This is a genomic window from Paenibacillus sp. JNUCC 35 (genome assembly GCF_058269095.1).
In genome coordinates, this window is record NZ_CM177771.1 from 2,354,501 (window position 1) to 2,468,571 (window position 114,071).

107 protein-coding genes, 3 pseudogenes and 2 riboswitches (2 of these 112 running past the window's edge) are annotated in these 114,071 nt (G+C 54.9%); of the genes and pseudogenes, 73 read left to right on the plus strand and 37 right to left on the minus strand.

Annotated features, from left to right (window positions below):
* The 6 genes in view from AC2TF6_RS10870 to AC2TF6_RS10895 are tightly spaced (at most 6 nt apart) and all read left to right on the plus strand, a layout consistent with a single transcriptional unit that may run on beyond the window.
* Positions 1-310, plus strand: partial view of a FixH family protein gene (locus AC2TF6_RS10870; protein WP_491310992.1) — the 3' portion only. It extends 74 nt beyond the left edge of the window; 310 of the gene's 384 nt are visible here — the last part of the coding sequence; its start codon lies beyond the left edge, outside the window; its stop codon occupies positions 308-310.
* A complete protein-coding gene (locus AC2TF6_RS10875; protein WP_491310993.1) occupies positions 307-1,674 on the plus strand; it encodes a right-handed parallel beta-helix repeat-containing protein in 1,368 nt (455 codons plus the stop codon). The genes AC2TF6_RS10870 and AC2TF6_RS10875 overlap by 4 nt, the downstream gene beginning before the upstream one ends.
* Positions 1,671-2,237, plus strand: a complete 567-nt coding sequence (locus AC2TF6_RS10880; protein ID WP_491310994.1) for a nitrous oxide reductase accessory protein NosL — start codon at positions 1,671-1,673, stop codon at positions 2,235-2,237. Before AC2TF6_RS10875 ends, AC2TF6_RS10880 begins: the two co-directional genes overlap by 4 nt.
* Positions 2,234-3,052: an ABC transporter permease gene (locus tag AC2TF6_RS10885; RefSeq protein ID WP_491310995.1), complete on the plus strand. Its 819-nt coding sequence runs from the start codon at positions 2,234-2,236 to the stop codon at positions 3,050-3,052. The genes AC2TF6_RS10880 and AC2TF6_RS10885 overlap by 4 nt, the downstream gene beginning before the upstream one ends.
* Complete coding sequence (locus AC2TF6_RS10890; RefSeq protein ID WP_491310996.1) at positions 3,045-3,785, plus strand: ABC transporter ATP-binding protein; 741 nt, start codon at positions 3,045-3,047, stop codon at positions 3,783-3,785. The genes AC2TF6_RS10885 and AC2TF6_RS10890 overlap by 8 nt, the downstream gene beginning before the upstream one ends.
* 6 nt (positions 3,786-3,791) lie before the next feature.
* Positions 3,792-4,328: a redoxin domain-containing protein gene (locus tag AC2TF6_RS10895; RefSeq protein WP_491310997.1), complete on the plus strand. Its 537-nt coding sequence runs from the start codon at positions 3,792-3,794 to the stop codon at positions 4,326-4,328.
* 167 nt (positions 4,329-4,495) lie between these two features.
* Here the strand turns inward: AC2TF6_RS10895 and AC2TF6_RS10900 are convergent, their stop codons facing one another.
* Together AC2TF6_RS10900 and AC2TF6_RS10905 are read right to left on the minus strand one after the other, a co-directional pair.
* Entirely contained in the window at positions 4,496-5,203 is a 708-nt protein-coding gene (locus tag AC2TF6_RS10900) for an ATPase (RefSeq protein WP_491310998.1), read from the minus strand.
* A gap of 5 nt (positions 5,204-5,208) precedes the next feature.
* A complete protein-coding gene (locus AC2TF6_RS10905; protein ID WP_491310999.1) occupies positions 5,209-5,487 on the minus strand; it encodes a BadF/BadG/BcrA/BcrD ATPase family protein in 279 nt (92 codons plus the stop codon).
* A 296-nt stretch (positions 5,488-5,783) separates the two neighbouring features.
* Here AC2TF6_RS10905 and AC2TF6_RS10910 point away from each other — a divergent pair, with 296 nt between their 5' ends.
* The 4 genes from AC2TF6_RS10910 (at position 5,784) to AC2TF6_RS10925 (ending at position 10,383) form a co-directional block, all read left to right on the plus strand.
* A complete protein-coding gene (locus AC2TF6_RS10910; RefSeq protein WP_491311000.1) occupies positions 5,784-8,258 on the plus strand; it encodes a type IA DNA topoisomerase in 2,475 nt (824 codons plus the stop codon).
* A gap of 16 nt (positions 8,259-8,274) precedes the next feature.
* A complete protein-coding gene (locus AC2TF6_RS10915) occupies positions 8,275-8,946 on the plus strand; it encodes a uracil-DNA glycosylase (RefSeq protein WP_491311001.1) in 672 nt (223 codons plus the stop codon).
* 405 nt (positions 8,947-9,351) lie between these two features.
* Positions 9,352-9,948 (plus strand): NAD(P)H-dependent oxidoreductase, encoded by a 597-nt coding sequence (locus AC2TF6_RS10920; RefSeq protein ID WP_491311002.1) that lies wholly within the window; start codon positions 9,352-9,354, stop codon positions 9,946-9,948.
* 54 nt (positions 9,949-10,002) lie between these two features.
* Entirely contained in the window at positions 10,003-10,383 is a 381-nt protein-coding gene (locus AC2TF6_RS10925) for an ArsR/SmtB family transcription factor (RefSeq protein WP_491311003.1), read from the plus strand.
* 210 nt (positions 10,384-10,593) lie between these two features.
* Here AC2TF6_RS10925 and AC2TF6_RS10930 read toward each other — a convergent pair whose 3' ends face one another.
* Both AC2TF6_RS10930 and AC2TF6_RS10935 read right to left on the minus strand, forming a co-directional pair.
* Positions 10,594-11,997: a hypothetical protein gene (locus AC2TF6_RS10930; RefSeq protein WP_491311004.1), complete on the minus strand. Its 1,404-nt coding sequence runs from the start codon at positions 11,995-11,997 to the stop codon at positions 10,594-10,596.
* 253 nt (positions 11,998-12,250) lie between these two features.
* Complete coding sequence (locus tag AC2TF6_RS10935; RefSeq protein ID WP_241688710.1) at positions 12,251-12,502, minus strand: hypothetical protein; 252 nt, start codon at positions 12,500-12,502, stop codon at positions 12,251-12,253.
* Between the two features lie 195 nt (positions 12,503-12,697).
* On the opposite strand from AC2TF6_RS10935, the gene AC2TF6_RS10940 reads away from it, so the two are divergent.
* Both AC2TF6_RS10940 and AC2TF6_RS10945 read left to right on the plus strand, forming a co-directional pair.
* Positions 12,698-13,774 carry a DUF3900 domain-containing protein gene (locus tag AC2TF6_RS10940; RefSeq protein ID WP_491311005.1) on the plus strand — a complete coding sequence of 359 codons (1,077 nt, stop codon included), beginning with the start codon at positions 12,698-12,700 and terminating at the stop codon, positions 13,772-13,774.
* 65 nt (positions 13,775-13,839) lie between these two features.
* A complete protein-coding gene (locus AC2TF6_RS10945) occupies positions 13,840-14,217 on the plus strand; it encodes a PH domain-containing protein (RefSeq protein WP_491311006.1) in 378 nt (125 codons plus the stop codon).
* A gap of 84 nt (positions 14,218-14,301) precedes the next feature.
* On the opposite strand, the gene AC2TF6_RS10950 is transcribed toward AC2TF6_RS10945, so the two are convergent.
* A complete protein-coding gene (locus AC2TF6_RS10950) occupies positions 14,302-14,433 on the minus strand; it encodes a hypothetical protein (RefSeq protein ID WP_009672691.1) in 132 nt (43 codons plus the stop codon).
* Positions 14,434-14,632: 199 nt separating this feature from the next.
* On the opposite strand from AC2TF6_RS10950, the gene AC2TF6_RS10955 reads away from it, so the two are divergent.
* Positions 14,633-16,348, plus strand: coding sequence for a L,D-transpeptidase family protein (locus AC2TF6_RS10955; protein WP_491311007.1), 1,716 nt, complete (start codon positions 14,633-14,635; stop codon positions 16,346-16,348).
* 180 nt (positions 16,349-16,528) lie between these two features.
* On the plus strand, positions 16,529-17,017 hold the full coding sequence (infC, locus tag AC2TF6_RS10960; protein ID WP_491311624.1) for a translation initiation factor IF-3: 489 nt from the start codon (positions 16,529-16,531) through the stop codon (positions 17,015-17,017).
* A gap of 237 nt (positions 17,018-17,254) precedes the next feature.
* On the opposite strand, the gene AC2TF6_RS10965 is transcribed toward infC, so the two are convergent.
* Both AC2TF6_RS10965 and AC2TF6_RS10970 read right to left on the minus strand, forming a co-directional pair.
* Complete coding sequence (locus AC2TF6_RS10965; protein ID WP_491311008.1) at positions 17,255-17,458, minus strand: hypothetical protein; 204 nt, start codon at positions 17,456-17,458, stop codon at positions 17,255-17,257.
* A gap of 167 nt (positions 17,459-17,625) precedes the next feature.
* Complete coding sequence (locus AC2TF6_RS10970) at positions 17,626-18,741, minus strand: aminopeptidase (RefSeq protein ID WP_217559246.1); 1,116 nt, start codon at positions 18,739-18,741, stop codon at positions 17,626-17,628.
* 263 nt (positions 18,742-19,004) lie between these two features.
* Here AC2TF6_RS10970 and AC2TF6_RS10975 point away from each other — a divergent pair, with 263 nt between their 5' ends.
* Positions 19,005-19,553 (plus strand): hypothetical protein, encoded by a 549-nt coding sequence (locus AC2TF6_RS10975; protein ID WP_491311009.1) that lies wholly within the window; start codon positions 19,005-19,007, stop codon positions 19,551-19,553.
* An 89-nt stretch (positions 19,554-19,642) separates the two neighbouring features.
* Positions 19,643-20,839: an MFS transporter gene (locus AC2TF6_RS10980; protein WP_491311010.1), complete on the plus strand. Its 1,197-nt coding sequence runs from the start codon at positions 19,643-19,645 to the stop codon at positions 20,837-20,839.
* Positions 20,840-21,081: 242 nt separating this feature from the next.
* Here AC2TF6_RS10980 and udk read toward each other — a convergent pair whose 3' ends face one another.
* A complete protein-coding gene (gene udk / locus AC2TF6_RS10985; RefSeq protein WP_491311011.1) occupies positions 21,082-21,711 on the minus strand; it encodes a uridine kinase in 630 nt (209 codons plus the stop codon).
* 122 nt (positions 21,712-21,833) lie between these two features.
* Entirely contained in the window at positions 21,834-22,151 is a 318-nt protein-coding gene (locus tag AC2TF6_RS10990; RefSeq protein WP_491311012.1) for a hypothetical protein, read from the minus strand.
* 664 nt (positions 22,152-22,815) lie between these two features.
* Between AC2TF6_RS10990 and AC2TF6_RS10995 the strand changes: the two genes are divergently transcribed.
* The 11 genes from AC2TF6_RS10995 (at position 22,816) to AC2TF6_RS11045 (ending at position 32,275) form a co-directional block, all read left to right on the plus strand.
* Positions 22,816-23,799: a metal ABC transporter solute-binding protein, Zn/Mn family gene (locus tag AC2TF6_RS10995; RefSeq protein ID WP_491311013.1), complete on the plus strand. Its 984-nt coding sequence runs from the start codon at positions 22,816-22,818 to the stop codon at positions 23,797-23,799.
* A 21-nt stretch (positions 23,800-23,820) separates the two neighbouring features.
* Positions 23,821-24,588 (plus strand): metal ABC transporter ATP-binding protein, encoded by a 768-nt coding sequence (locus AC2TF6_RS11000; RefSeq protein WP_491311014.1) that lies wholly within the window; start codon positions 23,821-23,823, stop codon positions 24,586-24,588.
* A gap of 27 nt (positions 24,589-24,615) precedes the next feature.
* The gene (locus AC2TF6_RS11005; RefSeq protein ID WP_491311015.1) at positions 24,616-25,566 is read left to right on the plus strand and encodes a metal ABC transporter permease; all 951 of its coding nucleotides are present in this window, start codon (positions 24,616-24,618) and stop codon (positions 25,564-25,566) included.
* On the plus strand, positions 25,553-26,446 hold the full coding sequence (locus AC2TF6_RS11010) for a metal ABC transporter permease (RefSeq protein WP_491311016.1): 894 nt from the start codon (positions 25,553-25,555) through the stop codon (positions 26,444-26,446). The genes AC2TF6_RS11005 and AC2TF6_RS11010 overlap by 14 nt, the downstream gene beginning before the upstream one ends.
* Positions 26,447-26,615: 169 nt before the next feature.
* The gene (locus AC2TF6_RS11015) at positions 26,616-27,464 is read left to right on the plus strand and encodes a patatin-like phospholipase family protein (protein WP_491311017.1); all 849 of its coding nucleotides are present in this window, start codon (positions 26,616-26,618) and stop codon (positions 27,462-27,464) included.
* Between the two features lie 74 nt (positions 27,465-27,538).
* Positions 27,539-27,651: riboswitch (TPP riboswitch) on the plus strand.
* Positions 27,652-27,719: 68 nt separating this feature from the next.
* Positions 27,720-28,757, plus strand: coding sequence for an ABC transporter substrate-binding protein (locus AC2TF6_RS11020; RefSeq protein WP_491311018.1), 1,038 nt, complete (start codon positions 27,720-27,722; stop codon positions 28,755-28,757).
* Positions 28,758-28,846: 89 nt separating this feature from the next.
* The gene (locus AC2TF6_RS11025) at positions 28,847-29,140 is read left to right on the plus strand and encodes an MTH1187 family thiamine-binding protein (RefSeq protein ID WP_491311019.1); all 294 of its coding nucleotides are present in this window, start codon (positions 28,847-28,849) and stop codon (positions 29,138-29,140) included.
* The gene (locus AC2TF6_RS11030) at positions 29,137-29,898 is read left to right on the plus strand and encodes an ABC transporter permease (protein ID WP_491311020.1); all 762 of its coding nucleotides are present in this window, start codon (positions 29,137-29,139) and stop codon (positions 29,896-29,898) included. The genes AC2TF6_RS11025 and AC2TF6_RS11030 overlap by 4 nt, the downstream gene beginning before the upstream one ends.
* A 13-nt stretch (positions 29,899-29,911) precedes the next feature.
* A complete protein-coding gene (locus AC2TF6_RS11035) occupies positions 29,912-30,679 on the plus strand; it encodes an ABC transporter ATP-binding protein (RefSeq protein WP_491311021.1) in 768 nt (255 codons plus the stop codon).
* Between the two features lie 82 nt (positions 30,680-30,761).
* The gene (locus AC2TF6_RS11040) at positions 30,762-31,670 is read left to right on the plus strand and encodes a TatD family hydrolase (protein ID WP_491311022.1); all 909 of its coding nucleotides are present in this window, start codon (positions 30,762-30,764) and stop codon (positions 31,668-31,670) included.
* A gap of 35 nt (positions 31,671-31,705) precedes the next feature.
* On the plus strand, positions 31,706-32,275 hold the full coding sequence (locus tag AC2TF6_RS11045; RefSeq protein ID WP_491311023.1) for a DNA-3-methyladenine glycosylase I: 570 nt from the start codon (positions 31,706-31,708) through the stop codon (positions 32,273-32,275).
* A 167-nt stretch (positions 32,276-32,442) separates the two neighbouring features.
* Here the strand turns inward: AC2TF6_RS11045 and AC2TF6_RS11050 are convergent, their stop codons facing one another.
* Positions 32,443-32,742, minus strand: a complete 300-nt coding sequence (locus tag AC2TF6_RS11050) for a hypothetical protein (protein WP_491311024.1) — start codon at positions 32,740-32,742, stop codon at positions 32,443-32,445.
* A 443-nt stretch (positions 32,743-33,185) separates the two neighbouring features.
* Here AC2TF6_RS11050 and gnd point away from each other — a divergent pair, with 443 nt between their 5' ends.
* From gnd to AC2TF6_RS11080, 6 genes are all read left to right on the plus strand, one after another.
* Positions 33,186-34,088 (plus strand): phosphogluconate dehydrogenase (NAD(+)-dependent, decarboxylating), encoded by a 903-nt coding sequence (gene gnd, locus AC2TF6_RS11055; RefSeq protein WP_491311025.1) that lies wholly within the window; start codon positions 33,186-33,188, stop codon positions 34,086-34,088.
* 184 nt (positions 34,089-34,272) lie between these two features.
* Positions 34,273-34,947, plus strand: coding sequence for a GntR family transcriptional regulator (locus AC2TF6_RS11060; protein ID WP_491311026.1), 675 nt, complete (start codon positions 34,273-34,275; stop codon positions 34,945-34,947).
* 151 nt (positions 34,948-35,098) lie between these two features.
* Positions 35,099-36,460 carry a GntP family permease gene (locus tag AC2TF6_RS11065; RefSeq protein ID WP_491311027.1) on the plus strand — a complete coding sequence of 454 codons (1,362 nt, stop codon included), beginning with the start codon at positions 35,099-35,101 and terminating at the stop codon, positions 36,458-36,460.
* 70 nt (positions 36,461-36,530) lie between these two features.
* A complete protein-coding gene (gene gntK, locus AC2TF6_RS11070; protein WP_491311028.1) occupies positions 36,531-38,099 on the plus strand; it encodes a gluconokinase in 1,569 nt (522 codons plus the stop codon).
* 212 nt (positions 38,100-38,311) lie between these two features.
* Positions 38,312-39,373 carry a Gfo/Idh/MocA family protein gene (locus AC2TF6_RS11075; protein WP_218228597.1) on the plus strand — a complete coding sequence of 354 codons (1,062 nt, stop codon included), beginning with the start codon at positions 38,312-38,314 and terminating at the stop codon, positions 39,371-39,373.
* A 29-nt stretch (positions 39,374-39,402) separates the two neighbouring features.
* On the plus strand, positions 39,403-40,281 hold the full coding sequence (locus AC2TF6_RS11080) for a sugar phosphate isomerase/epimerase family protein (RefSeq protein ID WP_009672725.1): 879 nt from the start codon (positions 39,403-39,405) through the stop codon (positions 40,279-40,281).
* 76 nt (positions 40,282-40,357) lie between these two features.
* Here the strand turns inward: AC2TF6_RS11080 and AC2TF6_RS11085 are convergent, their stop codons facing one another.
* The 3 genes from AC2TF6_RS11085 to AC2TF6_RS11095 are packed head-to-tail and all read right to left on the minus strand — an operon-like array spanning position 40,358 to position 42,919.
* Positions 40,358-41,209: a MetQ/NlpA family ABC transporter substrate-binding protein gene (locus AC2TF6_RS11085; RefSeq protein ID WP_491311029.1), complete on the minus strand. Its 852-nt coding sequence runs from the start codon at positions 41,207-41,209 to the stop codon at positions 40,358-40,360.
* Positions 41,210-41,244: 35 nt separating this feature from the next.
* A complete protein-coding gene (locus AC2TF6_RS11090; protein ID WP_009672848.1) occupies positions 41,245-41,904 on the minus strand; it encodes a methionine ABC transporter permease in 660 nt (219 codons plus the stop codon).
* Positions 41,891-42,919: a methionine ABC transporter ATP-binding protein gene (locus AC2TF6_RS11095; protein WP_491311030.1), complete on the minus strand. Its 1,029-nt coding sequence runs from the start codon at positions 42,917-42,919 to the stop codon at positions 41,891-41,893. Before AC2TF6_RS11095 ends, AC2TF6_RS11090 begins: the two co-directional genes overlap by 14 nt.
* An 83-nt stretch (positions 42,920-43,002) precedes the next feature.
* Positions 43,003-43,123: riboswitch (SAM riboswitch) on the minus strand.
* A 126-nt stretch (positions 43,124-43,249) separates the two neighbouring features.
* Here AC2TF6_RS11095 and AC2TF6_RS11100 point away from each other — a divergent pair.
* On the plus strand, positions 43,250-44,029 hold the full coding sequence (locus AC2TF6_RS11100; protein ID WP_491311031.1) for an alpha/beta hydrolase: 780 nt from the start codon (positions 43,250-43,252) through the stop codon (positions 44,027-44,029).
* 103 nt (positions 44,030-44,132) lie between these two features.
* Here AC2TF6_RS11100 and AC2TF6_RS11105 read toward each other — a convergent pair whose 3' ends face one another.
* Positions 44,133-47,282 (minus strand): alpha-mannosidase, encoded by a 3,150-nt coding sequence (locus AC2TF6_RS11105; protein ID WP_491311032.1) that lies wholly within the window; start codon positions 47,280-47,282, stop codon positions 44,133-44,135.
* 192 nt (positions 47,283-47,474) lie between these two features.
* On the opposite strand from AC2TF6_RS11105, the gene AC2TF6_RS11110 reads away from it, so the two are divergent.
* From AC2TF6_RS11110 to AC2TF6_RS11135, 6 genes are all read left to right on the plus strand, one after another.
* Positions 47,475-49,310: a cache domain-containing sensor histidine kinase gene (locus AC2TF6_RS11110; protein WP_491311033.1), complete on the plus strand. Its 1,836-nt coding sequence runs from the start codon at positions 47,475-47,477 to the stop codon at positions 49,308-49,310.
* On the plus strand, positions 49,307-50,863 hold the full coding sequence (locus AC2TF6_RS11115) for a helix-turn-helix domain-containing protein (RefSeq protein ID WP_491311034.1): 1,557 nt from the start codon (positions 49,307-49,309) through the stop codon (positions 50,861-50,863). The genes AC2TF6_RS11110 and AC2TF6_RS11115 overlap by 4 nt, the downstream gene beginning before the upstream one ends.
* 239 nt (positions 50,864-51,102) lie before the next feature.
* The gene (locus AC2TF6_RS11120; protein WP_009672831.1) at positions 51,103-52,032 is read left to right on the plus strand and encodes an ABC transporter permease; all 930 of its coding nucleotides are present in this window, start codon (positions 51,103-51,105) and stop codon (positions 52,030-52,032) included.
* A gap of 39 nt (positions 52,033-52,071) precedes the next feature.
* On the plus strand, positions 52,072-53,028 hold the full coding sequence (locus AC2TF6_RS11125; protein WP_491311035.1) for a carbohydrate ABC transporter permease: 957 nt from the start codon (positions 52,072-52,074) through the stop codon (positions 53,026-53,028).
* Between the two features lie 91 nt (positions 53,029-53,119).
* Complete coding sequence (locus tag AC2TF6_RS11130) at positions 53,120-54,613, plus strand: ABC transporter substrate-binding protein (protein WP_491311036.1); 1,494 nt, start codon at positions 53,120-53,122, stop codon at positions 54,611-54,613.
* Between the two features lie 395 nt (positions 54,614-55,008).
* Positions 55,009-57,666: an endo-beta-N-acetylglucosaminidase gene (locus AC2TF6_RS11135; RefSeq protein ID WP_491311037.1), complete on the plus strand. Its 2,658-nt coding sequence runs from the start codon at positions 55,009-55,011 to the stop codon at positions 57,664-57,666.
* 341 nt (positions 57,667-58,007) lie between these two features.
* Here the strand turns inward: AC2TF6_RS11135 and AC2TF6_RS11140 are convergent, their stop codons facing one another.
* The 3 genes and pseudogenes from AC2TF6_RS11140 to AC2TF6_RS11150 all read right to left on the minus strand — a co-directional run.
* Entirely contained in the window at positions 58,008-58,730 is a 723-nt protein-coding gene (locus tag AC2TF6_RS11140; RefSeq protein WP_491311038.1) for a DUF6483 family protein, read from the minus strand.
* A 57-nt stretch (positions 58,731-58,787) separates the two neighbouring features.
* Complete coding sequence (locus tag AC2TF6_RS11145) at positions 58,788-59,777, minus strand: YpdA family putative bacillithiol disulfide reductase (RefSeq protein ID WP_491311039.1); 990 nt, start codon at positions 59,775-59,777, stop codon at positions 58,788-58,790.
* 257 nt (positions 59,778-60,034) lie between these two features.
* Positions 60,035-60,445: pseudogene (locus tag AC2TF6_RS11150) on the minus strand (STAS domain-containing protein); the annotation flags it as partial.
* Between the two features lie 148 nt (positions 60,446-60,593).
* Between AC2TF6_RS11150 and AC2TF6_RS11155 the strand changes: the two are divergent.
* From AC2TF6_RS11155 to AC2TF6_RS11165, 3 genes are all read left to right on the plus strand, one after another.
* Positions 60,594-61,823, plus strand: coding sequence for an aminopeptidase (locus AC2TF6_RS11155; protein WP_491311040.1), 1,230 nt, complete (start codon positions 60,594-60,596; stop codon positions 61,821-61,823).
* Positions 61,824-62,235: 412 nt separating this feature from the next.
* Positions 62,236-62,511 carry a HesB/YadR/YfhF family protein gene (locus tag AC2TF6_RS11160; RefSeq protein WP_491311041.1) on the plus strand — a complete coding sequence of 92 codons (276 nt, stop codon included), beginning with the start codon at positions 62,236-62,238 and terminating at the stop codon, positions 62,509-62,511.
* Positions 62,512-62,551: 40 nt separating this feature from the next.
* The gene (locus AC2TF6_RS11165; RefSeq protein ID WP_491311042.1) at positions 62,552-63,253 is read left to right on the plus strand and encodes a PIG-L deacetylase family protein; all 702 of its coding nucleotides are present in this window, start codon (positions 62,552-62,554) and stop codon (positions 63,251-63,253) included.
* Positions 63,254-63,342: 89 nt separating this feature from the next.
* Here the strand turns inward: AC2TF6_RS11165 and AC2TF6_RS11170 are convergent, their stop codons facing one another.
* On the minus strand, positions 63,343-65,967 hold the full coding sequence (locus AC2TF6_RS11170; RefSeq protein ID WP_491311043.1) for a PAS domain S-box protein: 2,625 nt from the start codon (positions 65,965-65,967) through the stop codon (positions 63,343-63,345).
* A gap of 149 nt (positions 65,968-66,116) precedes the next feature.
* Entirely contained in the window at positions 66,117-67,580 is a 1,464-nt protein-coding gene (locus tag AC2TF6_RS11175; protein WP_491311625.1) for an MDR family MFS transporter, read from the minus strand.
* A gap of 289 nt (positions 67,581-67,869) precedes the next feature.
* Between AC2TF6_RS11175 and AC2TF6_RS11180 the strand changes: the two genes are divergently transcribed.
* Complete coding sequence (locus AC2TF6_RS11180) at positions 67,870-68,340, plus strand: MarR family transcriptional regulator (RefSeq protein ID WP_491311626.1); 471 nt, start codon at positions 67,870-67,872, stop codon at positions 68,338-68,340.
* Positions 68,327-68,620: an AzlD domain-containing protein gene (locus AC2TF6_RS11185; protein ID WP_491311044.1), complete on the plus strand. Its 294-nt coding sequence runs from the start codon at positions 68,327-68,329 to the stop codon at positions 68,618-68,620. The genes AC2TF6_RS11180 and AC2TF6_RS11185 overlap by 14 nt, the downstream gene beginning before the upstream one ends.
* Before the next feature lie 113 nt (positions 68,621-68,733).
* Here AC2TF6_RS11185 and AC2TF6_RS11190 read toward each other — a convergent pair whose 3' ends face one another.
* Positions 68,734-69,159, minus strand: coding sequence for an Rrf2 family transcriptional regulator (locus tag AC2TF6_RS11190; RefSeq protein ID WP_491311045.1), 426 nt, complete (start codon positions 69,157-69,159; stop codon positions 68,734-68,736).
* Positions 69,160-69,263: 104 nt separating this feature from the next.
* Positions 69,264-69,578, minus strand: a complete 315-nt coding sequence (locus AC2TF6_RS11195; RefSeq protein WP_491311046.1) for a winged helix-turn-helix transcriptional regulator — start codon at positions 69,576-69,578, stop codon at positions 69,264-69,266.
* Between the two features lie 148 nt (positions 69,579-69,726).
* Here AC2TF6_RS11195 and AC2TF6_RS11200 point away from each other — a divergent pair, with 148 nt between their 5' ends.
* A complete protein-coding gene (locus AC2TF6_RS11200; RefSeq protein ID WP_491311047.1) occupies positions 69,727-70,494 on the plus strand; it encodes a DODA-type extradiol aromatic ring-opening family dioxygenase in 768 nt (255 codons plus the stop codon).
* A gap of 73 nt (positions 70,495-70,567) precedes the next feature.
* Complete coding sequence (locus AC2TF6_RS11205; RefSeq protein WP_491311048.1) at positions 70,568-70,981, plus strand: DoxX family protein; 414 nt, start codon at positions 70,568-70,570, stop codon at positions 70,979-70,981.
* 204 nt (positions 70,982-71,185) lie between these two features.
* Here AC2TF6_RS11205 and cdaS read toward each other — a convergent pair whose 3' ends face one another.
* Together cdaS and AC2TF6_RS11215 are read right to left on the minus strand one after the other, a co-directional pair.
* Positions 71,186-71,803, minus strand: coding sequence for a sporulation-specific diadenylate cyclase CdaS (cdaS, locus tag AC2TF6_RS11210; RefSeq protein WP_491311049.1), 618 nt, complete (start codon positions 71,801-71,803; stop codon positions 71,186-71,188).
* Positions 71,804-71,970: 167 nt separating this feature from the next.
* On the minus strand, positions 71,971-72,177 hold the full coding sequence (locus AC2TF6_RS11215; protein WP_317952350.1) for a DUF1657 domain-containing protein: 207 nt from the start codon (positions 72,175-72,177) through the stop codon (positions 71,971-71,973).
* A 204-nt stretch (positions 72,178-72,381) separates the two neighbouring features.
* On the opposite strand from AC2TF6_RS11215, the gene AC2TF6_RS11220 reads away from it, so the two are divergent.
* The 5 genes from AC2TF6_RS11220 (at position 72,382) to AC2TF6_RS11240 (ending at position 78,243) form a co-directional block, all read left to right on the plus strand.
* Positions 72,382-73,242, plus strand: coding sequence for a DUF421 domain-containing protein (locus tag AC2TF6_RS11220; RefSeq protein WP_009672915.1), 861 nt, complete (start codon positions 72,382-72,384; stop codon positions 73,240-73,242).
* 190 nt (positions 73,243-73,432) lie between these two features.
* Positions 73,433-74,515 (plus strand): lactonase family protein, encoded by a 1,083-nt coding sequence (locus AC2TF6_RS11225; RefSeq protein WP_491311050.1) that lies wholly within the window; start codon positions 73,433-73,435, stop codon positions 74,513-74,515.
* A 205-nt stretch (positions 74,516-74,720) separates the two neighbouring features.
* Complete coding sequence (locus AC2TF6_RS11230) at positions 74,721-75,977, plus strand: multidrug effflux MFS transporter (RefSeq protein WP_491311051.1); 1,257 nt, start codon at positions 74,721-74,723, stop codon at positions 75,975-75,977.
* A 176-nt stretch (positions 75,978-76,153) separates the two neighbouring features.
* Entirely contained in the window at positions 76,154-76,750 is a 597-nt protein-coding gene (locus AC2TF6_RS11235; protein ID WP_491311052.1) for a nitroreductase family protein, read from the plus strand.
* A 209-nt stretch (positions 76,751-76,959) separates the two neighbouring features.
* The gene (locus AC2TF6_RS11240) at positions 76,960-78,243 is read left to right on the plus strand and encodes an N-acetylmuramoyl-L-alanine amidase (protein ID WP_491311053.1); all 1,284 of its coding nucleotides are present in this window, start codon (positions 76,960-76,962) and stop codon (positions 78,241-78,243) included.
* A 110-nt stretch (positions 78,244-78,353) separates the two neighbouring features.
* Here the strand turns inward: AC2TF6_RS11240 and AC2TF6_RS11245 are convergent, their stop codons facing one another.
* The 5 genes from AC2TF6_RS11245 to AC2TF6_RS11265 form a co-directional block, all read right to left on the minus strand.
* Entirely contained in the window at positions 78,354-79,463 is a 1,110-nt protein-coding gene (locus AC2TF6_RS11245; protein ID WP_491311054.1) for a GerAB/ArcD/ProY family transporter, read from the minus strand.
* Between the two features lie 20 nt (positions 79,464-79,483).
* Positions 79,484-79,696: a hypothetical protein gene (locus AC2TF6_RS11250; protein ID WP_369996747.1), complete on the minus strand. Its 213-nt coding sequence runs from the start codon at positions 79,694-79,696 to the stop codon at positions 79,484-79,486.
* Positions 79,693-80,880 carry a Ger(x)C family spore germination protein gene (locus tag AC2TF6_RS11255; RefSeq protein WP_491311055.1) on the minus strand — a complete coding sequence of 396 codons (1,188 nt, stop codon included), beginning with the start codon at positions 80,878-80,880 and terminating at the stop codon, positions 79,693-79,695. The genes AC2TF6_RS11250 and AC2TF6_RS11255 overlap by 4 nt, the downstream gene beginning before the upstream one ends.
* Before the next feature lie 5 nt (positions 80,881-80,885).
* The gene (locus AC2TF6_RS11260; protein ID WP_491311056.1) at positions 80,886-82,505 is read right to left on the minus strand and encodes a spore germination protein; all 1,620 of its coding nucleotides are present in this window, start codon (positions 82,503-82,505) and stop codon (positions 80,886-80,888) included.
* A 135-nt stretch (positions 82,506-82,640) separates the two neighbouring features.
* Complete coding sequence (locus AC2TF6_RS11265) at positions 82,641-82,979, minus strand: YrdB family protein (RefSeq protein ID WP_491311057.1); 339 nt, start codon at positions 82,977-82,979, stop codon at positions 82,641-82,643.
* 196 nt (positions 82,980-83,175) lie between these two features.
* On the opposite strand from AC2TF6_RS11265, the gene AC2TF6_RS11270 reads away from it, so the two are divergent.
* Together AC2TF6_RS11270 and AC2TF6_RS11275 are read left to right on the plus strand one after the other, a co-directional pair.
* A complete protein-coding gene (locus tag AC2TF6_RS11270) occupies positions 83,176-83,697 on the plus strand; it encodes a DNA topology modulation protein (protein WP_491311058.1) in 522 nt (173 codons plus the stop codon).
* 117 nt (positions 83,698-83,814) lie between these two features.
* Complete coding sequence (locus AC2TF6_RS11275; RefSeq protein ID WP_491311059.1) at positions 83,815-84,054, plus strand: YczO family protein; 240 nt, start codon at positions 83,815-83,817, stop codon at positions 84,052-84,054.
* 343 nt (positions 84,055-84,397) lie between these two features.
* Here the strand turns inward: AC2TF6_RS11275 and AC2TF6_RS11280 are convergent, their stop codons facing one another.
* Positions 84,398-85,237: a helix-turn-helix transcriptional regulator gene (locus AC2TF6_RS11280; protein ID WP_491311060.1), complete on the minus strand. Its 840-nt coding sequence runs from the start codon at positions 85,235-85,237 to the stop codon at positions 84,398-84,400.
* Between the two features lie 123 nt (positions 85,238-85,360).
* Here AC2TF6_RS11280 and fabF point away from each other — a divergent pair, with 123 nt between their 5' ends.
* The gene (gene fabF / locus AC2TF6_RS11285; protein WP_491311061.1) at positions 85,361-86,599 is read left to right on the plus strand and encodes a beta-ketoacyl-ACP synthase II; all 1,239 of its coding nucleotides are present in this window, start codon (positions 85,361-85,363) and stop codon (positions 86,597-86,599) included.
* 41 nt (positions 86,600-86,640) lie between these two features.
* Here the strand turns inward: fabF and AC2TF6_RS11290 are convergent, their stop codons facing one another.
* Complete coding sequence (locus tag AC2TF6_RS11290) at positions 86,641-87,534, minus strand: DUF2268 domain-containing putative Zn-dependent protease (protein WP_491311062.1); 894 nt, start codon at positions 87,532-87,534, stop codon at positions 86,641-86,643.
* Between the two features lie 322 nt (positions 87,535-87,856).
* Between AC2TF6_RS11290 and AC2TF6_RS11295 the strand changes: the two genes are divergently transcribed.
* The 5 genes from AC2TF6_RS11295 (at position 87,857) to AC2TF6_RS11315 (ending at position 90,662) form a co-directional block, all read left to right on the plus strand.
* A complete protein-coding gene (locus AC2TF6_RS11295; protein WP_491311063.1) occupies positions 87,857-88,318 on the plus strand; it encodes a hypothetical protein in 462 nt (153 codons plus the stop codon).
* Positions 88,319-88,331: 13 nt separating this feature from the next.
* Positions 88,332-88,718, plus strand: coding sequence for a VOC family protein (locus AC2TF6_RS11300; protein WP_491311064.1), 387 nt, complete (start codon positions 88,332-88,334; stop codon positions 88,716-88,718).
* A gap of 85 nt (positions 88,719-88,803) precedes the next feature.
* The gene (locus tag AC2TF6_RS11305; RefSeq protein WP_491311065.1) at positions 88,804-89,061 is read left to right on the plus strand and encodes a DUF4083 family protein; all 258 of its coding nucleotides are present in this window, start codon (positions 88,804-88,806) and stop codon (positions 89,059-89,061) included.
* A 160-nt stretch (positions 89,062-89,221) separates the two neighbouring features.
* Positions 89,222-89,605, plus strand: coding sequence for a (2Fe-2S) ferredoxin domain-containing protein (locus AC2TF6_RS11310; protein WP_491311066.1), 384 nt, complete (start codon positions 89,222-89,224; stop codon positions 89,603-89,605).
* Between the two features lie 337 nt (positions 89,606-89,942).
* On the plus strand, positions 89,943-90,662 hold the full coding sequence (locus AC2TF6_RS11315; protein ID WP_491311627.1) for an AAA family ATPase: 720 nt from the start codon (positions 89,943-89,945) through the stop codon (positions 90,660-90,662).
* Positions 90,663-90,754: 92 nt separating this feature from the next.
* Here AC2TF6_RS11315 and AC2TF6_RS11320 read toward each other — a convergent pair whose 3' ends face one another.
* Positions 90,755-92,014, minus strand: coding sequence for a WD40/YVTN/BNR-like repeat-containing protein (locus tag AC2TF6_RS11320; RefSeq protein ID WP_491311067.1), 1,260 nt, complete (start codon positions 92,012-92,014; stop codon positions 90,755-90,757).
* 255 nt (positions 92,015-92,269) lie between these two features.
* On the opposite strand from AC2TF6_RS11320, the gene AC2TF6_RS11325 reads away from it, so the two are divergent.
* The 3 genes from AC2TF6_RS11325 to AC2TF6_RS11335 all read left to right on the plus strand — a co-directional run bounded on the left by AC2TF6_RS11325 (position 92,270) and on the right by AC2TF6_RS11335 (position 99,211).
* A complete protein-coding gene (locus AC2TF6_RS11325; protein WP_491311068.1) occupies positions 92,270-94,714 on the plus strand; it encodes a heavy metal translocating P-type ATPase in 2,445 nt (814 codons plus the stop codon).
* 309 nt (positions 94,715-95,023) lie between these two features.
* Positions 95,024-98,377 carry a DEAD/DEAH box helicase gene (locus AC2TF6_RS11330; protein WP_491311069.1) on the plus strand — a complete coding sequence of 1,118 codons (3,354 nt, stop codon included), beginning with the start codon at positions 95,024-95,026 and terminating at the stop codon, positions 98,375-98,377.
* Positions 98,378-98,422: 45 nt separating this feature from the next.
* Complete coding sequence (locus AC2TF6_RS11335) at positions 98,423-99,211, plus strand: MerR family transcriptional regulator (protein ID WP_491311070.1); 789 nt, start codon at positions 98,423-98,425, stop codon at positions 99,209-99,211.
* 103 nt (positions 99,212-99,314) lie between these two features.
* Here AC2TF6_RS11335 and AC2TF6_RS11340 read toward each other — a convergent pair whose 3' ends face one another.
* Together AC2TF6_RS11340 and AC2TF6_RS11345 are read right to left on the minus strand one after the other, a co-directional pair.
* Complete coding sequence (locus tag AC2TF6_RS11340) at positions 99,315-100,523, minus strand: DUF2812 domain-containing protein (protein ID WP_491311071.1); 1,209 nt, start codon at positions 100,521-100,523, stop codon at positions 99,315-99,317.
* Complete coding sequence (locus AC2TF6_RS11345) at positions 100,520-100,849, minus strand: PadR family transcriptional regulator (protein ID WP_491311628.1); 330 nt, start codon at positions 100,847-100,849, stop codon at positions 100,520-100,522. The genes AC2TF6_RS11340 and AC2TF6_RS11345 overlap by 4 nt, the downstream gene beginning before the upstream one ends.
* A gap of 159 nt (positions 100,850-101,008) precedes the next feature.
* Here AC2TF6_RS11345 and AC2TF6_RS11350 point away from each other — a divergent pair.
* Positions 101,009-101,572: pseudogene (locus tag AC2TF6_RS11350) on the plus strand (quinone oxidoreductase family protein); the annotation flags it as partial.
* A 249-nt stretch (positions 101,573-101,821) separates the two neighbouring features.
* On the opposite strand, the gene AC2TF6_RS11355 reads toward AC2TF6_RS11350, so the two are convergent.
* Positions 101,822-102,424, minus strand: coding sequence for a nitroreductase family protein (locus AC2TF6_RS11355; protein ID WP_491311072.1), 603 nt, complete (start codon positions 102,422-102,424; stop codon positions 101,822-101,824).
* Positions 102,425-102,751: 327 nt separating this feature from the next.
* On the opposite strand from AC2TF6_RS11355, the gene AC2TF6_RS11360 reads away from it, so the two are divergent.
* The 5 genes from AC2TF6_RS11360 (at position 102,752) to AC2TF6_RS11380 (ending at position 107,464) form a co-directional block, all read left to right on the plus strand.
* Positions 102,752-102,925, plus strand: a complete 174-nt coding sequence (locus AC2TF6_RS11360; protein ID WP_491311073.1) for a hypothetical protein — start codon at positions 102,752-102,754, stop codon at positions 102,923-102,925.
* A 261-nt stretch (positions 102,926-103,186) separates the two neighbouring features.
* A complete protein-coding gene (locus AC2TF6_RS11365; RefSeq protein WP_491311074.1) occupies positions 103,187-103,882 on the plus strand; it encodes a response regulator transcription factor in 696 nt (231 codons plus the stop codon).
* A complete protein-coding gene (locus AC2TF6_RS11370) occupies positions 103,873-105,273 on the plus strand; it encodes a sensor histidine kinase (protein ID WP_491311075.1) in 1,401 nt (466 codons plus the stop codon). The genes AC2TF6_RS11365 and AC2TF6_RS11370 overlap by 10 nt, the downstream gene beginning before the upstream one ends.
* Positions 105,274-105,421: 148 nt before the next feature.
* Positions 105,422-106,411, plus strand: a complete 990-nt coding sequence (locus AC2TF6_RS11375; RefSeq protein WP_491311076.1) for a TolB family protein — start codon at positions 105,422-105,424, stop codon at positions 106,409-106,411.
* Positions 106,412-106,441: 30 nt separating this feature from the next.
* On the plus strand, positions 106,442-107,464 hold the full coding sequence (locus tag AC2TF6_RS11380) for a hypothetical protein (RefSeq protein WP_491311077.1): 1,023 nt from the start codon (positions 106,442-106,444) through the stop codon (positions 107,462-107,464).
* A gap of 373 nt (positions 107,465-107,837) precedes the next feature.
* Here AC2TF6_RS11380 and AC2TF6_RS11385 read toward each other — a convergent pair whose 3' ends face one another.
* On the minus strand, positions 107,838-108,203 hold the full coding sequence (locus AC2TF6_RS11385) for a hypothetical protein (protein WP_491311078.1): 366 nt from the start codon (positions 108,201-108,203) through the stop codon (positions 107,838-107,840).
* Positions 108,204-108,489: 286 nt separating this feature from the next.
* Here AC2TF6_RS11385 and AC2TF6_RS11390 point away from each other — a divergent pair, with 286 nt between their 5' ends.
* From AC2TF6_RS11390 to AC2TF6_RS11405, 4 genes and pseudogenes are all read left to right on the plus strand, one after another.
* On the plus strand, positions 108,490-109,182 hold the full coding sequence (locus AC2TF6_RS11390; protein WP_491311629.1) for a response regulator: 693 nt from the start codon (positions 108,490-108,492) through the stop codon (positions 109,180-109,182).
* Entirely contained in the window at positions 109,179-110,324 is a 1,146-nt protein-coding gene (locus AC2TF6_RS11395) for a HAMP domain-containing sensor histidine kinase (RefSeq protein WP_491311079.1), read from the plus strand. Before AC2TF6_RS11390 ends, AC2TF6_RS11395 begins: the two co-directional genes overlap by 4 nt.
* Before the next feature lie 99 nt (positions 110,325-110,423).
* Complete coding sequence (locus AC2TF6_RS11400; RefSeq protein ID WP_491311080.1) at positions 110,424-111,788, plus strand: cell wall-binding repeat-containing protein; 1,365 nt, start codon at positions 110,424-110,426, stop codon at positions 111,786-111,788.
* Between the two features lie 67 nt (positions 111,789-111,855).
* Positions 111,856-111,978, plus strand: a pseudogene (locus tag AC2TF6_RS11405) (30S ribosomal protein S6); the annotation flags it as partial.
* 75 nt (positions 111,979-112,053) lie between these two features.
* On the opposite strand, the gene AC2TF6_RS11410 reads toward AC2TF6_RS11405, so the two are convergent.
* Both AC2TF6_RS11410 and AC2TF6_RS11415 read right to left on the minus strand, forming a co-directional pair.
* Positions 112,054-113,187 carry a Ger(x)C family spore germination protein gene (locus AC2TF6_RS11410; RefSeq protein ID WP_491311081.1) on the minus strand — a complete coding sequence of 378 codons (1,134 nt, stop codon included), beginning with the start codon at positions 113,185-113,187 and terminating at the stop codon, positions 112,054-112,056.
* Positions 113,184-114,071 carry the 3' portion of a GerAB/ArcD/ProY family transporter gene (locus tag AC2TF6_RS11415; protein WP_491311082.1) on the minus strand. 228 nt of this gene lie beyond the right edge of the window, so the window shows 888 of its 1,116 coding nt (coding positions 229-1,116); its start codon lies beyond the right edge, outside the window; the stop codon is at positions 113,184-113,186. Before AC2TF6_RS11415 ends, AC2TF6_RS11410 begins: the two co-directional genes overlap by 4 nt.

Consider the following 114,071-nt stretch of genomic DNA (forward strand, 5'->3'; position numbering starts at 1 on the left):
TAAGGGACAGGACCCGGCCAAAGTCAAAGTCGATCTCGTCACCGAGCCTACGCCGGTCAAACAAGGCGAGAAAGCGGTGGTCACGGCGCAGATTACCGGATTAACCACACAAGAGGGGGCGAGAGTCCAGCTCGACGTCCGCATGGCGGACAACAGCGGGCTTCCGGAACTGCTGGATGCGAAAACAAGCGGGGACGGAAATTACTCGATAGAGAAAACGTTCGATCAGCCCGGCAAATATGCCATTTACGTGCATCTCTACCAGGGAGTGCTGCACATCACCAAGAAAAAGATGCTTGACGTTTCATGAAGCTCCGTCTGATTCCCCTGTGGCTGTGCGTCTGTGCCGCGGCGACAGCCGGGGTATGGCTGCCTCACCAGCGGGCGGAAGCGGCTCCGCCGTCCGCGGGTGCGGCCCGGCCCGCCGCGCTGCAGGAGCTCATCGACCGTACGCCGTCCGGCGGTCTGCTTCGGCTCCCGGCAGGCTCCTACGAGGGCCCGGCCGATATTGCCCGCCCCATCGTGATCGAGGGGCAGAGCGGCGCCGTCGTCAGGAACAAGGACGGCAGCGGAAAGCCCGCTATCACCGTCCGGGCGGACGATGTTTCCCTGAAAGGCCTGCAGATCGAGCAGGACGGGGAGGGGGCGTCTTCCGACATACCCGCGGTGCTGGTCCAGGGAAGCGGAGCTTGGCTTCATTCGCTGGATATCCGCACGGATGCTTTCGGCATTCTGCTGCGGGATACGGGGCATAACCGGATCGAGAATAATTCCGTCGTCCGGACCGGAAGCGGAGCGGCCAAGCTGTCCGAAAGACGCAATGGCATCGATCTTTTCAACGCGCACGATAACGTGATCTCGGGCAACCAAGTAAGTTCCATGAACGACGGTATTTATCTGGAAAGCAGCCACCGGAACAAGGTGGAGGCCAACTCCGTCGAACATTCCCGGTACGGGATTCACTGCATGTACACGAAGGGGACGGTCGTGCGCAACAACATCGGCATGTACAACGTCACGGGCGCCATGATCATGGGCGTCAAGGAAGCCGAGGTATCCGGCAATTCTTTTACGAAACAAAGCGAGAGCGTGAACTCGCAGGGACTGCTGTTCTTCGACGTACATAATTCGAAGGTAACCGGCAACAAAGTGGAGGGCAACCGGGTCGGCCTATATGTCGAGCAATCGGGATCCAACGATTTCGTTAACAACGACGTGCTGCAAAATTTCGTGGGCGTCCAGTTTCTGGAATCGGAAAATAACCGTTTCACCGGAAACCGCTTTATCGGCAACGTAATCGAGGCGGAAGCGAATGAGAGCGAGAGCAACGCATTCAGCGGCAACTTCTGGGAAGCGTTCCGCGGTCTGGACAGCGACGGGGACGGGAGCAGCGATCTGTCGTATGCGCTGAATCCTTTTTTTCAAAGATTGACGGGGGAGGTTCCCGCTTACCAGCTGTTTTTTCAGTCGCCGGGGATGCAGTTTCTCGAAAGTATGTACACCTCGGACCGCGAAGGCTGGACCAAAGACGAAGCGCCTATGATGAAGCCCGGAACGGGGCCGGAACAAAAGCCGTCAAGCGGAGCGGCGGGGAATACGACTCTAGTGTTCGGGCTTCTGCTGCTGCTGGCGTCGATCAGTACAATTTATTATGTGGGGGTTAGACGGATATGAAAAGAAAAGGTTTGTTTTTGCTGAGTGTTCTGCTGATTTTGACGGTTTTGTCCGCATGCGGGAAAGCGAAGGATCAGGCGGAGCCCATCAACGAAGAAACGGATAAGTGCGCCATCTGCAACATGCAGATCAAAGACGACGCGTTTGCCGTCCAGCTCAAAACGAAAGACGGGAAAACCTACAAATTCGACGATCTCGGCTGTATGAACGAATGGAAAGGGAAAAATGCGGCGAACCCCATCCAAGTCCAGTTTGTCCGGGATTACAACAATAAAGAGTGGATCAAGTATGAGGATGCGACTTACGTGTACGATCCTTCCTTCAAATCCCCGATGGCTTACGGCATCTATTCGTTTAAGGACAAAGCGGAAGCCCAGAAGTTCGCGGACAGCCAGAAAAAAGGCAAAGTGATGACGGCTGCGGATCTCGGCAAGCACACGTGGGAACAGAATAAAAGCATGATGAACATGGGCGGAAGCCATGACCACAGCGTCACGCCGGAAGGCGGAGATAAGGACGCTCACGGCGGCAAAGCCGGCGACCATGGAACGCACGGCAAATGAACGTGCTGACGATTGCGCTGCGCGAAGTGAAAGTCGGGTTTAGAAACCCGTGGGCCTATTCGTTTATGGCCCTCTTTTCTTTATTCAGCCTGTCCTTGCTTCTTATTAACGCTCAAAGCTTCGTACAGGGCTATTCAAGCTCTACCTCTTCCATGCTCAATCTGATCTTATATTTACTTCCGCTTATGACGCTTCTGCTGGGCTCGTTTTCGTTAACGGCGGAGAAGGAGGAAGGAAGCTGGCAGCTTCTTTCCACGTATCCGCTCGCTACCTTTGCGTTTATTGCCGGGAAATATACGGGTTTGACCGTGGTCATGCTGACCATCGTCGCCTTCGGGTACGGCCTGACGGGCGTAGTCGGTGCGTTGACCGGAAGAGGGCTGCAGCCGGCTACGCTCGGGTTGTTTTTCGCCTTTTCCACGGGGCTCGTTCTGCTGTTTCTCGCGATTGCACTCGTGCTCGGCACGTTTGCCAAAAACCGCTGGCAGGCGCTGACCGCAGGTGTGGCGGTGTGGTTTTTCGCGGTGATCGGCTGGCCGACGCTGCTGATTGCCGTTCTCGGCCAGCTTCCTTACGTCTGGATCAAAAGCGCGCTTGTGGTGCTCACGTTCTTGAACCCGGCAGAGCTTGTCCGGTTGTTTGTCGTCGTGAAGCTCGGCGGAGGAGCGGCGCTGGGGCCCGAATATTACGAGTGGGTCCGCTGGATCGGCCGTCCGGAAGGAACCCTGATATTTATGGGCTTGTGCCTGGTCTGGATCGCCGTATGCGCAGGCTTGGCCAACTGGATCTGGGAAAGGGGGCGCTCCCGTGGCTGAGAATGTCCTGCAAGTGTCGGACTTGCATAAAAAAATCGGCAAGCAGCCGATTATCCACTCGGTCAACCTCCGGATAAGCAGGGGACAGGTGCTGACCCTCTGCGGCGGGAACGGAGCCGGGAAAAGTACCATTCTGCGCATGATCGCCGGTATTACGCAGCCCACTTCGGGGGTTATCGAGGTGAACGGCCGCAAGTGGAAAGAAAACCGCACGGCGTACGCGCAGCAGATCGGATACATGCCGGACGATTATTTGTTCGGCCAAGGGTTGTCGGCGGAGGAAACACTTCAATTCTGGGCTTCGCTGCGGAAGGTTTCCAAAGCGAGAGTGCTGGAAACCCTGGAGCTGGTCGGACTGGCCGATGTGAGGCGCAAGCCGGTCAGCTCCTTCTCCAAAGGCATGCGGCAGCGGCTGCTGTTCGCCCAGGCGCTGCTGGCCAAGCCGGCGCTGCTCATCATGGACGAACCGACCAACGGACTTGATCCTTACTGGATGGATTCGTTCGTTGAGCTTGTCCGCTACGCGAAGCGGGAAGGTCATGCCGTTCTGTTCTCCACGCACCAGCTTGGCGTGGCGGAGTCGGCCGCCGATCATGTCGTGTTCCTGAAAGAAGGGCGCATAGCCGAAGAGGGAACGGCCGAGTCTTTCCGGGAAGCATACGGTCCCGGGGGGCTGCAGGCGGCCTTCTCCAAGCTGTTCGGCTATCGTACCGGCGGGGACGGCGGGGTTTAGCGGGAGGTGGGAGATTTGACACATAAGCTGCGGCGAGGAGCCGTCCTGCTTATCGCAGGGCTGATCGCGGCCGCTCTGGCGTACACCCTGTACCATGCGGATTCAGAGGAGACTGCCGTTGCCGTCCGGGCCGGTGCGATGGCGCCGGATTTTACCGTTACCGGATTGGACGGCCGTTCCGTCGCGCTTTCCGACTACCGGGGCAAGGGCGTGCTGCTTAATTTCTGGGCCTCCTGGTGCGGCCCCTGTACGCATGAGATGCCCCGTATGAATGAAGCTTACCTGGAAGGAATTCCGGACGTGGAGATTGTTGCCGTCAACGTAGGCGAATCGAGAGGAACGGCGAACGAATTCGCCATGCAGGGAAACCTTGCATTTCCCGTCCTGCTCGATCCGAGCGGCGAGGCCGCCCGAAAATACCGGGTCGTCGGCCTTCCGGCCACCTTCCTGATTGATCCCGACGGCAAAATAGCGGCGGTTCGTCCGGGTGAGCTGACCAGCTCTTCGGAAGTAAAGAAGCTGCTGCAAAGTCTGAGCAGATGAATGAAGGTTGGCTTCGGGTTAAGCCGGAAGCCTGACAGTTCTTTTACGGCCCTTATTAAAAAACTCCGGACCGCCGAAGGTCCGGAGTTTTTCGTTCATTCGTTTTATATCGCCGCTGTATACCGTCCGGCGGAGATGACCGGGGGTGTTCGGCATCAGAATCAGCATCAGCATCCGCAGGCGGGATGCCTCCGCAGATTATCCAGCAGCTTCTCCGTCAGGGGAATACCGAGGCTCCGGTAACCCATCAGGACAGCACCGGCTGCGGGGGAGAAGGCGGGCGGCTGCCAGCGGTAGGTCTTGCGGTTGCCGACGCTTAATTTTTCCGCAAGTTTTTGCTTGAAAAAAGGGCTGTTCACGACGCTTCCGGCAGCCGCCACGGAAACCGTCTCTCCGTTAAAACGGGAACCCAGAAGCTCGATGCCGACCGAAATCTGGTGAACCGCGCGGTCGCAGACCGTCCGGGCCAGCCGGCTGCCCCTCACAGCCTCTCCGGTGATCAGGGGAGCCAGTTCACCGAACTTTTTATTGCGCGCCTTGGTGTCGGGAATGAAGCCGGCGCACGCGAGCTCGGAGTAACTTTCCAGCGTTTCGAGGCCCCAGTGATCCAGTATGCCGCCGATCAAATCCGCATCCGACTCGTCCCAATTGCCCGCAAGAGCCTCGTACGTGACGTCATAGCCGAGAAAACGCGCCGCGCTTGCCGCGTAATGATGCAAGTCGTAGTTGCGGATGTGCCTGTTGTCGTCCGTAACGGCCAGAATGATCGATCCGGTGCCGGCAATAACCATGATCCCCGGTTCGGACAACAAAGCGCCGCTGTGAGCGACAACAGCGTCATTCACAAGCTGCCGGGGGCAGCTTAACCCTTCCACGTCGGTTAGCCCGCGAACCCAGGGAAGATCGGATTCGGAGTGGCGTATCCGGCCATTCCTGCGGTCAACGAGGCCGCTTGATCCAATGTCCTGCCGGCCTGCGCAACCGCTTCCAGAATTGCGCCTTGGACATTTTCCCGTGCACGGTCGTCCTTGTGGATGGACGAGGCGCCTTTTTCCACGTAGGCCAGCACGTTACCGGCCAGATCCGTCGCAAGAACCCGGGTATGCGTGCCGCCGCCGTCCATTCCGAGAAGAAACGTTTTCGTCGTTAATCCGGTCATGTTAACCCCCTGCCGATAATAATCGTTCAGAAGGATCATAACCCAGATTCCAGACCTTGGTAATATGCGCCTTATAAAATTTTTTTCCAGGACGGACAAGACCTGCCGCACACCATGATTTCGGAGGAATTTTCTTGCCGAACATCCTTCTATCCCGTCTTCCATCCTTGCAGGGATACTCCCGGGCCGATATACTGAAGTGTACGAGAAACAAGAACCTGGCGCCGGAACGACAAAAAGATGGATGTCTTGCACTGCGGGAAACGCAGCGAGATACATAGATAGGAAGATAGCCTTTGAAAACACTTGTGATTGCCGAAAAACCGGATATGGGCCGGACGATTGCCGCTGTCATCGAACCGAAAGCGGCGAACAAACGCACGTATATCGAAGGATCGGATTATATCATTACCTGGGCCATTGGACACCTTATAGAGCTTGCAGAACCCGATAAATACGATGAAAAATACAAGAAATGGCGTTTCGAGCATCTGCCGATTATTCCCGACGAATTCAAGCTGCTGCCGAATCCACGGACGAAAGATCAGCTCAAAGTGATCAAGGAAGTCGCCAAACAGTGCGACAAAATCGTCAACGCATGCGACGCGGGGCGCGAGGGCCAGCATATTTTCTCGCTCATTCAGCGTCACTTGAAATTAAAGCAGCCCGTCAAGCGTCTGTGGATCTCCGACTTGACCGCGGAAACGATCCGGAGCGGCTTTCAGCAGTTGAAGGACGGCTCCGATTTCGAAAATCTGACCAGAGCCGCAAGGGCCCGGAGCGAAGCCGACTGGATCATCGGCATGAACGGTTCCCGGGCTTTTACGACCAAGCATAACGTGCTCTTATCCGTCGGTCGGGTTCAGACTCCCGTGCTGGCGCTCATTTACGACCGCCAAAAGTTGATCGAAGATTTCTCCTCCTTGAAGTTTTACGAGGTGGAGGCGTTTTTCGCCCAGGAGCAGACGGATTACCGCGGATTGTGGCAGGGAGAACGGATTACGGACCCGGCCAAGGCCGAGGGCATTGCGGCGAAAGTAAAAGGAAAACCGGCCCGCATCGCGTCTTACGAAGTCAAAGATACGAAGGAATATCCGTTCAAGCTGTATGATTTGACGCTCCTTCAGCGGGAATCCAATGCCAAGCTCGGGTTTTCGGCGAAAAAAACGCTGGACGTGGCCCAAGCGCTCTACGAGAAGCACAAAGTCATTTCGTATCCGAGAACGAACTCGAATTATGTGACGGAGCAGAACATCCCCGAAATGCACAAAACGCTTACGGCCCTCCAGGGAACGGCTTACGACGAGTGGGTCCGCCAGGCCAATCGGAATCTGGTCCACAAAAACAATAAAGCGATTTGCAACCCGGCCAAAGTGGAAGACCACCACGCGATTCTCCCGACCGGCAAACGGGCAAGCGGACTGTCGGCCGATGAGCAGAAGGTGTACGATCTGATCGTGCGCCGGTTTTTGTCGCAGTTTTATCCGGCCGCCGAGTATAAGGTGCACACCGTGCTGACGGAAGTGGAGAAAGAAACGTTCAAGACGACCGTCAAGGAGCTGCTGCAGCTCGGATGGAAAGTGCTGTACCCCGAATCCAAGAAAGACGGCAAACGCGCAAAAACGAAGGACGACAAGGGAAAAGAAGAGGAAGAGGCCGAGGAAGAAGAAACGTCCGAGCCGTTTTCTCTGAACGCTTCTCTCGGCGCTCACTGCAGGGATGCGGCGGCCAAAGAGAAGGAGACCCAGCCGCCGAAAGCTTTTACGGAAGGCACGCTCCTGAAGGCGATGGAAAGCGCCGGCAAGCAGATCGAGGATGAAGAGCTGCGCGACGCGATGAAAGACTCCGGTCTCGGAACTCCGGCTACCCGCGCGGCGACCATCGAGCGCCTGAAGCATGTCGGCTACGTCACGATGCAGGGCAAGCGTATCACGCTGACGCCCAAAGGCCGGACGGCCGTAGAGCTGATACGCGCGGCGGGCGTGGAACTGCTCACTTCGCCGGAGATGACGGGCCAGTGGGAGCGCCGGCTCAATGAAATTTCACGCGGACAAGCGTCCGATGAGACGTTTATGCGAAATGTCAAAAAATTCGCCACGCTCATCGTTGACAAAGTCCGCGTCCAGAACCGCGCGGCGAGAACCGCCTTCGAGGGCGACGAGCCCGCCGGGAAAGCGGGCGGACGGGCCGCGGCCGGCAAGACGCGAGCCTCCGGCACGGACGGCGCAGCCGCGGGAACGGCGCCCAAGGCGCGCGCAGTCGCAGGCAACGCGGCCCGCGGAAGCGGAGCGCCGGCAGGCCGGGCATCTTCGGCCCGAAGCGGAGCGGCCGGCGTCACAGCGGGACAGGCACCCGTGCGGGAGGCTGCGGGAGCGGAGGCAGCCGCGCAGAACTCCCAGGGCGCCAGGGGGCAGGCTTCCGGCCGGAGCTCCCGCGGGGCATCCGCCGGACAGGCGGCCGTCCAGGGAGCTCCGGCTGCGGCTAGACCGGCGGACGGCCCGCGCGTAGTCGGCGCTTGTCCTCGGCCGGGCTGCGGCGGAACCGTTTTTATGGGTAAGAAAGGATATGGCTGTTCGCATTACAAGACCGGCTGCACCTTCGTCATCTGGAAGGAAAGCTTCGGACGGAGCCTGACGGATGCCCAGGTGAAAGCGCTGCTGGAAAAAGGCAAAACCGCCAAACTCAAACTGGAACGGCAGGGCGGAGAGGAAGTTTCGGCCCGGCTGGTTCTTGCAGATCCGTCTACCGGAAGACTGGAAACGGAGGAATAGGAAGGGGATATAAGTGATGACGATCTTGAAGAACGACTGGGCAGAGTTACTGTTGGAGGAATTCGAGAAACCGTACTATCTGAAGCTGAGAGAGTTTTTGAAGCAGGAATATGCGGAGCGGACGATCTATCCGGAGATGCACGATATCTTTAACGCCCTGCACTATACGGCGTTCAAGGATGTGAAGGCGGTTATTTTGGGGCAGGACCCTTATCACGGCCCCGGTCAGGCGCATGGTCTGAGCTTTTCCGTCAAACCGGGCGTACCCGCCCCGCCTTCCCTTAAAAACATGTTCAAGGAAATGAAGGAAGACATCGGTTGTCCGATCCCGAAAACGGGGTATTTGAAGCACTGGGCCGACCAGGGCGTGCTCCTCTTGAACACCGTGCTGACCGTAAGGGCCGGTGAAGCGAATTCCCACAAGGGGAAAGGATGGGAGCTATTTACGGATAAAGTCATCGAGACGCTTAACCGCAAAGAAACACCCGTTCTTTTTATTTTGTGGGGCAGTCATGCGCAATCTAAAACGCAGCTGATCGACTTGAACCGGCATGGCGTCATCAAAGCTCCTCATCCGAGTCCGCTTTCCGCCCACCGGGGATTTTTCGGCAGCAAGCCTTATTCCAAAGCCAACGCATGGCTTCGGGAACAGGGAATCGAGCCGATTGACTGGTGTCTGCCGGAATAAACGGAAGCGGTTTGAAACGCGCATTTTTACATTTATTTGTAAATAGGGAAAATTATCCGACGAATCCGTCATTCGAAAGCCGCGCGCATGCGCGGTTTTTTGTTTGTTCCAAAGGGCTGCTGCATCTTTCGTGCCGTGTTACAAGCTTTCTTGAAAATACATACACAATTTTGCACCGTTTGTACGCTAACGTTTAGAAAGTCTGGTGACGCTCCAAGATTGTAGTGAAAAATACCGGAAGATTTACGGAAATTCTTAAGCCTTCGCATGAAGGCTTTTTTTGTTGCGGATTCATCAGCCATGATTTTTGATTGACAAAAAACGAAAGGGGGCTTATCTTTGGTTTAAAGGTTTAAATGTTTAAACATATGAACTTAATTAACGATCAGATGGAGGTTTCTTCTTATGACAACACAGGCACCATCACGCGTCTTAATCATTCAAGGACATCCCGACCGGGAGAGCTACTGCAGCGCTTTGGCGGAATCGTACCGCAAGGGGGCAATCGCAGCCGGAGCGGAAATCCGATTCGTTCAGATCAGCGATCTCGATTTCAATCCGAATCTGGCTTACGGATACAGGAAGCGGACGGAGCTGGAGCCCGACCTGCTTGGAATCCAGGAGTCGATCCGCTGGGCCGACCACGTCGTGTTCGTGTATCCGACCTGGTGGTGGACCATGCCCGCTCTTCTCAAAGGGATGATTGACCGGGTATTTCTATCGGGCTTCGCTTTTAAGTACAAGAGCAAGGACTCAATCACCTGGGAAAAACTGCTTAAGGGAAGGAGCGCCCGCCTCATTGTGACGATGGACACACCGGTATGGTATTATCAGACTATAAGCGGAAGTCCCGGCCACAAGGCGATGAAGAAGGGGACCCTCGAATTCAGCGGATTTAAGCCGGTACGCGTGACAACGCTCGGATCGCTTAAACTATCTACGGCGGACAAGCGGAAATCCTGGCTGAACAAAGCCGAGAACCTCGGCCGCAAGCTGATCTAGGCGTCCTCCTCCGACATCCACTTGGGCCGCATCGATGAAGAAAGATGTGATCGTATGAGCGGAACAACTGAACGGACCACTATGGAATACTTCGAGCAGTGCACGAATCTGTTCCGGATATTGGGAGACCCGGCCAGACAGCAGATTATTCTGCTGCTCGGCAAGCACGGGCCCATGAACGTCAAAAGCATCACGGAGCATTCGCACCTGTCGAGACCGGCCATTTCCCATCATCTGAAACTGCTCAAGCAGGCGGAGATCGTAACGATTCGTCAGCAGGGCACGGAAAAATATTATGCGCTGGATGCGGGATCGGCCATGAGGCTCATGAAAGATCTTATCGCGGCATTCGAAAAAGAATGCCCGCCGGAAGCGGCGGGCGGGGAAGAAGGCGAAGGGCGGCCTTGCGAAGGCGGCGCCGCTGCCGAACGTTAGATGCCCTAAATGCTGCCGAAGGATGCAGGAGCATCCTGGAGCATGGCAAGCAGGAGGAAAAGTCAACAAGGCAGCAAATGCCAAGTAAGAACCAAGTAAGAACCAAGTAAGAACCAAGTAAGACCCTAGTAAGAACGACGCTGGAAAGAGTTTGTAAAGAACATAGCCCCGGCTGACGCGCACGCTGAGCATGGTATGATCTCCGCCGGATCAGATCAGAAACATCGCGACGACGGTCGTGACGGCCAGGCCAATCATCACCGGCTTCAGGTTCCGCCGGGCGAGCTCGAAAGGATCGACCCCGCAGATGGCGGCGGCGGGAATAAGCGCCCACGGGATGAGCGTGCCGCCTCCGACCCAGATGGCGGCCACCTGGCCGAGAGCCGTCAAGGTGGCCGCTCCCGCGCCGAGGGCGGAGGAGAACAGGCGGGCGACCGAGCCGGCCAGCGAGATGCCGGAGAAGCCCGACCCGTCCAGCCCGGTGATGGCACCCACGGCTGTCAGCGTGACGGCGCTTGCGGCCGGATGGACGGGCACGGTCTGGGCCAGCGCCAATCCGAGATCGTTCACGATCCCGTGTGAAGCAGCCGGGAGGACATGCCCGTACAGCTCGGTAAGAGCCGCGTCGCCGAGGTAGAAGAAGGCCGCGATCGGAATGACGGGGCCGAATACCTTAAAGCCGAAATGAAACCCGTCCACCAGGTAAGCGGTCGTTTTACCGAACCCGCCCCGGCGGTGGGCCATGAGCGAGACGAGCAGCAGGATCAGGGCGGCCGTCCCGCCGATCAGAGCGGTCGCTTCCCCTCCTTGCAGGTTCAGCCGGAACATGGCCGCTATGTCGGCCGCGAACAGCAGGGGAATCGCGATCGCGAGAACCAGGCGCTTCCTGCCGGTCAGCAGCTTCCCGCCGGAAGAAGCGCCGCCGATGACGGGCGCCGGCGGCTTGATGGCGCTTTCCGGCTTCAATGCGCCGCTTCTCAAATCTCGCCGCAGGAACCAGAAAGCGGCCGCGGTCGTGACCGCTCCCATCACGGCGACGAGCGGGATGGAAGCTTCCATGACGCTGCCGACGGGAAGTCCGGCGGCGTCGGCGGTCAGCTTCGGGGCGGCCTGGATGACGTAGTCGCCGGAAAGCGCGATGCCGTGGCCGAACAAGTTCATGGCCACGGCGGCCCCGATGGCCGGCAGACCGGCACGGACCGCCGCCGGGAGCAGCACGGCCCCGATCAGCGCAACGGCCGGCGACGGCCAGAAAAACCAGGAAACGGTCATCATGACGATGCCGATGATCCAGAAGGCCGCTCCGGGGCTGCGGATGAGCTTCGCCGCGGGTGAAATCATCGTGTCGCTGATGCCGGACAACGAGAGAACTTGGCTCATGCCGACGATGACCGAGATGACGAGGATGGTCGGCAGAAGCTCTTTCATGGCATAGATGAGGCTCGTGAAAATGCCTCCGACCGATTGGGGAAGAGAACCGGTAGCGGCGAGGCCAAGCAAGAAAATGCCGATCAGGCAAACCGGCGTCGTATCTTTACGAAACAGCATAAACCCGATAATTAGGGCAATAAAACATACATAAACGCCATGCAGTCCCACCAGTTCCACACTCACGGGAATCCCTCCGTCTTGGGCTTACATCCTGTACTGCTACAGCTTATGCAGGTCCCGTACGAAGGTTCCGGGCCGATTCGGGCCCGTCCGTGCAGCAAAAAGAAACCCCCTCGGGCGAGGGGGTTTTTAGCAGTTAATAAGAATAGTTATTTATCATCTAAAGGTTGTTCCTGCTATTTAAAAAGGGGCAAATTTGTAAGGTATGTAGGGTCGGCTTCATTTCATCTCTATTTAGACGGGTTTGCTGGCTTGCTTACTTAGGCTGCTCCTCCGCGCTTTCAGTTTTGGCGCTGAATTCGCATTTTTCTCTGGAGTAAATCATGGTACAGCTATTGAGGCTCGAACGGATTTTCACTTGGTCCTGGTTGTATTTCTCGATAAAACCTCGTCCGATTTGGACATACACATCGTTGTGATCCATTCCCCAGATGTAGACTTCGGTCTGCGAAAGTGCTGCGGCGAACAATTCGATATCCGTTTCCAACAACATCGTTCCATAAATCATCTCATCGTACACCCCAACTCCATAGTAAATCGTTTTTCTATCGTTCCTATCAATATAGACAGGTCGAGGCTTCCAATAATCACACGGCTTGGCAGTTTTTTTTGTCCGGAGTCAGTTTCTTTTGTCAAAAATCGCGGGATTCGCTACAATCATAGAAGGTTAGACAGCAGGTTAACGGATAAAGGGGAAAAAAGCATGAAATTCGAAGTGAAATTTATCTCATTTTTTGTCATACGCGAAGAAGGGACGGGCAAGGCTTACCGTCATTTTCAGACTCTGGACGGGGATGCCTACGAAGGCAGTGCGCTCGAACAGTTTCTGGGCGGCGAGTTTGCCCGGCTGGCCAAACGCAAAGTGGAGCGTAATCCGCAGTCGGAACAGGTTCCGACCAAAATCGGACGGTTTATAACGGAACCGGGGTGCGGCCTCGAAACGAATCCGAACTACAATATGTTCGCGAGACTTCGCAGCGCCTCGTCACGAGACGATTTTCTGAAAGAAAGCGACGAGCTGGCAAGAGCTTACATCCAGACGAGTTCGGTGCGCAGCGGAGCGCTCATTACGGCCTGCGCCAAGCTGCCGCAGTATTTCGACGAGCCGTTCGTATTCGTAATGAAATGCGATTTCGAGCCCAAAATAGCCCGCATTACGGATGAATCCAGTCTGCTGCATGAAGTGGAAATGGCCATCAACGCGAAAAATATGAAAGCGATCCAGTATCCGTATATGCCGGAGGTCGGCATGCTTGAGGACTGGGAGCTGAAAATCCATCAGCCGTCGCACGCCAAATATTTCGAGGATCTGCTTAAATTCGTGGAGTATGAAAAATCGATGCCGGAGCTGCTTAATCATCAGGTTGTCAATCTGGTTCAGCAGCATATCGAGCAGACGCTGGAAGCACATCCCGAGCAGAAAGAAGCGGAGGAGAGGGACCTAGAACTCTGGGCGGCAAGCGAGAAGCGCGAGCTGCAGGAGAAATGGACGCCGGAGCTTGTCATGGAGGCGGCCAACTTTCTGGTGGAGCAGCAGCCGGATCTGGGCATGACGTTTAAGCTCGATCATTTGACCGTAAAAGGGAAGCTCGCGGATTACGGGAGAAAAGTACATTTTGCCAAGTTCGGCGATCAGTATGTCGTCCTGCTGAGCGGCAGCTCCCTCCATTTCGAGAAGGGAGTTTCACCCGTGGAGCTGCTTCAGCCCGAAGATATCCAGTCCGTTCTGGCACGGCTGGAACGCGAAGCCGCGCAGGACGCCGGCGACGGAGATTTTTAAAAGGCGGCTCCGCCCGGTTCGGGGTGTGCTAAAATAAGGATTATGGGCAAGGGAGCTGATGAGCTGTGGGGATCTTGGACGGTTTATTGGGAAATGCTTCGGAAATGTCTCCGGAGAAGCTTCAGAAGGAACTGGAGCCTTTTCTTATTCCGGGCGAGCAGGTGCAGATCGCATACAAAGTCATCCGGGACGGGTTCGTTTTTACGAACAAGCGCCTCATTCTGATCGACAAGCAAGGGGTAACGGGCTCCAAGGTCGAATACATGTCCGTGCCTTACAAAAGTATTATCCGGTTCGCGAAAGAGAGTGCGGGGACGTTCGATCTGGATGCCGAGCTGAAAATCTGGCTGTCGAGCACCCACGAGCCTATCGTCAAGAAATTTAACAAAAGCGCCAACATTAACGACGTGTACGCGATGCTCAGCCGGTATGTATTGGGATAAAACGCATAAACAAAGAAAGCCTCCGGACCGAAAGGACCGGAAGGCTTTTTTCGTGTGAAGACGGAATCCTGCGGAGAAAAGAAGTTACTCCCCTAAAACGTTTTCGGGCTTCGGTTCTGGACCTTTGCCGTCGGCCAGCTTGTCGCCGAACTGGTCGAGTCTGCCCGGATGACTGGCCGGACCGCGATTTTTGGGCTTGCTGTTTCTTCCTGCCATGGAATCCACCTCCGTTTGTTAGTTTGCTTGCAAGGTGAACAATTCATGCACCGAACGAAGGCGGAATAGTGAGAAAAATAGCGAAGAGGCGCGCGCAAAAATTGGCGTACGATTCTAACTATACAAAATGTATTTATGTTGATACAATATGTATCGAACAACCTATTAATCTCTCATCACAGCAAACAGGAGGTAGGGAATGGGAGGAGCGACGAACCGGTTTTCGCATCCTTTGGAACCGCAGCTGGTGCGGGTCAACAAAAATTTGTACATCAGCCGGGGAGACCCGCAGTATTTCGATAAAGTCATCCGCTATGCCGATAAAACGTCTCCCGAAGCACATTTTCGCATGGGAGAGCGGGCAAGGGAGCAGGGGAACCTGCCCCGGGCGCTTTTTCACTATCAAGAGGTGATGAAAACGTACCCCTCCCCGTTTTACTCCGACGCCAACCGGGCCGTACACGAGCTGGCGAAGCGGGAGGAAAACGATCTGGCGGGAGTCCGCCAAGAGCTGGAGGCGGCGACGGGAAGCAAATTCAACAAATTTTTGCGGACTTTCCTCTATGCGCTCATCGTCATCAATTTGGTCCTGCTGGTCGTTCTCCTCTCGGGAGCAGGAAACAAACAGACCGCTTCCGCCGCGGAAAACGGAAAGCCCTCAAGCTACGAATCGCATGCATCTCAGCCTCAAGAAAGAAGCAGCTTCTCGCCGGAAGCTGCTTCTTTACGCCCGGAGGAATTTTCCGGCGTGAAACCGGACGAACGGCCTTATCTGCTGCGGCTGTCCCCAGGTACGGGCAGCGCCCGGGCGGAGGCGATCCTCCGGGAGGAGATGGAGCTTCTTATCGGGCGGGATCCGCAAAAAAGCCGGGTTATTTACGTCATCCGGCTGACCGGACAAGACGCGCTCCCGGGTATGGACGGGCAAGCGGTCCCGGTCAAGGACCCCGCCGAAGTGAAGGGTGCTTTCGCGGCGGCGGAATATGCGCCGACGCTCCGCAAAACCGCGGAGATCACCTATCTGGATGAAGGCGCGCCGCGCAATCAGGTGCTGACGCGGATAGGCACCCAGCTCATCCGCACGGCGCTCGGGGCCTACGCGGCGGACCACGGAGGGAAATTTCCGGCAAGCCTGGACGAACTGGTCCGCGATTATCCCGGAAATTACCTCAGCTTCGTGCCGCGGGAAACCGTGACGGACTCCACCCGGGTGAGCCCGTCTTACGACGGCGGGGGTGGGTGGGTCTACCGGCCCGCCGCCGGAGATGCCGGTTCGGCCCTGACGCCGAACCTGCCGGGGGCTTCGCTTGCGGGTATCCTCCTTCCCGCAAGCGCTGCCGCACAGGCGAACGTCCCGTTCGAGCCTGTGCAGGTGACCGTGAGCAAGCGGGAGCACCGCTTGCTCTTAACTGCCGGAGGCGCGGTGCTGGAGGCCCGCGCCGGAATCGGCCGTCCGGAGTCGCCGACGCCGGACGGCACGTTCGCCGTGCAGGAGCGGGTCATCGCTCCTGCGGGCAGGACGCCGGGCGTGTACGGCGCCGCGGCGCTGGGTCTGGGCGCCATCGCGGTGCACGGCACGGCGGATGCCGCTTCTGTCGGCGCCGGGCGCTCGCTCGGCTGCATCCGGGTCGGCGATGCCGACATGCAGGCGCTGTTCGCGCTCGTGCCGAAGGGCAGCGCGGTCCGCATCGCCGATGCTGCGCCTGCCGCCGGCGGGCTATCCGCATCCGAGGCCGGGCCTGCGTCAGGAGCCGGATTCGCGGCGGATGCCGCGCCTGCCTCGGGTGGGGCGGGCGTGCCGGCCGTCTCCGGCGGGCTGGACCTCGCGGGGGCAGCCGAAGCGCTGCGCCCTCCGGGAGCGCCTGCCGTGCGGGAGCGAGCCCCGGCGGGGACCGTGTTCCACTGGCTGGGCTGACTGCACCCGTTATGCGATTACAAGCGTCCGGAGAGGGGAGTTTCCCTGCCGGGCGCTTTGTATTTCCTTCCCGTATCCCCTACAATAGAAAGAAGGAGAGTACGGAAACGAACCGGTTCTATAGCGCAGCAATATAGCGGCAGAAGTTTCCGGACACACAACATCCGGGAGGAACTTATGATGCTTATCATGAACGAGAAAATAAAAGCGGCCGAGGTGGAGCTTACGGGTTTGAACGGGGAAAAACTCGGAGTAATGCCAAGGGAAGAAGCGCTTAAGCTGGCGAAGGCAGCGGACGCCGATCTGGTCTGCACGTCCTTGATGAGCAGCCCGCCCCCCTGCAAGCTTGCCGCCCGCGGCACGGCGAAGCAGGCGGTCCAGAAAGACAAGCAGGCAGCCCGCCGTCAGGACAAGCCTCTGAAAGTGAAGGAGCTGAGGCTCACCGTTCACATCGAAGACCACGACTACGAAACGAAACAGAGGCAGGCCGAGAAGCTTCTGGCTTCCGGGAACGCCGTACAGCTCGTCGTCCGCATCCAGGGCAAAGAAGGACCGAAAGCGAAGGAGCTTCTGGAACGGCTGGTTAAGGATCTGTTCGCCGCCGGCACGAAGGAGACGAACATCCAGGTCAGCGGCAAGCAGGCGGCAGTACGCGTCAATCCGTCATAGAAACTCGCCTCCGGTATCCGCTCAGAAATGAACGCATGTTTCCGGGCATAGACTCAGGCACGAAAACTAAAAGCGTGGGGTTGTCCGCAGGTGAACCCCGCCATGCGGTGCCGTACGTAACATTGCGCTGCGATTGCAGCGCAGGCGGCGTCCCGCAATCCGGCGCGTTCCCTGCGTCCCGGCAAAAAACAAAAGAGCCGTCTCCCTTTCGAATCAGGGAGACGGCTCTTTTGCCGTTTACATCTGCCCGATCCGGTCGGGACGGGCAGCTTCCTTCCAGCGAGCGCGGATCGCTTCCAGTTCTCCCCGCGGGAGTAGGCCCGGCCCGGCCAGCCGGGCGTTCTGCACCCAGCGGTCCGGTTTGCTCGTGCCTATAATGGCCGTCGAGACGCCGGGAACCGACATGGTGAAGCGAAGCGCTTTTCCGATTGAATCTTCCATCGTTGATTGTGACGCTCAGGCTCCTTTGGGCCGCCGGGAGGCTGCCCCATCCATCCTTTTGCATGTACAGGTCAAAAAAACAGCTCCAACCCGGATGGGTGAAGCTGTTTCGTAATGCGCGGCGCAATCGCTGTAGGGTGCGTTACGCCATGCGTTAAAGGTGCTGCTTATTTCAGGTTTTCGGGGTTCAGGCATTCCAGCTCGGGAATAACGAACCGTCCGTCTTTGCGGATAAGCACATCGTCGAACCAGATTTCGCCGCCGCCGTATTCAGGACGCTGGATAAGCACGATATCCCAGTGAACGGAAGAGCGGTTGCCGTTGTCGGCGATTTCGTAAGCTTGTCCCGGCGTGAAATGAATGGAGCCGTCGATTTTTTCATCGAACAGGGTGTCTTTCATCGGGTGCAGAATGTACGGGTTCACCCCGATCGCAAATTCACCGATATAACGTGCGCCTTCATCCGTATCCAGAATTTCGTTCATGCGGGCGGAGTTGTTGCTCGTCGCTTCAACGATTTTTCCGTTTTCGAATTTCAGGACGACATTCTCGAAAGAAGTTCCGGAGTATACAGTCGGCGTGTTATACGAAATGATACCGTTTACGGTGTTGAGCACAGGAGCGGTGTATACTTCGCCGTCGGGAATGTTGCGTTTGCCGCAGCACTTGATCGCCGGAATGTCTTTGATGGAGAACGAAAGATCGGTGCCCGGAGAAACAAGGCGTACCTTGTCGGTACGGTTCATGAGCTGGACGAGAGGCTCCATCGCCGTTTCCATTTTGCTGTAGTCGAGGTTGCACACCTGGAAGTAGAAGTCTTCGAACGCTTCGGTGCTCGTGTTGGCCAGTTGGGCCATGGAGCCGTTCGGATAGCGCATGACGCACCATTTCGTATGGTTGACACGCTGGTTGGTCACCGGTCTGGAGTACACGCTCATGTACAGCTTCAAGCGGTCTTCCGGAACGTCCGCGGTTTCCGTCACGTTGTCGCCGGCGCGCACGGCCACGTAAGCCTGCATTTCTTTCATGCGGCTCAGTTCGATTTCGGCTTTTTTCTCCAGCGTTTCGCGGGTAGCGCCGAGCATCATGCTGCGGTTGATCGCGGGATCGCGGAGTTCGACGATTGGGTTGCCGCCGACCGCGTACACTTCTTCGATAAAGCACTTCGCGAGCTCCGGATCTTTAACGCCGATCAGCTCGATCAGGATATTTTCGCCCGGCTGAAGTTCAACCGAATAGCGGATAATGTTGCGTGCAAATGTAACCATTCTTGGATCTCTCATGGGCAGGAACTCCTTCTATGTAAAAAATGTCAGTACGGGGTACTGAAGGCATGCTTCTTCCCATTATAGTACATTTTGGGGATGTGTAGAAGACGGCTCCAAAAATAGTGTGAATTATGGAACATACATTCTTCTAGTGGTCAATTATTTCGTGAAATCTGCCGTACGCCTGAGATTACAGTGTGTTCATCGGGACCGTTTCGGGTAAAATGAAAGCAACCACGCAAGGCTAAACGAAAACGGCCACAAGGAGGCGTTCGCAAATGGCGAGAGGCAATACGATGGTGCCTTTTGGATACGAAGAAGAGCCGCCCGCTCAGCGCGGAACACTGCTCGTTTTTGAAACGTTTGAAGACTGGTCAGAGCAAGAAATCGGTCTGGTAGAAGCGATCGCGGACGAGCGTAAATTCAGGAAGGTCGTCTTTTATCCCCAGCATGAAGAAAGCTTGAAGCGGATGGGCGTACCCTGCGCGGTTGCGTATCACAAACGGGTAAAGCTGCTGGAAGACCTGCTCCGGGACAAGCCGGCGGAGAGATACACGGTGGACACGTGGGAAGGCAAGCGCAAGAAATATACCCCCGTCGACACGTCGCTCCGGTTTTTGACCGACAAATACGCCAGCCCTTATTTTGTCATGATGAACGATCGTTATGCAGCCATGTTTGCGGGGTACAAAGGCTTCGACGAATGGATCCGGAAGGTCAGGCTGCTCGTCTGGAGACGGTTCGGCGTGCCGCTTCCGGGCAAGCTACTGGCTTACGGGGACCGTTTGGACTTTATCGGAGAAAACGGGGAAAGCGTTGAAGCCTAAAAAAAATTATCCGGAGGTCAATTCACAAGCGCTCCAGCCGATGGTACAATAGTCGAGGTGTTTTTCATTAGGCTGGGAGGTTTAACATCATGAACGTATCGTCGGTAAAGACGATGAGTCCGACACGCCGCCTGGTGCTTCTGCTGCTGGTTGTCATCATTTCTGGTTTAAGTCAAGGACTTCTGCTCCCGCTGCTTACCATCCTGCTGGAGCAAACAGGGGTATCTTCGGGAGTAAACGGGTTTAACGCCGCCGCCATGTATATCGGCAGCTTCGCATCCATGTTCGTAGTCGAACGGATTCTGTTCGCGCTCGGATACAAGAAAATTTTAATTCTCGGAATCGCTATGGAAACAGTGGCTATTCTGCTGATCCCCGTATGGGGGAATCTTACGTTCTGGTTTATTTTGCGGTTTATTATCGGATTCGGAAATTCCATCCTGCATTACACGACGCAGTTGTGGATCCTCACCTCGGCTCCTCCGGAACGACGGGGCCGCTATATTTCTTATTACGGCATGGCCTACGGAGTCGGATTCAGCATCGGTCCGGCGGGCATCAATCTGCTCGCGCTCGGTTCCTACGCGCCGTTTTTGACGGTGGCGGTGTTCTACACGGTCGTTATTTTGCTGCTGCAAAGGCTTCCCGACCAGAAGGTCCGGTCGGAAGGAAAGGAGTCCCCCGCCCAGAAGCGGTACGGCATCGCGGCCAAAATCGCCTGGTTCGCGCTTATCCCGACCTTCCTGTACGGCTACACCGAAGCGGTGCTGAACAGCAGCTTCCCGCTCTACGGTCTCCGGCTCGGACTCAGCGATACGTCGGTATCTATGCTGCTTCCGCTTGTCGGTTTCGGCGGACTGATTCTGCAGCTGCCGCTCGGCATGCTGAGCGACAAAATCGGCCGCAAGCCGGTGCTTCTGGCGGCCGCCGCGATGGGAGCCGCCGCTTTCCTGGCCGTTCCGTTCGCCGGAAGTTCCGTATGGGGAATCGGCCTTCTCCTGCTGACGGCAGGGGGCATGATCGGGTCCTTCTTCTCGCTGGGACTCGCATACGCGGCCGATCTGCTCCCACGGGAGCTTCTTCCGTCAGCCAACGTGATCGGCTCGATTCTGTTCAGTATCGGCAGCGTTGTCGGGCCTAATCTGGGGGGACTGGGCATTCAGTATATCTCCCTCAGCAGCCTCTTCTTCCTGCTTGGTTCCGTGTATGTCTTGTTCGTTTTTACCGGGCTTGCGGTCCGGACCCGCAAAAGGGGAGGGCCCGACGCCGGAATCGGGCAAGCGTAAACTGTCCCGGGGATTATCATCCTGTTTGCGAGCCGCAGGCGGCCGTAAGCGTCTATCTATCCGCGCGGCTGTGCGCTTGTACTTGCAGCCTGCCGGCCGGATATGTCTGCTTATAGCAGTCAGCAGACGTCGGCTTACGAGGCAGCGATCCTTTTCCGACTCAAAAAGACCTGAATGCAGCGAAGGCTGTATCCAGGTCTTTTTATGCGTCTGCGGTTGCAGCCGTTGTTTTGCTTTGGGAGTTAATTAAGATCCGTCAGCAGGGTATCCATGTAACTTTCCGTTAAGGTGGTGAGCAGGCGTATGCCGATCTCGTTTTCTCCGCCTTCGGGAATGATGATGTCCGCATACTTTTTGGAAGGCTCGATAAAGGCATCATGCATCGGTTTTACCGTCATGATGTACTGATCGACAACCGATTCCAGAGAGCGGCCTCTTTCGTTCGTATCCCGCATAATGCGGCGCAAAATTCTGACGTCCGGGTCCGTATCGACAAACACTTTGATGTCGAGCGCTTTGCGCAGATGCTCGTCCGTCAGGACGTGGATGCCTTCGATCACAATGATCGGCGTGCCTTGAATGTGCAGCGTTTCCGAGGAACGGGCATGCTGTGTAAAATCATATATCGGGACCTGAATCTCACGGCCTTTCCGAAGTTCGCCGAGATGCTTCAGCAGAAGTTCATTTTCAAACGCGTTCGGATGATCGTAATTGATTTTGGCGCGTTCATCCATGGACAGCTCGCTGCGGTCCGCATAGTAATTGTCCTGGCAAATGAGTGTTACGTTTTTCGTTCCGAGCTCGTCTATGATCGAACGGGCGACCGTTGATTTCCCCGAACCGGTTCCCCCGGCTATCCCAATGACTAACATAAATTATGAAGGCCCTCCCTGTTCAGCGCCCTTTAAGATAAGGCCGGCGCTTTATATACCCTGAATAGTTTATCATACTGTAGAATTTTTTCAAAAAGAAAAAGCTCCTTTCGGAGCGTAATTCACCGGACTTGCTTCGGCGTATGGTAATGATCTTCGCTTACTTCCAAATCCTGCTTGGCTTGCTGCAACTGTTCGATCGTCTGTTGGAGCTGCTGACCGTACCGATCCCCGTCGAACGAACGGATTTGGGCGGCCGCTTCGGCTACCTGACGTTTGGCCGAGCCCAGTTTGGCCTGTGCCCGATGGATCGCATTCGGATCGGCCTGTGTAATGGCCTCCTGAAGCTCGTGCTCCGCTTCCTGCGCCGCCAGAATGGCCGCGTCCGCCGCCTCGACGGCATGCCGGATAAACTGCTGGTGCTGCTGACTTTCTACCATGCGTAACAACCTCCTTTTTCTATACGATGTACATTTGCGGGCAGATTCATTCGGTTATTTCCCTTGGCGGAACTATATTTCCTGGGTAAGCGCAAAACTCGATAAACGCGCCAAAATTTCGACATAATATTCTGACAATTTAAAAGGCAATCCGTAATCGTTGAACAACTCGTTATGGAGCGACGTGATTTGGGCACCCTACGAAAGATAACGACAGCGGAGGTGAATGTGCAATGCCGTTCAACAAATCGACCAAAATAGATGACAAGCAAAACAAAAGCCGGTTGAAATCGGAAGCAGTGACCTTAAATTCACGCAAAGCATCGGAGTATCCGCCGAATTTAAACGAAATTAATAAAAACGAATCGTAAAACCTGAAGAGAGTTCGCCCGCTTGTTAAATTCTCATGAATAGACTTGATCCGGCGCTGTTTCCGATAAGGGCAGCGTTTTTTTTGCTTCGGCCAGAAAAGTTTCTAAAGGTTAAAAAAGTTTCCCTATTGCAATATTTATTTTTTTAGGGAATAATAACAGTGAAAAGAGAACTTTTTTTTGCCCTTTATTTTTCCTTAGGGAAACATATTTTCCTCGAGGAAATAATGTGTCTGGTGAGGGGCAAACCACTGAATAAGTTCGCTTACTAATGATCAGGAGGAGAAACAAAAATGAATCGATTGCATGAACGGGCTGTGAAAAGACGCGGGAGATGGAAGAGCCTATCCCTGGTGGTTTTGATCGTCGGAAGCGTGATGGCTCTGTCGGCCTGCAATCCCAAGCCCGCCTCAGTGGCCGGGGATAAGGCCGGAGACGCAGGCAAGGTCCGCATTACGACCACAATCGGTATGATTGCCGATATTGCACGCGAGATAGGCGGAGAGCATGTAGAAGTAACCAGTCTGATGAAATCGGGGGTCGATCCCCATCTATACAAAGCTTCCCAAGGAGATATCTCGAAGCTTGACAAAGCGGACATCATTTTTTATAACGGTCTGCATCTGGAAGGGAAAATGACGGAGATTTTGGAACAAATGGGGGGCAAAAAACCGACGGTTGCCGTGTCTGATCCCATTGACCGCAAGGAGCTCCGTTCGGGAGACGATGCCGGTACCCAGTATGACCCCCACATCTGGTTTAATGTGAAACACTGGATGACCGCTTCGGAAAAAGTCCGGGATGAACTGATCCGATTCGATTCCGCTCACGAACAGGATTACCGCAGCAAGTCCGACGCCTATTTGGCGAAATTAAAAGAACTGGATGTCTACACCCGGTCCGAAATTGCCTCCATACCCGAAGGCGCCCGGGTTCTCGTAACCGCGCACGACGCCTTCGGCTATTTCGGCGACGCATACGACATCAAGGTTATGGGCCTTCAAGGGATGAGCACGGCTTCCGAATACGGGTCTAAGGACGTGACCGATCTGCGCGATTTCCTGGTAACCAACAAAATCAAAGCCGTTTTTATCGAATCCAGCGTTCCCCAGAAAGCGATAGACGCCGTTATCGAAGGCGCTAAGCAGAAAGGCCATGAGGTCAAGATCGGAGGTACTTTGTATTCCGACGCCATGGGTGAGGAAGGCACGAACGAAGGCACGTATATCGGAATGGTCCGCCACAATGTCGACACGATCGTGAAAGCTTTGAAATAAACGAACCAAGGAGGATGTATCATGCAGATTCAGCATCTCGCGCAGGAGAACCGGCAAAAGCCGCCCCTGCTCATTGAAGAAATGACCGTCGCTTACCGGAAGCAGCCGGTACTCAGGCAAGTCACTTTCGCGGCTCCCGAAGGAAGTCTGGTCGGCATAGTCGGACCGAACGGCGCGGGAAAATCGACCCTGATCAAGGCGGCGCTCGGTTTAATCCCGCGGGTAGAGGGGCGGGTGTCCATTTACGGCAAGCCGTACCGGGAACAGCGCAAACGGGTCGGTTACGTTCCGCAGCGGGAATCGGTGGACTGGGATTTCCCGACGAACGCGCTTGATGTCGTCATGATGGGAACCTACGGCCGGCTCGGCTGGTTTCGCAGACCCGGCGGGGCCGAGCGGAAGCTGGCGCTGGATTGCCTGGAAAAGGTCGGGATGGCCGACTTTGCCTCCCGTCAGATCAGCCAGTTGTCCGGCGGGCAGCAGCAGCGCGTTTTTCTGGCAAGAGCGCTGGCTCAAAACGCGGACTTGTATTTTATGGATGAGCCGTTCGTCGGTGTGGATGCCGCAACGGAGCGTGCGATTATTACGCTGCTGGAAGAGCTGAAAAATCAGGGGAAAACGGTGCTGGTCGTCCATCATGACCTGTCGACTGTGGAAGAATACTTCGATACGGTCATGCTGCTGAATGTCAGTCTGATTGCCGCGGGTCCCGTATCCGAGGTATTTAACCGAAACAATCTTCAAAAAACTTACGGGGGTCGTCTGGCTCTGCTGGACCGGCGTTTGTAGAAGCTAACGGAAAGGAGAGAGGTTGCTTTGCTGAATTGGTTAGAAGCTTTGAAGGATCCCAATACGCAGTGGATTCTCTACGGCAGTTCGCTCCTGGGACTCAGCGGCGGTGTGCTGGGCAGCTTTGCTTATTTGCGGAAGCAGTCTTTAATGGGAGACGCGCTGTCTCACGCGGCGTTGCCCGGCGTGTGCGCGGCTTTTATGGTGACCGGGTCCAAGTCCATCCTGGGTTTTCTTGCCGGAGCCGCTATCTCGGGTTTATTAGCTACGTTAAGTATCGGCTGGATGACCCGGCACTCCAAAATAAAGCAGGATACGGCTCTAGGCATCGTTTTATCCGTCTTTTTCGGTTTCGGCATTGTTCTGCTGACTCAGATTCAGCACAGTCCCAGCGGCAATCAGAGCGGACTGGATAAGTTCCTGTTCGGGCAGGCGGCATCCATGGTTATGAAGGACGTCTACACCATGGCGGGCGTTTCCGTCCTGCTCTTGCTCGTTTGCTCGCTGTTTTACAAAGAGCTGAAGCTTACCAGCTTCGATACGGGATTTGCCAAAGGAATCGGTTATCCGACCGCGCTGCTCGACCAGTTTGTCCTGCTGCTCATTCTGGTTGCCGTCGTTACAGGCATTCAAGCGGTGGGGGTCGTTCTGATGGCGGCGCTGCTCATCACTCCGGCGGTCGCGGCAAGATACTGGACGGAAAAGCTCGGAACCATGGTCGTTCTGTCCGGCTTGTTCGGTGCGATAAGCGGTGCGCTGGGTACTCTGCTCAGCACGATCGGCAGCAATATGCCGACGGGTCCGCTCAGCGTTCTTGCGGCAACGGCCTGGTTCCTGGTTTCGCTCGTGTTCGGCACGCGCAAGGGACTCATGCCCAAACTTCTGCTTAAATGGTCGGTATACCGTTCGGTTCAAAAGGCGAAACTCCCGTATGGGGGCAAGGGAGCGCAGAGGGAAGGGGTGAGTGTCGGTGATTAGCGGATGGATTATTCTAACCGGCGTTCTTGTCGCTTGCGCCTGCTCTTTGGTCGGGTGTTTCCTGGTATTGAGGAATATGGCCATGATCGGCGACGCCATCAGTCATTCCGTTTTGCCGGGTATTGTGATCGCATTTCTGATCAGCAGCTCCCGGGATTCCTTCGTCATGATGCTGGGGGCATCCGCGGTCGGTCTGCTTACCGTTTTCTTAATCCAGTTTTTTAAGCAGAGCGGAGTACAGGCCGATGCTTCCATCGGTGTCGTCTTTACGGCGCTTTTTGCGGTAGGGGTCGTACTTGTCAGCCTTTATGCGGGTCATATCGACCTGGATTTGGATTGTGTTCTGTACGGTGAAATTGCTTATGTGCCTTGGGATACCCTCACGATTGCCGGAATAGCCGCGGGGCCCAAAGCAGTCTGGGCGGTCGGTCTGACTCTTCTCCTCAGCCTGCTGCTCATCGGAATGTTTTTCAAGCAATTTAAACTCTGTTCCTTCGATCCGGCGATGGCTGCCGCTTTGGGAATTCCCGTGGCGTTGTTTCATTATTTGCTCATGGGGCTCGTTTCGATGACGACTGTAGCTTCGTTCGAAAGCGTAGGCGCTATTCTCGTTGTCGGTATGCTCGTCGTGCCGCCTGCGACAGCCTATCTTCTGACGGAACGGCTGAGTGTTATGATTCCGCTCAGTATGGGGATCGGAGCGGCAAGCGCGGTTCTGGGTTACGGGTTAGCCTACCTGCTGGACGCATCCATAGCGGGCTGTATCATTTGTGCCGCGGGAGGGCTGTTCGTCCTTGCTTTTCTGTTTTCCCCCGGTCAAGGCGTCGTAGTCCGCAAGTGGAGCCGGCCCCGCCCTTCTGATAACCGGAAACCCGCATAAAGCGGGTTTTTATTTTGCGTTCAGGAAGCGGATTTGATAGGGAAAGCTCGGGACGCCCTCCAAAAGTAAGAAAATCCCCGTAAAATCACGATGCATACCGTTTTGTTTAGCGGTAAAATTGTAGTATGCTAATCATACTGGAACGAGAGATATAAAGGGAGGGGCGGAAATGGCTTCACTTGGTTTGGTGCTTGAGGGCGGAGGAATGCGCGGCGTTTATACCGCGGGGGTTCTCGAGTATTTAATGGAGAAGGACTGGTACGTTCCTTACGTAATCGGCGTTTCTGCCGGCGCATGCAATGCGGCATCGTATCTTTCCCGGCAGCCGGGGCGCAATAAGAAAGTCACGATCGGGTTCGTTACCGACCGCAGATATATCAGTTACCGCAATCTGATCCGGGAAAAGAGCATCTTCGGGATGGATTTTATCTTCGACGAGATTCCGAATAACTTGGTTCCTTTCGATTTTCAAACCTTTTACGGAGAAAGTCATGAACTGGTAATCGGAACGACGGATGCGTTAAGCGGAGAAGCGGTCTTTTTCCGGAAAAATGAAGCGCCCGAAATGTCGCTTTCGCTTATCCGGGCTTCAAGCTCGCTGCCGTTCGTCTCTCAGCCCGTGCTGTATCAGGAGAGAACGCTGTTTGACGGCGGCATCACGGCGCCCATTCCGATTCATCAGTCGATGAAAGACGGGAACGAACGCAATATCGTGGTGCTCACCCGCCCGAAGGGCTACCGGAAGAAACCGTTCAAGCAGCAGTGGCTGGCTCAGCGGTTTTATCCGTCCTATCCGGGTCTTGTCCGCGCAATGGTAGAGCGCAGCTTGGTTTACAACCGGACGCTGGATGAAATCGAGCGGCTGGAACGGGACGGCAAAGTCATCGTGATCCGTCCGTCAGCCCCGTTCAAGGTAGGGCGGATGGAGAAGGATGCGTCCAGGCTCGAAGCGCTGCACGATCTGGGCTACAAAGATGCCTCGGAAGCGAAAGAAAAATTGCAGGAGTGGCTGTCTTAGCGGACTAGCCCTGCCCTTTACCTGGACAAACGGGGACCGTATGCTATAATAGACCCAGAAATGCACGACAACCGAATAAGACGCAGGGGTGCTGGAATCGGCCGGCTGAGATTGTATCCCATAAAGATACTGACCCTTACACCTGATCTGGATAATGCCAGCGTAGGAAACCGTACGGATACTATCGACTTTATGTGCGCTCCCGATCAGGGGGCGCTTTTTGGCTTGTCTGCGGATAAAGAAGGAGAGAAGACGATGAAACGGGTCATACGTACAACAGCGCTTGCCGCGGCTTTTGCCGTTGCGCTTGCCGGATGCGGCAAATCAGGGGGAAATGAAGGGGCGCAATCGTCGCCGGAAGCGGCGCAGACGCCTGCAGCGGTTCAGAAAACGGACATCAAAGTCGTTCTGGACTGGTCGCCCAACACGAATCATACCGGCCTTTACGTCGCTAAAGCCAAAGGCTATTTTGCGGAAAAAGGGTTAAATGTAGACATCATCCAGCCGGGAGCGGGAGGCGCGGACGCCATGGTCGCTTCGGGTGCAGCGGACTTCGGCGTAAGCTACCAGGAAGGAATTACGCAGGCCCGTACGCAAAGCGTGCCGATCGTTTCCATTGCGGCGATTATTCAGCACAATACGTCGGGTTTCGCCTCTCCGGCCGCTAAAAATATCAAGAAGCCCAAAGATTTCGAGGGTAAAACATACGGCGGGTGGGGATCTCCGGCCGAGAATGCGATGATCGACTCGCTGATGCAGACCGATAAGGCCGATCCGTCGAAGGTGAAAATCGTCAACATGGGCGACGCGGATTTCTTTACCGCCGTGAAGCGCGATATTGATTTCGCTTGGATTTATTACGGTTGGACAGGCATTGAATCCGAGCTTCGCAAGGAGCCGTTGAATATGGTTTATCTTACCGACTACTCGAAACAGCTCGATTACTATACACCGGTCCTCGCCACCAGCGAGAAAGTGATCAAAGAAAAGCCCGAGCTCGTCAAATCGTTCCTGGAGGCGGCTTCGAAAGGCTACCAGTTCGCGATCGACAAGCCGGAGGAGGCGGCGGGGGTTTTGTCCGAAGCGGTACCGGAGCTGGACAAGAACCTCGTGCTCGCCAGCCAGAAATGGCTGAGCCCGAAATACAAGGACGATGCTCCGCGTTGGGGCGAGCAGAAAAAAGAGGTATGGGAAAATTACGCGAAATGGATGCTCGATCACAAGCTTCTGGAGAAAAGCCTGGAAGCCGATAAGGCCTTTACGAACGAGTTTCTGCCCGCTGCCGGCAAGTGATGTCCGAAGCGGTGAAAATTTTCATCCGGTTTGCCTTATACGTTCATACATGATGCCGTTCTGCCAAGTGCGGCGAGGAGGATTTTCTTATGGCTAATGCACTCGTCAGTATTCAGATTATCCCGAAAACGAAAAACGGGGAAGATGTGATCCCTTATGTGGACCACGCAATCGAAGTGATTCAGCAATCTGGCGTCAAGCACGAGGTTCATCCGCTGGAAACGACGATGGAAGGCGATTTGAACGAACTGCTGGACGTGATCCGGAAAATGAACGAAGCGATGATCGAGTTCGGCAGCCCCAATGTCATCTCGCAAGTGAAGATCTATTTCAATCCCGAGGGCGCATCGATGGACAAGCTGACGGAGAAATATCGTCCATGATCCGTTCCTTATGGAAGAAAGGATGGCCGCCTCTACTGACGGCCATCCTTCTGCTGCTTTTATGGCAGCTTGGCGTCACTTGGGCCGGTACGCCGGCCTGGAGGCTTCCGGCGCCCTTGCAGATTGTGGAGGAAGGCATCCGGCAGGCGCCCCTGCTGAGCAAGCACGTGAGCTTTACGGTCTCCATTACACTGCTTGGCTTTGCAATCGGCTCGGCGCTCGGGCTGCTCATCGCCTGCCTGCTTCATGTGATCCCCGGAATGAAAGCGGCCTTCTATCCGCTGCTGGTCTTGTCCCAGAACGTTCCGACGATCGCGCTGGCGCCGCTCTTGATGATCTGGTTCGGCTTCGGGCTTCTGCCGAAGCTTATTGTCATCACGCTTGTCTGTTTCTTCCCGGTAACGGTAGCGGCGCTCGGAGGGCTGTCAAACCCCGATCCGGGCATGCACCGTTATCTGGAAATGATCGGAGCACGGCGCAGCCAGCTGTTCTGGAAGCTGGAGCTTCCCTACGCGCTGCCGTCCGTCTTCTCGGGGCTCAAAATTTCCGCCACCTACAGCGTCATGGGCGGGGTTATCGCCGAATGGCTCGGTTCCGACAAAGGAATCGGCGTTTTTATGCTGCTGGCCAAGTCTTCTTTCCGCACAGACCGGGTGTTCGTGGCCATCTTCCTTATTGTCGTTCTGAGTCTCCTTCTGTTCGGAGCCATCGTGCTGCTGGAAAAATGGACTGTCCGCTGGAAACCCGATAAACATTAGGAGGAGTGAAGCGATGAAAAAGCTGGAATTAAAAGAGATTTCCAAGTCGTTCTCCACAGGCGGGAGCGATACGAAAATTCTTAACGGGATTAACCTTCATGTAAACGAAGGGGAATTCGTCTCCCTGATCGGTCCTTCCGGCAGCGGGAAAACGACGCTGTTTCACCTCATAGGCGGATTGATCCGGCCTTCGTCGGGACAGATTGTTATGGAGGGCAGCGACGTGACCGGCAGGAAAGGACTCGTCAGCTATATGCCCCAACAGGCGTCTTTGTTTCCTTGGAGGACTGTGGAAGAGAACGTGATCCTGGCCCGGGAAACGGCAGGCCTGCCTAAAGCGGAATCGCTGGAGCTGGCTAGGGAATGGCTGGCTAAAGTGGGTCTGCAAGGCTATGAGAAGGAGCATCCCCACGTCTTGTCCGGGGGAATGCAGCAGCGCGTCTCGTTTCTGCGGGCTCTGCTCAGTCCTCAAGAGCTGATGTGTCTGGACGAGCCGTTCGGTGCGCTGGACGCGTTGACGCGTGAAGAAATGCAGCACTGGCTGCTTAAAATATGGGAACAGAATAAGCGCTCCGTACTCTTCATTACGCATAGTCTGGAAGAGGCTCTGCTGCTTTCGGACCGCATCTATCTGCTGTCGGATAAGCCGACCAGGATCGAAAGAGAGGTCATCGTTCCTTTCGAGCGTCCGCGTGCGCTCACGATTACGGAAGATCCGGCATTTATCTCAATGAAAAGAGAACTGATCAATCTGATGAAGTCCGTAGGAAGCGGAAGCTGAAACATTCAGCTCCACTGCCTGCGGGCTGTCTTATATATCCGTACGCAAGTCACGGAGTAAACGGAAACGGAGGCCGAAAGAGATGAACAAAACGATGAGTGAATCGATCAAGGAACCGATGAATGAAATGAAGAGGGACGAACCCGGAGCCGCCGGTGATCGTAAGGTGCACAGCCCGGAAAAACTTCGCTATATCGATGCTCACATCCATCTGGAACAGTATGGAGAGCAGGAACGTTCCTTGATTTTCCAGGATATTGCGGACGGTATTCCCGTCTCCATGCTGCTAGCCGTGTCCATGAACCTCCCTTCATGTCAGAGAACCCGGGAGCTTTACCGCCGGTATCCCCACATAGTCCGGCCCGCTTACGGATTTCATCCCGAGCAGCCGCTTCCCTCGGAGGATGAGCTTGCGGAGCTGCTGGCCTGGATGGAGCAAACCGTTCACGAAGCCGCGGCTGTAGGGGAAGTCGGTCTGCCTTATTACATGCGGACGGAAGTTGAGCAGGCCGGGCAAGCGTTTTATTTACAGCCTTACATTGACTTGCTGGAGCGCTTTATCGCTTTTGCCGCTAAACACAACAAGCCTGTCGTTCTGCACGCCGTTTACGAAGACGCGGACCTTGTGCTTGACCTGCTTGAACGGCACCAAATAGAACGTGCTCATTTTCACTGGTTTAAGGGTTCAGAAAAAACAGTCGAACGTATGATCGGTTTAGGATATTATATATCTATAACCCCGGATATCTCCTACGAAGAGGAAATCAGGCGGTTGGCGGCCCGCTATCCGCTGGAGCTGATGATGGCCGAAACGGACGGTCCATGGCCGTTCGAAGGAGCGTACGACGGCAGAATGACACATCCCCTGATGGTGGCTGACGTAGTACGACAGATTGCCGGGGTTAAATCGGTCGCGGTAGAAGAAGCGGCTGCGCAAATGTACAGTAACGCGTGCACCTTCTATAGGCTGCAGCCGCAGGCTTCCGGGTGACAGATCATGCAGAAAGCAGGGAGGGGTACATATAAATGGAGCTTGTACGATGCGGTTGGGTCAATCAAGACCCGCTCTACGTGAATTATCACGATCACGAATGGGGTGTTCCGCAGAGGGACGACCGGAAGTTGTTTGAAATGCTGTGTCTCGAAGGCGCTCAGGCGGGTTTGAGCTGGTATACGGTGCTTAAGAAGAGGGAGCATTACTGGAACGTTTACGACGGGTTCGACGCGGAGAAAATTGCGGGCTACGGCGAGGACAAACTGGCCGAGCTGCTTCAGGACCCGGGAATCATCCGTAACCGGCTGAAAGTAAACGCGTTTGTCCGCAATGCGCAGGCGTTTCTGAAGATCAGGGAGAAAACCGGCAGCTTTGCGGACTATATCTGGAGTTTTGTGGATGGGCAGCCCGTACAGAATCATTGGAGTTCGCTGCAAGAAGTACCTGCAAGCACACCTCAATCGGACGCGATGAGCAAAGCGCTAAAAAAAGACGGATTCACTTTCGTGGGTTCGACGATCTGCTACGCGTATATGCAGGCATCGGGACTTGTCAACGATCATTTGACAACCTGCATGTGTCATCCGTCCAACCATAAATAGAAAAGGCTGTTCTTAAGCGGGTAGAATGGATGCCGGGAAAAATCAAGTTAAAAGAGGAATCATTCATAATCGTTCGAGTAGAACAGGATTGGAATATGAGAAGAAAAAAGGGAACCTCTGCAGCCGGGGGTTCCCTTTTGATTAGTAGAGGGGGCGAACCGGGCGGTTTAAGCATACATCAGGATCTTCTCCTGCAGGCTCACACGGATGAATTCGATGCGCTTGCGGATATAAAAATCGAGTGCCGCGCCTTTAAGCTCTTGGGGAGAAACACGGGTGTCTGTATCGTTATCTATAATGGTGACGGAGCCGTCATCAAAAAATTTAAAAGTCAAATCATCCCATTGAGCATTCGTTTCGCCCAGCAGGTCGTTGATCTGCCATGAATGAAGAGTTTCCGTATCATTCAACATTTTCTGAAACCAAAAATCGCGTTCGATGAAGCGAACATTTTTCCACAGACTCATAGCAAAACCCTCCTTGGGACGCATACGATAAGTATGCGAACGAATGTTTGTTTTTAGTATATCAAACGTTTGTTCCCGTGTGAAGTAGTTTTGCCATATTTTTTCTGAAAATGGCAATCATTTTCGTGAAAAATCCGTCATTTTCTATCCGAAAGCGGGAATAATAGGGCAAACGACTGTATGGATTAATTGGAAAATACCCAAACCGCCTCGTAAAAGACGCTTAAAATGGCGAGAACGGAAGCAGTCGGAAGCAAACAAGGTGTTCTGCAAAGCGGAATGATGAACAATAAGGAATTATTTTCAATATAAAACGTCCTGAAAAAAGAACAATTTTCCGTTTTATAGAGCGCTTTCAAAAAGAGTGTTTACAGAATCCATGAACGGAGTTATGATAAAAACATATCTTGTATACAAGTATACCAGAAGGGAAATTAGACATCATGAGAATTGGTATGGTCGGTTTGGGTAAGATGGGTTACAATCTCGTTCAAAATTTGCTCCGTCACGGACATGAGGCAGTCGTATTCGATAAAGATCCCGCTCCGGGAAAGCGGCTCGCCGGACTTGGCGCCGTTCCGTCGGAAAACTTGGAGGAACTGGTAGCGAACCTTCCCGCTCCCAGAACGGTGTGGATGATGGTGCCCGCAGGTAAAATCGTCGACAGCGTGATTGATTCGCTGCTTCCGCTTCTTCAAGCGGGTGACGTGCTTATCGACGGCGGAAACTCCCACTATAAGGAATCGGTGGAGCGTTCCGAAAAACTCGCCGCGCACGGAATTCATTACATGGATGTCGGAACTTCCGGAGGAACGGAAGGAGCCGAACACGGCGGCTGTTTCATGATCGGGGGAAACAAGGAAGCGTTCGATAAAATCGAGCCCCTGTTCCGCGACATGGCCGTCGATAAAGGGTACCTCTATGGAGGCAAAAGCGGTTCGGGCCATTTTCTCAAAATGGTTCACAACGGAATCGAATACGGGATGATGCAGGCGATCGCGGAAGGCTTCGAAGTGCTGGACAAAAGCGGCTTCGACTTCGATTACGAGAAGGTAGCCGAAGTATGGTCGAACGGTTCCGTTATCCGGGGCTGGCTGATGGAGCTGGCCGGACAGGCTTTCTCCAAAGATCCCAAGCTGGAAGGAATCCGCGGCGTTATGCAGAGTTCGGGCGAGGGCAAGTGGACCGTGGAGACCGCGCTGGATCTCGGAGCGAATGCGCCGGTGATCGCGATGTCTTTGTTCATGCGCTACCGTTCGCTTGAAACGGACACGTTCCACGGCAAGGTTGTGGCCGCGCTGCGTAACGAGTTCGGCGGACATGCCGTCGTACGCAGCGGCGATTGATTCGAACGCATACGGACCGCAGGTCAGCTGACCTGAAGCTTGCCCGGCATGGATGCTCCGGCTGAAGATATGCTACAATTGACATGACTTCGGAAGGCGGGAAAAGAAGGCCCTTTGGCCGGCTTTTCAACCGCCGGACAAGGTCAGCGTACCTTTAGCCCATTGGTAAGGAGAGTTGTGCATCATGCGTTATCCGTCTGCGTGGCTCAGAGGCGTTTCTTTGGGAGAGTCCATCGCCAGCGAATTAAGGCTGCAAATTATTAACGGGAGCATCAAGCCCGGTGAAGTGATTTCCGAAAACCGCATAGCATCCGACTTCGGCACAAGCCGTTCGCCTGTCAGGGAAGCCCTGAAAGCGTTGTCCATCGAAGGTCTGATCCGTCTGGAACGAATGGGAGCCGTCGTGCTGGGGCTAAGCCAGACAGATGTGCAGGAGCTGTACGATGTCCGTTTTATTATCGAGAGCTTCGTGCAGGACAGGCTTGCACAGGCAAATCAGGCATCTCTGATCGGTAAACTGAACCAGATTATCGACAGGATGGAGCTGGCGGTCAAGCACGGCGACCCCGAGGATTTCGCCTTTCAGGACATCACGTTTCACGAAACGATTATCGAAGCGGCCCGTCATAAAAGGGTGCTGCACCTGTGGACCAGCATCCGGCAAATCGTCATCACGGTTCTGCTGATTACAACGGATGAAATTTTTTCGCAAGGGGAAGAGAAGCTCCTGGATGTAATCGAGAAGCACCGAGCCATCGTGAGAGGTCTTGAAACTCATGATCCGGCGGTCATCGCGCAAGTGGTCCGCAATTATTTCGCCGATTCACGGCAAACTCTTGAAAACAGTTTACCTTCTTAAAAAACAGGGAAAAATGTAAGCGGCCGGTAAAAGGACGCTTGCACACGAGTAAACTTGTCGACATGTATACAATGCGCCTATGTCGGCGTTAACCGAATGAAAGCGCTATTAGACGATAAAAGTTTTTGAATCACACATCTGGAGGTCAGTCATGAACAGCATTTTCGGACTTAGTCATTCCGTCACTTTATTAGTCTGGACTCTGATTTCGATTGTGTTTTTAGTGGTGTTTATCGCTAAATTCAAATGGAATCCGTTTGTTACGCTCATTATTTCGGCTCTCATGCTCGGCCTCTTGTCCGGGATGAAAGCTCAGGATGTCATTAAGGCGGTCACCGGCGGGTTAGGCGGCACTTTGGGCACGATCGCGATCGTCATCGCGCTGGGCACTATGCTCGGCAAAATGATGGCGGAATCCGGCGGCGCCGAAAAAATCGCGACGACCCTGGTCGACCGGTTCGGTGAAAAACGCGTCCACTGGGCCATGATGGTGGTCGGTTTTATCGTCGGAATTCCCGTATTTTTCGAAGTGGGGCTGATTCTGCTCATTCCGATCGTCTTTACTGTGGCACGCAAAACGAAAATGCCGCTTCTGCAGATCGGGATTCCGATTCTGGCCGGTCTTTCGACGGTGCACGGCCTGGTTCCGCCCCATCCCGCGCCGATGATCGCCATCGATGCGTACAAGGCGGATTTGGGCAAAACAATTCTCTACTCGCTGCTGATCGGACTGCCGACAGCGATTATTGCCGGACCGCTGTTCGGTAAATTTATCGGGAAACGGATTCAGGCCGAACCGCCGGCTAAGTTGGCCGAACAGTTTGCCGTAAACGAAAACCGGAATCTGCCCGGCTTCGGTATTACGCTGTTTACGATCCTCCTGCCGGTTATTCTCATGCTGATCGGTTCCGTTGCCAACATTGTCGATCCGAAAAGCACGAGCAGCCTGACTGTTTTCTGCGAATTCATCGGGCATGAAATTATCGCCCTGCTGATCGCCGTCGTGTTTTCTTTCTTCTCGCTCGGCTTTGCCCGCGGCTTCAAAAAAGAAGACATTTCACGCTTCACGAGCGAATGTCTGGCGCCTACGGCGACGATTATCCTCATTATCGGCGGTGGCGGCGCGTTCAAGCAGGTTCTGATCAGCAGCGGCGTGGGGGCCGCAATCGCCGAATTCGCCACGCAGGCGAACGTTAACGTGATCCTGTTCGCGTGGCTCGTGGCGGCGCTGATCCGGGTTGCCACCGGCTCCGCGACGGTAGCGATGACGACCGCGGCCGGCATTGTAGCGCCGGTGCTCGCGCAAACGCCGGGCGCTAACCTGGAGCTTGTCGTGCTTGCGACTGGCGCCGGCTCCATCGTCCTGTCCCACGTCAACGACGCCGGGTTCTGGATGGTGAAAGAGTTTTTCAACCTGTCCGTTCCCCAGACCCTGAAATCATGGACGGTCATGGAAACCCTGCTGTCCGTTATCGGACTGGCTTTAATTATGATGCTTAGCGTGATTATCTAAGAAACGTTCCACAGACAGCCCGGACACACGTCCGGGCCGTCAGTCTTAACAGAGAAAGAAGGAGTAGGAAATGAACAGCATGACCCGCTATATGATCGGAGTCGATATCGGAACAACGAGCACTAAAGCGGTGCTTTTCGAAGAAAACGGAAAGGTCGTCGCCAAAGCGGGCGGCGGCTATCCTTTATATACCCCGACCTCGTCTACAGCCGAGCAGGACCCGGATGAGATCTTCCAGGCCGTTCTGAAATCGGTGAGAGGCGTCATGGACCGAGCCCGGGTACTGCCTGGCGAGGTTCTTTTCGTTTCTTTCAGCTCCGCCATGCACAGTGTGCTTCCGGTAGACAGGGAAGGAAAACCGCTCATGCGCTGCATGACATGGGCGGATAACCGGAGCGCGGAGTGGTCGGAGCGGCTCAAAAAAGACCTGGGCGGCCACGAGCTTTACCTGCGCACGGGTACGCCGGTCCATCCGATGTCTCCGCTGACTAAGCTGATGTGGCTCCGCCACGATCATCCCGAGATTTTCGGCAAAACGGCCAAATTCATTTCGATCAAAGAATATGTATTTGCCAAGCTGTTCGGGACGTATCTCGTCGATCACTCGGTCGCTTCGTCCACGGGCCTTTTCAACCTGCAGGCGCTGGACTGGGACGCACAGGCGCTCGAGCTTGCCGGGATCACTCCCGACAGGCTGTCCAGGCCCGTACCGACGACACACGTCGTCGAAGGCTTGAGCGCGTCTTACGCGGCCGAGATGGGGCTTGCGCCGTCTACGCCGTTTGTCGTCGGAGCGAGCGACGGCGTCTTGTCCAACCTCGGCGTAAACGCGATTGAGCCCGGAGTCGTCGCCGCGACGATCGGAACCAGCGGAGCCATCCGCACGGTCGTGGACCGGCCCGTAACCGATCCGAAAGGGCGCATATTCTGCTATGCGCTGACGGAGTCGTACTGGGTGATCGGGGGGCCGGTCAACAACGGGGGAATGCTTTTCCGCTGGGTGCGCGACGAGCTAGCCGCCTCGGAAGTGGAGGCCGCCAAGCGGCTCGGCATCGACTCCTACGATCTGCTGACGCAGATCGCCAGGCAGGTTCGTCCCGGGTCCGACGGGCTCCTTTTCCATCCCTACTTAAGCGGGGAGAGGGCCCCCCTGTGGAATCCGGACGCACGGGGGTCTTTCTTCGGCCTGACCCTGCACCACAAGAAGGAGCATATGATCCGTGCGGTGCTGGAGGGGGTCATTTTCAACCTGTACACGGTGCTGCTGGCCATGGAAGAGAAAATCGGACGCCCGGCGAGAATACACGCCACCGGCGGCTTTGCGCGTTCGGCTCTCTGGAGGCAGATGATGGCCGACATTTTCGATCAGGAGGTCATCATTCCCGAAAGCATCGAGAGCTCCTGCCTGGGTGCGGCCGTGCTGGGCTTGTATGCGACAGGCCGCGCGGATTCACTCGGTGTCGTTTCCGGAATGATCGGAGCAACGCATAAGCATGAGCCGGATAAGGCCAATGCCCGTATTTACCACAAGCTGCTCCCGATCTTCATCGGCCTGTCACGCAAGCTGGAAGATGAATATTCGGCGATCGCCGCCTTCCAGCAGGAAGTTTTTAAGGATAAAAACGAACCCAGCAATTAGATGGTGAAAATCTTTATAAAAGTAAAGCATAACGGAAAATTCCGTTATGCTTTTTTGGTTTAAATAAATGTTATTTTGATGTTTGATAAATAATATTAATCAATAGAATTAAAAAAGTGTTCACCTCTTCTTCAAATAAGCTTGAAGACGCTTCCTTTTCATGTAAGAATGGAATAGATTCAACCTTATAGATGTGGAGGAGAAGGAGAAGCATGTCAAAACTTAAAATCGGCGTTATTGGTGCCGGCTCGATTTCCGAACTGCATTTCGGCGCGTACGCCAAAAATGCGCAAGTTGAAATTCATGCCGTTTGCGATTTGAACGAAGAGCGGGCCAAAGAGAAAGCTAAACAATACGGTGCTGTGAAAACGTTTACCGATTACAAACAACTTCTGGCCGATCCCGAAATCGATGCCGTCAGCATCTGCACCTGGAACAATACGCACGCGGAGATCAGCAAAGCGGCCGTAGAAGCAGGCAAGCACGTGCTCGTCGAGAAACCGCTGTGCAAAACCGTGGAAGAAGCGCACGCCGTGCAGGAAGCCGTCCGCAAGTCCGGGAAAGTGCTGCAGGTCGGTTTCGTACGCCGTTTCGGTACGAATACGAATGTTGCGAAACGCTTTATCGATTCCGGCGAACTCGGTTCCATTTACTACGCCAAAGCTACCGTGCTGAGACGCCTGGGCAATCCCGGCGGATGGTTTTCGGACGTAGAGCGTTCCGGCGGCGGCCCGGTTATCGACATCGGCGTTCATGTGATCGACCTATGCTGGTACCTGATGGGCAAACCGAAGGTAAAATCCGTTTCCGCCGTTACATATGACAAATTAGGCAACCGTTCACATATCGAGAATTTGAATTTCTATAAAGCTGCGGATTACGATGCGGCAAAAAATACAGTCGAAGACATGGCATCCGCCCTGATCCGTTTCGAAAACGGCGCGGCGCTGTCCGTTGAAGCGAGCTTCACGCTGCATGCGAAGAAAGACGAGATTTCCGTCAAGCTGTTCGGAGACCAGGGCGGGGCCGAGATCGAGCCGGAACTGATGCTCGTAACCGAGAAGCACAATACCATTCTGAATGCGACGCCTCAGATCGATCATCTGACGTTCGACTTCGAAGCGGGTTTCCGCCGTGAAATCGAGCACTTCGTGGACTGCTGCCTGGGCAAGCATGAAACGATTTCGCCTGTGGAAGACGGTCTGGAATTGATGAAAATCCTTTGCGGAATCTATGAATCCAGCGCAGCCGGCAAAGAAATTCAAGTGAATTAATTTATAGTTGAGGGGAGAACTCCAATATCATGAGTATCCGCGTTCCGAACCCGATCGGGGTTATCGTAGACAGCTTCGGGCTTCCCGTCCGCGAAGGCCTTCAGAAAGCGAAGGAAGTCGGCGCCGACGGCGTGCAGATTTATGCCGTTAAGGGCGAGATGTACCCGGACAACCTGACTGCCGCGCAGCGCAAGGAGCTTAAAGCTTACATCGATTCGCTCGGACTGCAGGTCTCGGCACTCGTAGGCGACTTCGGGGGACACGGCTTCCAAGTCCGGGCCGAGAACAAAGAAAAAATCGAGAAATCGAAGCGCGTCCTGGACCTGGCTCTGGAGCTCGGCACCAATATCGTGACGACTCATATCGGGATCGTTCCGTCCGAGAAGGACGACGTTTACGAAGCGATGCAGGAAGCGTGCGAAGAGCTGGGCCAATACGCCAAAAGCGTGGACGCTTACTTCGCGATCGAAACCGGTCCTGAGCCGGCCGCTCACCTCAAGAGCTTCCTGGATACTCTCAGCACGAACGGAGTATCCGTCAACTTCGATCCGGCCAACATGATTATGGTGACGGGCGACGATCCGGTCCAGGGCGTCTATACGCTGAAAGACTATATCGTTCATACGCACGTAAAAGACGGCCTGCGCCACAAAGAATTCGATCCCCGCATTCTGTACGGCGCGGTCGGTTTCGAGCCGATGGCGCACGAGCGCATTGCCGATATGCTCCGCGAGGGCGAACTGTTCGAAGAGCTGCCGCTTGGAGAAGGCAAGGTCGACTTCGACCGCTACTTCCAGGCGCTTCAAGAAATCGGTTATCAGGGCTACCTGACGATTGAGCGCGAAGTGGGCGACGATCCTGCGGAAGATATCCGCAAGGCGGTCGAATTTATCAAGGCTTATCGTTAAAACGGCAAGACGCCAATAAAAAAACCTTTCCGGCCGGTTATCCGGCGGAAAGGTTTTTCGTTCCTGTTCGTCGTTCTTAGAACGCCGGCAGGACGGAGCCTTGGTATTTATCTTCGATGAATTTCTTCACTTCAGGCGTTTGCAGAGCTTTGATCAGCTTCTGAACCGCTTCGGATTTCGCATTGTCTTCGCGAGCCGCGATAATGTTGGCATAAGGGGAATTTTTATCTTCTACGAAGAGAGCGTCTTTGGCAGGTACCAGCTTCGCTTCAAGCGCGTAGTTCGTATTGATCAGGGCAAGATCGACTTCGTCCAGAACACGCGGCAGCATAGCCGCTTCGAGTTCTTTGATTTTGAAGTTTTTCTTGTTTTCTACGATATCTTTCACGGTTCCGGCAATGCCGACGCCTTCTTTCAGCTTGATCAGGCCGTTCTTCTCCAGAAGAATCAGAGCGCGTGCGCCGTTGGAAGGATCGTTCGGGATGGCGATCGTTGCGCCGTCTTTCAGTTCGCCGAGCGCTTTCACTTTACGGGAATAGCCGCCGAACGGTTCGATATGAACGTTGCCAACGCTGACAAGTTTAGAGCCTTTGCTTTTATTGAACTCTTCCAAGTAAGGAAGGTGCTGGAAGAAATTGGCGTCCAGCTGTTTCTCGTTAAGCTGCGTGTTCGGCAGAACGTAGTCCGTAAACACTTTAATGTCCAGGTTAACGCCTTCCGCTTTCAGTTTGTCTTTAACGAACTCCAGAATCTCGGCTTGCGGTACGGCAGTCGCGCCGATTTTCAAGGTAACGGCGGCTTTCTCGCCGGTACCTGCGCCGGAAGCCGGTGTAGCCGTAGCCGAAGGTTCGGCTTTTTGTTTGCCGCAGGCTGCAAGAGCCGTCATTGCGACGATCAGAAACAAGACGATCAGTGAACGTTTTTTCATAAAGGTTTCCTCCTTGGATTCGGTTATCTATCACATCATTTGCGCGTGAAATAGAGAACGAAACGGTCTCCGATCATCTGCAAAATTTGCACGAGAATAAGCAAAATAACGACGGTCGCAATCATGACTTCCGTCTGGAAACGCTGGTACCCGTAGCGGATAGCCAGGTCACCGAGGCCGCCGCCGCCGACCATACCGGACATGGCCGTGTAGGATACGAGCGTAACGGTGGTGATCGTAATGCCGGCGATAAGGCCGGGAAGAGCTTCCGGCAGCAGAACGCGGCGGACGATCTGGAATCTGCCCGCGCCCATGGACTGGGCGGCTTCGATAATGCCGCGGTCCACCTCGCGCAAAGCCGTCTCGACGAGACGCGCGAAGAAAGGCGCGGCCGCGATGACAAGCGGCGGAATCGTTCCCTTGACGCCGATGGAAGTGCCGACGAGAAGCTTCGTCAGCGGAATCGCGGCGATCATCAGAATGATGAAAGGGAAGGAACGCAGCACGTTGACGATAAACGAGATGACGATGTTGAACGTGCGGTTTTCCAGCAGACTTCCTTTCGAAGTCAGATAGAGCAGCACGCCGATCGGCAGCCCGATTACGAATGTGAACAGGGCCGAAAGGCCGAGCATCATCATCGTGTCGTTCGTGGCGGTTCCGATTTCGCTCCAATCGATTTTAGACCAATCCATTCGAATACACCTCCACATCCAGACCGTGCTCGCGCAGGAGACGGATCGTATTCTCCGCCGCATCCCGCGGGCCCTGCAGTCGAACGACGAGCTGTCCGTAAGGCGTGTTTTTCATCCGGGAAATGGTTCCCTGCAGGATGGAGAACGTCACGCCTGTCTGCTGAACCGTTCTGGATAAAATCGGCTCGTACGTAGTTTCACCGAGAAAGGTGATTTTCAGCACCGTGCCGTCCTGGGAGGGAACTCCCGAAGTGTCCGGCTTGTCGATCTCAACCGAATCCGCAACCTGTTCGATGAACTGCCGGGTTACGTCGTGCCGCGGCTTCAGGAATACTTCCGCCACTGGCCCGTGCTCCACGATCTGGCCCTCATGAATGACGGCGACGCGGTCGCAGATGGAGCGGATGACCTGCATTTCGTGCGTAATGAGCACGATGGTGATCTTCAGCTTGCGGTTGATGTCCAGCAGCAGATTGAGAATGGAATTCGTCGTCTGCGGGTCGAGTGCGGAAGTCGCTTCGTCGCACAGCAGGACGTGCGGATTCGTCGCAAGTGCGCGCGCGATGCCGACACGCTGCTTCTGGCCCCCGGACAACTGGGCCGGGTACTTCTTGCCGTGCTCGGTCAGTCCGACCAGGGCAAGGAGCTCGGCGACGCGGCGCCGTGCTTCCGATTTGGCCGTACCGGCCAGGCGAAGCGGGAACGCGATGTTCTCTTCCACCGTAGCGGAGGAGAGGAGATTGAAATGCTGAAAGATCATGCCGATCCGGCGGCGCTGATCTTGAAGCTTCTTGGTACTGAGAGCCGTTAGGTCAACGCCGTCCACGACGACGCTGCCCTCGGTCGGGCGCTCCAGGAGATTGATCGTCCGGAGCAGGGTGCTTTTGCCGGCGCCTGAATGGCCGATAATGCCGTATATCTCGCCTTTATCAATCGTGAGATTAATTTCTTGCAGCGCGTGTGTTATGCGGGATCCGCTGCCGTATTGCTTGCGCAGCTTCCTGATTTCGATCAATTGCTTCACCTTCTTTGCTTGAAAATAAGAAAAAAGCCCATTTTGTAAAGACAAAAAGGGCTTTTCCGGTATCGAAAACGACCTTCTCATCTGCCAGAATCCGCCTGGATCCTGAAGGAATTGGCACCATTGTCATCGCGCATATTGCTGCGATCGGTTGCCGGGCTTCGCAGGGCCTTGTCCCTCCGCCACTCTTGATAAGAATCGGTATAGTATGAGGTTGTCTTAAATTAGACGATAAAATGACAATTCCGAGTATAACCTAAGGATTTTTTGAAGTCAACGGTTATTTTACCCTTGGTAAATATAAACAAGTAGGAGATGTGCAGCATGGCTTTCATCCAATGTGATTTTTATTCCGAAGTACTCGGCATGTCAACTTCTATCCAAGTGATTCTGCCTCAGCAGACGACCAGTCAAATCGGGTTGGAAGGCAGTGCGGCGGGCCGCAGGCACCCGACCTTGTATCTGCTGCACGGATTGTCGGACGACGATTCGATCTGGATGCGGAGAACGGCTATCGAGCGGTATGCCGCTCCTCTCGGGCTGGCCGTCGTGATGCCGAATGCGGCGCGCAGCTTCTATACGGATATGGAGAACGGGTACGATTATTGGACGTTCCTGTCCGAAGAGCTCCCGCAGGTTTGCCGTTCCTTCTTTCCGCTGTCGGACCGCCGGGAGGACAATTTCGTGGCCGGTCTGTCGATGGGAGGCTACGGAGCTTTCAAATGGGCGCTGAAAAAGCCGGATCAGTTCGCGGCCGCCGCCAGTTTATCGGGTGTCACGCAGGTGAAAGAAATTGAAAAACGGTTCCCCAAAGATTTCCGGCTCGTGTTCGGAAACAACCCGGAGCTGCTGGGAGCAGGCGATCTGTTTGCGCTGGCCCGTCATGCGGCGGAGAAGAAGACGGAGCTGCCGGCTCTTTACCAGTGCTGCGGGACGGATGATTTTCTATACGAGGAGAATACCGCCTTCCGCGATTATGTGCAAAGTCTGAATATTCCCCTCCTATATGAAGAGGAAGAGGGGAGAGTCCACGACTGGAGCTATTGGGATCAGCAGATCAGCCGGGTTCTGGACTGGCTTCCGCTCAAACGTCAGACCGAGTAGAACGCCTTGCCGTTACACGGGCTGCGTGCCGCAACCGAAAAAAGCTTCCCCGCCGTATGGCTGGGGAAGCTTTTTGTTTCGCGCCGGGTTTCGCGCCGGACGCTTATGCTTCGAGTTCAATCTCGAACGTTTTGATTTCATAAGGCTGGAGCACGAAAGAAATCGTTCCATCATGGACGACAGGCCCTTCGGGCTTCTCCATCAAGTTCGTTTCCCGCCAGGAAACGATGCGGAAATCGCTCGTCAACTGAAGCGCGTTGCGGCTTCCGGAGTAATCGTGAACACGCACGATGACTTTGCCGGAATCCTCGGCTTTTTTGACGGCGGAGATCATGGCGGTGTCTCCCGACAAAGTGAACATCGAACGGGACGGAACTTCCGCGGTTCCCACCGAAGCCCGGAGCGGGCTGTTCAGCATCCAGGCCTGCTTGACGGTCTGGCCCTGCAGCCAATCTCCCCGGTGGGGCAGCAGGGAATAGGTGAAGGCATGATGCCCCTGGTCCGCTTGGGTATCCGGATGGGTCGCGCATTTGATCAAGGTGAGGCGCATCACGTTCCCCTTGATGTCGTATCCGTACTTGCAGTCGTTGAGCAGGCTGACGCCGTAGCCCCGGTCCGAAAGATCGGCCCACTGGTGCCCGACGGTCTCGAACCGCGCCCAATCCCAGCTCGTGTTCCAGTGATTCGGACGCTTCACGTTGCCGAACTGGATGTCGAAGGTCGCTTCCGTTGTACGGATATCGACGGGGAAGGCCGCTTTCAGCAGCTGCTTCTGTTCATGCCAGTCGGCTTCCGTCACGAAATCAATGCGCGGGTGGCTGCCGTACACCACCAGATCTTGGCTGATCGACGAATTCCGGTACACCCAGTTGAAGCGGATCACGGCACGAAGCGGCCCTTCCTCGACCAGTTCGGCGCCCTTGAAATCCCGGATTTCCTGCATGTTTTCCTGATAAAAGAGGTCGATATCCCACGCCTCGTGAGCGAGCGGCTTATCCTCGAAAAGCTGGAGCACGTTACCCTTTGCGCCCGGCGCCAATACTTCACGCCGCTGCTCTTTATCGTAGATGCGGGTCAATTGACCCTGCGCGTTCCATTCCAGCACATAAAACGGCGTCTCAATCCCGCTGTGATTCCACGCGAAAGGACTCGGTGATTCCGCTTGCCCGGAATCCGCTGCGAACTTGACGGTGGTGTAGCCCATCGGCGGAATGTTTTTCACTTCTACGGTCCACACCTCTTCGTGAAGCTGCGCCTGAAGCACGCTGCCCTGCAGGTCGAGCCATTGCCCGGATTTTCCCTGCTGCGGCGCCGCAATCGTCACGAGCTCCGTTACCGCCCAGGGAGACGAATTCCAGACGGTGTAGGCAGAAGCGCCGGAAGGGTCCTTGCCTGCAGCGATCGCTTCAACCGCCTGCGTGTCGACGGCGCGGCCGATTGCTTCCGCTTCTTCATACTCGATAACGCTGTCCTTGTACACTTCACGGATGGAAGAACCGGGAATGATGTCGTGGAACTGGTTGCGGAGAATGATTTTCCAGCCTTCGGTCAGTTCCTTGCCTTTGTACAGGCTCCAATCGTTATGCAGAACGCTCTGCATGGCATTCAGCCATTCCGCTTCGCGGTAGGCGAGCTCCAGCTTGCGGTTCATCCGTTTGTTGTAAGCTTGGCTTGTGTAAGTGCCTCGGTGATACTCCAGGTACAGTTCCCCATCCCACGTGTGCACGTATGCATCGGTGTCCGCCGCTGTTTCCTGCAGCCTTTCAAAGTAGGCGTCGGCGCGTCCCGTTTCCACGTTAGGCAGGCCCGGCAGGCTGTTCAGTCTCCGGCGCATCTCCAGCATGTCGCGGTTGACACCGCCGCCTCCGTCCCCGTAACCGTAAGAGAGCAGAAGTTCCTGGTTCATTTCCTTATCGCGGTAGCCGTCCCAGATTCCTTTCACGGTTTTCGGGATAATCTGACCGTTGTACGTGTAGAACCAGGAGTCGGGCCCGGACCACGGCTCCGGCGTCGTAATGAAGTGAGTGAGCACCTCGGAACCGTCGATCCCGCGCCAATGGAACGTGTCGAACGGCATCCGGTTGTACTGGTTCCAGCTGATTTTCGTCGTCATAAACGTATGAATGCCGGATTTCTTCAAAATTTGCGGCAGGGACCAGCTGTAGCCGAAAACGTCCGGAAGCCACAAGTATTTGCATTCCGTGCCGAACTCGTTCGCGAGGAAGCGGGTGCCGATCAAAAGCTGCCGGACCAGCGACTCGCCGGAAGTGAGGTTGCAGTCGGCTTCCAGCCACATGCCGCCGCCCGCTTCCCAGCGGCCTTCCGCCGCACGCTCCTTGATCGCTTCGTACAGCTCGGGGTAATCCTGCTTGACGTACTCGTACAGCTGAGGCTGGGTCTGCAGGAAGGTGTAGTCCGGGAACATCTCCATGAGCCGCATCACGGTGGAGAAAGAACGGGCGCATTTCTCCCGGGTATGCTTAAGCCGCCACAGCCAGGCCACGTCGATGTGCGTATGGCCGACACAGGTGACGGTCACATCGGATCTTTTGTCCATCCGCTCGATCCGTGTATTCAGTTCGGTTCTCGCGGCATTTACCGACACGTAAAAATCTTCGGAACCGGGCTCAGTCCAGTCCATGAGCTTGAACGACTGATTCAGGGCATGAAGCAGCGCCGTCCTCTCGGGAGCGTTGGCATCCAGAATGCGGACGGTATCGAGTGCCGCCTGCGCGGTGAAATACAGGTCGTCCGCGGCCTCGTCCAGCCAGCAGAATTCGGCCTGCCGGATGGTGTGCGTCTGATCCTGGGGCTGTCCGCCTCCTTCCAGTCCGGACCACAGGCGGAACAGGAGCTGACGGGAGGTACCCGCCGCATCGGCCGGGAGGAACACTTCCTTGTGATTGGAATCGACGCCCTGATACGGCTTGCCGTTCCAGTAAAACAAGGACTCGAACCCGGAGTTGTTGCCGCCGCCCGTATCGCCGAAATCGAAGCGGCCGAGAATGCGTTTGCCGGACCAGTCTTGCGGGATATGTATTTCAGCGGACAGCCACAAATAAAGATCGCGGCCCGTCCACGTATTTCCGACGTTCATCGTCTTCCAGTCCTCAGCGGGAGCGGGAAGGCTCGGATTGATTTCTTTGCGTTTGTCTTCAAGGGAAAGAAAAGACGGAATGGGATGCTTATCCCGGTAGCGAAGCTCGGATAGTTCACGGATACGCGATTGCAATTTGTGTTCGGTGAGGAACATGTCGAAGAAACCCCCTGTTGGAACCTGATTGTAGGGAGCGAGCAAAGGAGGGAAATCCTGTTTGATTGAACTGCGGGTGATTATAGGGTAGCTCTATTATAGTCCGCGGAGAGAGGGGAATGCAATTGCCTAATTTCCCCCATCGGTGATAAGCTTATACGCGAATTGACCGAAAGTGACGGTGCTGACCACATGCCGAGCTTAAAAACGTTTTACCGGATTCACCTGAAAAAACGAATGTTTAACAAAATTCTTCTTTTTTACTCGATTGTCATGGTGCTGCTGTTTCTGGGCGTGTCCATCCTGGCTTATCAGTATTATGAGCAGCGCAGCATGCGGGAGCAGACGGACCGTGTCCTTAAAGATCTGGATATTGTAAGCGTTAACTTGAATCAGCTGTACGAACGGATGTATTCGGCCATCCAGCAGCTGTACACGGACGCGGCGGTTAACGAGGATTTGACTTATTTTTTATCGCACGAGTATGAGGATTATTTGAAAAGGCGGCTGAACCGGTACATCCAGAGCAGCGGAACGGAACCCAAAAACTTCGACAGCCAGCTCCGGTCGTTTCTCAAAGACGAGCCTTCCATCGCGAATATTCTTTTGTACAGCAAAGGAGAGCGCTTTTTTTATTTCATGAATCCCGGCAGCCAGCGGTTTTATTATCCGTCGGAGATTCCGCAGGACAGCTCCGGCTGGTTCGATTCCACCGTCAATCATCAGTGGCAGCTGACAGATAAACGATCCGTCCTGTGGGAGGCGCGGAAAGATAGCGGACCGGTCTACTCGTACACCCATATTTTAAAAGATACCGTCTCGCTTCAAAAATACGGGGCCATTGTTTTCGATCTGAATACGGATGCGATCAAGCGCCTGGTAGAAAGCAAGCTGAAGGACCGAGGGGCTAAAATGCTGCTGATGACTTCCGGCGGGCAGGTCATTTACGATTCCGAGAATCGTTATCAGGGGCAGATCTATCCGTACTGGCAGCAGCTTCAGGAGCAGAAAGACTGGGTGGAGCTCGAAGAGCCGTCCAAGGTGAACGTGCTGACCGTCGGGAATACGGGAATGACGATTGCGGGGATTATCCCGAAATCCCGGATCGAGCAGGGCATGCACACAATCCGGCTGAGCCTGATCGGGATTACCGCCCTTTGCATTGCGGTGAGTTTTATGTTTACGTTTACGATCATCCGGCAGTATTCCAAAAAGATCCGCAAAATCGTGACGCACATCCGGCGTCTTCAGGAAGGCGATTTGAGCGCACGCATCGTGCTGACCGGCGAGGATGAGCTGCAGGATATTTCGCAAAATTTCAATTACATGTGCGACCGGCTCGAAACGTACATCGACCAGGTGTACCGCTCGGAGATCAAGCAGAAGAATGCCGAACTCGTGGCGATGCAGGCGCAGATCAACCCTCACTTTCTGTACAACACGCTGGAAAGCATCCGCATGAAGGCCATCACGTCCGGGGCGCGAGATGTCGGCCAAATGATCTATATTCTGGCCGCCCTGTTCCGGGACATGATCCGCAAGCAGACGAATGTGACCCTGGCGGAAGAAATGGAGATGAACGGCATGTACCTGAAGCTTTTCCAGTACCGCTTTGAGAACAGGCTTGAAGTCGAGACGTATCTGGATAAAAACGCGGCCAACTGCCAGGTGGTCAAACTGCTCATTCAGCCGGTCGTCGAAAACTACCTCGTGCACGGGTTCCGGCCCGAATCGGATTCGAACCGGATCGCGGTAACTGTCGTGCGCGAAGAGGAGAACATCGTCGTCCGTGTGGCGGACAACGGAAAAGGAATGCCGCCGGAGAAGCTGGACGAAATCCGCAAGCGATTGGCGAGGAAGCCGGATTCCGATGCGCTTGGCGGCGGTTCGCTGGGCCTTCTCAACGTGAACGAGCGAATCCGGTCCCATTACGGAAGCGATTACGGCCTCACGGTAAACAGCGGCCCGGATCACGGCTGCGAAGTGACGTTGAAACTTCCGGCGATACAGGGGGAGATGCTGCCATGAGAAAACTATTTTTTGCCGATGACGAGCCGCTTATCGTCCAAGGGCTGTACAACCTGCTGCCCTGGGAGCAGTTCGACTTGCAAATCGCAGGCTCCGCCCGGAACGGTCTGGAGGCGCTGGAGAAGCTGAAGGAAGAGCCGGTGGACCTGCTCATCACGGATATTATGATGCCGGAAATGACCGGTCTGGAGCTGCTGCGCCGGGTCAAACTGCTGAATCCGCGGACCAAGTTCATAATTTTGAGCGGCTACGACGAATTCAAATATGTAAAGGAAGGCATTTTGCTGGGCATTGAAAATTACCTGCTCAAGCCCATCAATATCGACGAACTGGAAGCGACGATCAAGCACATTTTGCGGGACTGGGAACGGGAAGAAATCAGCCGCTTCCGCCTGGACGAAGACTGGAAAATATTGCGCAACAATATTTTGCACCGCTGGACGAACGGGACCATCGACAGCAAGGAGTTCAGGGAGCGCGCGAGAATGCTCGGCATTCCCATCGACCACGAGGTCTATCGCTCGGCAGCGCTGCGGATCGTGACGGAAAACGAGCCTGCCTTCCAGTTTTACCGTCTTCCCGGCCTGGCCGAGGAGTGTGAACGGATCGGCACGGAAGAGCTGCCGGAAAACTGCGAAGTGATCGCCTTTCCGGGGGACGGCGATGAAATTACGCTCCTGTTCGCTTTAAGCGGGAACGAAGTAAAGGTGCTTCCGGCCTTGCGGAGAATGTCGGAGTGGATCGCCGGCTTCACCGGGTTTCGGGTCTGGTGCGCGGCGGGTCATCCCGAAGAGCTGTACCAGGGCTATCCGGCAAGCGCCCGCGCCGTGCAAGCGTGGTATCAGGCACACTTGATGACCGAGCAGCCCGGTGTGATCGTCGACGACTTGGCGGCTTACGCCTTCCGGGAAGAAGACCGTCCGGCTCTCCAGGAGCCCGCGATGGACCGGTTCGTCAAGCTGCTGGCGGAGGGGAGACGGGATGAGATCGACGAGTTCGCGGACCTATTTTTTGTCCGGGGCGACAGCGCTCATCCCGTACCTAGGCAGCCTTACTTCAATGCGGCCATCCAGCTTATGCTGGCGGTCAAGGAGATGGAGAAGCAGCCGGATTACAGCGAAGTTTTCGCGGCACTCTTCCGGATTCAGACGCGAAGCGGGCTTGCCTCGCAGGTCAAACGGGTGGCAGCCGGGATGCTCGACAGCCAGTCCGATGCGGCCCGCGAATACAGCCCTCATGTAGCGGCGATGCTGGAGCAGGTGAAAGAGCACTACTCCCGGGAGCTGTCGCTGAAGACGCTCAGCCAAAAGCTGCACATGCACCCGAATTATCTCGGGCAATTGTTCCAGCAGGAGATGGGAACCAGCTTTTCGGATTATGTGAACCAGTACCGGGTGGAGCGGGCTACGCACCTTCTTCTCCATACGGACCGGAAGACGGCCGAAATCGCCCAGGAGGTCGGCTATTGGGACTCGTCGTACTTTTACAGGACATTTAAGAAATACGCCGGCGTATCGCCGACGGAGCTCCGTTCCATGTACACTAAAAGGTGAAAAAAGGAAAAAGCATGCGTGTGCATTTGCACCTGCGTGCTTTTTTTATGATATCGCTAAAGATTTCTTTAATTTCTCCATCTTGGATTAGATTTTTCAACTATACGGGGGAGGCGGTCAGCGGGGATAATGAAAACGGGAGCGAGACGGAAAGTCCCGCGTGAGTTGCCGTTGTTGATTATAGGGGATTAACAACCGTAGAAGACAACCTAAGAAAAGGCAAAGGAGGGAAAAGCGCCGTGCCTGGCATCGTGAAAAGTTTAGTGAGAAACCGGGCGTTTCTCTTGTTGGTGCTGCCGGGAGCGATCTGGTTTATCATTTTTGCCTACCTGCCCATGTTTGGTACGATCGTGGCGTTTAAAGACTTTCGTATTCATCCGGACGGCTTTTTTGCAAGCGTTTTTAACAGCGAATGGGTAGGTCTGAAAAACTTCGAGTTTCTGTTCTCCACCAATGACGCGTTTATCATCACACGCAATACGATTTTGTACAATCTGGCTTTGATTTTTCTGGGGTTGGTCTGTGCGGTCGGGTTCGCGATCGTCATGAACGAGCTGCTGAACAAACGGCTGACCAAAGTGTATCAGACGGCCATGTTTATGCCTTATTTCCTGTCCTGGGTTATTATCAGTTACTTCGTGCTGATTTTTCTCAATATGGAAAAGGGTGTGTTCAACCAGCTTCTCGCGTATTTCGGAGCCGATCCGGTCAACTGGTACAGCGAGCCGAAATATTGGCCGTACATCCTGATCTTTATGGGCATCTGGAAAAACATCGGCTACGGCAGCGTCGTCTATCTCGCCGCCATTGCGGGAATCGACCGTTCGTATTACGAAGCCGCAATGATCGACGGAGCCAGCAAATGGCAGCAAATCAAGTACATAACGCTTCCGCAGCTCAAACCGCTGATGATTATTTTGACCGTGCTGGCGCTTGGCGGCATTTTCCGCTCGGACTTCGGCTTATTCTTCCAGGTGACCAAAAACTCGGGTGCTTTGTATCCGGTTACAGACGTGATCGACACGTTCGTTTACCGCGGACTGACGGTTATGGGCGATACGGGAATGAGTACGGCTACCGGACTTTACCAGTCGGTTGTGGGCCTGATTCTGGTCCTGACGGCCAATTATGCGGTGCGGAAGATTGAAAAAGAATATGCCGTTTTTTAAACGTAAAAGCAGCAAGGATCCGGCTAGGGGGTGCCAGCAATGTCAGACTTGAGCGGATCGGTTAAGGCAGGAACGACGGCGCAAACCCGGAAGGGGAAGAAGCCGAAAGATTTGAATGCGATTTCGCCGTTCTGGAATTTCGTATTCTCGACGGGCGTGGGTTTGTTCGCTTTGTCCTGCGTGTTTCCGTTTCTGTTTATCATTATCATTTCGTTTACCGACGAGAAGATGCTCGCTATCGAGGGATTCAGCCTGGTGCCGAGCCAGTTAAGCACAGCTTCGTACCGGTTTCTGATGAACTCGGGGCAGCAACTGCTTCAGTCGTTCGGAGTCACGCTTCTGGTGACGGTGCTCGGCACTTTGCTCACGCTGTATCTCGTCGCCACGTATGCGTACGCATTGTCGCGGAAAAGCTTCGAGCAGCGGAGATTTTTCAGCTTTCTCGCTTTCTTCACGATGCTGTTCTCCGGAGGCCTGGTGCCTTCGTATATCGTGGTCACCCAATTTCTGCATCTGCGCGATTCGATTTGGGCGCTCATTCTGCCGTCCGTGCTGAACGCTTTCTACATTCTGGTGATGCGGACGTTCTTCTCCACGACGGTTCCGGACGCCATTGTAGAATCGGCCAAAATGGACGGTGCGACCGAATTCGGCGTATTCACGCGAATCGTGCTGCCGATTTCACTGCCGGGCATTGCGACGATCGGCTTGTTCAGTACGCTCGCGTTCTGGAACGACTGGTTCAATGCGCTGCTCTATATTGACAAGCCGACGCTGATTCCTCTTCAAACGATGCTGATGCGCATTCAGAACAATATGGATTTTGTCGTTCAGAACAGTTCCAAGGTCGTGTCGTATGATATAGCGGCCTCGCTTCCCACGGAAACGGTGCGTATGGCGATGGTTGTATTAGCCACACTGCCGATTGCGCTCGCTTATCCGTTTTTCCAGAAATATTTTATTCAGGGGCTGACGATCGGTTCGGTAAAAGAGTAGGGTTTACGGCCTTCTCTTCCGAAGAGTTGAAGGAGAGGTCACACCAATAAAGAAAGCGTTATCATTATGATATTGTCAGGGGGAATAAAGCATGGCGGGAAAAAAAGCGCTTGTGTTCATGCTCGTACTGATGCTGGCATTCGGGTCTTTGCTCGCAGGCTGCGGAAGCAAGAGCGAGGGCGGAGACAGCAAGCAGGGGGCCGGCGGTTCGACCGAGAAGGAAGTTAAATTAAAAGTGTACCTGATCGGCGGTCCGCAGCGGGATTTGCCTAAAGTCCAGGAAGAGATCAATAAATATGTGAAGGAAAAGATTAACGCGACGCTCGATATCACCATGATCGATTGGGGCGATTATTCCAAACGGATGCAGGTGCTTTCCGCTTCCGGAGAAAACTTCGACATCGCCTTTACGTCTTCGTGGGCGTTCGAGTACCGCACGAACGCGGCTAAGGGCGCGTTTATGCCGCTGAACGATCTGCTCGATAAATACGGTAAGGGGATCAAAGAAGAGCTGGACCCCCGTTTTCTCGAAGGAACCAAAATCGACGGAAAGAACTACGCCGTTCCGGTCAACAAGGAGCTCGGCGAGCAGTGGGTATGGCGCTTCAACAAGAAATACGTGGACAAATACAAGATCGATATGACCAAGGTACGCACCCTTCAAGACCTGGAGCCGTACTTGAAGCAGATTAAAGAAGGCGAACCGGAAGACATTACTCCGCTTGCCGTGCCGAAAGGATTCAAGCCGTATATTCCGTACGACTTTATTCTCGGGGACGAATTCCCGGTCGGAATGAAAATCCAGGACAACGGTTCGGACTTCAAATTCGTCAATATTTTGGAGACCCCCGAGCTGAAAGCTTCTCTGGAAACGATCCGCAAATACTACCAGGCGGGATACCTGCGCAAAGATGTCGCCACGCTTGACGGTATCGACAATATCAAGACGGGCAAATGGTTCGTGGATCGCGAAATTACTCAGCCGTACGCGGATCTGGGCTGGTCCCGGAGCGCAGGCTACGACATCGTATCGACTCCGATGCAGGATCCGGTCGTGTTCACCGGTTCGGCTTCCGGCGCAATGCATGCGATTTCCGCGAACTCCAAAAATCCGGAGCGCGCCATGATGTTCCTGAACCTGCTCAACACGGACAAATATCTGCGCAACCTGTTCAGCTTCGGAATCGAAGGCACGCACTACAAGAAAGTGTCCGAAAATGTCATTGAAGACCTGCCCGCGATGAAGGACGGCTTCCAGATGCCGGGCTTCGCGCTCGGAAACATGTACCTGACGTACCTGCACAAAGAAGAACCGGCCGACAAGTGGGAGGCGTTCAAGAAGTTTAACGATTCGGCGAAAGTCTCGCCGACGTTCGGATTCAACTTCGACGTCGATCCGGTCAAAACCGAAGTGGCGTCCATTTCCGCCATCGCCCGCGAGTTTTACCCGGCCATTATGACAGGGTCGGTAGATCCGAACGAGTACTTGCCGAAAGCGATGGAAAAAATGAAAGCCGCCGGGCTTGATAAAGTCATCGCAGAGGCACAAAAGCAATTCGATAAATGGAAAGCGGAGAAGAAGTAAAGACACCTGCTCCTTATATAAAGAAGCGGCCGTGAACGTGATATTAGCCCTTTTAAGCAGATAGTGAGTGAAAAGCGCACTATGGTTTACTTGGAGGGGATAATATCAGACGTGCGGTCGCTTCTTTGTATGGACTCCAGGACACGGCGAGGATGTGAAGGAAATTTCCGCCAAACGTATTTAATATGTACATGCAACCTTTAATTCGTCCACTAGGAACGGAATTTGTCCGGTTGTTATAATGAAAGCGTAATCATTACCAAGCTGGCGACAAACAGGAGGGAAATTATTCGGAATTCTCATCCGGCAGGGAGAGTCGATCCGGCGCCTCATTCTCTAGGCGCGATTGCCGCCCCGCTGCGCGTGCAAGTCTCAACTTACATAGGAGGTCACAAATGAAAAAGATTGGCGTTAGTCTGGCTGTATCCATCACGGCGTTCGCGGCGATGGGGTTATCCGCATCCGCAGCGCAGCCCCATTCCTCGTACTGGTATCCGGAGCAGTTGCTGAAATGGAGTCCGGGTTCCGATCCCGACGCGAAATTCAACCGCGGCTCGATCCCGCTGCAGGAACGTTTTACGGGCGACAAGGTGAATGCGAACGCATCCAAGGAGCCCAAAATCGTGGCGCTTTCCGCCCTCAACGCGGGAACGAGCGGCGTTCCTTCTCAGGGCTCGGACAAATTCACTGCCAATACGTTCGGTTATTGGCAGTATGTGGACAAGCTGGTCTATTGGGGAGGCTCAGCCGGTGAAGGCATCATCGTGCCTCCAAGCGCCGACGCGATAGACGCCTCCCATAAGAACGGCGTGCCGATCATGGGCACCGTCTTTTTCCCGCCGAGCGTGTACGGGGGCAAATACGACTGGGTGAAGCAGACGCTTCAGCAGAAACCGGACGGCTCGTTCCCGGTAGCCGACAAGCTGATCGAGGTGGCGAAAACCTACGGCTTCGACGGCTGGTTCATCAACCAGGAAACCGAGGGCGGCACCCCGGCGGATGCCCAGAAAATGAAGGAATTCCTGAAATATCTGGAGGCCCGCAAATCCCCGTCCATGCAGATCATGTGGTACGATTCCATGACCAAAGACGGTGCGATCAGCTGGCAGAACGCGCTGAACGACAAGAACGAGATGTTCCTGCAGGACAAACAGCAGAAGGTTTCGGACAGTATGTTCCTTAACTTCTGGTGGAGAGATCTGGCGGGTTCGGCCGCCAAAGCGAAAAGCCTGGGCCGGAGCCCGTACGAGCTGTTCGCGGGCATCGACGTCGAGGCCAAAGGCTACGACACCGGCATCCAGTGGGACCTGCTGTTCCCGACAGGCAAGCCGGCGGCGACTTCGCTGGGCATCTACCGGCCCGACTGGGCGTTTAACAGCGCGGAGAACATGAAGGACTTTTTCGCCAGGGAGAATAAATTCTGGGTCGGCCAGAACGGCGATCCTTCCCGCACGGATACGAATCAAGCCTGGAAGGGCACGGCCAATTACGTGGTCGAACAATCCCCGGTCAACCGGCTGCCGTTCGTGACGCATTTCAACACGGGAAGCGGGCAGCAGTACTACGCGGACGGCAAACTCGTACGCGACAAAGGCTGGAACAACCGCAGCCTGCAGGATATTTTGCCGACCTGGCGCTGGATGGCGGAGAGTAAGGGAACCGCGCTTAAACCGAGCCTCGACTGGTCGGACGCCTATTACGGCGGCAGCTCTCTTAAGGTGGAAGGGACGCTGAGTCCGGCCAATGCCACAACGCTTAAGCTGTACCGGACGGACCTGGCTATCGAACCGGCCACTAAACTGTCGGTTACGTATAAAACTTCGTCCAAGCCGGGCATGAAAGTGGCCTTGACTTTTGCCGATCCGAAGGATGAGGCCGTTTATCTGGACGTAAAGGATAAAATTCAGCCAGGCTGGACGACCGAAACGTTTAATTTGACGCCTTATAAAGGAAAACGCATTTCGTCGATTTCGCTCGTGTTCGACTCGAAAGAAACGATCCCGGCCTACGCGATCAACATCGGCAAGCTTTCAATCAGCAGCGCGAAGCAAGAACAATCGTCGTCTCTGCCGGCCGTCAAGGACCTCAAGGTCACCGGTTCCGACTTCCGCGACGGCATCTACGGAGATGCCCGCCTGGAGTGGACGGCCCTGGACCAAGACGTGAAGCAGTACGAAATTTATCGCGTGCTTCCGGACGGTAAAGAGGAGTTCCTAGGAGCTACTCCCAACAACGTTTACTATGTACCTGAAATGAAAAGAAGCAATAAAGAGGACACGACCGTGCTTAAGGTGGTTGCGGTCAACGGACAGTACCGGGCAGGGCAGGCGGCAACGGCGGCGATCAAGTGGCCGGCTTATCCGAAACCGGCGGCCCGTTTTAAAACGGACAAAACGCTTGTCGCTCCCGGTGAGCAGGTGACGCTGATCGACCAGTCGACGGAAGTCACCGAAGAATGGCTGTGGACGATAGATGGCGCGAGCCCTTCCACAAGTACGGACAAACAGCCGGTTGTCACATTTGCCGAAGAGGGCGCTTACAGCGTGACGCTCACGGCCAAAAACAGCGCCGGTCAAGATTCCGTGACCAAGCAAGCGCTTATTACCGTCCGCAAAGACGCGGGCGCGGCCGTTAATCTGGCGCTGGGCAAAACCGCTAAAGCGGACAACGCCTGCGGTCCTGCCGAAGGAGCGGCTAACGCGGTGGACGGCAAAGTCACCGGCAACAGCAAATGGTGCGCGCTGGGCAATCTGCCTCACTGGCTCACCGTAGACCTGGGGGCGGAGAAGACGATCAGCGGATTCGTGCTGAAGCATGCCGAAGCCGGCGGCGAATGGGCAGGCTTCAACACGAGCGACTATACCGTGCAGGTGAGTGCGGACGGCGTTACATGGACGGACGTTCTGGAAGTGAAAGGAAACCGGGCGGGCGAGACGAACGACGCAGTTGCGCTGGTGAAGGCTCGCTATGTGAAGCTGAACATCGTTAAAGCGAGCCAGGGCGGGGATACGGCGGCCCGGATTTACGAATTTGAGGTGCGCGGACTCCAGTAAGCCGGAGTTTAACGGATTTGCAAAGCATCCGGAAGAAATTGGGATAAGAAAAAAGGACCGTTTCGTCAGGCTTTAGTAAACGGGTACCCGTACACGGGACACTTCCAAAAAAGTGTTTAGCGTACGGGTACCTTTTTGTATATAGGAGATAACAGTGGGGCGAACAAGATGAGCAGAAAACATTTCAATCAAAACGAACGTGAACGATTAGCGCTGCTCAGCACTTCCGCTCCGGGGCCGGCTAATTCGGCGGTACGCGGTCAGTCGGCAGGGCGATCGGGCGTTCTCGCGTCCGCCGCTTTACGCACCGGACGTCCCGGTTCCACCGGCGCGCCCCGCGGTCATCCCGCGCTCTCCGCCTCCTCGGCGGCGGCGCCTGTCCCTCCGGCCGACAGCCGGGGCCAGGCGGCCTGCCACTCGCGGAGGCCCGCTTCGACTTCGTCGCGGGGAAGCTTGCCCGCTTGCAGCTTCTCGTCGCTGCAAGCGAGCAGCCGCCTGTAGAAGGCAAGGCCCCACTCGGGAAGCTCTCCGTCTCCCGAGGACTCTCTGCCTTTCAGCTCGTAGAGGAGGTTTTCCGCTTCGTCATAGCTTCCGGCAGCGGTGCAGTACTCCATGAGCTTGTACAGGACAGTGGCGGGCTGGCGGTACGCTTTCAGCCGGTGGTTCAAGTAGGCGATCTCCGCGTGAAGGGACACATCGTCCGATTCCGCGCCCAGCTCTGCCGCCGTCAAATAAAAGTACAGCGCATTGACCCTGCGCTGGTACGCCTCGCGCTCCCCGGACATTTCTTCGTAAATGTCCGCTTCCTCGCGGAGCAGCTTGCCGGCCGCCAGAAGCTTTTCGCCGCTCAGCGAGGCTCCCGTCATCATCATGCGGAGGGCGTCTTCCTCCGGAACGGAGCCGAGCAGCTTGGACGGCGGAAGCTGCATCCGGCCGTACAGCTCGCCGAGCTCGGCGAGCGCTTCCGCATGCTTCTTCTCTTTGCGAAGCTTGAGGATGCGGGTTGCAATCGCTTCGGTCATCTGCGTGATCATCGTCAATAAGTAATCTTTCCGTTCGAACAAGCGGGTTCCTCCTTATCGCGGCGGCGCATGCTGCCAGGCAGCGGCAGCCGGGTTGATTTAGCTGGATGAAGCGTTCTGCCCCTTCGAGGCGATATGCTGCGCGATGGCCACGCCATGTTTGCGGCCGGTCTCGATGAAAATCTCGTTGGCGTTGTGGCCCGAGGCGATAACGCCGGCGACATACAGACCCGGCACGCCCGATTCCATCGTCTCCGGATTATAGAGCGGCTTCAGATGCTCGCCCTGAAGCTCCACGCCCGATTCGATCATCAAGGTCCGGTCGGGCCGGAAGCCGGTGAGCGCCAGGACGAAATCGTTATCGAGCACGGTTTGCGTCCCGTTCGTGTCGACGGTTACCGTCAGATCGTCGATCCGGACGACACGGGAAGAGTAAAGCATGCGGATATGGCCCTTGGCGACCATGCTCTCGAAAATCGGTCTCACCCAGGGCTTGATGGACGGGGACATCTGCTCCTGCCGGTACACGACCGTAACTTCCGCGCCGACGCGCATCAGATCAAGAGCCGCATCGATAGCCGAGTTGTTGCCGCCGATAATGGCGACTTTCATATTCGTATAAGGGTGGGCCTCCCGGTAATAATGGGTTACTTTCGGAAGCTCCTCCCCGGGGATTCCGAGCAGGTTCGGCGTATCGAAATAGCCGGTTGAAATCACCGCATGCTTCGCTTCGGTTACGATTTGCCGCCCGCCGCGGTTCACGGACGTGACGACAAAACGGCCGTCCTTCTTACGGATGGAAGTGACTTCTTCGTAGCTCCGGATGTTTAAATCGTAATGCCGGGCAACGTTCCGGTAATAAAAAAGAGCTTCCTGGCGGCTGGGTTTGTCGCTCGGCGTCGTAAACGGGATATCGCCGATTTCCAGCAGGTCCGGCGTGCTGAAAAACTGGAGATGGGTCGGGTACAAATAAATGGAATTCACGATACAGTGCTTCTCGATCACGAGCGCGGGGATGCCCGCTTTCTTCAATTCGACGGCAGCCGAGATTCCGCAAGGGCCGGCTCCGACAATGATGACTTCTTCCATAAGATGGTGGCCTCCTTCCGTCACGGATGAAGACAGGCGTAAATATTCCTACTTGCGTCTGACAGTAAGCAGCGACGGTTTTTATACCATAGTAACGCAATCGGAGATAAAAAGACAACCTGCCGGCCGGCCCGCCTATGACCAGGGCTTCTCTTTCGCACGTAAGTGAGAACCGGTAAATGTAAACAACCGGAGGTTACGCCTCCCATGTGTATAACCAAAAGCGCATCCCGATGTAAAAACCGGAATGCGCCGCTTTATCCGTGTCCGCCCGGGGCCGCAAGGCCGACCCGCTCTACGAGCCGGCGGCTCTCTTCGTTGAGTCCCGTGATAGACGCCTTTTTATGAAGAAGATCGTATTTCAGTATCACTTTGGCAATAGCCGTGACGGCCGAATGGTCCCAAATGTGGGAATGGGAAAAGTCGATCGTGATCCGCTCCGGATCGTTCATATAGTCGAACTGCTCGATGAAATGCGTCATCGTGCCGAAAAACATCTGGCCGGATACCGTGTACGTCTTGGTTCCGTCCGCACTAACCTTGGCCGTCGCACGGATCTTGGCCATTTTCCAGGGGAAAACGACAGCGCTGATCAGAACGCCCGCGAACACTCCCTTGGACAGGTCGTGAGTAGCGACGACAATCGCTACCGTGACGATCATAACAAACTTCTTATAAGAGACTTGTACGCAAGGCAGCGGAAAGTGGAGAAATTCAAGAAGACTTTACGCAAATGGAGCGGACTTTCTTTTTTGGAGACAGAGGAGTAGAGTAAAAGGGTGCATCAGTAATCATTTACATAGGGGGTTGTCATTCATGACATCATTCCAGAAACAGCTGGAGAAATATGCCGAACTGGTCGTAAAAGTAGGCGTTAACATTCAACCGGGACAGATTCTGTACATTGAATCGCCGATCGAAAGTGTGGAGTTTACGCGTCACGTCGTAAGAAAAGCTTACGAAGCGGGAGCCAAATTCGTCGAGGTGAACTGGAGCGACGAGCAGACGACACGCATCCGGTACGAATCCGCGCCTGACGAGTCATTTGATTTCTATCCGGAGTGGACGGCGAGAATGATGGAACAGCTTGCCGAAGGCAACGGCGCCCTGCTGAACATCAAGGTACCCGATCCGGAGCTGTTCAAAGGCATCGATACGGGCAAAATTTCACGTGCAGGCAAAGCGGCCTCGATCGCAAGACAACGCTTCCAGGGTTATGTCCGCAACCATAAATTCAGCTGGTGTCTCGTCAAAGCGCCGACTAAAGCGTGGGCGGATAAAGTTTTCGCCGACCTGCCTGAGGACGAACGCGTTTCCGTCATGTGGGAAACGATCTTTAAAATGAACCGCGTCGATAAAGACGATCCGGTCGCCGCCTGGAAAGAGCACATTGCGCAATTGTCCGAGACGCATGAGCGGCTGACCGCCAAGAAGTACCGCCGTCTGCACTATAAAGCGCCGGGAACGGACCTGTCGGTGGAGCTGCCCGAAGGCCATCTGTGGCTTGGCGGCGGGGGAGAAAACGAGCAGGGCGATTATTTCGTCGCCAACATGCCGACCGAAGAAGTGTTCACCATGCCGAAGCGCGACGGAGTCAACGGTACGGTATCGAGCACGATGCCGCTGAATCTGGGCGGCCGTCTAGTCGATAAGTTCAAACTTACGTTCAAGGATGGAGTCGTGGTGGATTACTCCGCCGAAGTCGGACAGGAGCATCTCAAATCCCTGTTCGATACGGACGAGGGGGCGAAACGTCTCGGAGAAGTGGCGCTGGTGCCGCACGATTCGCCGATTTCGAATCTGAACCGGATCTTCTACAACACCGGTATCGACGAGAATGCCTCCTGCCACTTTGCCGTCGGAAGCGCCTACCCGTTCACCCTGGAGAACGGGACCAAGATGAGCCAGGAGGAACTTCTGGCGAGAGGAGCCAACGTGAGCCTGACGCACGTCGACTTTATGGTCGGCTCCGCCGATCTCGACATCGACGGGGAACTCGCGGACGGGACAATCGAGCCGATCTTCCGCAAAGGCAACTGGGTCTAAGGAGTTATTCCATGCAAAAAGCGCCGGGGGACTTTTCAGTCCCGGCGCTTTTTTACTTTTCCTGCCGTACAGGGTTCCGTCCTTACAAAATGCGGCTGTTCTCGTCCTGATTAGTGCCGCTGATCTTGTTGCGTGTATTCCATTCCTCCGCCTGAGGCTCGATGTCCTGCTTGCGGTCCACCTTATGCTCCTGCTCGGGAGAATTATGATCGGGATTTTTCTCGTTGCGGGTTACCTATACATACCCGTCCTAAAGCCGGAGAAAACAAGAGGCACTTGCGTGGCAGGGCCTTGTACGGTTTATAATAAGAAGGAAGGCGGACCGAAACCGGGTCCGGAACGGAACCATTTACATAGTCGGACTCATCTTGAACACGGGATTCAGAGAGTCATCAGAAGGAGGGGCCTGAGTATGCAAATCAAGATCACGGAAGCCGCATCGGATCTTTTCAGGAAAGACTGGGGGTTTGGCGGCGGGGATCATGTGCGCATTTTTGTGCGTTACAGCGGCGGGGGCGAGGATGCCTTTTCATTCGGGATCATTAAAGATGCTCCGCATTATCCGGCCGTGACGGCCGAGGCCGGCGGCGTCACCTTTTTTATGGAAGAAAAAGACGTCTGGTATCTGGAAGGCAAAGATCTCCACGTAGACGGCATTGCCGAAGAAATCGTTCTAAAACGGCTGTGAAAACGGCTTTGAGTTAAAGACCGGAAGGAGACGGGTACCTATGGCCCCTGTAGTTGCTTTTATATACGCGCATCCGGACGACGAATCGTTCGCGAGCGCCTGTCTGATCCGCTCTCTGGCGGACCGGGGAATACGCAGCGTGCTGCTCTGCGCTACGCGCGGAGATGCGGGGAGACCGGGACCGCTCGGTCCCATGACCCCGGAGCAGTTAGCCGCCGCACGGGAAATCGAGCTGCAGACCGCCTGCGATCTGCTGGGCGTATCGGCCGTGGAGCACCTCGGGCTGCCGGACGGCAAACTGGCCGGGATGGACAGGCCGGCGCTGGCGGATGCGGTGGCCGAATTCCTGAACGAAACGGAAGCGTCCGTCGTCGTCACATTCCCAGAAGACGGAATCAGCGGCCACCCGGATCACATCGCCGTCCACCATGCGGTAAACGAAGCCGTTCTCGGCGGACGTTGTCCTCATGTACAGAAATACTATTACAACCTGCCCTTTGCGGGTGTAAAGGCGGATGCGCCTTCCGTGCTCAGGCTCGAAACCGCGCCCTACTGGAAGGTCAAAGCCCAGGCGCTTCTGGCGCACCGGTCTCAGCGGTTTTCCGTGGAGAAAGCGTTCGGCCGAACCGAAACGCTTCTGGAGAGCAAAGATTTTCCTTATGAAAACTTCGGGCTCGTCTGGCTGCGCGGCGAGAAAAACCCGGTCCGCAAAGAAGAATCGGTACTGGATGATTTGATTTAGCGAAAAGAAAGATAAGCCAAAAAGCTCCGTACAAGCTGCCGCATGCAGCCTGTATGGAGCTTTTGTGTGTAAATCGTCGCATGCCGGTGTTACGCCTGCTGGAAGGAGAAAAATTTCTGGATCGTTTCGTTGACCGTCCGGCTGAATATCGGCTTGCTGATATAGTCGTCCATGCCGGCCGCAAGGCATTTTTCCCTATCGCCTTTGAGAGCATTTGCCGTAACGGCCACGATGATCGGATATTCTTCGGGCCTGAGCGCTTCCTTAATCATCCGCGCCGCATCCAGGCCGTTTATTTCCGGCATGTGCACATCCATAAACACGAGATCGTACCGTTCGGTCAGCGCCGCTTCGACGACCTCGCTGCCGTTGTCCACCACGCGCACGGTATGGCCCTGGTTGGTGAGCATTTTGACGAGCACAAGCTGATTGATCCGGTTGTCTTCCGCTACGAGGATTTTGAGGGAGTGGCCGCAAGCTTTCTCCGCCGCCGTCTTGTCTTTAGGAAACGGCACAGCCTCCCGCGCCGCTTCTTTCAGAACGACGGTGAAAAGGAAATGAGCGCCGTGTTCTTCCGGCTGCTCTACCCAGATATCGCCTCCCATGAGCTGGACCAGCTTCTTGCAGATGGCGAGTCCGAGCCCGGTTCCCTCCGTTTCGCGCGTCATGAAATTATCCAGCTGATAGAAGGGCTGGAACAGCATGTCGGCTTTTTCCTTCGGAATTCCGATCCCCGTGTCTTTAACCTGGAACAACAGCTCGACGGCTCCCTGCGAATGAGCCTGCTTTTTGACGGAAACCGTTATGTGTCCCTTACTCGTGAATTTCACGGCGTTCCCGATCAGGTTAATGAGCACCTGCTTTAACCGTTTGGCGTCGCCAAGAAGGGTAGACGGCATATTCTGGCTCAAGGCGCAGGTCATCTCGAGATTTTTTTCTATCGCTTTGGGCGTCAGAAGATCGACGGACTCCAGGATGCAGGTGCGGATATCGAACGGTTCCTCGACCAGTTCGGTTACGCCCGACTCGATTTTGGAGAAGTCCAGAATATCGTTGATGATGACGAGCAGCGTGTCGCCGCTTTTGCGGATGATATTCAAGTATTCTCTCTGTTCCGAGCTGAGGGAGGTCGTTTCAAGCAGAAGATCCGTCATGCCGATCACCGCATTCATGGGTGTGCGGATTTCATGGCTCATCATGGCAAGAAACTCGCCCTTTGCTTTGTTCGTGGCTTCCGCGCTCTCCTTCTCGATCATCAGTTTTTTCTGTTCCCGGATATCTTTGGCGATAATGTAATACCCGACGTTCGCTTCACTGATAATGATGGGGGCGATCGTTGTCAGCACTTCCACGGTGTTGCCGTACTTATCCGTAATTTTGTCGATGCGTTTCTCTGCGGAATTGTCTTTTAAGGAAGCCTCGAGGATATCCGTAATCTCCTCCGTTCCGAGCAGCTCCGTGAAGCCGGCGCCGATCATTTCGTGAACCGCATAACCCGTCATTTCCTGGGCCATCAGATTGGTGTTCAGGATTTTTCCTTCCAGATCCAGCGAAAAAACGGCGTCGTGGTTGTATTTTTTCAGCGATGTATAGCGTTCGACCGTTTCCTGAAGCTTGCGTTCAACCAGCTTGCGGTCCGTAATATCTTGGATCGTACCGTTGATTTTAAGGGGAATTCCCTGGTCCGAGTACGTAACAAGGCCGCGGATATGCAGATATTTATCTGCGCCGGCTTCCTTCCGGCTCCGGTACTCGAAACTGAGCTCCTTGTCCACCAAGGCTTTATCCAGCTCTTCTTTAAAAGCAGGGTGGAGATCTTCGCTGACCAGGCTCAGGATGCCGTGAACGGCGGTGCTTTCCGGATCAATTCCCGACACCAGGAAGAACTGGTCCGAGAAAAGAATCTCGTTGCTTGAAATGTCCCATTCCCAGCTTCCCATCAGGGCGATGCGTTGGGCTTCCGCTATGAATTGTTCGTTCTTTTTGCGGTCCGAAATTTCTTGGCCGATTTTCAGAATAAGCTCCTCGCCGTTGTCGCCGATTGTTGTCTTCACGGTCAAGTCGAACCAGATGTGGCGGCCGTCTTTGTGAAGCAATTTGACCTGCCGCGCACATTCTTCATTTACGGCGGAAACGGACTGCTGTGTTTGTAAACTGGGGGGAAAGGAGTAAAGCACATCCTCGGTGATCCCGATGAGCTCGTCCGGAGAATACCCCAGTATCCGCCGGATGGAAGGCGCGCAGTCCAAAATCGTCCCGTCCGGAGCCGTATGGTAGAAAAGATCCCGGGAATGCTCGGACATCAGCCGGTACTGCTGCTTAATTCTGTTCCAGGTCTGTACGTCATCTTGGACAGGCGAGAGCTCGGACGCCTGCAGGACGTGACACTCGGTTGTTTCGGACGAATTCCCGGTCAGACGGCTTATTGTAAGCAGCACGGGAATTTCGCGCTTGGATTTATGAAATAAGCGAACTTTTTGTACGTAACTGTCCGGTGCGGGCGCTTCCGGCCATTCATCCTTCCAGTCGTCCGGATGCACAAGGTCTTTTAAAGGAATGCGGGCGAGTTCCTCCGGAGAATAGCCGCAAAGGCGGCACCAAGGTTCGTTTACCTGCATCCAAACTCCGTTCCGGGAATACAAGGCGAGGCCGTCTGTCGTATGGGCAAATAAATGGTCCGCCAGGGACTGAGGATTAATTTGCAGGCTGGTCATGTAAGTCACCATCTCCTTGAGACTGAATAATGAAGATTCAAAATTAATCCATGGGGTTATATACCCGAATTTTAACGAATGAAACAGACAAATTTCAACAAAAAAAGATGAACAGCATTCCGGCTGTTCATCTTCGCATATTTACCCGGTCAGGAAGGCTGGCCGGTCTTTTCTTTGGCGGGTACGACCCGGGCGTTCCCCATGAGGAATACAATGATCACGGCCAGAACGATCGGAATCAGGGCGACCATAAAAGTAAAGGCGATCGATTCGGACAGGGCGTGAATAATTTTGTTTAAAATATCCGGCGGAATCAAGGCGCGTTTGTCCGCCTGGAAAATCTGCTGCGGATTGCTCATATCGATTCCGGCCATCCCGCCGCCGTTCATTCCCTGGAAGGCGGTTTTGATTTTGTCGGTGAAGACGTTCGCTTGAATGCTTCCGAAAATCGTAATGCCGATTGTCATCCCGAACGATCTCAGAAACGAGTTCGTGGAGGTCGCCGTGCCGCGGTACCGCGGTTCCAGGTTGAAGGTGGATGCGGTCGGCAGCAGGGAGAAGGAGAAACCGACACCGAAACCGGCAATGATCATAAACACGGTCAGGAGAGCTCTGCTCGTCTCGGGCGTCAGTCCCCCGAGCAGGTACATGCCGGCGAGGAACGAGAAGACGGAAATAATCATCAGATTCCGGAAGCTCGTTTTCGTCTGGAAAATTCCCCCCATCGCGCTGCCCGCCACGCTGCCCAGCATCATCGGCGTCAGGATAAGGCCCGCGTTCGTTGCGGAACCGCCGAAGACGGCCTGCACATAAATGGGGATATACACCGTCAGAATAATGAAGGTAGCCCCGTAAAGCAGCGCAAGAAGCTGGGAGGTCGCGAACAGGCGGCGTTTGAACAGCCAGAACGAGATGATCGGGTCTTTCGCTTTCCGTTCGATGACGAAGAACAGAATGAAGAATACCGCAAAGCTTGCAAACAGGCTTACGATGGGAACGGAATCCCAGGCGTATTTCTTGCCGCCGAGCTCCAGGGCGAACATGAGACTCACGACCGCGACGACGAGCGTAATCGCCCCCCACCAGTCGATCCGCTGCTCGACATGCTGCGGAGATTCCTTGTAAGCGCGCATAATAAGGTACAGCGACACCAGACCGATCGGCAGGTTGACGTAGAACACCCAGTGCCAGCTTATGTATTCCGTGATATAAGCCCCGAGCAGGGGACCGAGCACACTCGCCGAGCCAAACACCGCACCCAGCAGACCCGTCATTTTACCCCGCTTCTCGGGCGGGAAAATATCGAAGACGATCGTGAACGCGATCGGCAGCAGCGCGCCGCCTCCGATTCCTTGGATCGCCCGGTAGATGCTGAGCTGGACGATGCTCTGGGCAATTCCGCACAGGGCGGAGCCCAGCAGGAAGACGATCAGGCCGAAGATAAAAAAGCGTTTGCGGCCGTACATATCGGACAGCTTGCCGAAGATCGGCATTCCGGCCATCGTCGTCACCATGTATGCGGACGTGACCCAGACGAATTTGTCGAAGCCGCCCAAATCGGAAACGATGGTGCCCATGGCGGTTGCGACAATCGTATTGTCCATGGCCGACATCAGGATAGCCAGCAGCAGCCCGGCTACGACCTGGTTAAGATTCTTGTCTTTCTGAATCAAGGGAAAATCCTCCTCTGAATAAGTTGCGGTTCCAAGTTTAGCGGTCCTTCTCCGGCGTCTGGAAGTCATCTCCTTTGCAAAAAAAGGTTTATTCGTTAAAATTAAATAAACAATCCCGTCAACCCCATTATCTTGATTTTCAAGATAATTTCTAGTTTATGAGGAGGAATTTTACTTGTCAAGCGTTTTGCCCGAATCTGAAGAGAAAGTGCTGGAGCTGATCGGTCTTATGCGTAAAATATCTACGCGAATCGTTCTTTTTCAGCAAAATGCGGCACATTCCCTAGGGGTCATACATACCGATTTGAAAACGGCGGACATCTTGAACGAAAAAGGACCGATCACGGCAGGAGAGCTTGCCAAGCTGACCGGGTTGACTACGGGGACCGTCACGGCTCTGATCGACCGGCTGGAGCAAGCGGGATTCGTGCGCAGGGAAAAGGACCCTCACGACGGCCGCCGCGTCATCATCGTTCCGGTCAAAGAGAAGCAAAAGGCTATCGGAGCGCTTTATAAGCCGCTGGGAAATATGACCCGGGAAGTTTGCGAGGCTTATACGCCGGAGCAGCTGGATCTCATCAATACGTTCCTCTCCCGGATGGTCGGCGTATTCGAACAGGCGAATAGCAGCGTGAACGGGCCGAAGCCGGACGACCGGTGCTGTAAGAATGGCCGGTCCGAGAGACATGAATACGAATAGGCCGGTATCGGAAACGGAGAAGCGTTCGGACCGCGACAGCTTTTTCCTGGGCGTCGAAGACCGGTGGCTGCGGCACGTGCCGGTTGCGGTTATGGCTGCGCTGCCGGCCCGGGAGCTTCTCTTGACAGACGGCCGGTTGTCCGCGGCGGATCATGCGTACAAGCTGCTGGGCGCCTTGTCTGTTCCGGCCGCTGCGGTTTATATGCGCAGCCTGTTCGAAACCGTGATCGCGGGGATGCTGTCACTGGCCGCATACCGATTTTTTTCTAGGGCACACTAAAAAAAGACATCAAGTCCCGCCTAATTGGCTGGTCCGGATGTCTTTTTGTTTGCTGAATCCGCTTTCGCGAATACGTAGGGGGGAGAAGCCCGCCCGTACGATCCGCGGGCGGGCTATTCGCAGGGGGCAAGGTCCGCTACGATATCGGCCAGGGTAACGCCGGCAAGCTCCCGCTCCATAGCGAGCTGAGCCCGGTTGAACCGGGTTTCGAGCGTGCTCTGGATGTTCTTGCCGACCGGGCAGTCCGGATTCGGATTCTCGTGCATCGCGAACAGCTCGTCCTGCATGTCCGCCTGAACCGCCCGGTAAATATCGAGCAGAGTGATTTCGGCAGGAGTCCGGCCCAGAGCGGCTCCGGCGACTCCGGGGCTCGTCCGGGTCAAGCCCGCTTTATTCAGCATGCCGGTAATCCGGCGGATGACGACCGGATTCGTATTGACGCTTCCGGCTATATACTCGGACGTGTTGCGTCCTTCTTTATTCAGCTCCAGCAGCGATAAAATGTGAACGGCTACGGCAAAGCGGCTGCTGATGGTCATGGGTCTCACCTCCGTCAAACAGATGCGGACGATAATCATTTACGCGCATATGTGAACATCTAAATAGTATAGGTACGCGTATTCCCGCTGTCAATCCTCGTGTGTCATTCGGGCTGAAGCCAGGCGGAAGACCATTGTTCCACTCCGCGGATTATCGGCTCCAGGGCAAGTCCTTTCTCCGTGAGCGAGTACTCGATTCTTACCGGCGTCTCGGGATACACATTCCGCCGGATAACGCCTTCCTGCTCAAGCTCTTTCAATCTTTCGGATAAGATTTTCCCGCTTAAAGGCAGATTCGATTCTATCGTACAAAAACGCTGCGGTCCCGATAAAAGCTGATACACGATGAGGCCGGCCCAGCGTTTGCTGATGAGCTGCATTCCTTTTTCAAAGCGGGGACATAAGGTAGATTCTTTCATCAGGCATCCCTCCTTCCCCCAGTATACGCTCATTTAGCTAATAAAAATATAGTAACGGCAAATAAATAAATTACTTGACATTATAAAGTTACAATCATACACTAGGTTACGAAAAGTAACTTAATAAACTTTAAAGGAGGCTCGCATCATGATTCCTTCGTTGTTTTTAGCCCACGGTTCACCTGCGCTGGCTATTCAAGATACGGAGTATACGGCTTTTTTACGGAAACTGGGACAGCAGTGGAAACCGAAAGCGATCGTTATTTTTACGGCTCACTGGGAGAGCGAGGTTCTGACTTTGACTTCGACCGACGAGACGTACGAGACGATTTACGATTTTTACGGTTTTCCCGACGAACTCTATAAGATTGCCTATCCGGCCAAAGGGTCCGTGAAGCTGGCTTCGCGGCTGGAAGGGCTTTTCCGGGAACGGGGGATCGAAGTCGCTGCCGACTCCAGAAGGGGACTCGACCACGGTTCGTGGACGCTGCTCTACAAAATGTTTCCCGAAGCGGACATCCCCGTGATCCAGCTCTCCGTCAATCCCTATCTTCCGGCGGATAAACAGACCGCTATCGGTGAAGCTCTGCGCGGGCTGGGGGAAGAGGATATCCTGGTCATCGGCAGCGGAGTAACGGTCCACAATCTGCGGATGGTCAACTGGGGACAGGAGGAACCGGAACCGTGGGCCGTCGAATTCGACGACTGGCTTATCCGGCACACGCTGGAGCGGGATACGGACACCCTGTTCGGCTATGAAACGCTGGCTCCCCACAGCCGTATGGCCGTGCCTAGAGCGGAGCATTTCGTCCCGTTGTTCCTTGCGCTCGGAAGCGGAAGCGTAGAACGGACGCCCCGGGTGATTTATCGCGGTTACGAGTTCGGAACTTTGAGTTACTTGTGCTTGCAGTTTTGATTCTGATTCCCGTGCGGAGTCCATATGAATAAACCGAAAACCAATTAAAACCATTAATGGGAGGATGTTGATGATGAACGGAAAAACAGAAATCGGTCTGCTGATCGTCAGACTGGTATTAGGGGTAACGTTTCTGGTCCACGGGCTGGACAAATTTCAAAGCGGGCTGGGGAACATCGCCGGCTGGTTTGAGAGCATCGGCCTTCCCGGCTTTCTGGCGTATGTAACGGCTATTATCGAAACCGTAGGGGGGGCCGCAATCATTCTCGGCCTCGGAACCCGGATCGCCGCCGCGCTGTTCGGCGTGCTGATGATCGGAGCGATGTTCAGCGTCAAGTTTTCCGCCGGGTTTACCGGCAACGGCCAATCCGCGGGCTTCGAGCTGGATCTGGCGCTTCTCGCTCTCTCCGTGCTGCTCGTATTGACCGGCAGCCGCTATCTGGCGGTAGACAGTCTGCTTCCGGGCTCCCGGCAGACGGAGAGCTGATGCGAAGCGGCGGCGAACCGTTCCCGCCGCGGAGCCGGGCCTGAGCGCAGCTCGAACCGGGCCGGGCAGAGGCTGGCTGCAAAAACGAGTCCGGGCCAATGGACCGGTCCGGACTAAAGCGGGCTTTGCGAGCTTTCCAAGCCCGAATCCGAATCTACTCAGCATCCATGCGATGCTGAGTTTTTTGCTGTGCGGAAGCGGTCCTCACCGAGGAACGATCGGGTACAAGTATCCCTTGGAAGCAAAAGAGACGCGCCCCGTTTCCTCCGAAACGACGAGGACAATGGCGTCGCTCAGCTCCGAGATGCCGATGGCCGCCCGGTGCCGCGTGCCGAGTTTAGGCTCCGCCTGGACGATATGGGAGAGGGGAAGGATGTTTTTGGCGGAGACGATCTCGTTGAACTTGATCAAGACAGCCCCGTCGTGAAGCGGCGTTCCGGGATAAAACAGCGATTCCAGCAGGGACTGCGTGACCGACGCCCCGATGGCGACTCCCGGCTGGATCAGCCCGTCGAGCGAGTCGTTGCGCTGAACGACGATCAAAGCGCCGTGACGCCGCTTGGACAAGTTTTGTACACTGACGGACAGTTCCGTATATTTATCGGTAAAAGGGGAGAGGTAGCAGTTCAAGTAAAAGGTGGACGCCCGCGACTCGATATTCAGGAAATTTTCTTTGATGCCTTCAATTTCGCTCAGCATGCAGTGATTTTCTTCGTCCAAAGTTTGAATGCTGCGATGAAGACGGAGAATCAGCTTCTCCAGATCGTCTTTCAAATTCTGTTTCATCGGTGAAAAATCGCAATCGGCATAAGGGATCGCCAAAGGGTACACATCCTTTTCGCACAACGATAGTTGGTTTCATTGTTTGCAGACTTGCGCAATAATACACGGAAGCCAGCAGCTAAGTCCTGCCACCCGCTTTCCCGTAAACGGGAATGACGCAAAAAAAGCTCTGCCGGCCCGAGCCGGCAAAGCTTTTATGATCACGGTCAGAAGCCTTGATATTGCGGTTCTTCGTTTTCCAGCTGCTGAACGCGGCCTTGTACCTGGGTGACGACATCCTGGGTGGTTTTGGCGGCATTTTCGAACAGCGTTTTCGCGTCCTGGTTTTGTGTGCTCAGGGCAAACGCCTCCAGGCTCGCTTGGGCGCTTTTCAGGGAAGCCAGACAAGTTTTTACTTGGGAGCCGACTGTCATCGTATACACCTCCTTTTCCGTGAAATCCTTTGATGGACAAAAAGTAATCTAACCGGACAGCCCCGGTTTCATTCACGCGCAGGTCTGGAAATCGACCGGTCGAGATGGCCCGGAGGAAGAATAAAACGCCCCGGAAAAGGACAACTTTTTTAGGAACCGGAAAAGATAAATTTAAGGAGATACGACAGAAGGAGGGACCGGATTATGCCGGATTGGATCGTGGTTGTTTTACGGACCTTGATGGTCATCGTGATCGTACTGGCCGCAGCCAAGCTGCTCGGAAAGAGGCAGAACAGCCGGTTGTCGTTCTTTGAAGTGACAACGGGGGTCGCCGCAGCCGTCCTGGCCGTCTATATAACGCTGAGCCGCACCGCCGATTGGTATTTGGGAATTATAGCTCTGTTCGTGTGGATTCTGGCCGCCGTCGGAATCGGGTTTCTCCAGATGAAAAGCAAAGCGGCCCGGGATTTCATCGATAACCGGGAAACGATTCTCATTAAAAAAGGAAAGATTATGGAAGAAAACCTGAAGAAGGAACGGCTGACTACGGACGATCTGCTGCAAAGCCTGCGCAGGAAAAACGTGTTCCAGGCGGCCGACGTCGAATTTGCGGTGATGGAAGCGAGCGGGGAAATCAACGTGCTTCTGAAAAAGGAAAACCAGCCTCTGACCCCGAAGCACCTCGGCATTAAAGTCGGCCCGGCGGAAGAGCCGCAGGCCGTGATCATGGACGGCAAGGCGCTCGACGAGCCTTTGGCCGCCATCGGTCTCAACCGGGGCTGGCTCCAGACGCAGCTGGAAACGATGGACGCGACCATCGACAACGTTTTTCTGGGACAGGTGGACTCCTACGGGGAGCTTTACGTCGATTTGTTCGACGACAAGCTGCAGGTTCCCCAGCCTCAGAAAAAAGCGGTTTTGCTCGCCCTGCTCAAGAAATGCGAGGCGGACATCGAGATGTTCGGCCTTTCCACGAACGATCCGGAAGCCAAACGGATGTTTGAGGAATGCTCCAGGTCCATGGAGGAGATGATTTCCGAAATCAAGCCGCTTTTGTCCCGCTAGCAAGGGAGGAACGAAGGCGAGAAGTGTCCGGACACCCGCGGGGGTTGAGCTTCCCTGTACGGGTGTTTTTTTATTTTGGGAAACAAGTTTGATTTTTACGGCAGGAAGCGTGTACATTTAGAGGAGGAAAACGCAGCACTTACATAACGGTTTGTTTGTTTCACGCATTTATAAGGAGGAGGAATGTGTAATGTCCGGTCAAGGAGAACGTTTGCTGGTCTTTGTCGGTTCTTATGCGGAACCGGAAGGCCCGGGTGTGTATGTGATGGAATTAAATGAAGAAACGGGTGCGCTTACGAAGCTGGATGAGGTATCCGGCCTTAAAAACCCCACGTTTCTGAACCTGGATGTCCAGGGACGCAAGCTTTACGCCATTTCCGAAGGAACGACAAGCGAGGGCGCCCGGACCGGGTCCGCTTACGCGTATACCGTTGATCCCGGGCAGGGGAGCTTGACCGAAATGAACCATGCTGTCACCGTAGACGCGCCGACCTGCCATATCCAGAGGGATGCGAGCGGACGCTACCTCGTCGTGGCGAGCTATCACGACGGCCTTGTCGGGCTCGTCGAGGTGCGAGAGGACGGCACGATCGGCAGACTGCTTGACGTGAAGCAGCACGAAGGCCATGGGCCGAACCCCGAGCGCCAGGAGCAGCCTCATCCGCACTCGGCGTTCTTCAGCCGGGACAACCGGTTCGTGTTCGTCCCGGATCTGGGGCTGGACCGCATCGTATCCTACGCCCTGGATACGGAGAACAATGTGCTGAAGCCGCATGGCGAAACCGCCGTACCTCCGGAAGCGGGCCCGCGCCATATGGCGTTCCATCCCGGCGGCAAGCTGGCGTTCGTCATCAACGAGATGGACTCCACGGTAACGTCTCTTCGCTACGACGAAGAGACGGGCGTTCTGGAGCCGATCGAAACGGTAACGACGCTGCCCGAAGGGTTCACGGGCGAGAGCTACTGCGCCGAGATCCTGGTGTCGGAAGACGGCGCATACGTGTACGGCTCCAACCGCGGCCACGACAGCATCGTCGTCTTCGCGGCGGATCAGGCAAGCGGGAAGCTCACGCTTGTGGAACATGTGTCCGCGGAAGGCAAGCATCCGCGCAACTTTGCCTTGACGCCGGGCGGCGCGTTCCTGATCGCGGCAAACCGCGACACGGACAACATCGCGACGTTCCGTGTGGACCGCTCCAGCGGCAGGCTACAGTATACCGGGCAGTCGGCCGCGGTGTCGAAGCCGGTCTGCGTGCGGCCGGCTTATCTGTAAGAGGCGCCGTTACCGGCCCGGGAAGAAAAGGAAGAGCGGAACGTCTGCATGCGGACGTTCCGCTTTTTTTTGCGGGATTCCCGGAGGGGTGTTGACAGCTTGTAACTTTATAAGTTACAGTAAACGTTGTTCTTTTTACGGGAGCTTTCGTTTATAGTAGGAATCGGACAAAGCAATCCAAATTTACAAGATAGGGTTGAATCGGATGAGTAACAACAGTCTCGCCGCAGCGGAAGGAGCAGGCCGTTCTCGGAAACTTACGCTTGCCGTCATTCTCGGTTCTCTGTCGGCTTTCGGACCGCTGTCGCTGGATATGTATTTGCCGGCGCTTCCCAGACTGGCGGACGATCTGCATACGACGGCTTCGCTGGCTCAGCTGAGCCTGACCTCTTGTCTGCTTGGCCTGGCCATCGGGCAGGTGTTTGCAGGCTCCATCAGCGATATCAAAGGCCGCCGGGGGCCGCTTATGATCGGCCTCGCCATTTATACGGCCGCATCTCTGCTCTGCGCTATCGTGCCTTCCATCTGGGGGCTTATCGTGCTCCGCTTCATACAGGGGATGGCCGGATCTGCGGGCATCGTGCTGTCACGAGCGGTTGTGCGGGATATGTACAGCGGACCGGAATTGACGCGGTTCTTCTCGCTCCTCATGCTCATTAACGGAGTGGCGCCGATCCTTGCGCCCATTGCGGGCGGGCAGCTGCTCCAGTTCACCTCCTGGCAGGGCGTGTTTATCGTGCTGGCTCTGATCGGCGTGGTCATGCTGCTGGCATCCTGGAAGGGCCTTCCCGAAACGCTGCCCCCGGACAGGCGGACGAAGGGCGGCGTCAAGCAGACGGTCGCCACGTTCAAAACGCTGCTGCGCGACCGGATTTTCATGGGCTACGCGCTGTCGCAGGGCCTGGTGGCCGCGGCTATGTTCGCTTATATTTCGGGATCGCCGTTCGTGATCCAGAATATATTCGGCGCTTCGCCCCAGATGTTCAGCCTGTTCTTTGCCATCAACGGCTTGGGCATTATTCTGGCGGGTCAGATTGCCGGACGCCTGGCCGGAAGGGTGAGCGAGACGAAGCTGCTGATCAGCGGCCTGATCATTGCCGGTCTCGGAGGCGTCACGCTCCTTGCGATGATTCTTGCCGGAGCCGGACTTACGGCCATCCTGATCCCGCTGTTCTTTGTGGTGTCGAGCGTCGGGATCGTGAACACGGCGGGATTTTCCCTGGCGATGCAAAACTACGGGCATTCCGCAGGCAGCGCTTCGGCTCTGCTCGGCCTGCTGTCGTTTATTTTCGGCGGGCTTGTCGCCCCGCTGGTGGGCATCGCGGGGAGCGGCACGGCCGTTCCGATGGGAATCGTTATCGCGGCGGCGGACGTTGGCGCCATCTTCTGTTATTATTTCATGGTCAAGCGTCATGCCGCACGCGGCGGACAGCGGGCCGAATCGGCGGCGGACATACACTGACGATTTACAAACGGTTGAATACTCCTTGCTTCAAACAGTTGAAGCGGGAGATTCAGCCTTTTTTTGTGCCCAAATCAAACCTTTTTGCCACCCGCTAAAAAAAGGATGCTTTTTTATTCAAAATAGGTTACACTATAAAAGTAGGTAACTTACAAAAAAGAGGTGGCTAAGAAATCATGGATTTCAATACTGCTGTAAAAAACAGACGCTCGATCTACGCGATCAGCAAAGACGCCGTCGTCTCGGACGAAAAAATTGTAGAACTGGTAAACGAAGCTGTTCAACATACGCCTTCTTCTTTTAACTCCCAAAGCGCGCGAGTGGTCGTTCTGCTGAACGAACAGCACGACAAGTTCTGGGATCTTACAACGGAGATTCTGCGCGGCATCGTCGGTGACGGCGAGCAGTTCGAAGCAACCGCCCAGAAAATGACTCTCTTCAAAAACGGCTACGGAACGGTGCTGTTCTTCGAAGATCAAGCGGTCGTGGAAGGGCTGCAGCAGCAATTCGCGGCCTATGCCGACAACTTCCCGATCTGGTCCCACCATTCTTCCGGCATGCTTCAATTCGTCGTATGGACGAGTCTGGAAGCCGAAGGTTTCGGAGCTACCCTGCAGCACTACAACCCGCTCGTCGACGAAGCGGTGCGCACTGAATGGAACGTGCCTGCTACTTGGAAGCTCGTGGCTCAAATGCCTTTCGGCAAGCCTGCCGCAGAAGCCGGCGAAAAACAGTTCCAGCCGCTTGAAGACCGCGTGAAAGTGTTTAAATAAGCCTTTCGGCTCGGCCTTAAAGACCTTCTCTTCCGGGAGAAGGTCTTTTTTGTCTGCCTGCCGGGTTCTATTGACTTCTTCGCGGATTTATCTCGCGTGTACAAGGGCATTTGAGCTATATTGGAAGCAGATGGGACATACACACTTACCGTCAGGGAAAAACCGGCATATTCTGTCGTAACCTACATGATGTTGAAGAGGTGAGGAGAATGGCTGTATCCCAGCATCCGATCATGGGCACTTCATTAGCTTCGCTTGATGTCATCACAGCATTCATTCGCAAGGTCAATCCGTCCTTCAACCCGGAGATAGCCAGGCAATTTCTAACCGTGGGAGCCAAATACGGCGTCCGCGGCGATGCCGCCGTCGCCCAGTCCATTCATGAAACGAACTGGTTCAGGTTTGGGGGAGACGTCAAGCCCGAGCAGAACAACTTTGCCGGTATCGGAGCGACCGGGGGAGTTCCCGGCAACAGCTTCCCGACGATCAAGGACGGCGTAACGGCGCAGATTCAGCATCTTTTCGCCTATGCGTCCAAAAATCCGCTTCCGGCAGGAGAAGCGGTCGTCGATCCCCGGTTCACGCTCGTCACGCGCGGCATTGCGCCGAACTGGGAAGATCTTGCGGGCCGCTGGGCCGTTCCCGGCTATGACCGGAACAAATACGCCAGCCTGCAGGCCGCCTTGGAAGCGGGGGAAACCTACGGACACTCCATCCTGAAGCTGTACGACGGCATGACGGCGGCGGCTCAGGTTCCGGTGCCGACCGTTAAACCGCTTATCGTGATCGACGCCGGTCACGGCGGCACGGATTCCGGCGCTACGGGCAGCGGCCTGCTGGAGAAGAACTTGACGCTTACGCTGGCGCTCCAGCTCCGAGACCGGCTCGTAAACGATTACGCGGCCAATGTCAAACTGACACGGAGCACAGACGATTTCGTCGCTCTGTCCGATCGCGCAAACCTGGCAAACGGCTGGGGAGCGGCTTATTTCGTTTCCATCCATATCAACGCCGGCGGCGGGGAAGGATTCGAATCGTATGTTTATCCGGGCACTTCTAGCGGAGTGACGGGACAGAAGCGCACAATTGTGCACGATACGGTTGTGAATTATTTAAACACGCTGGGAGTCGTGGACCGGGGCAAGAAGGAAGCGGATTTCGCGGTATTGCGGGAGACCGATATGTCCGCGGTGCTGCTTGAAAATCTGTTCATTGATAACGCTACCGATGGCAGTCTGCTTGGAAATTCCGGCGTGCTTACAAATCTGGCGAACGCCATAGGAGACGGGGTGGCCACAGCGATGGGACTGAATCCGGGAATTCAGCCTGTAATACCGGTTTGGAAAACGGAAGGCGTGGATTGGCTTTACGAGAAAGGACTTCTGACCGATCCGGCGTGGAAAGACAAACTTGACGAGCCGCTTCCTTTGTGGGCGGAGGCCGTTGTTCTGAAGCGTTTGTATGATCTTCTCAGCGGAGACGGGACGCCATAACGCCGTGTGAATAGAGGCGGCGAACAGGCCGGTCCGGTAAACGGGCACGGCCTTTTTTATTGTGCGGAAGCAGTAAAGGGACCTCTCCGACCCGGGCCATCTGTCGGCAATTAAGTGGAAGGTTCCCGGACGGCCTGCCGCTTTTTGAAGCGGGACCGGAGCGCGTCGACCAGCAAATATACGACGGGAATCAGCTCCGCCAGCAGCATCATGGGCACCGCGGTCGTGCCGGCGAACCGGTCCAGGGTCTCGGAGGAATTCACCATCCAGAGGCAGAGGAAAACGACCGTAACGCCGAATGGCAGGGTGAGCGGCCGGGTATCTTTCATTTTCAGGGTCTGGGTGACGGCGATCACCGAGATATACAGGAAGAGGCTGATTTTGACGAGCAGCGTAAACAACCACATGAGGATGAGGATCGGGTCCATGTTCTGGATAAAATTGCCGAACTGAATGTACCGCGTCATTTCCAGGTTGGCGTAGGTCAGATTGGCTGCCAGGGAAGGCCCGAAAAGGAGCACCATCGGAATCAGATTCCCCAATGTCAGAATTCCGGCGGTGACGATAGCCCATACCAGCGCCTTCATCGTCCGGCCTGTTTCCTTAAACTTGGGGAAAAACAGCGCGATAAACGTCATTTCTCCGAAAAGTCCCGTAATCATAGCCGTTGCGCTAAAAATGCCGCGCCCGTCAAAGTTGGTCACCAGGGAAACGACCGAATAGGGGACGATATCTTGGCAGGAAGCAACGGCGATAAGTACAACCAGAGCCAGTGCCACGAAAAAAACACCTTGGGTTGAACGGAAAATGTTCGTTACACCCGAGTGGACAAGCCTCGTCGTGCATAGGCCGAGCAGGCTGGCCACGGCCCAGAGGGGAGTGCCCGGGAGGTAAATTTCGACGATAAAATCGGTCAATTGCCTCAGCACAAGCGCCGCCGTAAACAAATAAACGAACGCCATAAACAGGACCAACAAATAATGCAGAGGCCGTCCGATAATCTCCCGGCCATACTCCGCCATATAGCGTCCGGGTCTGCGGCAGCCTAATTTGTAAGCCAGATAAGTGAGAACTCCTCCCAGGAGACTGCCGCCAATAACGGGAATCCAGACCGAATATCCCGCATTCTGGATAAGAGGCGCCGCGAGAAAGCTGACCAGCGTAGACAGAAGATACTGGGTGAACAGCATATAAGTCTGCAAAGGCGTTATTTTGTCCATGATAGCCTCCTTCAGCGGGTTTAAGACGTCACATGCAAGGAACCGAATATGATTTCGAGCCATTCGACCAACGTTTCGCCGTTCTTCGAATGATGGAGAAGCAGCACGCAGGCGCAAAGGACGCCGGTTACGCTTAAAGAAACGGAGAAGGTCCGTTTCTTTTTTCCGCAGCGCACCAGGTATCTCCATTGAATGATCATGACAATCGCGTACGTCACCAGGACCGTAATCATTTCGAAACCTCCGTGTCCCTTTGCGGATCTCCGGTGAACGTTTTCTTGACTACTCCGATCCGCCGGATGATGGCGTCGGACGTGCACTGGATCTTGACTTTTTTGCTGAATATTTCATTCCACTCTTTACTGATCCGGTTCCATTCCTTCGGGTATTTCCATTCCAGATAGCGGTTCAGCTGAAACGCGTCGGTTCCCATCTGCCGAGTCAGCTGGATCGAGTGCTCGACATCCTCCTTGATTTTGTTTTCCACACTTTTCTCCATTTCTTTGAGCTGCTTGTGATCCTTGAAATTAATGTTGGAGTAAGAAGCGACGATATCCAGGTCCGTTTTGACATGAATGCTGTACACAAGGGTATCACCCGTCAGCTCGGGCCGGATTTGGGTCGAATTCCGTTCGACGAGCAGGCTGACGACTTTGCCGTCCGTCGGGGAAGGCACCGTAATCTCCCGTGTTTCGGGCTTGCCCTGTATCCACAAAGCTCCTGCGGCTTTTTTGCCCGGCAGTGAGCCGACCATCTTGTCCCCTTTGAATACAGCCGCTCCGTCGGGACCCATCCAATATTCCTCTTTGGATTCGTTCATAATGCCCGTTTTACCGAAAATCAGGCGGGTAGCCAGAAAATCTCCCCCCATGTAATGGGCTTTCAAGATATCTTTGAAATTGATGGTCGTCGCTATTTTGCGTCTGCCGTAGGCATAGAAAATGTCGGACGGGAAACGTTCCATGGTCAGAGGGAGCTGGATAACCTGATCGACGCTGCCGTGCGTCACGAACAAGTTCGCGTTAATGTGCACTCTCGGTTCCCGGGCTATCAGATCCAGAAGCGATCCGATTCCGTCTTCGGCGTACCGGTTTCCGATAATGACGACGCGAGTCTGTCCGAATGTAATTTTCCGCGAGAGATCGTTCTGGATTTTACGGAAGGCGTCGCTCAGGTTCGAATCGATCTTGGAAAAGTACGTAAACGGCTCACGCCCCGATTGGGAGGAACCTCCCACTTCACCGGGAATCAACCGGTTCGCCAAGGGCATGCCAAGCACAAGCTCGTATCCGTCATCGGTTTTGTCCACCATCACCATCCTCACGAATGCCCGGTCGTTCAGCTCAACGGAGGACCAGCATCCCGCAAGGAGAAGGAGGGAGAGAAGGATCCCCGCTAATCTTGCCGTCATTCGCATGCTCTTCAATCTCCTTCCTCGGCGGGATTTGCCCACTTGCGGCCGTTCGGCTTCTGCCTGTGAAGATTGCGGGAGGACGTAAACTTGGGCCGCGTGATCATGGTCCACCACGGAGCTCTCACGAAAATGTCTTTCATATCCTTCGGAACCATCGGCACCACCGGAGACAGGTAGGGGATGCCGAACGACTTCAGCTCCGTGAGGTGGATATAGATGAGGATCATGGCGCAGGCAATGCCCACCAGCCCGAATCCGCCCGCCAGGATCATGATGGGGAAGCGCAGCAGCCGGAACGAGAGCCCGAGATCGTAGTGCGGGATAATAAAAGAGGCGATGCCCGTCAGCGAGACGATAATGACCATCGCCGCCGAGGCGATGCCCGCCTGCACGGCTGCCGTTCCGATAATGAGCGCGCCGATGATGGAGACGGCCTGCCCGACCGATTTCGGGATACGCGTGGCCGCTTCCCTCAGAGCTTCGAAGAAAACTTCCATGATCAGCGCTTCGACAAACGCCGAGAAAGGGACGACCTCTCTGGATGAAGCGATCGTTATCAGCATTCTTTCCGGGATCGTTTCCGGATGAAACGTCGTAACGGCGATATAAAAGGACGGCAGCAGCAAAGAAACGAACAGGAACACGTACCGGATCCAGCGGATCCACGATCCCGCCCAGAACCGCTGGTAATAATCTTCGGGGGACTGCATCATCATGAACAAGGTTGTGGGCGCTATAATGGCAATGGGCGTACCTTCCACAATAATGGCGATTCTGCCTTCGAGAAGGGCGGCGGCGACGACATCGGGGCGTTCCGTATATTGCAGCTGGGGAAAAGGAGAGTACGGATTGTCTTCGATAAATTCCTCCAGATAGCTGGAGCCCATAACCGAATCGATCTCGATATCGGCCAGCCGCCGGGCTGCTTCATCGACCAGCGCCGGACTGCAGACGTCTTCCATGTAGACCGTAATGACCCGTGTGCGGGTCTTCGTGCCGATGATTTGTTCCACGCATTTGAAATTGTGCGTTCGGAGCCGTTTCCGGAGCATGGACAAGTTGTCCTGAATGCTCTCGACAAACGCCTCCCGAGGTCCGCGGATAACGGTTTCACTGTTCGGTTCGTCGATTTGCCTTTTGATGTAGGAGCTCAGCCCGAACGACATCATGCGGGACTCCTGATCGAGCAGAAGCACAGCGCTGCCTTCCAAAATATCCTGAAGCGCATCGGTCATCGTCAGGAGTGTTTTCTGCCGGTCGGCAGGAAGCATTTTGCGGTCGAAGAGGTTCCCTGCGAGAGTTTCTTCTCCTTGTACGAACCGGTCTCCTAGAATCACTTTCAGTACGCTCTGCTGCAGATCATTCCGGTCCACGGCCCCTTCGATGTAGACAAGGAGGCAGGGCGTATTTTCCCCCGCCGTAAAAGTGTGATAAACGACATCGGAACAATGGGCGAGCAGCGTTTTCAGCCAGCCCGTTCTTTCCGCCAGCGAAGCGCCGGCCGGTTCTTCTGCGGCGCCGGCTGCTTCTGCGGAACCGGCGTTCGAAGTACCCGGAGACGGCTGCTGCCGCGGCCGTTTGGGAGGACGGTTTGCAATTTTGGAAAAACCGCGTAGAAAGAATGCCATGGCGTATCCTCTGCCTTTACTCGTGAAGTCTTCTTAGTTTGTCTTCAAGCGTTTTCTTTATTCTGGATGCGAAGGAATGAGAAGGAACAGGGAGCAGCCAGGGAGGGGGGATCGAATAAAGGGGAAGGCCGCTGGTTATTGCGACCAGACAGCCATCAGAAGGCGGTTTACAACCGCTGAGGACAGGAAGAGGAAACCAAGGCGCGTATGACCCGTCGCAAACAGAGAGGCCGTTCCCATCCCGAAGATAGCCGCTTCCATAAGCAAGTGCCACGGCTGAGGAAGGGAATAACTTGCTTTAGGAGACATGAACAGCCCCCAAACGACAGCGGTCAATAGCGGTGCCCCGGCACCCAGCAGCGTCTTCATCATCCAGCCGTCTCCTTTCGTCACTCCCCAATAGCCGACCGCGACGAGAAGACAGCATTCCAGAATAAAACGAATTCCCAGGTTAACAGCTAAAACAGCAGCCATACAGACACTCCTCTCACGAAACTAATCTTATTAGTTTTATAATAACTAATGGCGTTAGTTTTGTAAATAGAAAGGAATTCGCTTCGTCAGAACTCCAACTTTTTATTGCACTCTGTGATCGGATCTGATAAAATTTTCCGGCTGTCTTTAAAAAATCGGAAATAACCGCCTAAAGTGGGGAGAACAGGAGAACGGAATGAAAGTATTACTGATCGGACCCGGCGGTTCGGGAAAATCCACTTTCGCCCGGGAACTCGGCGAGAAGCTGGAGCTGCCTCTTTATCATCTGGACGCGTACTATTGGAAACCCGGATGGGTGCCGACCCCGAATGAAGAATGGGACGAATTCATCGGCAAGCTGATCCGGGAGCCCGCTTGGATTATGGACGGAAATTACGGAAGGACGCTGGATAGGCGTCTGAAGGCTGCGGATGTCGTCATTTTTTTCGATCTGCCTTCCTGGCTGGTCGTCTACCGGGTGTTTAAACGCCGGATTATGTACCACAACCGGACGCGGCCGGATCTTAATGAAGGCTGTCCGGAACAGCTCGATTGGGATTTCGTCAAATGGGTGTGGAACTTCCGGAGGCACAAAAGACCGCAGCTCCTGGAACAGCTGGAGAACTGCGGAGACCATGTCCGTGTCTTCATCGTGAAGAACGGAAAGGACAAGGAAAACATTCTGGAAGAGCTGCTTTCCTTTCGTTCTTTTGTCTGACTCCCATTATTTTTCGCGGGGAATTATGGAGCTCTACGGCCGTTTTCGTGCGGATTTTGTTTGAGATTTTTCTGTTTGAGGTACTTATGGTATATCTACCGAAGGAAGGTGAGTCCCATGACGGAACCGAAAAAAACGAGCCATGAATTGGAACGCCAGACTCAGCAAAAGGGCAACCGCGACCATCCGGAGCAGTATCCGACCGAGAATGAAAGCTTGTTCGATCTTCACGAAAGCGAAAAAAACGTCGATCCGATTCCGATGGAAGATTTAAATATGGAGCAGAAAGAAGAAAAGGACAAAAGCGCCACGAAGTCCGATTCTTCCAGCCCGGACAACTATCATTCGGGCTTCTAAAGACGGATTCCGGATGATTCCGGCAATCCGGACCTTACAAGAAAGCCGGTGTCCGCTTAACGAAGCGGACACCGGCTTTTTCGGCGCCTGAGACCGGCTGAGGGGGGGGGGGCGGGAACGTGCGGAAAATCCGATGAATCATCTCATCACGGGCGTTCCGGATTTTGCTGAAGACCCCACCCATACCCGTCCGCTTCGCACCGCGCCCAGTTTCCTGGCGCATGTGGTTAGGCGCAGGCATGAAGGTGGTCAACCGCATCGGCCGGGGGGCGCTGCCGGCCAATCAAGCGGATGTTACGCCAGCCGGTTTTGCCGCGCGCAGCCGTTTGGCGCATAGGGTCTGTCAGCTCCGGTCCATGAGCTGCATCAGCTTCATTTCCGTCGACGATTCCTGCGCGGGAGTATAAATGCTGCAGCGCAGATCCGTGCTGCCGTGCACCTGCAGGGACGTCAGGTCGAACAGCATTTTCCCCGCTTTGGCATGCCGGAACTCGATCAGAACTTCCGGTGCGGAGCTCACCTTGCTTTGTTCCCACAGCCGGTTGAATTCGGGATAGGTGAGCTTCATTTCGGCCAGAAACCCGTTGTACCACTCGTCTTCGAAATACTGGCCGTAATAGGCGCGGAAAATAGCCAGAAAGCCGCTGACGAAATCTTCCCAGTTTACCGCAAGACGGCGGAATTCTTTGCGCGCAAACAGGAGGGAGATCATGTTGCGCTGTTCGGGCGGAATCTTCTCGAAATCGAGGAAAACGCGCGTGGCCGCCTCGTTCCAGCCGACAATCGTACACCTGCGGTCGGAGATGATGGTCGGGCAGTTTTTCAGCTCTTGCAAAATTTTCTGCAGGGAGGGGGAAATTTGCGGCAGCTCCTCCTGGAGCAGGCGAATGCCCGAGCTGGCTTCCAGCGCCAGGGAAGTGAGGTATTTTCGCTCATCTACCGTCAGCTGCAGCGCGGAAGCGATATTTTCCAGCACGGAGGCCGACACTTTAATATCCCGCCCCTGCTCCAGCCACGTATACCAGGTCGTGCTGACCCCCGCGAGCTGGGCCACTTCCTCTCTGCGAAGCCCCGGAGTTCTTCGCCTGGTTCCGGCGGGGAGCCCCATGTTTTGCGGGAGCAGCTTGGCCCGCTGGCTTTTCAGAAAAGCCGACAGAGCCTCCAATCTTTCGTCCTTGTTCATCCGCTCATCTCCTCGAATTCTTATCGTAGTAGTAATTATACTAGAATAAACTACAACTTGTAATAGGATACATCGAGTGACAAGATGAGGATAAGGACTAGCTTTTATAGAGGAGGACGTAGGATGGAAAGAGTCGTTATTACAGGAATGGGTATTATTTCGCCGCTCGGCAACGGGGTGGCCCCGTTTTGGGAACGTCTGGTGCAGGGGCAGTCGGGGATCTCCCGGATCGACACCTTCGATACGACCCGCTACAAATCGAAAATTGCCGGACTTGTGCGGGATTTTGACGGAGAAGCGTTATTCGGACGCAAGGAAGCGAGAAAAATGGACCGCTTCTGCCAGTTCGCTCTGGCCGCCGCCGATCAGGCCCTGCTGGATGCGGAGCTGAATCTGGACATGACGGACCGCGAACGCGTCGGGGTGTACGTGGGCTCCGGCATCGGCGGAATCGGCACCCTGCTGGAGCAGAACCGGGTGCTGCTGGAACGCGGGCCGGAGCGGGTCAGCCCCACGCTTGTGCCGATGATGATCTCGAACATGGCGGCGGCCATGATCTCGATCCGGCATCAGACGCTCGGGCCGACGATGTCGCCGGTTACGGCCTGCTCCATCGGCAACACCGCCATCGGCGAAGCGTTCCGCACGATCCGGACAGGCGATGCGGATGTCATTATCGCCGGGGGCTCGGAAGCGGCCGCCAGCGAAATTTCGCTGGCGAGCTTCGGCAACGCCACGGCACTCTCCACGCGCAACGAGGAGCCCGCGAAAGCGAGCCGCCCGTTCGATGCGGGAAGAGACGGCTTCGTGATGGCCGAAGGGGCCGGCATCCTGATTCTGGAGTCGCTGAGCCATGCGCGGCGCCGGAATGCCCGCATCTACGCCGAAGTGACCGGTTACGGCGCAAGCTCGGACGCCTACCACATGGTGGCGACTCATCCCGAGGGGAGAGGGGCGCAGCAGGCCATGAAATCGGCCCTCGCGAGCGCGGGAATTGCCCCTAGCGAGGTGGATGTCATCAGCGCGCATGCGACGAGTACGGGGGTAGGGGACAAGTCCGAAACGATCGCGATCAAAAATCTCTTCGGAGAAGACGCCTACCGCATACCCGTGACGGCCAACAAGTCGATGACAGGGCATATGTTCGGAGCCGCCGGCGGGGCGGAAGCGATCGCGCTCGTCAAAACTTTGCAGGAAGGCATCATTCCTCCGACGATTAATCTGGAGCAAAGGGACCCCGACTGCGATCTGGATTATGTTCCCGGCACGGCGAGAAAAGCGGAGCTCGAAATCGGTCTCTCGAACTCGTTCGGATTCGGCGGGCACAATGCGGTCATCGTGCTGCGTAAATACAGGGAGTAGCCGGACCGCGGTCATGTTCGTGTGCTGCCTGTGAAGTCATTTCAGAATAACCCGCAGTTTCCGAGGATTTCTTCGGTACCCAGCAGAGTCGCTTCACCGATGGTCACATCGTTCGCCCCGAGAAAAGCCTGGACGGCGGTATAGCCGACCGAATACCCCGCAAAAGGGGACACGCCCGCAGGAGCATACCCCTGCTCTCTTGCGTACAAGTCTCCGAACATGTAGCTGCTGACTTCGGCAAACCCTTTGAGGGCCAGGACGTCTTTGAACACATGGAGCGAGTATTCGAAGTCGTCCGGCTCCATGGAGGTGACCCAGGGGCCAAGCAGCTCCTCGCCGAACAACTCGCGGGCAAACGACTCGGCAAGGCCTTCGATGACGAGATAATCGCCCAGCGTCACATTTCCGTGATCCCAGCCGAAATAGGAAAACCGCAGATTATGATGGAATTCGTGGGCGATGACGGCGGGAAGCCGGGGTAAATTCTCTTCCGTCGGATGAAGCATGACCTGGATGTACCCCGGAATGCCTCCGAACCCGCATGTTCCTCCTTGAAGCTCAAGCTTGAGGGGATCGGCGAGATACAGGCCGAACCGGAGCTCGTCCGCGCGGACCCGCAGCTCCGCCTGCTCGGCAAAGCTCATGCAGCGCCGCAGGGCGGACAAGGCTGTCTCCTCCGCCTTCGCCTGCCGGAGTTTCTCCAGCGCCGTGAGGCCGGTCTCCGTCTCTCGGACGGAGAGATAGCCGAGCATCCCCGAAGCGGTCAGGACGTCATAGCCTCCGGGCTGCCCTGCTTTAAGCGGAACCCCGATGAGGTTCCACATCGTTTCGAAAGGTTTCATCATCGTATAACGGAAATAATTTTCCCGTTTGTCCTCAGGCAGGTCATACAGGCTGGCATAGTGGTTCAATGTCGGTTCTATGGCAAGTTTCATATGAGATAGCCACCTCCTGCCGTCAGTCTAAAGGATCACGTAACGTGAGGGTCAAGGGGGAAACGGAAAGAGATCCGGCGTTTAGAGACAGCTCCTGTGAGCTGTCTTTTATTTGTCATATAAAAAGATAAAATCTTACATAGTCTTACATAAAAGGAAAAGGAATAAGATGGAAGTCTGTCGAATACATGGCTAAGGAACAACAGACGTGAGGGCTGGAGGGGATTATGCGGTAAGAAAACAATGACGAGATAAATAGTTGTAACAGCCAACGATAAACCATATACTGGAAGAGGTTGATTTTTCTTCGGGAGCGAGTCATATGAAGAAAGGAACTTATTTTGTACTCAGCTGTCTGTTATCGCTGCTTTCCTGCTTCACGGAATATAAAAAGTTCGAGCACTTCGTTTTTTACGGGGATGTGGGTGCATCCGAAGCGGATAATTTGATAGGCGCATTGATTGCCATGATTGTGTATCCTCTGTTTGTTGCTGTGATTTACGGGATTTTGCATCTCTTACTTTTTGCACTTTCTCTGGTGAAATACAGGGATGTTCCGGTTGAGCCGGGAGCTATTTTGTTTCGGAAAGATTCATGGCTCTTAAACGGAGTCCGCTTTTTCGGATGGATTTTACTGCTTTACATGAACACGCATCCTCAAGGATTCGGTTTGTACACCTGGTGGATGTATCTGGTTTCAAATCTCGTCGGATTGAATTTATTGGTGTGGATCGTGGGAATCATCCGGGAAAGACGCACAGACAGGCATCTGCGCTCACTATAATAAGGAGAAGAAAATGAAGAAATATATTCAGCATCAAGCACCGGTACTGCCCGTTAAAAATGTACTGAAGGCGCTTGAATTTTACCGCGACGTACTAAAGTTTGACCTGGCTTGGGTTCTGGAAGATACATACGGATCGGTCTACAATGGGAATATCGAGGTTCATTTTACGAAATCGGACAAGGTCGAAGTTCAGACGCTTTATTTTTTTGTCCGAAACGCGGATCAAGTCTATCAATTTTTGAAAACGCAGAAGGTGGATTTCATAGAAGATATCCAGTCCAAGTCTTGGGGAATGAGAGAGTTCGTGATCCGCGATTTGGACGGGCATCGGCTCCGTATCGGGCACGGGGAGCGCAACAAACACGAGATTGAAGTGCTGTCGAGAGAAATCGGCTGAAAGTTGATAGACCGCAAGGCCGGAAGACGCAAGTACGCAAGCGGAAAGATTCAAGACCGATTTAATGAAACGAGGTTGAACAAAAATGATGGACACGATCGGGTTCGTTTCCTGGGCCAGCATCGTTTACTTGCTTGTTATACTCGGATTCATCGCTATTTTTATTACCAGCTTATCGATGTTTATCCGGACCAGAGTCAACCGCAGACTGTTTACGCTGACCAAGCTGCAAAGAATCGAGGAGAAACTGGACCGTTTGCTGGACATGCAGCCGCAGAACGTGCGGAAGAATCAGGATCGGGAGCGTTTAGTTAATGAACCTGAGGATGAGCGGCGTTACTGAATCGGATATCGAATCATAAGGCCGTCTTCTCCTTGTGGGAGGGCGGTTTTTTTGATGGATCCGTTGACAGATCCGGGAAATCTGTGTACGATACGTTTTATCGTAATAGTTACGAATAATCAATTATTTTCCAATTCCTATTTTATAAAAGGAGACCATGATGACAACTTGGAATCTGAACGGCATGAAACATCATCTTTTCTTTTGCAACGGGGGCAGCTGTACCAAAAAAGGAGCGGAAGACGTCGTCGAAGCGATGCGCGATGAGATCAAGCTGCAGGAAGCGGATGGCCGGATCCATACGACCCGAACCCGCTGTCAGGGCAGATGCGAGGATGCCTGCGTCATTACCGTGTACCCGGAGGGGGTATGGTACAAAGAGGTGACCCCTGAAATCGGGAGGCGCATTGTCCGTGAGCATCTGATCGGCGGAAGCCCAGTGGAAGCACACATCAGCTATACCTATGAAGACGAACTCGCGGCCAGACCGGATACGAAAGAAGGCCAGAGCAAGACGAAGCGGAAAGAAGCGCGGACGAAGTAAGCGGAAGGAACAGCAGCGATTTAAAGCAGCATCAAGCGCAGGCAGGTGGACACGGTTCTTAATAGGGAATCGTCCGGCATGGCAAGAAATTCGCCGGGCTGTCCTCAGACAGGTCGTCACCGCTGACGCCCTCATCGCTCTCCTTCGCGTTATGGAATACCTGAAGACCGGTTCTGCACAGCAGAGTCCGGTTTTTTCGGTTTTTTTGACGGGTGGGATTGCAGGGGATTGCGCGCCGGAAGGAGAAGTAGTCTGCAGGTTAAAAAAGCAGCGGATGAGTTTCTGCATGACCACCGCACCGGCTTCAGATTCATCCGCAAAGGAACGGAGCGTTACGATGTACCTGCACGAAGTGATCAAACTGAACGAGAACATTCGGAATCCGCACGAGTACCCGTTTCATATTCCGGCGATCGACAAGCTCGACCGGCTGAAATTCCATAAAAACGTCACGTTTTTCGTCGGCGAGAACGGCTCCGGCAAATCGACTCTGATGGAAGCGATCGCTTACCAATGCGGGTTCAATACGGCGGGAGGCAGCCGGAACAATCTGTACGAGCTGGATTCGTCGGAAGCAAAGCTGGGCGATTATTTGCGCCTCTCCTGGATGCCGAAGATGAATCAGGGCTTTTTTCTGCGGGCGGAGTCGTTCTATAATTTCGCCAGTCATATCGACGAGCTGGCACGGGAAGACCGCAGGGCTTATGACAGCTACGGCGGCAGGTCGCTTCATGAGCAGTCCCACGGCGAATCCTTTCTGTCCCTGTTCAAGAATCGCTTCGGAAGAAGAGGCATCTATCTGCTCGATGAGCCGGAAGCCGCGTTATCTCCGGCTCGCCAGCTCGCTTTTCTGAGCATGATTCATGAACTGGCCCGGACGTCGCAGCTTATAATCGCCACTCATTCGCCTATTTTGCTGGGCTATCCCCATGCGGACATCTACAATTTCAACGAATCGCCGGTCCGCCTCACTTCGTATGAGGAAACCGACCATTACCGGATTACCCGCCGTTTTCTGGAAAATCGTTCTTTTTATCTCCAGGAACTGCTGGATTGATCGGCGAGTTCAAACCTCAAAAAGCAATCCCGTCCGAAAGGAAGGATTGCTTTTTAAGGTTATGCGATTGCAGCTGCGAGCCATGGGGAAAGCTACAATAAAATCCAATGCTTGCCTGCATCGGACGTCTTAAGCAGCTTCGATTTCTTGCCGTCTTCCGAGCCGAGCAGCAGCCAGCCCGTCTGCGGGGTGGCGAATCCGAGCCGGATCACGTTCGGGTTATTTTTGAGCGTATCCGTCAGAACCGGATCGGATGAAACCGGGTTCCAGGTTGTGCCGCCATCCGAAGTGGCATGGAGAACCTTATCCTTGAATCCCCAGCCGTGCAGGCTGTCCGCGAAAGTGAGCACGTTTTGCATGCCGGTTTGCTTAAAGGACCACGTTTGCCCGCCGTCCTTCGTCACGTAAGCGTCGCGGCTTTCCGTATTGCCGCTCACCGTCCGTACGGGAATCCAGCCTTTGTCCGGGTCATCCTTGAAAAATACGGGAGCCCCGTCCAGTGTGACCGAAGAATCATTCAACTCCTGCGGGATTTTCATCGGAACGACATTCCATGTCTTGCCGCCGTCCCGCGTGCGGTACAGGACCGGTTTTTCTTCATGGCCCGCGAGGGCAATCCAGCCGCTGGCGGCGTCCTTGAAAGTCATGCCGGATGCATGACCCGACAGGGGCAGCGCTCCGGGCACGGGCTTATCCAGGGAAACGCTCGTCAGCGGTTTCCAGTCCTTGCCGCCGTTGTCCGTGGCGTACAGCGTTTTCTCCGACTTGCCCATCGCGGCATCGGAAGAAGTGAGCATCCAGCCGTGCAGGGGATCGGCAAAGGAGAGACCGGCGGCATAAGTCGGCTTATCCAGCGTACCTTTGGTCCAGCTTTGCCCGCCGTCCGCTGTAAAAGCGGTCACGGTTTTCCGGCCGTCATCCGCTGCGGCCGTCCATCCGTGCTGCGCGTCGAGGAAGTAGAGGGAGCCGCCCGCCAAAGGCGCTCCGCTTTTGAACGTGTCGTCCCAGGGACTCAGGAGGGTCCAATTCCGTCCGCCGTCATCGGTGCGGTATAAGCGCAGGGAGCCGTTCGTCTCTCCCCAGGCGAAACCCGCCGCATCCGAGATCAACTGAAAATCGGTCAACCGGGTCTGGATCTGATCCGGCTTAACCGAAGGCACAGGCGCTCCGCTTGCCGGAGCAGCCGTTCCGGAAGCGGGACCCGGGCTTGCGGCGGCCGATGCCGCTGCACTGCCGCTGCCGGTCGAGTCCCCCGCTACTCCAGGGCCGATAGAGCTGCAGGCGGTAAGGGATACTGCCGTGAGAACCGCAAGGAAGGCGGTTTTTTTGACGGGAAGGTTCGTCGTGTTCATAGCGATCACTCCGTTTCGATACATGCTGTTCCAACATGCCGTAGTCTGGTTCGTCTTTCGTCTTCTCTTCATTATTACCCTTTCGCGTGGCTTAAGGAGCACATTTCGAAGGATTGTTACTTTTTTGAAATAAATTGAGAAGGCCTCTTGCTAAATATAGGGTAGGGGGGTATACTATAATTAACCGAATGAAGAAGAGAGACTTTTCTCATCTTATAAAACGAAGATTTTCAGAGGCGGAAAGAGGTGTTTCGAATGGCAGCAAACGTGAAAGCGGCCGGAGAAGAGGCGACGAAACAGGCGAATTTTCAAATAGCGGGGATGACCTGCGCGGCTTGTGCCAACCGGATCGAGAAAGGGCTGAATAAAGTCGACGGTGTGCAAACGGCTAATGTGAATTTCGCTCTGGAACGCGCGACCGTCACCTACGATCCTTCCCGGGTGAATACGGCTCAATTGGAAGAGAAAATCGGCAAGCTGGGCTACAGCACCGTGAAGGACTCCGTGGATTTTCAGCTGGAGGGAATGACGTGCGCAGCGTGCGCCAACCGGATTGAGAAAGGGCTTGCCAAAATGCCGGGCGTCACATCCGCAACCGTCAACTTCGCGCTTGAAACCGCGCATGTCGAGTACCAGGCGGGCGAGGTTATGCCTGCCGATATGCAGCAGAAAGTGGAGAAGCTGGGCTACAAGGCTCTCCTCAAGCAGGAACAGGGAGACCCTGCGGTACACCGGCAGGAGGAGCTTAAGCGGCACAAGCGCAAGCTGATTCTCTCGGCGATTCTGTCCCTGCCGCTGCTCTGGTCGATGGTCAGCCACTTTTCCTTTATGTCGTGGGTCTGGCTGCCTGACTTGTTTATGAACCCGTGGTTCCAGCTTGCGCTGGCCACCCCGGTGCAGTTTTATATCGGACGCCAGTTCTATACGGGCGCTTACAAGGCCCTGCGTAACAAAAGCGCCAACATGGACGTGCTTGTGTCGCTCGGAACTTCCGCGGCTTATTTCTACAGCCTCTATCTGACCGTAGAGTGGGCGCGGCACGGCGGCAGCGTTCACCACGGGCCGGAGATGTATTACGAAACGAGTGCCGTCCTGATCACGCTCGTTCTGCTCGGCAAATTATTCGAGTCGCTGGCCAAAGGCCGCACCTCGGAAGCGATCAAATCGCTGATGGGGCTGCAGGCCAAAACGGCGCTAGTCATCCGGGACGGGAAAGAAGCGGCGGTGCCGGTCGAAGAAGTGATCGCGGGCGATATCGTCCTGGTCAAACCCGGCGAGAAAATACCGGTGGACGGAGAAGTGCTGGAAGGCAGCTCTTCGGTGGATGAATCGATGCTGACCGGCGAGAGCCTGCCCGTCGGCAAAAAGGCCGGAGATCCGGTCATCGGGGCGACGCTCAACAAAAACGGCAGTCTGAGAATCCGGGCGACCAAAGTCGGCAAGGATACCGCTTTGGCCCAAATTATTAAAGTGGTCGAGGAAGCCCAAGGCTCCAAAGCGCCGATCCAGCGCGTGGCGGACGTCATATCCGGCATTTTCGTACCGATTGTCGTCGGTATTGCGCTCGCGGCGTTTGTGATCTGGTATTTCTGGGTAACGCCGGGCGATTTTGCGGGAGCGCTGGAAAAAGCGATCGCCATACTCGTCATTGCCTGCCCATGCGCGCTCGGATTGGCGACACCGACGTCGATTATGGCGGGTTCCGGACGGGCGGCGGAGCTGGGGATTCTTTTCAAAGGCGGAGAGCACTTGGAATCCACGCACAGAATCGACGCGATTATTCTGGACAAAACGGGAACCGTCACAAAAGGCAAACCCGAGCTTACGGATGTGTTGACCGCTTCGATGGATGAGAAACGGTTCCTGGAGCTTCTGGGCGCCGCGGAGAAAAATTCGGAGCATCCTCTGGCGGAAGCGATCGTCAGCGGGATTGCGGCACGAGGCGTCTCTGTTCCGGCTTCGTCCGAATTTGAAGCCATTCCCGGCTTCGGAATTCGTGCGGTCGTGGACGGACAGGAAGTTCTGGCGGGAACGCGCAAGCTGATGAGCCGCTATGAGGTGGATGCGGGGCATGCGGGCGAAACGATGGCGCGGCTGGAGCAGGAAGGCAAAACGGCCATGCTCGTTGCGGTCAACCGCAGCTATGCGGGGCTCGTTGCGGTCGCCGATACCGTCAAGGAAACGTCGAAAGAGGCCGTTGCCCGTCTGAAGGGAATGGGCATCGAAGTCATCATGATTACCGGCGACAACGAGCGCACCGCTCAGGCAATCGCCCGCCAGGTCGGAATCGACCAGGTAAGGGCGGAGGTGCTTCCCGAAGGCAAAGCCGAGGAAGTGAAGAAGCTTCAAGCCCAGGGCAAGAAGGTGGCGATGGTCGGCGACGGCATCAACGATGCTCCGGCGCTGGCGCAGGCGGATATCGGCATGGCGATCGGCACCGGTACGGATGTCGCCATGGAGGCGGCGGACGTCACCCTGATGCGCGGCGATCTCAACTCGATTCCGGATGCGATCTATATGAGCCGCAGAACGATGGGCAACATCCGTCAGAACCTGTTCTGGGCGCTCGGATACAACACGCTCGGCATTCCGGTCGCCGCACTGGGTCTGCTTGCCCCGTGGATCGCCGGAGCCGCCATGGCGCTCAGCTCGGTGTCCGTCGTGCTGAATGCGCTGAGGCTGCAGCGGGTTAAGTTGTAAGTCGCGCGGCCCCCGGGTCCGGACGAAAGTACAGCTCACGTAGAGCATTGTCCGCCCATCCGCGGGCTGGCGCGGACCTTTCCAACGCGCGCGAATCCCAGGCGCTCGCTGCGGCCCTGCGCGGCGTCGGTCGAATCCGCGCTCATACGGGAGCCGGAACAAAAACACTTGTAAAGAGCTTTCCTGAAGCCTATGCGGCTTCGGGAAGGCTCTTTCTTTTCTTTCCCGTCCATTCTGGTATCATAAGAGGACACGACGTCCGAACCAGGACGGACAAAAAGAGATTTTTTTGCCGGAAAGGAGTACCGGATGAGTTCTGCATTGACACGCAAAGCGATCCAGCTGTTATGCGGCCGGACCGCTTACGATAAAGGAGAGGCGCTGAACCGCTCCGGAAAAGTTGTTTTTACCTACCATGATCCCGTCCTGCAGAGTGTGGAGGCGACCGTGGACGACCGCGAGAGCTATCTCGTAAAAGTGAGCGTGCTGTCCGGAGGCGGCATCAACGCGGAATGCACCTGCCCGTCGCTTCCTTCTTTCAGACAATCCTGCAAGCATACGGCGGCCGTGCTGCTCAAGCTGCTGGATTCAAGCCGGACGGACAAGGATTTCCCGGGCGCGGCTCTGCTTGAACGTTCGTCCGAAGGCCGGAGCGAAAGCGCAGCCGCACCTTCCGGATTCCCGGAACCCGGCCTCCAAGCGGGGGAAGCTCCCCCTTATGATACCGAATTGACCAGCAGCATGCTGGGGCTTTTCGGAGGAAGCAGGCGGCCGGGGAGCACCCGTTTTACGCGGGATGAGAGGGAGATGCTGGATCTGGAAATCGTGATCCGGCCTTTTGCCTACGGCTTTCGTAAAGTCATGTTCGCCGCCGAACTGAAAATCGGGCCGAAAAGAGTATATATCGTACAAAAAATAAGAGATTTCCTGGAGCGGCTCGACCGCAGGGAAGCGTACGAATTTTCCAGAGTGTTCACGTATGAGCCGAATCTTCACGGTTTCCGGCAGGAGCATGACGACGTTTTGCGGCAGCTTATCAAGATTCACCAGAACGAGAGCTTGTACAGGGAAACCGGGTATTCGTCCGCATCCTCCGCGAAGGCATTTCCGGGAGGCGAGCGGATGCTGCCTATTCCGCCGTTTTCGTGGACGACGCTGCAGCCGCTACTCGCTTGTGCCCCGGGCGTCAAGCTGGAGCTGGCGGACGGAGTATACGACGGCATACGGGTGTCGGGCGAGCCGCTGCCGCTCCAATTCGATTTTGACCGGTCGGAAACGGACGGCTACCGGATGGACGTGCAGGGCCTGGACCGCATTACGGTGATGGAAACGTACGGAATCGTCCTGCACCAAGGCGAACTGCTGGAGCTTCCGGCTCACCACTGCAAGCGGCTGGCGGAGCTCAAGCGCCTGATGGAGACGGCGCACCGGAACCGCCTGACCATTACGCCGGGCCAGATGGAGCCGTTCATGGAGAAAGTGGTTCCCGGACTGATGAAGCTCGGGCAGGTCCGGATCGCTCCCTCCGTGTCGGACCGGATTTACCAGACGCCGCTCAAGGCGAAGCTGTACCTGGACCGGGTCAGGGACCGGCTGCTGGCGGGTCTGGAATTCCACTACGGCAATGTAATCCTGAATCCGCTGGAGGAAGCCGGCCGGCAGCGCGGGACCGATCATATTGTGATGCGGGACACCGAGAAAGAAGAAACCATTATCCGCCTCATGGAACAGAACTCGTTCGCGAAGACGGAAGGCGGCTATTTCTGGGACGACGAGGAAGCGGAGTATGATTTCCTGTATCATACGGTTCCCCTGCTCGAGCGGATGCTGGATATTTATGCGACCTCCGCCGTAAAAGAAAGGCTGTATACCGGATTTCCGCCTCAGATTACGGTAGAAGTGGACGAGCGCACCGACTGGCTCGAGTTCAAATTCGAGCTGCTCGGTCTGCCGGAAGCGGAAATCCGGAATCTGATCCGGTCCATGCAGGTCAAAAGAAAGTATCACCGGCTGCCGAACGGCTCCCTTGTTCCTCTGGAAAGCGCCGAGTTCCAGGAGATTATCGCACTGATGAACGAGGCCGGAGCGGGAAAAGGCGACATGACGGATACGGGATTCCGTCTGCCGGTTAACCGCGGATTGCATTTGACGGACGCGCGGGAAAGAGGCAGTTCCGTTAAACTCGGCAAGTCGTTCCGGCGTCTGCTGGAAAATATGCGGAATCCGGACAATCTGGATTTCCCGGTGCCGGAGCGGCTCTCTCCCATTCTGAGGGATTATCAGAAATTCGGTTACCAATGGATGAAAACGCTGGCTCATTACCATTTCGGCGGAATTCTGGCGGACGATATGGGGCTCGGCAAAACGATTCAGAGCATGGCCTTTCTCGTGTCCGTTCTGCCGGATATCCGGAAAAAGAAGCTGCCCGCGCTGATCGTTTCCCCGGCTTCGCTGGTATACAACTGGCTTCACGAGCTCAAAAAATTCGCGCCGGAAATCCGCGCGGTCATCGCCGACGGGACGAAAACGCAGCGCAGCCGCGCTCTGCGCAAAGGATCGAAGGCGGATGTCATTCTTACTTCGTACCCGCTGCTGAGGCGGGACACGGATCTTTACGCGAAAGAATCGTTTCATACGCTGATTCTCGACGAGGCGCAGATGTTCAAAAACTATACGACCCAGACCGCCCATTCCGTCAAACAAATAAAGGCGGCCTACCGCTTCGCCCTGACCGGCACGCCGGTAGAAAACAAGCTCGAAGAACTGTGGTCGATCTTCGACGCGGTCTTTCCCGGGCTGTTTCCCGCCCGGCAGGCGTTTAACGAGCTGTCCCGGGAGGCGGTGGCCCGGCGAGCCAGACCGTTTCTGCTGCGCAGGCTCAAAACCGATGTGCTCAAGGAGCTGCCGGATAAAATCGAAACCGTGCAGGCGTCGGAGCTTCTGCCGGAGCAGAAGAAGCTGTATACCGCTTTTCTCGCGAAGCTCCGGCATGAGACGCTCAAGCATCTCCACGAAGAAAGCTTCCAGCAGAACCGCATCCGTATCCTCGCCGGCTTGACCCGGCTCCGCCAGATTTGCTGCCATCCCGCTTTGTTCGTCGACGGTTACGAGGGAAGCTCGGCCAAGTTCGAGCAGCTGCTGGAGATCGTAGAGGAATGCCGCAGCGCGGGCAAGCGCATGCTGATTTTCTCGCAGTTCACCGAAATGCTCGGCCTCATTTCCCGGGAGCTCGGCTACGAAGGGGTGCCGCATTTTTACCTCGACGGCAAAACGAAGGGAAGCGAGCGGGTAGAGCTTTGCAGCCGTTTTAACGAAGGGGAGAAAGAAGTCTTCCTCATTTCGCTGAAAGCCGGGGGAACCGGACTTAACCTCACGGGAGCGGACACGGTTATTTTGTATGATTTGTGGTGGAATCCGGCTGTCGAGCAGCAGGCTGCGGACCGGGCTTACCGGATGGGCCAGAAGAAAGTGGTGCAGGTGATCCGCCTGGTCAGCCAGGGTACGGTCGAGGAGAAAATGTTCCAGCTTCAGCAGAAAAAGCGCACGCTGATCGAGGAAGTGATCCGTCCGGGGGAAGAATCGGTGTCCACGATGACGGAACAGGAGATTCGCGACATCCTGATGCTGGACGACAAGATGGAAATAGGCGGAAACGGGGATTGACCCTCACGTTACGTTATCGTGTAAAGTTCATAACGAGGTGATGTTGTGGCGTATAAGGTGAAGGAAGTGGCGGATCTGGTGGGCGTGAGCGTACGCACGCTTCATCATTACGACGAAATCGGCCTGCTTGTACCCGACTCGGTCAACGCGGCCGGCTACCGGCTGTATACGGACCGGAATCTGGAACGCCTTCAGCAGATTTTGTTTTTCAAAGAAATCGGCTTTGCCCTGCAGGAGATCAAAGCATTGCTGGAGAGTCCCGATTTTGACCGTAAACGTGCGTTAATCGGACACAAGGAGCTGCTTCTCCGCAAGAAAAAGCGGCTGGAAGACATCATCGAAACCGTGGACAGAACGATTGCTTCTGTCGAGGGAGGTATTCCGATGAGAAAAGAAGATTTATTCGAAAGCTTCGACCGCACCCCGCTGGAAGAGCATAAAAAAAAATATGCCGCCGAAGCGCGCGAAAAGTACGGAAGTCAAATGATGGACGCCGTGGAGAAACGCGCCGGCTCTTATACGAAAGAACAGTGGGCGGCTATTATGGGGCAGTCCGAGCGGATTTATGCCAAAGCGGCCGCCGCAATGGAGGCAGGCCCGTCAAGCCGGAAGGCGCAGGAAGCGGCAGCCGAACTCCGGCAGTGGATTACGGGCCATTTTTACGACTGTACGCCGGAAATTTTCCGGGGACTCGGCGACTTGTATGTCGCCGATGAACGCTTCACGGCCAACATTGACCGGCACGGGGCCGGACTCGCCGCTTTCCTGAAAGAAGCGATGCATATTTATTGCGACCGGCTGGAGGGGGCGGAGGAAGAACGCGCAAACCGTTAAAATCAAAGAGATCCGGGCCCGGCGGGGTTCCGGGTCTATTTTTTTGCCGGGATTCCCGGCAGGAAGCATGGAAATTGTTATCTCTTCTAAATCATCGGGGCTATCAGAAATTGTACTTATAACGCTTACTTAGTCGCCTGTAATACAGCCAAGTTCTGATTGAGAATGAACCAAAATTTAGAATTAATAGTACAAACAAAGTCATGTTTATAATCTGCATTTTATCCAGATCGTGATTGGACATCCGGTGAATATTAGCCCCTATGATAAAAATATAAAAAATGACTAATGGAAGAAACATACAAGAATAGGTGATGGCTATGCGCCTAGCGTGTTTTAATTGATGTGATTTATCACTGTAGATTTGTGGCTGTTCCTCGTCCATTGAATATTCACGGCTCCATAGGGTCCATTTTTGAATAGATGAGGTGGAAATAAAGGCACTCTTCCAGCCGGCATCTCTGTGAATGTCGAAGTAGCCTTCATCTGCAATATTTTGATAATCCGCGCAATAACTTACTTTACGGGGACTTCCCATTGTAAAATAAAAAACGGTTCCTGTTTTACCAACACGATAAAGATTAAGCCCGTGTTCTTCCATTGCTTCGAGCCATTTTTCAAGCTTATCCGGAGCATACATCCATCCAAATCTTCTCTTAACAATTAGTTGACCTGAACGTCTTAACCGCTTCTCTTCATCCTTGCTTAGCCTTCTTTCAACTTGCTCCCTCCCCTGCAGTTTCTTTCGTTGTATGTTTTCTCCGATCAATTTCTTGTTTGTCTTATTAATTTTAATAACAGAATAAAGTGTAAGTACCCATAGGGCAATTCCAATGCCTATTAAAAAGTAGGTTAAAATCCAAAGAGGACTTTCGACAAAATGACCAGGTACATCTTGGATAAATATTACCGAACGGAGGATAAGATTAAATATAGCAATGACCGTTAAATAGATTAAAACACTCGCGAAAATGTACAGTATGGTCTTATTATGTTTGACTATACCTTCACGTACTGGGAAGGTCTTAATTTGTTCCAGAGGCTGTTCATTCGCCGTTACATACCAGTTTCCACTCTGCGAAACCTTCACCCATCCATCATCTACTAAAGCTCTAGACAGCGAATTGGTTTGAATTTTATTGAACCCGATCCTGTACGTTCTTTTTCTCGGCTCGCCTTGCTGAAAGAAAAAATGCCGTGTTCCTCGATTTATTTTTACTAATTCATGCCCCTTTTCTGTCATAGATGAGAGCCACTCTTCGGTTTTCTGCACATCGTAGCTCCAGAATGGCCTAAATACTTTTGTAATCATAAAAAAACCTCCCCGTATTTCAGTGCATTCTGGTACAGCTCTTTAAGTCTATCGATCTCAGCAGTGATTAATTTATGTCCAAGCTCAGTCACTTCGTATACCGTTTTTCTTTCCTCGTCGGAAAATACGGTTATAATCCCGTCTTTTTGCATTTTTGTTAAAGTTCCGTATACGGTGCCTGAACCTAATCGAATTCGTGAATTGGAAATTACTTCTACGTGTTTAACAATTCCATATCCGTGACGCGGTTCAGCTAAAGATAGGAGAATATAAAACGCCGTTTCTGTCATGGGTACATACTTTTTCAGCACTTTTTCAGTGTCCAGAATATCCACCTCCCTTGCCTTTGTACCCGTTTGACTATGTCACAGGTAAATATGTCGTGTCTCGACTATATCACGTCGTGACATAATGCTCAACAATAAAATACAAAAAGCAGTGAGATATCCATGATGGGAATCCACCGCTTTCTATTGTTTTTACGGGTAGTCGTCCATTCGGCAGCGGGAGGTGTCGGGTCGACGGCGGTGCAAATGGCGAAGCTGCTCGGCGCCGGACAAGTCATCGGAACGGTCGGGAGCGCGGGCAAAATGGCCGCAGCCTACGAAGCGGGCGCGGATCAAGTCATTTGTTACGAGGAGGAAGACTTCGCGGCCAAAGTGAGCGAGCTGACCGGCGGCGAAGGAGCGGATCTTATTCTCGATTCCATCGCCAGCCGGGTGTCGGAGAAGAGCCTCGAATGCCTCGCGCCGTACGGGCGGCTCGTTCAATTCGGCAATTCCGGAGGAGCGGCCGGAACGTTCAAGACGTCGGACCTCCATGCGAGCTGCCGTTCGGTTCTCGGCTTCAGCCTGGGTACGACCCGCAGCAAGCGGCCGTATTTGCTCAAGGAGCCTGCCGAGCGGGTGTTCCGGTTCTTGGCCGAAGGCAAGCTGAACATCGCGATCGGCCGCAGATTTCTGCTTGAGGAAGCGGCAGCCGCTCACGCGCGGGTCGAAAGCAGGCAGAGCACAGGCAAAGTGCTGCTCGATGTCCGGGCGCCCCGTTAACGGCCAAATAGCCTCCGTCTGTCCCGAAAGGGGAGACGGAGGCTATTTTTGATGCGGCGGTTCGTTCGCCTGCCAGCCGACAGGGGAGAAAGCCGGCAAAGCCGGACGTCCGGGGAACCGCGATGCCGGCCCCAATCGCATGGCCCTGCTTGCCCCGGGTCATGCCCGATGCGTCGTCGTCTTTTGAACCCGGCCGTTAGGCCGGTGTTCGCAGGTACGAAGCTTCCCGCACGAAGTGGGAGGCGGCCGTTACTCGGCCGCGGGCTCGGAACCTTCCGTGATCCAGACGGTTTTCTCCTGCACGGGGTTTCTTTTGCCGGCCTGCGGCGCAATCTGCGGGTAACCCACGTACACGAGGGCGACCATCTCGTCTTTCTCCCGCAAGCCGAAAGCCGCTTTCATCCGGGGATGGTACATGGGATCCCCGGACCGCCAGATGGCGGCAAGCCCCAGCCCGTGCGCCGCCAGCAGCATGTTCTGCACCGCGGAGTGGGCGGCGGCGAACTCCTCCATCCGGTTCACGGCCGGATCCTCGGAGGGAGAGACGGCTACGCCGATGATGACCGGGGCGCGGTACGCCTTGCTGCCCTGCTTGGCCCGCAGCTCCTCCAGCGCTTCGCCGGAAGCGCCGGAGCCTTCGGCCGCGACATCGGCGTAGGCTTCGGCCAGGACGCCGCGTCCGGCTCCCGTCATGACGAAGAAGCGCCACGGCTCCGTGCAGCGGTGGCTTGGCGCCCAGTTGGCCGCTTCCAGCAGCTCCTCGATGATTTCCCGCGGAATCGGCTCGTCTTTCACTCTTCCGATGGATCTCCGGCCGCTGATAGCGTCGGTCAGGTTCATATCCGTAGGCATGGCTGCCACCTTCCTTTTCCATTGATAAATATTCTCAATGATTCAAGCATAGGGCGGGACGACAAGGATGTCAACCGCGGGTTATTCGGGCCTAACCCGTCCAGTCAGCCGATGCTTCCGGTAACGACGTCGGGCCGCCCGACGCCGCTGTGAGCCAGGCAAACCCGTGCAGCTGACTAACGTCATGTTGCGACGCCGCACCGCTTGCCGGAAGCGTCGCACGGTGTGGAAAGAAGACTCCGCGTCGGGACTCTTTTCCCGAATAGTTTTTTTCCGGGCCAGGAAAACTATAAAGAAAGCTTTTACAAGCGAAGGGAGAATAAAGAGATGAGTGATAAGCATCCTAAAGGCCGCGTGGAATTCAGGCAGCCGCCGGTTAAATTGACGGCCGATCTTCCCGGCGATCCCGAAATGCGCGAGCATTTGGACGAAATGAGAGCAAACGACGGGTACCCGGGGTCCTGCGGAACTATAAATCCACCTGAAGGACAAGGGGAATAATCCGCTTCCGCTCCTGTCCAAGAAGCTCTGCCACTAAGAACCTTGGCCGCCAGCGGTCATGGTTTTTCTTTTTTTACGCAAGGGTGAGCATATTTAGTCTGAGGTAGCTCCGGCAATTCACGGCATCTGCTCCGGCGGACGGGTAAAGCAATTTTAAGCGGCTTACGGAATCGGTCTCGCAAGGCTGCATCTTCTTAACGTACCGGGTCAGCTTGCTCGTGTATAATAGAGAAAAGTTCGGAGCGAAATCGGAGGAACGGCATGGACTATAAAATTCTTGTTGCAGATGATGAGCAGACGATTACGAGTGCAATCGCATACGGCCTCAAACGGGAAGGGTTTGTCGTGGAAACGGCAGCGGACGGGGAAGAGGCTCTGCGCAAAACGGAATCGTTCCGGCCTCATGTACTGGTCATGGACGTCATGATGCCCCGGCTGACGGGTTTTGAAGTCTGCAGAAAGCTGGAAAACCGCAAAAACCTCGGCATTCTGCTTCTTACGGTAAAAAACGATATTGTGGATAAAATTCTCGGACTCGAACTGGGCGCAGACGATTATATGACGAAGCCGTTCGACTTAAGGGAGCTGATTGCCCGCGTAAGAGCTTTGTGCAGACGGCTGGATAAAAGCGGAAACGGCGAAGAGCCCGCTGTTTTGACGATCGGAGAGCTGAGCCTGCATCCCGAGCAGAGGCTTGTGAGTTTGAGAGGGGCAGCACTGAATCTTACTCCCAAGGAATTCGATCTGCTTGCCCTGCTGCTTTCAAATTTAAAAAGGGCTTTTTCGCGCGAAGAATTGCTGGATCTCGTATGGGGAATGGAATACGCCGGTGGAACGCGGACCGTCGATATCCACGTGCAGAGGCTGAGAACCAAGCTCGGCGAACCGTACCAGCACGTGCTCCAGACCGTCTACGGGGTCGGGTATAAAGCCGTCGGGGAAGTACCATGCGGATAAGCTTAAAATGGAAGTTTGCGCTGTTTATCGCCGCACTGCTTCTCTTTGCCGTCGGCGTGCTCAGCGTGCTCGTTTTGAACGGCGTACACAGATATCAGGAAGATGAGATGGAGAAGACGCTGAACCGGCAGGCCGAAATCGCGAACAACCGGATCGGACAGCAATATGTGACGGGGACGCGCTTCGATGCTCAAACATTTATGCAGCTGCAGGGGCAAAATCTGGCCGTCGAAATCGGTGTGGCGAGCGGCATGAGGTTCCTGCTCTACGATATGACGGGCGCCAGAACGGGAGATTCGCTTCCGATGGCGGAATCCCCGGACGTGAGCGGCGTGATTTCGCATGCCCTGAACAATAAGATCGTCTACAGGGTCCTGGGGGATACCGAGGATTATTTGGCACCGGCGCGAGGTCCCGACGGACAGATCGGCGTCCTGCATTTTCAGGTGTCGCTGGCGGCCCAGAACGCGTTTTACCGGAATTTGCAAAATTCCTTTCTGATAGCGGGCAGCGGCGTCCTGCTGTTCAGTTTTGTCCTCGGTCTCCTGTATATGAACCGTCAGGCAAAGGCGATCCGGCAGCTGAAAGAAGCGGCCGACGACATCCGGGTCGGGGATTTTATCGACGCTCCGCCCTTCCGGCGCGAAGACGAGCTGGGCTCGCTCAGCGACGGCATTTATGAAATGAGCCGCGCCATACAGGGCAGTTTGCGGACACGGCAGCATTTTATCAACAACATCAGCCATGAGCTGAAAACGCCGCTGACCTCCATCCGGGCTTACACGGATCTGCTTCATATGTACGAGGACGATCCGGGATTGGTCCGGGAGGCGCGGGACGTCATCGACAAGGAAGCGGCGCGGCTCTACGAACTGGTGGAGAAAGTGCTGAAGCTGGCGGCGCTGGAAAAGTATGAATTCGAACAGCAGCCGGAGAAAATCCGGATCGACTCGCTTCTAGAGGATCTTTTCTCCAGGATGAGAGGGAAAGCGGAGAAGTTCGGCGTGACCATTTCCCATGCACTTGTTCACGTGGAACTGTGGGCGGACAGGGAAAGCCTGATTCAGATTTTTCTTAATCTGCTGGACAATGCGATTAAGTACAACGTCAAGAACGGGACCGTTCTGATCCGCAGCCGGATCATGGAGGAAGGCGGTGTTGAGGTCGAGTTCACCGATACCGGACTCGGCATACCGGAGGACCGCAGAGAACGGATATTTGAGCCCTTTTATACGGTGAATAAGGACCGGTCCAGAAAGTCGGGAGGCAGCGGCCTCGGGCTGTCGCTCGTCAGGCAGCTTGTAAACAAGCAGCACGGGCAAATCCGGGTCGAACATCCCGCTGAAGGCGGGGTTTCTTTTATCGTGACTTTTCCGGCAGGGGACCGATGAAAAGTTTTGCTGAAACATTTACAAGTTCGAAACAAGTTGAAATCTTGCGGAAAACTTTGAGGGGTATATTCTAGGTAGAGCTTGAAAGGAGGACATCATTCTGAAGCTCGGCAGAATCGGTAAGCGGCTGGCCGTATGGGCGGGAATGATGTTCCTGCTTGCAGCCGCCTCGGGATGCGACCGCTCGCCTTCCCCGTCGGTAACCGTTGTGGATCCGCCGGCCGCCGGGACCGGCGAAAACATCGTGCTGGCGGGAATTCAGCGCCTGGATCCGTTCTATGGGATGGGCTGGAGCCCGCAGGGCGAACTTATCGGCATCTCGGGTGCTTCCCTGGTCGGCGCTCCCCTGGAGTTCCGGAATCTTACGGGAGACAAGCTCCGCGATACGGGGATAAAGGGAGCGACAGGGGCGCAGATGGCGCCGGACGGGAAGAATGCCTGGGTGTATCACCGGTATGAGGGAGCCGCGGATTTGTACAATCTGGAAACCGGCCGGATTATACGCATCGGGCCGCAAACCCGGGAGTTCCTGGGAGCGTGGATAGATAACAAGTCGTATCTGGCTGTGCTCACGGAGCCGCAAGGGCGGCTTGTCCAATTCGGCACCGACGGCGAAATGACACCCGTAGAACACGAGAACGTGGAGTCCGGTATCGTTAAAGCCGCGTTAAAAGCCGGCCGGCTGTATGTCCTGAGCGGCGAACGGGAGCTGACCGTCACGGATGGAGGCGGCGCCCGGGTCTGGACCCGGAGCGGAGTGTCCGACTTCGCGCTGTCTCCGGACGGGAAGCAGATCGCCCTGGTCAGCGGAATCGGACCCGATCAAAACGCGCTCGTATTGGCCGATGCCGTGCTGGGCGGCAGTGAGAAGACGGCAGCGAGGGGACGCCTCCTGCAGCAGTTGTCGTGGTCGCCGGACGGAAGCCGGATCGCCTTCTCCGTATTCAGTCCCGATCAGGGGATGACGGGACTTTACGTGATGAACGCGGACTCGGGCCGGATGATCCCCGTCACGTATAAGCCGAATTTAAAAAGCGTCATTGACTGGAGTCCTTCGGGTACTTCCTTCATGGTCAGTGAAGTTCTGTCCGGCGACATCACGGACAACATGTTCACGACCATCTATCAGTTAAAATAAGCAGTCAGAGACAGAAAGAGTGAAGAGAGATTGAAAGCGAACCTAGTCAAACAAGCGGCGGTCTGCACCCTGCTGGCCGCATCCCTGCTCGCAGGCTGCGGAGCCCAGGAACAGAATGTTCAAGTCAAAGAGCCGGCCCGGCCGAACTCCGCCCAGACGGCTTCACCGAGCCCGGGAGCGGCTGCAAGCGGCAATGTCCTCGCCAAGCTCCAGCTGAAAATTTCCCAGGCCAAAGAAGCCGGGGAGGTCACGGCCTTCCTCGACGAGAACATCCCCAAAGCCGATAAAGCGACGGCCGATCAGATGTTTATCGAACTTCAGAAGTTTTACGACACGCATCTGCCCGGATTGAACGCCAGCTTTACCGAAATGATGGGCCAACCCGGCACGGCGGACAAAATGAGGGAGATCGGCTATCCCGCGGATTTCAACAAGATCGTGAACGACGATACGCTGAAGCAGTGGCTGAAAAACCAGGTGGCCGCCAAGCTCCAGCTGTCGGATAAAGAGGGCAGTTATTTCTGGAAAGTCGACTATGACGCGCTGAACAAGTCGTATGCACCGTATGTGTCGGACGATCTGAAGGCGTATCTGGCCATCCAGTCGCTTGAAAACAAGACGCCTTTCCGTTCCGACGCCAGCCTGAAAATCTCGCGCGACGAGCTTGGGGAGCGTACCTTGGCCGCGGAGAAGGTTTTGACCGCCTACCCGAAGGGGCCGAAAGCGGAAGAAATCAAGGCTCTCTACAGTGAATATCTGCATGAATATATTCACGGCTACCGCTATGAAGCGATCGAGGAACCGGGCATGAAGCTCATTCCGCTCGTGAAGCAGAGCTACGAGAAACTCGTCAAAAACAACCCGGATACGAAGACGGCCGGCATCGTGAAAGAGTATCTGACGGTCATCAACACGAATAAGGATGTTATTTATAACCCCGGAAAAAAGGGCGAAAGCATCATCGGAGACCCCAAACCCGGCATCGACGCTTTCTGGAAGGGGCTTGACGCCCGTATCGCCGCCGCATTTCCGGATGTGAAAACCGCTAAGTAAAGATATAAGGATGGGATGAAGGATGAAACATCGACCGTCTCTTCGAGAAGAACGGCAAATACGGCAAACGCCACGATACGCTGCAGGTTAAAGCAGCGGACAGCAGCGTTTATGTGCGCAAGGACAGCAAGAATTTTCCTTCTTACGTCAAGGGAGGCGAGCTTAAAGCGATGAACGAAGCGGCCAAAGCTTATCAGCGGCAGGTCAAATAAGTACATGCAAGAATCCAGGCCGCGTTCCTCGCGGCTTTTTTGCTTTTTGAGGGATGTATGACAAAAATCCCCTATGGGATAAAGATCCATGGGGGATAATAAATCTATCGTTATAACTTATGCAGATGATTAAACGTGTTTTTTACTAAATGGTCCTTAAACTACTCCCAGTTTCTCAAAAATGCTTTGGCTGTTCCGCCTGTTTCATTCCACAAACGCACTTTATAGCTGCAACCGCTAGACAGTTTAAATGCTTTTGTAATACTCCCGACACCTTTTATTTCCAAATCGATGGGAGCGCCGCCGCAGCTGGATAAAACGGCCGCTTTAGCGAAATTTTGGCCTCCGCTTTGAGTGGTGAAAAAAGTAAATTTACCCTCTTTATCTTGACCGGATATGGATCCGACCGTGTTGTCTTCCCCCGGCTCAGAAATAACTTGTAAACTTTCATTTGCGGCATAAGCAGAAGTTGCAAGAGATAGGGCTAAAACTCCGGTCAAAAGAATGGCAGAAAACTTTTTAATCATAATAACACCTCCAAAGTTGGTAAATATAGTCTATCATATTTATAGAAGAATTGGTAGAATATATTTTTTTATAAATATAAAAAGAAAATTATTTTCTCTTATTGATTTCATTCAGATTCGCAACTCTCTGAACACGGGTTTATAATCGTATAGGGGTTGCTTGATGCAGGCCTATCCTCTGCCTTCCATGTACAATCTACATCGTTTCTACATATTGTGCTGATAAAGTAAAATAGGGCCCGACCCGGCCCTAATCCGGCAATGCCAAGTAAAGGGGGAATCTGCCCTGAAAACGATTCTGGTCGTGGATGACGAAGACAAAATCAGGGAAGTCATCGTGTCTTATCTGCAAAAAGAAGGCTTTCGTACCGCCGAAGCGGGCAGCGGTCAAGAAGCGCTGCAAACGGTCCGGCAAGGAGGCGTCGACCTGCTCGTTCTGGATCTGATGCTGCCCGATATGGACGGGGAACAGGTATGCAGGGAAATCCGGCGGTCCGATGCGGTACCGGTTCTTATGCTCACGGCCAAAGCTTCCAAGACGAATCAGATTCACGGTCTGTCGCTCGGAGCCGACGATTACTTGACGAAGCCGTTCGATCCGAGGGAGCTTGTGGCACGCGTGAGAGCTATTCTGCGGCGTTCGGACGACAGCCAGCTGCTGGCGGACCGGGTTTCTTTTCGGAACGGGCACCTGGAGATCGACTCATTGAGGCAGGTTGTTTTTTGCCAAGGGGAACCGGTCAGTCTGACGCCTATCGAATACAAGCTTCTGATAGCGCTTGCGCGATATCCCAAGAGAAGCTTTACGAGGGACGAGCTCGTCGATAAAATTATGGGTTTCGCCTACGACGGGGACGTGAGGACCATTGATCAGCATGTGAAGAATATCCGTCAGAAAATCGAAAAGGATCCGAAAATTCCCGTCTATATCCAGACGGTTTACGGAGCGGGATACCGTTTCTCCGGTGAGCTCAAGTGAAGAAGAAGCTGCATGTCCGGCTTGCTGTCATGATCGTCGCGATGGCTACGGGAATTCTGATCATCTCGACGGCGACCATTCTGATCAGCACGCATTATCATATCACGATGTACATGAATCAGGCCGACGGCGCGATGCACGATATGCCCCGGCTCAATACGCATCTGGAACAGGCCATCATGCAGTCGGTGCTCTGGACGTTCCTGGGTTCGATCGTGCTGGCCGCCTGCATGGGCTTCTGCGTAGGGAAGCGGGTGTCGGCTCCGCTCGTGGAAATGAAGGCCGTGGCCGAGAAAATGACCGGAGGCCAGCTGGACAGCCGGACCGCCGTGGGCGGAGACGACGAGCTGGCGGAGCTCGGGAAGTCGATCAACGAGCTGGCGGAGCAGCTGCAAAGGCTGGAGAAGATCCGCGTTACGATGACCGAGGATATCGCCCATGAGCTCCGAACGCCTCTGGCGACTTTGAAAAGCCACATGAGGGCGCTGGAGGACGGCATCTGGGAGCCGACACCGGAGCGCATTCATTCGTGTTACGAAGAGATCGTCCGTCTGGCCGATCTCATTAACGAGCTCGAAGAGCTCAACGAACTGGACTCGCCGGTATTCCGGCTCACCCGGACGAAGGTGCCGCTGGACACCGTGATGGAGAAGGTCAAGGCATTTATGTCCGCCGCCTTCCTGGAAAAACGGATCCGCTTCACCGTCGACGCCCCCCGGAGCGTGTACCTCGATGCCGACCCCGACCGCCTTACGCAAATTCTGGTCAATTTGCTCAGCAACGCCTTGACCTATACGCCTCCTGACGGGGAAGTGGCGCTCAAAAGCAGGCGTGCGGGAGACAAGGTGTTCATTACCGTCAAAGATACCGGCCCGGGTATACGGGAAAGCGATCTGCCGTATATTTTCGAGCGCTTTTACCGCGGCGACAAGTCGCGCAACCGCAGGTCCGGAGGCAGCGGGCTCGGACTTGCCATCGTCAGCAAGCTGGTGCAGGCGCACGGAGGCCGGATTTCGGCGGCCAATGAAGGGGGAGCGGTTTTCCTGATCACCCTTTCCGCAGCGCAGCCGCCCCTTGCGGCATTAAAGACGCAGATTTTGCAGGAGCCGGATGCCGGAGACGAGTATCGGTTTAAAAAATAAACGTTTGAGGGAGCTTCACCTACACAGGTTCTTCATAATTGATGGGTACACTGATCAATAGAACCAATTGAGAATTTATGTGAAGGAGGCATCCGTCAAATGAAAAAATGGATAGGAGTCGGGATGATAACCTTGACCGCATCGCTGGCTCTTACGGGCTGCTTGAACGATCCGTCCAAAAATACAGCCGGTGGAGCGGCGGCTCAGCCTGTAACGGAGGCGGGCAGCGGGGGAGCCGATTCGAAGGCGCCCTGGATCGCGTCCAAGAACACGACGCGCATCAATTCGAGCGATCCTTACGAGGCGGCGGTGCTCACCTCGCGTACGCTGTGGATGGCCACAAGCGACGACAACCGCCCGGGAGGCGTCGTGCTCGTCAATCCCGAGGAGTGGCAGACCGCCCTCGCGAGTGCGGATCTGATTCATCATCCGAATAACGGGCCGGTTCTTTTCGTTAACAAGGACGGCATTCCGGATGTAACCGTGCGGGAACTGAAACGCCTGAAACCGGCCGGAGTCGAATCCAACCAGGGCGTGCAGGCCATTCTCGTCGGGAATTTGGACCCTAAAGTGGAAAAACAGGCCAAGGAATTGGGCCTCAAAACGGACAAGATCCCGGCGGACAATCCCGCCGCGGCGGCAAAAGCGATTGATGCTTATTACGCGAAGGTAGCGAAGGAGAATCCGCCTTCCGTTATCGTAGGTTCCAGCGAGAACAAGGAATACACGATGCCGGCCGTCAACTGGATCTCCCATATGCCCGAGCCTCTGCTCTACGTGAGCAAGGATAAGGTTCCCCAAGAGACGATTGATGCTTTAAAAACACGGGACGGCAAGGCGAACATCTACCTGCTCGGCCCGGACTCCGTCATTTCCGCAGCCGTCGAGAAACAGCTCGGCGAATACGGCAGAGTCGTGCGGATAGCGGGAAAAGACCCCGTCGAGAACAGCATCGCGTTCGCCAAGTACAAGGACCCGGCAACGGGATTCGGCTGGGGAATCACGACGCCGGGCCATAACTTCTCGCTGATCAGCAAGGAGAATCCGGATCTGGCCCTCGCTGCCGCCCCGTTCTCGCATCTCGGCAAGCACGCGCCCCTCATCTGGACGGAGAAGGACAAGCTGCCGGATTCCGTCATGGCGTACTTGATGTCCGTGCAGCCGAAGTACGACAAGTCTCCCGTGGAAGGCCCGTTCAACCACGCGTGGCTTACGGGAGACGAGCGTTCGATTTCGGCTGCGGGTCAGGGCGAGATCGACTCGATGCTCGAAATCGTCTCCAAGACAGGAGGAGGACACGGGGGTCACGGCGGCATGTCCGGTATGCCGGCCGCCGGTGACCAATCAGGGGCAGCCGGCGGCGATGCCGGTAAGAGTTCCGGCACCGGCGGCGCAGCCGGAGCGGGCTCTGGTTCCGGTTCCGGGAAGACCGACATGTCGGGCATGTCTCATGCAGGCCATTAACGGAAGTCGTCCGTCCGCATCAAACGAACAAAGAGAACGCCGGCGGCGTTCTCTTTGTTTTAACAGCGAAATGACAAGACGCGACCTGATGAGCAAACGTCGCCTTGCGTATGAGATCGACAAGTTCCGTGACGGACACGATGTGCGCGTACATTTCAACGCGGAACCTGCAGTCGCGGCAGAACTTGATTGCACAAGATCGAGGCCAGCCCGTTTTTACGGGTTGGCCTTTCTTCTGGCCGTTCTTGCGCATCCGGCGGCTGTACTATTCCACAACGCCCGTGCGGATCAGTTCCATGTTCAAATGGACATCGACGGACATGGAGGATATTTTGTCGTACCAAATGCTTTTCGTTAGACTGCCTCCGCGAAGGGACTGGCGGTAAATTTCCCCGAAGCCGACGGGATCTGTTTTTAAATCCGTCATTTTGGCGAGCACGCTTTCCATTTTCTTCTTGAATTCGTCGGTTACGAGCTGCTCTATCGTGCGAGTCACCTCGGGATCGGTTAAATTGATTCCGGCGGAAATCTCCTCCAGAGCGAATTTTAGCTTCATGTTCAGCTCGTAAGCGGGTTTTTCCGGGTCCGTCAGGCGGATTTCATACTTGGTATCGACGATCCGGACAACCGTATGAATGTGCTCCCGCCGGTCCGTGTTATTTTCGCTCAAATAAGGCTCCAGCTTCTTCTTGTGGAGCTTAAGTTCGAAGGTGCCGGCCTTGAACCGGTTGCGGATCAGCTTCAGATATGCGGCGTCGCTGTTGGACAGCATACCGACAATTTTGTCGGATCGGAACAGGGCCGCCTTTTCGGACGAGATCGTTTCCCCCTTGCGGACAAAAACGGGAAGAACGGGATCTTTGCCGGCGGTATAATAATCTCGCAGAAATTCATGAAGCGTAGGTGAAATAATCTGTCCTTCCAGCACATTCTGCTTGATTGTGTCGTACAGATACGTTCCGATATTACTGATGTTCCGGTACGGATACTGGAGAAGATCGGCGCTTTTCTCGGTGCTGATGCCCAGATATATTTTTGTGCCGATGGAAGGATCGCGGATCAGGGAATCGACGAGATCGATCAGCCCGTCGCGGGCGATCGCTTCCTCGTACAATACGACGCGCAGCTGGCCCAGCATCAGCTTTTTGGATGATTTGCGATTCTGGTCCTCCCGCAGCTTTTTGGTCGTATAAGCCTGGTTGGCCAGAATCGTAGCCCGGTGACCGGATTCTTTATCCAGGGTGTACATGACGGATGTGCCGTTGAGGACGCTGCCTTGGCCTTTGTCGAAACCCAGCGCCACCACGAGACCGATTCTTTCGAAGACCCGCCGCTCCACACATCCCGTCGCAGCCAGAACCGTCACAAGTGCCAGCAGGCAAAGCCGACGAATTTTCACCGGGAGTCACCTCCGTTTGGGGGCTGAACAACCCGTCTTTTGAAGAATAGGAGCATACTCAGCAGGAGCGGATACGCAAAAGCCATGTATATGCTTACTTGACCGGATATTTCGTTCAGCCGCTTAATTTCAAGTCTGTTGCTGAAAAACGTACAAATCACAAACAAAATGCCGACGACGAGGTAAAGGGAAGCTTTTTCCTTCAGCGGGCTCATTTTCGGAATACCGCGGGAGGCGGACCACACATACAGCATCACGTTCGGCAAAATTCCGATGAGATAGAGCGAAACCGTAATATATTCGACGCGCTCGATAAAAGGAAATTCCACGATTTTGAGCAAAGTCAAAGTCGGCCAAATGTTGTGGATAAGCTGTCCTCCGCTGAAATAGACAAGCGCCGTAAGCATGTAAATGAGATAAGTAACCGTAGTAAACAGAATGGCGAAATGTGCGTATTTCGGGGCTTTGTTTGTATCCCGTATAAAAGGAAAAACAAACATCAGCAGTTCAAAACCGACAACCGAGAAGGAGATCTCTTGCGTTCCTTTCAGAAAATCCCGCGGAGAATGATTCATGACGGGGAGCAGATATCCCCAATCCGCGTATTGCAGGGGATAGTAGAACAGCAGCATCTCGAGAATTATGATCAGAATACTTATAAATCCGATTCCGGCAATCACTCGGATGCCTCCGAGCACACCGTACAAAGTGAGGCCAAGAACCATAAGGGCCAGGAACCAGGTAGGTATGTCCGGAAAAATCCACGTCTGCACAATTTCCGCATAATTCCGGAGAATCGTCAAAGCGATGAGGATCAGGTAAGCCGCATAGAGGAAGGACAGTACACCGCCCAGCCATTTTCCGAAAGCTTCTTTCTGAATGCC

Coding starts and splice junctions, on each gene's coding strand:
- AC2TF6_RS11240 (WP_491311053.1), top strand. CDS start 76,960: ATGGCTGTATCCCAGCATCCGATCATGGGCACTTCATTAGCTTCGCTT.
- AC2TF6_RS11370 (WP_491311075.1), top strand. CDS start 103,873: ATGCGGATAAGCTTAAAATGGAAGTTTGCGCTGTTTATCGCCGCACTG.
- AC2TF6_RS11325 (WP_491311068.1), top strand. CDS start 92,270: ATGGCAGCAAACGTGAAAGCGGCCGGAGAAGAGGCGACGAAACAGGCG.
- AC2TF6_RS11300 (WP_491311064.1), top strand. CDS start 88,332: ATGAAGAAATATATTCAGCATCAAGCACCGGTACTGCCCGTTAAAAAT.
- AC2TF6_RS11080 (WP_009672725.1), top strand. CDS start 39,403: ATGAGTATCCGCGTTCCGAACCCGATCGGGGTTATCGTAGACAGCTTC.
- AC2TF6_RS10940 (WP_491311005.1), top strand. CDS start 12,698: ATGAAATTCGAAGTGAAATTTATCTCATTTTTTGTCATACGCGAAGAA.
- AC2TF6_RS11155 (WP_491311040.1), top strand. CDS start 60,594: ATGACATCATTCCAGAAACAGCTGGAGAAATATGCCGAACTGGTCGTA.
- AC2TF6_RS11355 (WP_491311072.1), bottom strand. CDS start 102,424: ATGCCTACGGATATGAACCTGACCGACGCTATCAGCGGCCGGAGATCC.
- AC2TF6_RS11320 (WP_491311067.1), bottom strand. CDS start 92,014: ATGAACACGACGAACCTTCCCGTCAAAAAAACCGCCTTCCTTGCGGTT.
- AC2TF6_RS11020 (WP_491311018.1), top strand. CDS start 27,720: ATGAAACGGGTCATACGTACAACAGCGCTTGCCGCGGCTTTTGCCGTT.
- infC (WP_491311624.1), top strand. CDS start 16,529: ATGCTTATCATGAACGAGAAAATAAAAGCGGCCGAGGTGGAGCTTACG.
- gntK (WP_491311028.1), top strand. CDS start 36,531: ATGAACAGCATGACCCGCTATATGATCGGAGTCGATATCGGAACAACG.
- AC2TF6_RS11060 (WP_491311026.1), top strand. CDS start 34,273: ATGCGTTATCCGTCTGCGTGGCTCAGAGGCGTTTCTTTGGGAGAGTCC.
- AC2TF6_RS11075 (WP_218228597.1), top strand. CDS start 38,312: ATGTCAAAACTTAAAATCGGCGTTATTGGTGCCGGCTCGATTTCCGAA.
- AC2TF6_RS11220 (WP_009672915.1), top strand. CDS start 72,382: ATGCCGGATTGGATCGTGGTTGTTTTACGGACCTTGATGGTCATCGTG.
- AC2TF6_RS10950 (WP_009672691.1), bottom strand. CDS start 14,433: ATGGCAGGAAGAAACAGCAAGCCCAAAAATCGCGGTCCGGCCAGTCAT.
- udk (WP_491311011.1), bottom strand. CDS start 21,711: ATGTTAGTCATTGGGATAGCCGGGGGAACCGGTTCGGGGAAATCAACG.
- AC2TF6_RS11030 (WP_491311020.1), top strand. CDS start 29,137: ATGATCCGTTCCTTATGGAAGAAAGGATGGCCGCCTCTACTGACGGCC.
- AC2TF6_RS10905 (WP_491310999.1), bottom strand. CDS start 5,487: ATGACCGGATTAACGACGAAAACGTTTCTTCTCGGAATGGACGGCGGC.
- gnd (WP_491311025.1), top strand. CDS start 33,186: ATGAGAATTGGTATGGTCGGTTTGGGTAAGATGGGTTACAATCTCGTT.
- AC2TF6_RS11085 (WP_491311029.1), bottom strand. CDS start 41,209: ATGAAAAAACGTTCACTGATCGTCTTGTTTCTGATCGTCGCAATGACG.
- AC2TF6_RS10875 (WP_491310993.1), top strand. CDS start 307: ATGAAGCTCCGTCTGATTCCCCTGTGGCTGTGCGTCTGTGCCGCGGCG.
- AC2TF6_RS10980 (WP_491311010.1), top strand. CDS start 19,643: ATGAACGTATCGTCGGTAAAGACGATGAGTCCGACACGCCGCCTGGTG.
- AC2TF6_RS11175 (WP_491311625.1), bottom strand. CDS start 67,580: ATGTCGGCCATGGACAATACGATTGTCGCAACCGCCATGGGCACCATC.
- AC2TF6_RS11110 (WP_491311033.1), top strand. CDS start 47,475: ATGCCGAGCTTAAAAACGTTTTACCGGATTCACCTGAAAAAACGAATG.
- AC2TF6_RS11305 (WP_491311065.1), top strand. CDS start 88,804: ATGATGGACACGATCGGGTTCGTTTCCTGGGCCAGCATCGTTTACTTG.
- AC2TF6_RS11050 (WP_491311024.1), bottom strand. CDS start 32,742: ATGAGTCTGTGGAAAAATGTTCGCTTCATCGAACGCGATTTTTGGTTT.
- AC2TF6_RS11340 (WP_491311071.1), bottom strand. CDS start 100,523: ATGATTACAAAAGTATTTAGGCCATTCTGGAGCTACGATGTGCAGAAA.
- AC2TF6_RS11035 (WP_491311021.1), top strand. CDS start 29,912: ATGAAAAAGCTGGAATTAAAAGAGATTTCCAAGTCGTTCTCCACAGGC.
- AC2TF6_RS10880 (WP_491310994.1), top strand. CDS start 1,671: ATGAAAAGAAAAGGTTTGTTTTTGCTGAGTGTTCTGCTGATTTTGACG.
- AC2TF6_RS10955 (WP_491311007.1), top strand. CDS start 14,633: ATGGGAGGAGCGACGAACCGGTTTTCGCATCCTTTGGAACCGCAGCTG.
- AC2TF6_RS11065 (WP_491311027.1), top strand. CDS start 35,099: ATGAACAGCATTTTCGGACTTAGTCATTCCGTCACTTTATTAGTCTGG.
- AC2TF6_RS11255 (WP_491311055.1), bottom strand. CDS start 80,880: ATGCGAATGACGGCAAGATTAGCGGGGATCCTTCTCTCCCTCCTTCTC.
- fabF (WP_491311061.1), top strand. CDS start 85,361: ATGGAAAGAGTCGTTATTACAGGAATGGGTATTATTTCGCCGCTCGGC.
- AC2TF6_RS10995 (WP_491311013.1), top strand. CDS start 22,816: ATGAATCGATTGCATGAACGGGCTGTGAAAAGACGCGGGAGATGGAAG.
- AC2TF6_RS11215 (WP_317952350.1), bottom strand. CDS start 72,177: ATGACAGTCGGCTCCCAAGTAAAAACTTGTCTGGCTTCCCTGAAAAGC.
- AC2TF6_RS11265 (WP_491311057.1), bottom strand. CDS start 82,979: ATGGCTGCTGTTTTAGCTGTTAACCTGGGAATTCGTTTTATTCTGGAA.
- AC2TF6_RS10970 (WP_217559246.1), bottom strand. CDS start 18,741: ATGAGAGATCCAAGAATGGTTACATTTGCACGCAACATTATCCGCTAT.
- AC2TF6_RS11135 (WP_491311037.1), top strand. CDS start 55,009: ATGAAAAAGATTGGCGTTAGTCTGGCTGTATCCATCACGGCGTTCGCG.
- AC2TF6_RS11245 (WP_491311054.1), bottom strand. CDS start 79,463: ATGGACAAAATAACGCCTTTGCAGACTTATATGCTGTTCACCCAGTAT.
- AC2TF6_RS10965 (WP_491311008.1), bottom strand. CDS start 17,458: ATGGAAGATTCAATCGGAAAAGCGCTTCGCTTCACCATGTCGGTTCCC.
- AC2TF6_RS11045 (WP_491311023.1), top strand. CDS start 31,706: ATGGAGCTTGTACGATGCGGTTGGGTCAATCAAGACCCGCTCTACGTG.
- AC2TF6_RS10885 (WP_491310995.1), top strand. CDS start 2,234: ATGAACGTGCTGACGATTGCGCTGCGCGAAGTGAAAGTCGGGTTTAGA.
- AC2TF6_RS11105 (WP_491311032.1), bottom strand. CDS start 47,282: ATGTTCCTCACCGAACACAAATTGCAATCGCGTATCCGTGAACTATCC.
- AC2TF6_RS11360 (WP_491311073.1), top strand. CDS start 102,752: ATGAGTGATAAGCATCCTAAAGGCCGCGTGGAATTCAGGCAGCCGCCG.
- AC2TF6_RS11190 (WP_491311045.1), bottom strand. CDS start 69,159: ATGACCATCAGCAGCCGCTTTGCCGTAGCCGTTCACATTTTATCGCTG.
- AC2TF6_RS11000 (WP_491311014.1), top strand. CDS start 23,821: ATGCAGATTCAGCATCTCGCGCAGGAGAACCGGCAAAAGCCGCCCCTG.
- AC2TF6_RS11015 (WP_491311017.1), top strand. CDS start 26,616: ATGGCTTCACTTGGTTTGGTGCTTGAGGGCGGAGGAATGCGCGGCGTT.
- AC2TF6_RS11250 (WP_369996747.1), bottom strand. CDS start 79,696: ATGATTACGGTCCTGGTGACGTACGCGATTGTCATGATCATTCAATGG.
- AC2TF6_RS11400 (WP_491311080.1), top strand. CDS start 110,424: ATGAAAAAATGGATAGGAGTCGGGATGATAACCTTGACCGCATCGCTG.
- AC2TF6_RS11225 (WP_491311050.1), top strand. CDS start 73,433: ATGTCCGGTCAAGGAGAACGTTTGCTGGTCTTTGTCGGTTCTTATGCG.
- AC2TF6_RS11040 (WP_491311022.1), top strand. CDS start 30,762: ATGAACAAAACGATGAGTGAATCGATCAAGGAACCGATGAATGAAATG.
- AC2TF6_RS11145 (WP_491311039.1), bottom strand. CDS start 59,777: ATGGAAGAAGTCATCATTGTCGGAGCCGGCCCTTGCGGAATCTCGGCT.
- AC2TF6_RS11170 (WP_491311043.1), bottom strand. CDS start 65,967: ATGACCAGCCTGCAAATTAATCCTCAGTCCCTGGCGGACCATTTATTT.
- AC2TF6_RS11310 (WP_491311066.1), top strand. CDS start 89,222: ATGACAACTTGGAATCTGAACGGCATGAAACATCATCTTTTCTTTTGC.
- AC2TF6_RS11025 (WP_491311019.1), top strand. CDS start 28,847: ATGGCTAATGCACTCGTCAGTATTCAGATTATCCCGAAAACGAAAAAC.
- AC2TF6_RS11275 (WP_491311059.1), top strand. CDS start 83,815: ATGACGGAACCGAAAAAAACGAGCCATGAATTGGAACGCCAGACTCAG.
- AC2TF6_RS11205 (WP_491311048.1), top strand. CDS start 70,568: ATGAACGGAAAAACAGAAATCGGTCTGCTGATCGTCAGACTGGTATTA.
- AC2TF6_RS11100 (WP_491311031.1), top strand. CDS start 43,250: ATGGCTTTCATCCAATGTGATTTTTATTCCGAAGTACTCGGCATGTCA.
- AC2TF6_RS11235 (WP_491311052.1), top strand. CDS start 76,154: ATGGATTTCAATACTGCTGTAAAAAACAGACGCTCGATCTACGCGATC.
- AC2TF6_RS11375 (WP_491311076.1), top strand. CDS start 105,422: ATGTTCCTGCTTGCAGCCGCCTCGGGATGCGACCGCTCGCCTTCCCCG.
- AC2TF6_RS11230 (WP_491311051.1), top strand. CDS start 74,721: ATGAGTAACAACAGTCTCGCCGCAGCGGAAGGAGCAGGCCGTTCTCGG.
- AC2TF6_RS11200 (WP_491311047.1), top strand. CDS start 69,727: ATGATTCCTTCGTTGTTTTTAGCCCACGGTTCACCTGCGCTGGCTATT.
- AC2TF6_RS11090 (WP_009672848.1), bottom strand. CDS start 41,904: ATGGATTGGTCTAAAATCGATTGGAGCGAAATCGGAACCGCCACGAAC.
- AC2TF6_RS11125 (WP_491311035.1), top strand. CDS start 52,072: ATGTCAGACTTGAGCGGATCGGTTAAGGCAGGAACGACGGCGCAAACC.
- AC2TF6_RS11315 (WP_491311627.1), top strand. CDS start 89,943: ATGTACCTGCACGAAGTGATCAAACTGAACGAGAACATTCGGAATCCG.
- AC2TF6_RS10915 (WP_491311001.1), top strand. CDS start 8,275: ATGACGATCTTGAAGAACGACTGGGCAGAGTTACTGTTGGAGGAATTC.
- AC2TF6_RS11280 (WP_491311060.1), bottom strand. CDS start 85,237: ATGAACAAGGACGAAAGATTGGAGGCTCTGTCGGCTTTTCTGAAAAGC.
- AC2TF6_RS11165 (WP_491311042.1), top strand. CDS start 62,552: ATGGCCCCTGTAGTTGCTTTTATATACGCGCATCCGGACGACGAATCG.
- AC2TF6_RS10990 (WP_491311012.1), bottom strand. CDS start 22,151: ATGGTAGAAAGTCAGCAGCACCAGCAGTTTATCCGGCATGCCGTCGAG.
- AC2TF6_RS11270 (WP_491311058.1), top strand. CDS start 83,176: ATGAAAGTATTACTGATCGGACCCGGCGGTTCGGGAAAATCCACTTTC.
- AC2TF6_RS11385 (WP_491311078.1), bottom strand. CDS start 108,203: ATGATTAAAAAGTTTTCTGCCATTCTTTTGACCGGAGTTTTAGCCCTA.
- AC2TF6_RS11195 (WP_491311046.1), bottom strand. CDS start 69,578: ATGAAAGAATCTACCTTATGTCCCCGCTTTGAAAAAGGAATGCAGCTC.
- AC2TF6_RS11365 (WP_491311074.1), top strand. CDS start 103,187: ATGGACTATAAAATTCTTGTTGCAGATGATGAGCAGACGATTACGAGT.
- AC2TF6_RS11185 (WP_491311044.1), top strand. CDS start 68,327: ATGAATACGAATAGGCCGGTATCGGAAACGGAGAAGCGTTCGGACCGC.
- AC2TF6_RS11130 (WP_491311036.1), top strand. CDS start 53,120: ATGGCGGGAAAAAAAGCGCTTGTGTTCATGCTCGTACTGATGCTGGCA.
- AC2TF6_RS11115 (WP_491311034.1), top strand. CDS start 49,307: ATGAGAAAACTATTTTTTGCCGATGACGAGCCGCTTATCGTCCAAGGG.
- AC2TF6_RS10935 (WP_241688710.1), bottom strand. CDS start 12,502: ATGATTTATGGAACGATGTTGTTGGAAACGGATATCGAATTGTTCGCC.
- AC2TF6_RS10920 (WP_491311002.1), top strand. CDS start 9,352: ATGACAACACAGGCACCATCACGCGTCTTAATCATTCAAGGACATCCC.
- AC2TF6_RS11180 (WP_491311626.1), top strand. CDS start 67,870: ATGCGTAAAATATCTACGCGAATCGTTCTTTTTCAGCAAAATGCGGCA.
- AC2TF6_RS11290 (WP_491311062.1), bottom strand. CDS start 87,534: ATGAAACTTGCCATAGAACCGACATTGAACCACTATGCCAGCCTGTAT.
- AC2TF6_RS11330 (WP_491311069.1), top strand. CDS start 95,024: ATGAGTTCTGCATTGACACGCAAAGCGATCCAGCTGTTATGCGGCCGG.
- AC2TF6_RS10975 (WP_491311009.1), top strand. CDS start 19,005: ATGGCGAGAGGCAATACGATGGTGCCTTTTGGATACGAAGAAGAGCCG.
- AC2TF6_RS11160 (WP_491311041.1), top strand. CDS start 62,236: ATGCAAATCAAGATCACGGAAGCCGCATCGGATCTTTTCAGGAAAGAC.
- AC2TF6_RS11295 (WP_491311063.1), top strand. CDS start 87,857: ATGAAGAAAGGAACTTATTTTGTACTCAGCTGTCTGTTATCGCTGCTT.
- AC2TF6_RS11260 (WP_491311056.1), bottom strand. CDS start 82,505: ATGGCATTCTTTCTACGCGGTTTTTCCAAAATTGCAAACCGTCCTCCC.
- AC2TF6_RS10925 (WP_491311003.1), top strand. CDS start 10,003: ATGAGCGGAACAACTGAACGGACCACTATGGAATACTTCGAGCAGTGC.